101 protein-coding genes and 1 pseudogene (2 of these 102 running past the window's edge) are annotated in these 115,343 nt (G+C 73.3%); 32 read left to right on the top strand and 70 right to left on the bottom strand.

Annotation, left to right across the window (positions count from 1 at the left end; translation table 11 throughout):
* On the top strand, window positions 1-503 hold the 3' end of the coding sequence (locus DZA62_RS08250) for a ThuA domain-containing protein (RefSeq protein ID WP_116948388.1). The gene continues 4,021 nt to the left of window position 1, outside the view; 503 of the gene's 4,524 nt are visible here — the last part of the coding sequence; the start codon falls outside the window, past its left edge; its stop codon occupies window positions 501-503.
* 143 nt (window positions 504-646) lie between these two features.
* Here DZA62_RS08250 and DZA62_RS08245 read toward each other — a convergent pair whose 3' ends face one another.
* The 7 genes from DZA62_RS08245 to DZA62_RS08215 all read right to left on the bottom strand — a co-directional run bounded on the left by DZA62_RS08245 (window position 647) and on the right by DZA62_RS08215 (window position 9,650).
* On the bottom strand, window positions 647-1,090 hold the full coding sequence (locus tag DZA62_RS08245) for a VOC family protein (protein WP_157987546.1): 444 nt from the start codon (window positions 1,088-1,090) through the stop codon (window positions 647-649).
* Entirely contained in the window at window positions 1,083-2,576 is a 1,494-nt protein-coding gene (miaB, locus tag DZA62_RS08240; RefSeq protein WP_116948386.1) for a tRNA (N6-isopentenyl adenosine(37)-C2)-methylthiotransferase MiaB, read from the bottom strand. Before miaB ends, DZA62_RS08245 begins: the two co-directional genes overlap by 8 nt.
* A 70-nt stretch (window positions 2,577-2,646) precedes the next feature.
* Window positions 2,647-4,980 carry a M14 family metallopeptidase gene (locus tag DZA62_RS08235; protein ID WP_157987545.1) on the bottom strand — a complete coding sequence of 778 codons (2,334 nt, stop codon included), beginning with the start codon at window positions 4,978-4,980 and terminating at the stop codon, window positions 2,647-2,649.
* A gap of 72 nt (window positions 4,981-5,052) precedes the next feature.
* Window positions 5,053-5,991: a TAXI family TRAP transporter solute-binding subunit gene (locus tag DZA62_RS08230; RefSeq protein ID WP_116948384.1), complete on the bottom strand. Its 939-nt coding sequence runs from the start codon at window positions 5,989-5,991 to the stop codon at window positions 5,053-5,055.
* The gene (locus tag DZA62_RS08225) at window positions 5,988-7,367 is read right to left on the bottom strand and encodes an ATP-binding protein (protein WP_116948383.1); all 1,380 of its coding nucleotides are present in this window, start codon (window positions 7,365-7,367) and stop codon (window positions 5,988-5,990) included. Before DZA62_RS08225 ends, DZA62_RS08230 begins: the two co-directional genes overlap by 4 nt.
* A 5-nt stretch (window positions 7,368-7,372) precedes the next feature.
* Window positions 7,373-8,038, bottom strand: coding sequence for a response regulator transcription factor (locus DZA62_RS08220; protein WP_116948382.1), 666 nt, complete (start codon window positions 8,036-8,038; stop codon window positions 7,373-7,375).
* A gap of 139 nt (window positions 8,039-8,177) precedes the next feature.
* Complete coding sequence (locus DZA62_RS08215) at window positions 8,178-9,650, bottom strand: M14 family metallopeptidase (RefSeq protein WP_198663538.1); 1,473 nt, start codon at window positions 9,648-9,650, stop codon at window positions 8,178-8,180.
* 330 nt (window positions 9,651-9,980) lie between these two features.
* Here DZA62_RS08215 and DZA62_RS08210 point away from each other — a divergent pair, with 330 nt between their 5' ends.
* The 4 genes from DZA62_RS08210 (at window position 9,981) to DZA62_RS08195 (ending at window position 13,273) form a co-directional block, all read left to right on the top strand.
* Complete coding sequence (locus tag DZA62_RS08210; protein WP_116948380.1) at window positions 9,981-10,736, top strand: amino acid ABC transporter ATP-binding protein; 756 nt, start codon at window positions 9,981-9,983, stop codon at window positions 10,734-10,736.
* 29 nt (window positions 10,737-10,765) lie between these two features.
* Window positions 10,766-11,665 carry a glutamate ABC transporter substrate-binding protein gene (locus tag DZA62_RS08205; protein ID WP_116948379.1) on the top strand — a complete coding sequence of 300 codons (900 nt, stop codon included), beginning with the start codon at window positions 10,766-10,768 and terminating at the stop codon, window positions 11,663-11,665.
* Between the two features lie 82 nt (window positions 11,666-11,747).
* Window positions 11,748-12,398 (top strand): amino acid ABC transporter permease, encoded by a 651-nt coding sequence (locus DZA62_RS08200; RefSeq protein WP_116948378.1) that lies wholly within the window; start codon window positions 11,748-11,750, stop codon window positions 12,396-12,398.
* A complete protein-coding gene (locus DZA62_RS08195; protein WP_116948377.1) occupies window positions 12,395-13,273 on the top strand; it encodes an amino acid ABC transporter permease in 879 nt (292 codons plus the stop codon). The genes DZA62_RS08200 and DZA62_RS08195 overlap by 4 nt, the downstream gene beginning before the upstream one ends.
* Window positions 13,274-13,306: 33 nt before the next feature.
* On the opposite strand, the gene rny is transcribed toward DZA62_RS08195, so the two are convergent.
* The 9 genes from rny to DZA62_RS08150 all read right to left on the bottom strand — a co-directional run bounded on the left by rny (window position 13,307) and on the right by DZA62_RS08150 (window position 22,568).
* On the bottom strand, window positions 13,307-14,791 hold the full coding sequence (gene rny, locus DZA62_RS08190) for a ribonuclease Y (protein ID WP_408618440.1): 1,485 nt from the start codon (window positions 14,789-14,791) through the stop codon (window positions 13,307-13,309).
* Between the two features lie 830 nt (window positions 14,792-15,621).
* Window positions 15,622-16,698 carry a regulatory protein RecX gene (locus tag DZA62_RS36245; RefSeq protein WP_198663537.1) on the bottom strand — a complete coding sequence of 359 codons (1,077 nt, stop codon included), beginning with the start codon at window positions 16,696-16,698 and terminating at the stop codon, window positions 15,622-15,624.
* Window positions 16,699-16,708: 10 nt separating this feature from the next.
* The gene (gene recA, locus DZA62_RS08180) at window positions 16,709-17,746 is read right to left on the bottom strand and encodes a recombinase RecA (RefSeq protein WP_116948375.1); all 1,038 of its coding nucleotides are present in this window, start codon (window positions 17,744-17,746) and stop codon (window positions 16,709-16,711) included.
* Window positions 17,747-17,899: 153 nt separating this feature from the next.
* The gene (locus DZA62_RS08175; protein WP_116948374.1) at window positions 17,900-19,168 is read right to left on the bottom strand and encodes an MFS transporter; all 1,269 of its coding nucleotides are present in this window, start codon (window positions 19,166-19,168) and stop codon (window positions 17,900-17,902) included.
* Complete coding sequence (locus tag DZA62_RS08170) at window positions 19,165-19,974, bottom strand: ABC transporter permease (RefSeq protein ID WP_116948373.1); 810 nt, start codon at window positions 19,972-19,974, stop codon at window positions 19,165-19,167. The genes DZA62_RS08175 and DZA62_RS08170 overlap by 4 nt, the downstream gene beginning before the upstream one ends.
* Complete coding sequence (locus DZA62_RS08165; RefSeq protein ID WP_198663536.1) at window positions 19,971-20,765, bottom strand: ABC transporter permease; 795 nt, start codon at window positions 20,763-20,765, stop codon at window positions 19,971-19,973. The genes DZA62_RS08170 and DZA62_RS08165 overlap by 4 nt, the downstream gene beginning before the upstream one ends.
* Window positions 20,765-21,679, bottom strand: coding sequence for an ABC transporter ATP-binding protein (locus tag DZA62_RS08160; RefSeq protein ID WP_116948371.1), 915 nt, complete (start codon window positions 21,677-21,679; stop codon window positions 20,765-20,767). Before DZA62_RS08160 ends, DZA62_RS08165 begins: the two co-directional genes overlap by 1 nt.
* Window positions 21,680-21,769: 90 nt before the next feature.
* The gene (locus DZA62_RS08155) at window positions 21,770-22,363 is read right to left on the bottom strand and encodes a hypothetical protein (RefSeq protein ID WP_157987544.1); all 594 of its coding nucleotides are present in this window, start codon (window positions 22,361-22,363) and stop codon (window positions 21,770-21,772) included.
* Window positions 22,364-22,373: 10 nt separating this feature from the next.
* Complete coding sequence (locus DZA62_RS08150) at window positions 22,374-22,568, bottom strand: DUF3046 domain-containing protein (protein WP_116948369.1); 195 nt, start codon at window positions 22,566-22,568, stop codon at window positions 22,374-22,376.
* 65 nt (window positions 22,569-22,633) lie between these two features.
* On the opposite strand from DZA62_RS08150, the gene DZA62_RS08145 reads away from it, so the two are divergent.
* Together DZA62_RS08145 and DZA62_RS08140 are read left to right on the top strand one after the other, a co-directional pair.
* Window positions 22,634-27,250, top strand: coding sequence for an ATP-dependent helicase (locus DZA62_RS08145; RefSeq protein WP_116948368.1), 4,617 nt, complete (start codon window positions 22,634-22,636; stop codon window positions 27,248-27,250).
* 927 nt (window positions 27,251-28,177) lie between these two features.
* On the top strand, window positions 28,178-28,624 hold the full coding sequence (locus tag DZA62_RS08140; RefSeq protein WP_116948367.1) for a GNAT family N-acetyltransferase: 447 nt from the start codon (window positions 28,178-28,180) through the stop codon (window positions 28,622-28,624).
* Window positions 28,625-28,655: 31 nt separating this feature from the next.
* On the opposite strand, the gene DZA62_RS08135 is transcribed toward DZA62_RS08140, so the two are convergent.
* The 5 genes and pseudogenes from DZA62_RS08135 to rimO form a co-directional block, all read right to left on the bottom strand.
* Window positions 28,656-29,126, bottom strand: a complete 471-nt coding sequence (locus DZA62_RS08135) for a flavin reductase family protein (RefSeq protein WP_116948366.1) — start codon at window positions 29,124-29,126, stop codon at window positions 28,656-28,658.
* A 98-nt stretch (window positions 29,127-29,224) separates the two neighbouring features.
* Window positions 29,225-29,494, bottom strand: a pseudogene (locus tag DZA62_RS08130) (helix-turn-helix domain-containing protein); the annotation flags it as partial.
* Between the two features lie 171 nt (window positions 29,495-29,665).
* Window positions 29,666-30,157: a CinA family protein gene (locus DZA62_RS08125; protein ID WP_116948365.1), complete on the bottom strand. Its 492-nt coding sequence runs from the start codon at window positions 30,155-30,157 to the stop codon at window positions 29,666-29,668.
* Window positions 30,154-30,729 carry a CDP-diacylglycerol--glycerol-3-phosphate 3-phosphatidyltransferase gene (pgsA, locus tag DZA62_RS08120; protein WP_116948364.1) on the bottom strand — a complete coding sequence of 192 codons (576 nt, stop codon included), beginning with the start codon at window positions 30,727-30,729 and terminating at the stop codon, window positions 30,154-30,156. Before pgsA ends, DZA62_RS08125 begins: the two co-directional genes overlap by 4 nt.
* Before the next feature lie 9 nt (window positions 30,730-30,738).
* On the bottom strand, window positions 30,739-32,142 hold the full coding sequence (rimO, locus tag DZA62_RS08115; protein ID WP_116948363.1) for a 30S ribosomal protein S12 methylthiotransferase RimO: 1,404 nt from the start codon (window positions 32,140-32,142) through the stop codon (window positions 30,739-30,741).
* 47 nt (window positions 32,143-32,189) lie between these two features.
* Here rimO and DZA62_RS08110 point away from each other — a divergent pair, with 47 nt between their 5' ends.
* On the top strand, window positions 32,190-33,752 hold the full coding sequence (locus DZA62_RS08110) for a beta-N-acetylhexosaminidase (RefSeq protein ID WP_116948362.1): 1,563 nt from the start codon (window positions 32,190-32,192) through the stop codon (window positions 33,750-33,752).
* Here the strand turns inward: DZA62_RS08110 and DZA62_RS08105 are convergent.
* Entirely contained in the window at window positions 33,740-34,399 is a 660-nt protein-coding gene (locus DZA62_RS08105) for an alpha/beta hydrolase (RefSeq protein WP_116948361.1), read from the bottom strand. The genes DZA62_RS08110 and DZA62_RS08105 overlap by 13 nt on opposite strands.
* A complete protein-coding gene (locus tag DZA62_RS08100; RefSeq protein WP_116948360.1) occupies window positions 34,392-36,917 on the bottom strand; it encodes an FtsK/SpoIIIE family DNA translocase in 2,526 nt (841 codons plus the stop codon). Before DZA62_RS08100 ends, DZA62_RS08105 begins: the two co-directional genes overlap by 8 nt.
* A 76-nt stretch (window positions 36,918-36,993) precedes the next feature.
* Here DZA62_RS08100 and DZA62_RS08095 point away from each other — a divergent pair, with 76 nt between their 5' ends.
* Both DZA62_RS08095 and DZA62_RS08090 read left to right on the top strand, forming a co-directional pair.
* Window positions 36,994-38,067, top strand: coding sequence for a DUF917 domain-containing protein (locus DZA62_RS08095; RefSeq protein WP_116948359.1), 1,074 nt, complete (start codon window positions 36,994-36,996; stop codon window positions 38,065-38,067).
* On the top strand, window positions 38,064-39,620 hold the full coding sequence (locus DZA62_RS08090; RefSeq protein ID WP_116948358.1) for a hydantoinase/oxoprolinase N-terminal domain-containing protein: 1,557 nt from the start codon (window positions 38,064-38,066) through the stop codon (window positions 39,618-39,620). The genes DZA62_RS08095 and DZA62_RS08090 overlap by 4 nt, the downstream gene beginning before the upstream one ends.
* A 15-nt stretch (window positions 39,621-39,635) precedes the next feature.
* On the opposite strand, the gene DZA62_RS08085 is transcribed toward DZA62_RS08090, so the two are convergent.
* Window positions 39,636-41,237, bottom strand: a complete 1,602-nt coding sequence (locus DZA62_RS08085; protein ID WP_157987543.1) for a PucR family transcriptional regulator — start codon at window positions 41,235-41,237, stop codon at window positions 39,636-39,638.
* A gap of 288 nt (window positions 41,238-41,525) precedes the next feature.
* On the opposite strand from DZA62_RS08085, the gene DZA62_RS08080 reads away from it, so the two are divergent.
* Window positions 41,526-42,335 (top strand): TetR family transcriptional regulator C-terminal domain-containing protein, encoded by an 810-nt coding sequence (locus DZA62_RS08080; protein ID WP_116948356.1) that lies wholly within the window; start codon window positions 41,526-41,528, stop codon window positions 42,333-42,335.
* A gap of 45 nt (window positions 42,336-42,380) precedes the next feature.
* Here DZA62_RS08080 and DZA62_RS08075 read toward each other — a convergent pair whose 3' ends face one another.
* Window positions 42,381-44,792: an eCIS core domain-containing protein gene (locus DZA62_RS08075; protein WP_116948355.1), complete on the bottom strand. Its 2,412-nt coding sequence runs from the start codon at window positions 44,790-44,792 to the stop codon at window positions 42,381-42,383.
* A gap of 149 nt (window positions 44,793-44,941) precedes the next feature.
* Between DZA62_RS08075 and DZA62_RS37180 the strand changes: the two genes are divergently transcribed.
* The 5 genes from DZA62_RS37180 to DZA62_RS08050 all read left to right on the top strand — a co-directional run bounded on the left by DZA62_RS37180 (window position 44,942) and on the right by DZA62_RS08050 (window position 58,363).
* Entirely contained in the window at window positions 44,942-46,876 is a 1,935-nt protein-coding gene (locus tag DZA62_RS37180; protein WP_157987542.1) for an AAA family ATPase, read from the top strand.
* Window positions 46,877-46,982: 106 nt separating this feature from the next.
* Window positions 46,983-47,567, top strand: a complete 585-nt coding sequence (locus tag DZA62_RS08065; protein WP_116948353.1) for a DUF4255 domain-containing protein — start codon at window positions 46,983-46,985, stop codon at window positions 47,565-47,567.
* Complete coding sequence (locus DZA62_RS08060; protein WP_116948352.1) at window positions 47,564-49,822, top strand: carboxypeptidase regulatory-like domain-containing protein; 2,259 nt, start codon at window positions 47,564-47,566, stop codon at window positions 49,820-49,822. Before DZA62_RS08065 ends, DZA62_RS08060 begins: the two co-directional genes overlap by 4 nt.
* Window position 49,823: 1 nt before the next feature.
* A complete protein-coding gene (locus tag DZA62_RS08055) occupies window positions 49,824-52,403 on the top strand; it encodes a carboxypeptidase regulatory-like domain-containing protein (RefSeq protein ID WP_116948351.1) in 2,580 nt (859 codons plus the stop codon).
* Window positions 52,400-58,363, top strand: a complete 5,964-nt coding sequence (locus DZA62_RS08050) for a carboxypeptidase regulatory-like domain-containing protein (protein ID WP_116948350.1) — start codon at window positions 52,400-52,402, stop codon at window positions 58,361-58,363. Before DZA62_RS08055 ends, DZA62_RS08050 begins: the two co-directional genes overlap by 4 nt.
* A gap of 12 nt (window positions 58,364-58,375) precedes the next feature.
* Here the strand turns inward: DZA62_RS08050 and DZA62_RS08045 are convergent, their stop codons facing one another.
* The 20 genes from DZA62_RS08045 to DZA62_RS07955 all read right to left on the bottom strand — a co-directional run bounded on the left by DZA62_RS08045 (window position 58,376) and on the right by DZA62_RS07955 (window position 77,694).
* On the bottom strand, window positions 58,376-58,960 hold the full coding sequence (locus DZA62_RS08045; protein ID WP_116948349.1) for a hypothetical protein: 585 nt from the start codon (window positions 58,958-58,960) through the stop codon (window positions 58,376-58,378).
* Window positions 58,941-59,486 (bottom strand): phage tail protein, encoded by a 546-nt coding sequence (locus tag DZA62_RS08040; RefSeq protein ID WP_198663534.1) that lies wholly within the window; start codon window positions 59,484-59,486, stop codon window positions 58,941-58,943. The genes DZA62_RS08045 and DZA62_RS08040 overlap by 20 nt, the downstream gene beginning before the upstream one ends.
* On the bottom strand, window positions 59,483-61,408 hold the full coding sequence (locus tag DZA62_RS08035; RefSeq protein ID WP_116948348.1) for a putative baseplate assembly protein: 1,926 nt from the start codon (window positions 61,406-61,408) through the stop codon (window positions 59,483-59,485). Before DZA62_RS08035 ends, DZA62_RS08040 begins: the two co-directional genes overlap by 4 nt.
* 3 nt (window positions 61,409-61,411) lie before the next feature.
* Window positions 61,412-61,858 carry a GPW/gp25 family protein gene (locus tag DZA62_RS08030; protein ID WP_198663533.1) on the bottom strand — a complete coding sequence of 149 codons (447 nt, stop codon included), beginning with the start codon at window positions 61,856-61,858 and terminating at the stop codon, window positions 61,412-61,414.
* Entirely contained in the window at window positions 61,855-63,624 is a 1,770-nt protein-coding gene (locus DZA62_RS08025) for a phage baseplate assembly protein V (protein WP_116948347.1), read from the bottom strand. Before DZA62_RS08025 ends, DZA62_RS08030 begins: the two co-directional genes overlap by 4 nt.
* The gene (locus DZA62_RS08020) at window positions 63,621-64,274 is read right to left on the bottom strand and encodes a CIS tube protein (protein WP_116948346.1); all 654 of its coding nucleotides are present in this window, start codon (window positions 64,272-64,274) and stop codon (window positions 63,621-63,623) included. The genes DZA62_RS08025 and DZA62_RS08020 overlap by 4 nt, the downstream gene beginning before the upstream one ends.
* Window positions 64,274-64,942: a hypothetical protein gene (locus DZA62_RS35580; protein ID WP_157987541.1), complete on the bottom strand. Its 669-nt coding sequence runs from the start codon at window positions 64,940-64,942 to the stop codon at window positions 64,274-64,276. The genes DZA62_RS08020 and DZA62_RS35580 overlap by 1 nt, the downstream gene beginning before the upstream one ends.
* 2,375 nt (window positions 64,943-67,317) lie before the next feature.
* Window positions 67,318-67,803 (bottom strand): phage tail protein, encoded by a 486-nt coding sequence (locus DZA62_RS08010; protein ID WP_116948344.1) that lies wholly within the window; start codon window positions 67,801-67,803, stop codon window positions 67,318-67,320.
* Window positions 67,796-67,969: a DUF6760 family protein gene (locus DZA62_RS35575; protein ID WP_157740718.1), complete on the bottom strand. Its 174-nt coding sequence runs from the start codon at window positions 67,967-67,969 to the stop codon at window positions 67,796-67,798. Before DZA62_RS35575 ends, DZA62_RS08010 begins: the two co-directional genes overlap by 8 nt.
* 6 nt (window positions 67,970-67,975) lie before the next feature.
* Window positions 67,976-68,479, bottom strand: a complete 504-nt coding sequence (locus DZA62_RS08005) for a hypothetical protein (RefSeq protein WP_198663532.1) — start codon at window positions 68,477-68,479, stop codon at window positions 67,976-67,978.
* Window positions 68,476-68,955 carry a phage tail protein gene (locus DZA62_RS08000; RefSeq protein WP_116948343.1) on the bottom strand — a complete coding sequence of 160 codons (480 nt, stop codon included), beginning with the start codon at window positions 68,953-68,955 and terminating at the stop codon, window positions 68,476-68,478. Before DZA62_RS08000 ends, DZA62_RS08005 begins: the two co-directional genes overlap by 4 nt.
* 28 nt (window positions 68,956-68,983) lie before the next feature.
* On the bottom strand, window positions 68,984-70,555 hold the full coding sequence (locus DZA62_RS07995) for a phage tail sheath family protein (protein ID WP_116948342.1): 1,572 nt from the start codon (window positions 70,553-70,555) through the stop codon (window positions 68,984-68,986).
* A gap of 149 nt (window positions 70,556-70,704) precedes the next feature.
* Entirely contained in the window at window positions 70,705-71,091 is a 387-nt protein-coding gene (locus tag DZA62_RS07990) for a DUF4280 domain-containing protein (protein ID WP_116948341.1), read from the bottom strand.
* Window positions 71,092-71,114: 23 nt separating this feature from the next.
* Window positions 71,115-71,573 carry a septum formation family protein gene (locus DZA62_RS07985; protein WP_198663531.1) on the bottom strand — a complete coding sequence of 153 codons (459 nt, stop codon included), beginning with the start codon at window positions 71,571-71,573 and terminating at the stop codon, window positions 71,115-71,117.
* Window positions 71,574-71,823: 250 nt separating this feature from the next.
* The gene (locus tag DZA62_RS07980; protein ID WP_116948340.1) at window positions 71,824-73,512 is read right to left on the bottom strand and encodes a ribonuclease J; all 1,689 of its coding nucleotides are present in this window, start codon (window positions 73,510-73,512) and stop codon (window positions 71,824-71,826) included.
* Window positions 73,509-74,441, bottom strand: a complete 933-nt coding sequence (gene dapA, locus DZA62_RS07975; protein ID WP_116948339.1) for a 4-hydroxy-tetrahydrodipicolinate synthase — start codon at window positions 74,439-74,441, stop codon at window positions 73,509-73,511. Before dapA ends, DZA62_RS07980 begins: the two co-directional genes overlap by 4 nt.
* Before the next feature lie 42 nt (window positions 74,442-74,483).
* Window positions 74,484-75,602 carry a PrsW family intramembrane metalloprotease gene (locus DZA62_RS07970; RefSeq protein WP_198663530.1) on the bottom strand — a complete coding sequence of 373 codons (1,119 nt, stop codon included), beginning with the start codon at window positions 75,600-75,602 and terminating at the stop codon, window positions 74,484-74,486.
* Between the two features lie 8 nt (window positions 75,603-75,610).
* Window positions 75,611-76,249 (bottom strand): HAD-IA family hydrolase, encoded by a 639-nt coding sequence (locus tag DZA62_RS07965; protein ID WP_198663529.1) that lies wholly within the window; start codon window positions 76,247-76,249, stop codon window positions 75,611-75,613.
* A gap of 33 nt (window positions 76,250-76,282) precedes the next feature.
* Window positions 76,283-76,993, bottom strand: a complete 711-nt coding sequence (locus tag DZA62_RS07960) for an ABC transporter permease (RefSeq protein ID WP_116948336.1) — start codon at window positions 76,991-76,993, stop codon at window positions 76,283-76,285.
* Entirely contained in the window at window positions 76,990-77,694 is a 705-nt protein-coding gene (locus DZA62_RS07955) for an ABC transporter ATP-binding protein (RefSeq protein ID WP_116948335.1), read from the bottom strand. The genes DZA62_RS07960 and DZA62_RS07955 overlap by 4 nt, the downstream gene beginning before the upstream one ends.
* 99 nt (window positions 77,695-77,793) lie before the next feature.
* Here DZA62_RS07955 and DZA62_RS07950 point away from each other — a divergent pair, with 99 nt between their 5' ends.
* Both DZA62_RS07950 and DZA62_RS07945 read left to right on the top strand, forming a co-directional pair.
* The gene (locus DZA62_RS07950) at window positions 77,794-78,678 is read left to right on the top strand and encodes a sensor histidine kinase (RefSeq protein WP_116948334.1); all 885 of its coding nucleotides are present in this window, start codon (window positions 77,794-77,796) and stop codon (window positions 78,676-78,678) included.
* Window positions 78,675-79,343 (top strand): response regulator, encoded by a 669-nt coding sequence (locus DZA62_RS07945; RefSeq protein ID WP_116948333.1) that lies wholly within the window; start codon window positions 78,675-78,677, stop codon window positions 79,341-79,343. Before DZA62_RS07950 ends, DZA62_RS07945 begins: the two co-directional genes overlap by 4 nt.
* Here the strand turns inward: DZA62_RS07945 and paaE are convergent.
* The 6 genes from paaE to DZA62_RS07915 form a co-directional block, all read right to left on the bottom strand.
* The gene (paaE, locus tag DZA62_RS07940) at window positions 79,331-80,437 is read right to left on the bottom strand and encodes a 1,2-phenylacetyl-CoA epoxidase subunit PaaE (RefSeq protein ID WP_116948332.1); all 1,107 of its coding nucleotides are present in this window, start codon (window positions 80,435-80,437) and stop codon (window positions 79,331-79,333) included. The two genes, DZA62_RS07945 and paaE, sit on opposite strands and share 13 nt — an antisense overlap.
* Entirely contained in the window at window positions 80,434-80,910 is a 477-nt protein-coding gene (gene paaD, locus DZA62_RS07935) for a 1,2-phenylacetyl-CoA epoxidase subunit PaaD (protein ID WP_116948331.1), read from the bottom strand. Before paaD ends, paaE begins: the two co-directional genes overlap by 4 nt.
* Window positions 80,907-81,650: a 1,2-phenylacetyl-CoA epoxidase subunit PaaC gene (gene paaC, locus DZA62_RS07930; protein ID WP_116948330.1), complete on the bottom strand. Its 744-nt coding sequence runs from the start codon at window positions 81,648-81,650 to the stop codon at window positions 80,907-80,909. The genes paaD and paaC overlap by 4 nt, the downstream gene beginning before the upstream one ends.
* Window positions 81,647-81,934, bottom strand: a complete 288-nt coding sequence (gene paaB, locus DZA62_RS07925) for a 1,2-phenylacetyl-CoA epoxidase subunit PaaB (protein WP_116948329.1) — start codon at window positions 81,932-81,934, stop codon at window positions 81,647-81,649. Before paaB ends, paaC begins: the two co-directional genes overlap by 4 nt.
* Window positions 81,931-82,893 (bottom strand): 1,2-phenylacetyl-CoA epoxidase subunit PaaA, encoded by a 963-nt coding sequence (gene paaA / locus DZA62_RS07920; RefSeq protein WP_116948328.1) that lies wholly within the window; start codon window positions 82,891-82,893, stop codon window positions 81,931-81,933. Before paaA ends, paaB begins: the two co-directional genes overlap by 4 nt.
* A gap of 71 nt (window positions 82,894-82,964) precedes the next feature.
* Window positions 82,965-84,041: a hypothetical protein gene (locus DZA62_RS07915; protein ID WP_198663527.1), complete on the bottom strand. Its 1,077-nt coding sequence runs from the start codon at window positions 84,039-84,041 to the stop codon at window positions 82,965-82,967.
* Between the two features lie 138 nt (window positions 84,042-84,179).
* Here DZA62_RS07915 and DZA62_RS35570 point away from each other — a divergent pair, with 138 nt between their 5' ends.
* Genes DZA62_RS35570 through DZA62_RS07900 form a run of 4 tightly spaced genes read left to right on the top strand, consistent with a single transcriptional unit; the run spans window position 84,180 to window position 86,835 of the window.
* Window positions 84,180-84,431, top strand: a complete 252-nt coding sequence (locus tag DZA62_RS35570) for a hypothetical protein (protein ID WP_157987540.1) — start codon at window positions 84,180-84,182, stop codon at window positions 84,429-84,431.
* Window positions 84,428-85,612 carry a nitric oxide synthase oxygenase gene (locus DZA62_RS07910; RefSeq protein ID WP_198663526.1) on the top strand — a complete coding sequence of 395 codons (1,185 nt, stop codon included), beginning with the start codon at window positions 84,428-84,430 and terminating at the stop codon, window positions 85,610-85,612. Before DZA62_RS35570 ends, DZA62_RS07910 begins: the two co-directional genes overlap by 4 nt.
* Before the next feature lie 21 nt (window positions 85,613-85,633).
* On the top strand, window positions 85,634-86,203 hold the full coding sequence (locus DZA62_RS07905) for a GNAT family N-acetyltransferase (protein ID WP_116948327.1): 570 nt from the start codon (window positions 85,634-85,636) through the stop codon (window positions 86,201-86,203).
* Window positions 86,200-86,835 (top strand): DUF2461 domain-containing protein, encoded by a 636-nt coding sequence (locus DZA62_RS07900; protein WP_116948326.1) that lies wholly within the window; start codon window positions 86,200-86,202, stop codon window positions 86,833-86,835. The genes DZA62_RS07905 and DZA62_RS07900 overlap by 4 nt, the downstream gene beginning before the upstream one ends.
* Before the next feature lie 80 nt (window positions 86,836-86,915).
* On the opposite strand, the gene DZA62_RS07895 is transcribed toward DZA62_RS07900, so the two are convergent.
* Complete coding sequence (locus DZA62_RS07895) at window positions 86,916-87,503, bottom strand: ASCH domain-containing protein (RefSeq protein WP_198663525.1); 588 nt, start codon at window positions 87,501-87,503, stop codon at window positions 86,916-86,918.
* A gap of 75 nt (window positions 87,504-87,578) precedes the next feature.
* Between DZA62_RS07895 and DZA62_RS07890 the strand changes: the two genes are divergently transcribed.
* The 3 genes from DZA62_RS07890 to DZA62_RS07880 are packed head-to-tail and all read left to right on the top strand — an operon-like array spanning window position 87,579 to window position 88,920.
* The gene (locus tag DZA62_RS07890; RefSeq protein WP_116948324.1) at window positions 87,579-88,265 is read left to right on the top strand and encodes an AzlC family ABC transporter permease; all 687 of its coding nucleotides are present in this window, start codon (window positions 87,579-87,581) and stop codon (window positions 88,263-88,265) included.
* Window positions 88,262-88,573, top strand: coding sequence for an AzlD domain-containing protein (locus DZA62_RS07885; protein WP_116948323.1), 312 nt, complete (start codon window positions 88,262-88,264; stop codon window positions 88,571-88,573). The genes DZA62_RS07890 and DZA62_RS07885 overlap by 4 nt, the downstream gene beginning before the upstream one ends.
* Before the next feature lie 23 nt (window positions 88,574-88,596).
* Window positions 88,597-88,920, top strand: coding sequence for an NIPSNAP family protein (locus DZA62_RS07880; RefSeq protein WP_116948322.1), 324 nt, complete (start codon window positions 88,597-88,599; stop codon window positions 88,918-88,920).
* Window positions 88,921-89,507: 587 nt separating this feature from the next.
* Here the strand turns inward: DZA62_RS07880 and ggt are convergent.
* The 4 genes from ggt to DZA62_RS07860 form a co-directional block, all read right to left on the bottom strand.
* Window positions 89,508-91,361: a gamma-glutamyltransferase gene (gene ggt, locus DZA62_RS07875; protein ID WP_116948321.1), complete on the bottom strand. Its 1,854-nt coding sequence runs from the start codon at window positions 91,359-91,361 to the stop codon at window positions 89,508-89,510.
* 811 nt (window positions 91,362-92,172) lie between these two features.
* Window positions 92,173-92,619: a hypothetical protein gene (locus tag DZA62_RS07870; protein ID WP_232827304.1), complete on the bottom strand. Its 447-nt coding sequence runs from the start codon at window positions 92,617-92,619 to the stop codon at window positions 92,173-92,175.
* Window positions 92,616-93,356 carry a 4-hydroxy-tetrahydrodipicolinate reductase gene (gene dapB / locus DZA62_RS07865; RefSeq protein ID WP_116948320.1) on the bottom strand — a complete coding sequence of 247 codons (741 nt, stop codon included), beginning with the start codon at window positions 93,354-93,356 and terminating at the stop codon, window positions 92,616-92,618. The genes DZA62_RS07870 and dapB overlap by 4 nt, the downstream gene beginning before the upstream one ends.
* A gap of 64 nt (window positions 93,357-93,420) precedes the next feature.
* The gene (locus DZA62_RS07860) at window positions 93,421-94,587 is read right to left on the bottom strand and encodes a hypothetical protein (protein WP_116948319.1); all 1,167 of its coding nucleotides are present in this window, start codon (window positions 94,585-94,587) and stop codon (window positions 93,421-93,423) included.
* A gap of 683 nt (window positions 94,588-95,270) precedes the next feature.
* Here DZA62_RS07860 and DZA62_RS35565 point away from each other — a divergent pair.
* Window positions 95,271-95,942: a hypothetical protein gene (locus DZA62_RS35565; RefSeq protein ID WP_157987539.1), complete on the top strand. Its 672-nt coding sequence runs from the start codon at window positions 95,271-95,273 to the stop codon at window positions 95,940-95,942.
* A 594-nt stretch (window positions 95,943-96,536) separates the two neighbouring features.
* Here DZA62_RS35565 and DZA62_RS07850 read toward each other — a convergent pair.
* Window positions 96,537-98,063, bottom strand: a complete 1,527-nt coding sequence (locus tag DZA62_RS07850; protein ID WP_408618437.1) for an MFS transporter — start codon at window positions 98,061-98,063, stop codon at window positions 96,537-96,539.
* Window positions 98,064-98,146: 83 nt separating this feature from the next.
* Between DZA62_RS07850 and DZA62_RS07845 the strand changes: the two genes are divergently transcribed.
* The 4 genes from DZA62_RS07845 (at window position 98,147) to DZA62_RS07830 (ending at window position 101,929) form a co-directional block, all read left to right on the top strand.
* The gene (locus DZA62_RS07845; protein WP_116948317.1) at window positions 98,147-99,106 is read left to right on the top strand and encodes a GlxA family transcriptional regulator; all 960 of its coding nucleotides are present in this window, start codon (window positions 98,147-98,149) and stop codon (window positions 99,104-99,106) included.
* A 17-nt stretch (window positions 99,107-99,123) separates the two neighbouring features.
* Window positions 99,124-99,585, top strand: a complete 462-nt coding sequence (locus DZA62_RS07840) for a tRNA (cytidine(34)-2'-O)-methyltransferase (RefSeq protein WP_116948316.1) — start codon at window positions 99,124-99,126, stop codon at window positions 99,583-99,585.
* Between the two features lie 43 nt (window positions 99,586-99,628).
* A complete protein-coding gene (locus DZA62_RS07835) occupies window positions 99,629-101,113 on the top strand; it encodes a pyridoxal phosphate-dependent decarboxylase family protein (RefSeq protein ID WP_116948315.1) in 1,485 nt (494 codons plus the stop codon).
* 90 nt (window positions 101,114-101,203) lie between these two features.
* Window positions 101,204-101,929, top strand: coding sequence for a flavodoxin family protein (locus DZA62_RS07830; protein ID WP_116948314.1), 726 nt, complete (start codon window positions 101,204-101,206; stop codon window positions 101,927-101,929).
* Here DZA62_RS07830 and uppS read toward each other — a convergent pair.
* The 5 genes from uppS to DZA62_RS07805 all read right to left on the bottom strand — a co-directional run bounded on the left by uppS (window position 101,920) and on the right by DZA62_RS07805 (window position 108,054).
* The gene (uppS, locus tag DZA62_RS07825) at window positions 101,920-102,702 is read right to left on the bottom strand and encodes a polyprenyl diphosphate synthase (RefSeq protein ID WP_116948313.1); all 783 of its coding nucleotides are present in this window, start codon (window positions 102,700-102,702) and stop codon (window positions 101,920-101,922) included. The genes DZA62_RS07830 and uppS overlap by 10 nt on opposite strands.
* A 2-nt stretch (window positions 102,703-102,704) precedes the next feature.
* The gene (locus tag DZA62_RS07820) at window positions 102,705-104,024 is read right to left on the bottom strand and encodes a M16 family metallopeptidase (protein ID WP_232827303.1); all 1,320 of its coding nucleotides are present in this window, start codon (window positions 104,022-104,024) and stop codon (window positions 102,705-102,707) included.
* A gap of 7 nt (window positions 104,025-104,031) precedes the next feature.
* On the bottom strand, window positions 104,032-106,254 hold the full coding sequence (locus DZA62_RS07815) for a polyribonucleotide nucleotidyltransferase (protein WP_116948311.1): 2,223 nt from the start codon (window positions 106,252-106,254) through the stop codon (window positions 104,032-104,034).
* Window positions 106,255-106,480: 226 nt separating this feature from the next.
* Window positions 106,481-106,750 carry a 30S ribosomal protein S15 gene (gene rpsO, locus DZA62_RS07810; protein ID WP_116948310.1) on the bottom strand — a complete coding sequence of 90 codons (270 nt, stop codon included), beginning with the start codon at window positions 106,748-106,750 and terminating at the stop codon, window positions 106,481-106,483.
* Between the two features lie 176 nt (window positions 106,751-106,926).
* On the bottom strand, window positions 106,927-108,054 hold the full coding sequence (locus DZA62_RS07805) for a coiled-coil domain-containing protein (RefSeq protein ID WP_116948603.1): 1,128 nt from the start codon (window positions 108,052-108,054) through the stop codon (window positions 106,927-106,929).
* Window positions 108,055-108,282: 228 nt separating this feature from the next.
* On the opposite strand from DZA62_RS07805, the gene DZA62_RS37530 reads away from it, so the two are divergent.
* The gene (locus tag DZA62_RS37530; protein ID WP_198663522.1) at window positions 108,283-108,525 is read left to right on the top strand and encodes a lasso peptide biosynthesis B2 protein; all 243 of its coding nucleotides are present in this window, start codon (window positions 108,283-108,285) and stop codon (window positions 108,523-108,525) included.
* A 16-nt stretch (window positions 108,526-108,541) separates the two neighbouring features.
* Entirely contained in the window at window positions 108,542-109,096 is a 555-nt protein-coding gene (locus DZA62_RS07795) for a GNAT family N-acetyltransferase (protein ID WP_116948308.1), read from the top strand.
* 290 nt (window positions 109,097-109,386) lie between these two features.
* On the opposite strand, the gene DZA62_RS07785 is transcribed toward DZA62_RS07795, so the two are convergent.
* The 8 genes from DZA62_RS07785 to infB form a co-directional block, all read right to left on the bottom strand.
* Window positions 109,387-110,343 (bottom strand): bifunctional riboflavin kinase/FAD synthetase, encoded by a 957-nt coding sequence (locus tag DZA62_RS07785; RefSeq protein WP_116948306.1) that lies wholly within the window; start codon window positions 110,341-110,343, stop codon window positions 109,387-109,389.
* A gap of 38 nt (window positions 110,344-110,381) precedes the next feature.
* Window positions 110,382-111,917, bottom strand: a complete 1,536-nt coding sequence (locus DZA62_RS07780) for an MFS transporter (protein WP_116948305.1) — start codon at window positions 111,915-111,917, stop codon at window positions 110,382-110,384.
* Window positions 111,918-111,943: 26 nt separating this feature from the next.
* On the bottom strand, window positions 111,944-112,405 hold the full coding sequence (locus DZA62_RS07775) for a MarR family winged helix-turn-helix transcriptional regulator (RefSeq protein WP_157987538.1): 462 nt from the start codon (window positions 112,403-112,405) through the stop codon (window positions 111,944-111,946).
* A gap of 81 nt (window positions 112,406-112,486) precedes the next feature.
* On the bottom strand, window positions 112,487-112,930 hold the full coding sequence (locus DZA62_RS07770; RefSeq protein ID WP_116948303.1) for a MarR family winged helix-turn-helix transcriptional regulator: 444 nt from the start codon (window positions 112,928-112,930) through the stop codon (window positions 112,487-112,489).
* Window positions 112,927-113,829 (bottom strand): tRNA pseudouridine(55) synthase TruB, encoded by a 903-nt coding sequence (truB, locus tag DZA62_RS07765; protein ID WP_116948302.1) that lies wholly within the window; start codon window positions 113,827-113,829, stop codon window positions 112,927-112,929. Before truB ends, DZA62_RS07770 begins: the two co-directional genes overlap by 4 nt.
* Entirely contained in the window at window positions 113,792-114,301 is a 510-nt protein-coding gene (rbfA, locus tag DZA62_RS07760; protein ID WP_116948301.1) for a 30S ribosome-binding factor RbfA, read from the bottom strand. The genes truB and rbfA overlap by 38 nt, the downstream gene beginning before the upstream one ends.
* Before the next feature lie 2 nt (window positions 114,302-114,303).
* Window positions 114,304-114,603, bottom strand: a complete 300-nt coding sequence (locus tag DZA62_RS07755) for a DUF503 family protein (protein ID WP_116948300.1) — start codon at window positions 114,601-114,603, stop codon at window positions 114,304-114,306.
* A gap of 111 nt (window positions 114,604-114,714) precedes the next feature.
* A protein-coding gene (gene infB / locus DZA62_RS36755) for a translation initiation factor IF-2 (protein ID WP_116948299.1) crosses the window boundary here: on the bottom strand, window positions 114,715-115,343 show its final stretch. Its footprint extends 2,419 nt past the window's final position; 629 of the gene's 3,048 nt are visible here — the last part of the coding sequence; its start codon lies beyond the right edge, outside the window — the gene reads right to left on this strand; the stop codon is at window positions 114,715-114,717.

The following is a 115,343-nucleotide window of genomic DNA, read 5'->3' as shown; positions in this document are numbered from 1 at the left end:
CCGGGGCGCCTGCTGCCCGCACGTACGCCGTCCCGCACGGCGACGACCTCGTGCTGGCCCTGGACGGCGGCTCGGACACCAGCCCGGTGCTGGAGTCGTACGCCCGGCTCGCGCCGTCGCACGCGTGGAGCGCGGAGCGTGGGTACGGCTGGGTGACGGGCGCGCCGCTGCAGCGCGACCGCGGCCGCCCGGACGCGCTGCGGCGCGACTTCGTGCTGGACAACCGGGGTCCGGGCGTCCTGCGGGTGGCGCTGCCGCCAGGGCCGCACACGGTGTCGCTGCTGACCGGCGACCCGGACTTCTCGACCTCCGGGTTCGTCGTCGAGGCGGACGGGGCGGTGGTCGTGCCCGCGCGGGCGACGCTGCCGACCGGGTCGTACGCCTGGGAGCAGTTCACGCTCGACGGCGGCACGGAGGGCCGGACGGTGGACCTGCGGTTGTCGAGTCCGACCGGCAACTACTGGCGGATCCTCGCCCTGCTCGTCGACGACGGCGCGGCGTAGTCCAGAGCTCGGCCGGCGGCGGGACGATCCGCAGCGTCCCGTCGCCGGCCGGTTCGGCCTCATCCGCCCCGCCCCACGTTGATCTTGGAATTGTTCGGCCAATCCGGGCGAAATGTCCGATAGATGGCCGAAGAACTCCAAGATCAACGTGGGGTTGGGGTTGGGGGCGGGGGCGCGGGCGCGGACGGAGGCGCCACGCCGGTCACCTGGCCGGAGGCATCGGTGCGGTAGCGGCCGCGGGACAGGTCGATCAGCACCAGCGCGTTGCCGAACGGGTCCTCGACGACGGCGACCCGGCCCACCGGGACGTCGGCCGGCGGCGAGACCACCGTCCCGCCAGCGTCGACGACCTGTGCCAGGGCCGGTTCCACCGCGTCGACCAGCCACACCGGCCCGGGCGGCACGTCGGTTGCGAGCACCAGCTCGCTCTCGCCGCCGGGCAGCCGCAGCCCGGCCTGGCCGATCGCGTCGTGCCGCCAGAGCAGCTCGTGCCCCAGCTGGTCGCGGTAGAACGCCAGGCCGGCGTCGAGATCGGGCACCCGGACCACGACGGCGTCGACGGCGCGCAGGACCGAACCGTCAGGCATGCCCGCAGACCGGCGCGGCGTCGGCGATCGGCAGCGGGGCCGGCGCGCCCACCGTCGGCATACCCAGCAGCACCCCGGGCGCGGCCGCCACCGGCGCCGTCGTGGCCCGCTCATAGGCGTCGCCCGCGCGGGTGCGTCGCAGCTCGTACGTGGGACCGTCGGCCACCAGGTGGTGCGGCGCGGCGTAGCTGACCTGCACCGTCGCCATGTCACCCGGCCGCGGCGCAGCCGCACCGGACGGGACGGAGAAGTGCACCAGGCGGTTGTCGCGGGCCCGGCCGGACAGCCGGTGGGTGGCGCCGTCCTTGCGGCCCTCGCCCTCGGCGACCAGCACCTCGACTTCGCGGCCGACGAAGGCGCGGGACTCGGCCCAGGCCACCTCCTCGACCAGTGCGGCCAGCCGCTGGTAGCGCTCGCGCACGACCTCGGGCGGCACCTGGTCGTCCATGGTGGCGGCCGGGGTGCCGGGGCGCTTGGAGTACTGGAACGTGAACGCGGACGCGAACCGTGCCTCGCGGACCACGTGCAGCGTCTCCTCGAAGTCGGCGTCGGTCTCGCCCGGGAAACCGACGATGATGTCGGTGGTGATGGCGGCGTGCGGCATGGCGGCACGCACCTTATCGACGATGCCGAGGTAGCGCTCCTGCCGATACGAGCGGCGCATGGCCCGCAGCACGCTGTCGGAGCCGGACTGCAGCGGCATGTGCAGCTGCGGCATGACGGTGGGCGTGGACGCCATGGCCTCGATCACGTCGTCGGTGAAGTCGCGCGGATGCGGGCTGGTGAACCGGACCCGCTCCAGCCCGTCGACGGCGCCGACGGTGCGCAGCAGCTTGCCGAACGCGTACCGGTCGCCGAACTCGACCCCGTAGGCGTTGACGTTCTGGCCCAGCAGCGTGACCTCGATGACGCCTTCGGCGACCAGTGCCTGCACCTCGGCCAGGACGTCGCCCGGCCGGCGGTCGCGCTCGCGCCCGCGCAGCGCCGGCACGATGCAGAACGTGCAGGTGTTGTTGCAGCCGACGCTGATGGCGACCCAGGCGGCGTACGGGCTCTCGCGCCGCGACGGGAGGTCGGACGGGAACGTCTCGAGCGCCTCGACGATCTCGACCTGCGCCTCCTCCTCGACGCGCGCGCGGTCGAGGAGGGCCGGGAGGGAGCCGACGTTGTGAGTGCCGAACACGACGTCGACCCACGGCGCCCGGCGGGTGATCTCGGATCGGTCCTTCTGCGCCAGGCAGCCGCCGACGGCGATCTGCATGCCGTCGCGGCCGGCCTTCACCGACGCGAGGTGACCGAGGTTGCCGTACAGCTTGTTGTCGGCGTTCTCGCGGACCGCGCACGTGTTGAGCACGACGACGTCGGCCGTCGCCTCGTCACCGGCGCGGACATAGCCCGCGTCCTCCAGCAGCCCGGCCAGCCGCTCGGAGTCGTGGACGTTCATCTGGCACCCGTAGGTGCGAACCTCATACGTGCGCGCGTTCATGTCGCCACCAGGATAGTGGCTCGCCGGTCAGGGTTCGGGGGCCCCGGCGCCCCCGAACCCCGCTCGCTCCTTACCGCACGCGCACGGTGAAGCGTTTGGCGTTCTCCTGGTGGCCCTTCACATCGACGGAGATCCAGCGGAACGTCGTCGTGGCGGACACCTCGATCACCTCGCCGGGCTCGCGCATGGCGGCCGCCTCGTACACCGGCGACTCCGTGGTGGGCGTGCTGCCGTCGGTCGTGTAGTGGATCGACGCCGGCTCGCTCGGCTCGAACGTCACGTGCACCGTGCCGTCGGGCTGGCGCTCCTGCACCAGGCGGGTCGTCGCCGGCTGCCGGTCGGCGGCGTAGTCGGCGGCGATCTCGAACATCTCGATCACGCCACTGGCGTACTCCTGGTACTGCTGGTGGGCCTCGGGCCAGGCCGGCTGGAAGCCGCCGCCGGAGTCCCAGCCACCCGTCTCCGGGTTCCACTGCACGCCGCCGATCTCCCAGCCGAACGCGTAGATCCCGTAGTTGAAGTAGAGGTCCTCGCGGACGTTGCCGGCCGACGAGTACAGGACGTCGGACGAGCCGCCGACGTTGCCGGGCTGGACCACGGTGTCACGCAGGCCCTTGACGTTGGACAGGATCTCCTCCGCCATGTCCCAGTAGTACGTCTCGTCGCGCAGCGGCGGGCGCGGCGTCGTGACGCGGCCGTCCGCGATGTACGCGCCCGGCTGCCAGAACAGCTGGCCGCCGTAGCTGTGCACCGTCATGAAGAACTTCAGGTTGTCGAACGTGTCCGCCAGCCAGACGATGTTCCGCGTCTCCGGCTCCGACAGCTTGTCCGGGCCCATGTACGTGTCGCTGGTGCAGGAGAACGAGGCGCCGTCGTAGCCGTCGACCGCCGAGCCGACCCGGTAGTTGCGGTTGAGGTCGACGCCCCAGTTGCCGCGCGCGTTGGCGTCGGCCGACCCGGTCAGCGGGCAGTGGTTGGTCATGTTCCGGCGCTGGCCGGCCCGGTCGAAGAAGCTGTAGTGCGCGCCGTCGGGGTTGTTCGACGGGACGATGAGGATGTCGACGTTGCGCAGGATCCGCCGGGTCGTGGGGTCGTTGTCGCGGTTGGCCAGCAGCCGCTCGGCCGCCTCCAGCGCGACCAGCGGCGTCACCCATTCGCGGGCGTGGTCCTGGGCGATGATCAGCACGCCCGGCTTCGACCCGTCGCGGTGTTCGCCGATGCGCAGCGCCCGCAGCGGGAACGGCCCGCGCTCGACCGAGTTCGGCGCCGACAGGAAGTCGCTGAGCAGCGTCGGCGCGGCCGGGGCGACGACGCCCGCGCCGGCGTTGCCGCGGTACGTGTAGGCCCGGATCAGCGTGCCCGCCTCGGCGTTCAGCGCCGCGACCACCTGGGCGGCGGTGCTGGTCACGACGCCGGCGGCGTCCGTGGCGAGGTGGACGGTGACCGCGTCGCCGTCGACGGTGACGTCCAGCGCGCTGCTCGCGACGCCGGGGGCGGCCAGCTCGACGGAGATGTCGTTGCCGCCCTCGTGGCCCCAGGCCAGCGAGTCGACGGCGACCCGGTTGTCGTTGGCCGTGCCGAACACCGCCTGGGCGAGCCGCTGGTAACCGTTGGACTGGTTCGGCAGTTCGACGATCTCGGTGACGTCCGGGTGCTCGGCGTGCAGCTCGTCGAGGCGCTCGTAGATCTCGGTCGGGTTCATGTACCCGTCGATGAAGTCGTACTCGTAGCCGGGCCGGTCGACGTCGGCGTCGGCCTCGTGCAGCCAGTCGGTCACCGGCACCGTCGAGCTGCCGCCGAGCGAGCTGGTGACGGTGATCTCGTCCGGCCGCGGGCCGTCCGCCCTCGTCAGGACCCGGTGGTAGAGGTACTCGCCGGAGTCGATGTAGGCCGGCAGCTCCACCGAGCCGCCGTCCCAGCTCAGCGTCAGGGTGGCGCCGTCGAGCGCGTCGGACTTCGCCTCGACGGAGAGGAAGCCCTGGCCCTTGGTGGTGAACCAGTCGACCCGGCCGACGACGACGGCGTCCGTGTCGGCCGCCGTGGCCGCCCGGGGCGCCGGCGCCGGTGCCGCCGTCGTCACCGGGACCTCCGCCGCCACCGTCGCGCCGTACTCGTCCAGCCCGGCCAGCTGCTCGGCCGTGAGCAGGGCGTCGACGACGACGCCGTCGGGGACCCGCTCGTACTGGCCGGCGAAGTCGTACCCGGCGTCCTCCATCGCGTACAGGGCCTCGCTGCCCGGGACGTGGACCCGCACCACGCGCTCGTCCGGCAGCGGGAGTTCCTGCCGCACCGGCGCCGGGTCCGGCGACGGGTCGTTGGCCTGCGCGGACAGCCCGGCCGCGGCGAGACCGGCCGTCGCCGCCGCGACGATCACCACCCGCGCCGTTCGTCGTGTGAGACTCATGATCATGACCTCCTCGGGGAGATACCACGCAAGCAGCCCGGCCACCGCGGCCGGAAGCCACTTGAGCAGCTCTTAGGGTTTCCGTTCTCGGTAGTGCCGCAGTGCACCCGGATGCAGGTCGACCGGCCCGGTGTAGATCGCCCGGCGGCCGTTGAGCTGGGCGGCGGCCGCCACCTCGTCGGCGATCGCGGCCCGCCGGCCGAACAGCGTCGCGGTGACCTCCGCGATGAGGGCGTCGTCGGCCTCGGCACCGGTCACCAGGAAGTTGGGAACGGCCAGGGTGATGACCGGCTCGGTCATCCCATAGGAGCCGGCGGGCACGACAGCCTGACGGTAGACGCCGTCGTAGGCGCGGCTGAGGACGCCGACCTCGGGCGTGAGGTCCACCAGCCGGATCGGCACCGTCCGCGTCAGCTCGGCCACGCCCGGCGTCGGCAGCCCGCCGGACCAGAAGAACGCGTCGAGCGCGCCGTCGCGCAGCGCCGCGATCGACCCGTCGATGCCGAGCGGGTCGGCCACCAGCTCGCTCTCGTCGACGCCGGCCGCGGCCAGCAGCCGCCGCGCGATGACCTCGGTGCCGGAGCCGACGGCCCCCAGCGACACCCGCCGGCCGCGCAGGTCGGCCAGCTCGGTGACGTCGGAGCCGGCCGGCACCACCACGTGCACGAGGTCGTCGTAGAGCCGGGCCACGGCCCGGATCGGCAGCGCCGCCCGGAACGGCGCCCGGCCGGCGACGGCGTCCGCCGCGGCGTCGGCGGCGGTGAAGCCCAGCAACGCCTCACCGGTGGCCACCAGGCCGAGGTTCTCCACCGACCCCGCCGTCTCGACCACGCCGGCCTCGACGCCGAGCTGCCGCGCCAGCTCACCGGCCAGCCGGTCGCCGTAGGCGTAGTAGACGCCGGTGGTGCCGCCGCCGGCGACGACGACCGGCGCGGCACCGGGCTGCGCCCCGTCGAGGCAGCCGGTGGCCGCGACGACCACGGCGGCGAGGACGGCCAGCACCCGTCTCATGCGACCGGAGCCTCGATCGGGATCCACAGCGTCACCGCGAGGCCGCCGCCGTCGGCCGCCGCGACGTCGAGATGACCGCCGCAGGAGCCGAGGAACTCGGTCGCGATGGCCAGCCCCAGCCCGGCGCCGCGGGCGTTCTGGTGCTGCGGGCTGCGCCAGAACCGGTCGGTGACGTGGTCGATCTCCTCGGGCGCGAGCCCGGGCCCGTGGTCGCGGACCGTGATGCGGGCGCGGTCGCCGGCCGCCTCGACCCGCACATCGACGATGCTGCCGGCCGGGGCGAACTTGAGCGCGTTGTCGACGACGGCGTCCAGGGCACTCTCGACGACGATGTCGTCGACCTCGCACCACACCTCGCCGCGGGCGTCCAGGGCGACCGCGATGCCGGCCTCGCGGGCCACCGGCCGCCAGGCGTTCAGCCGGCCGCGCACCAGCGCGCCCAGCTCGGCCGGTGCGACGGCGTTCGGCACCCCCTGGTCGCGCGCGAGCATCAGCAGTGCGTCCAGGATCCGCGCCATCCGGCGGCCCTCCTCGCGGACGTGCTCGATCTCCGGCGTCGCGGTGTCGCCGAGCGACAGGTCCAGGGCCTCGACCCGCAGCAGCAGCGCGTTCAGCGGGTTGCGCAGCTCGTGCGAGGCGTTGGAGACGAACTCCTGCTGCTTGTAGATGAGCTGCTCGACCTTCTCCGACATGCCGTTGAACGCCGTCACGACGCGGCGCAGCTCCGGCGGGCCGGACGCGCCGGCGATGCGGGCCCCGACGTGGCCGTGCCAGATCTCCGTCATGGCGGCGTCGACCATGCGGACCGGCCGCAGCACCCAGTGCGCCAGTCGGCTGGCCAGCAGGACGCCGACGGCCAGGGCCGCGACCCCGCCGAGCAGCAGGACCGCCAGCTGCCGCCGGTGCTGCTCGGCCAGCTGCCGGCTGCTCGACGACGTGACGACGACGCCGAGCAGGTCGCCGCTGTCGAACACCGGCTCGGCCACCAGCAGCTCCCCCGCCGACCACGGCGACATCTCGTCCAGCGTGCTCTCGGAGCGGCCGGACAGAGCCGCGTCGACCGCCCGCTGCCGCGGTTGCTCGAGGTCGTCGATGCGCAGCCCGTTGGTCGCCCAGATGCCGCCGGAGTTGTCCAGCACGGCGGCCTGGATGCCGTAGACGTCGCGGTAGCGGTCCAGCTCGCGGTCGACCAGCTGCGGGTCGCCGGCCGCGAACGCCTGCCGGGCCGTCGCGACGAACAGGTTCGCGTCGGCCAGCCGGTCGAGGTACAGCTCCTGGTGACCGGCGTGCGAGAGGCTGCGGGCGTAGGCGACGCCGAGCACCACGAGCAGAGCGGTCAGCGGGATGGTGAGCACCGCGATCAGCCGGGCGCGCACCGGGCCTACCGCGAGGCCAGGCGGTAGCCGACGCCGCGGACCGTCTCGATGACGTCGTCGGGCCCGAGCTTGCGCCGGATCGAGGCGACGTGCACCTCCAGGCTGCGGCCGAGCCCGCGCCAGCTGGTCTGCCAGACCTCACGCAGGATGCGCTCACGGGGCAGCGCGACGCCGGGGTGCCGAGCCAGCAGCGCCACGACGTCGAACTCCTTCTTGGTCAGCGCGACCGGGTGCGACCCCGCCTCGACGCGCCGCGCGGCCAGGTCGATGACGACATCGCCGACCCGGACCAGCTCGCCGCCCGGGCCCACCCGGGGCCGGCCACGGCGCTCGACGGCGCTCATCCGCGCGATGAGCTCGCGCACGTCGTACGGCTTGACCAGGTAGTCGTCGGCGCCGACCTCCAGACCCGTGACCCGTGCGTGGACCTGCGAGCGCGCCGTCACCATGATGACCGGGACGTCGGAGACCCGGCGGATGCGCCGGCACAGCTCCAGCCCGTCCATGTCGGGCAGGCCCAGGTCGAGCAGCACCATGTCGGTGCCGCTGTCGACGGCGCGCAGCGCGGCCGCCGCGTCCTCGGCCCGCACCGTGTCGTACCCGTGCCGGGTGAGCACCGCGGCCAGCGCGCCCGCGACGTGATTGTCGTCCTCGACCAGCACCACGCGCATGGATTCACGCTCCGGGGATCGGGGTGATATGCGGCAAATAATGCCATATCACACGCCACCTGACAGTGGTCGTGACAGAGCTGGACGCCACCGAGCTGCGATCTCGGCGGCGTCCAGCGACTCGACGGGTGACTCCGGATCAATGACCGACGGCCGACCCTGCCGCCGCGCGGACGATCGCGCCGCCCTCGCGACCGGTCAGCACGCCGTCCGCGCGCAGCTCGTTCACCGCGGCGGTGACGTGCCGGACGAACGCGCCGTGCGACGCCCACTCCACGTCGTCCTGCACCCGGTTGTTGACGGTGCAGCCGTCGGCGAGCGTGGCGTTCGGGACACCGCTGTCGACGTCACCGACGACGACGGTGCCGCGCAGGTCCGGGTACTCCCGCCGCGCCTCGACGATCGGGTAGCGAGCGTCGGCGTCGAACAGCAGCGGGACGATCGGCCGGGCCTCCTGCGCCATCGGCACGAAACCGCGTCCGGAGGCGTAGGACTCGACCCGGAACAGGTCGCGGTGCAGCTCGGTCGCGGCCAGCTGGTCGTCGGTGAGGACGTACGCGCAGGCGGCCGGCGCCAGGATCTCGTCCGGGGCCGGCGGCCGGTTGTCCTGGCCGCCCCAGAAGACCGGCGCGCCCGATGCGCCCTTGACCAGCTCGTGGGCCCGGGCCGCCGCGATGGACTCCTGCACCCCGTCGCCGTTCTCGATGGCGAAGTCCAGCGTCGAGTAGAACCCGAGCTCCTGCATGCGGACCCGCTCCAGCGGCGGGTTGGCCGTGCTGCTCTCCGTCAGCAGGCCGACTCCGCCCCGCAGGCCGGCGACGTTGCGGAAGATCCGCTCGTCGCCCTCCGTGCTGGACGTGTACCAGTCGACCACGTAGTCCTCGTCCTCGAGCACGTCGCGCATGCTCTGCGCCAGCTCGCCGGAGAGCGCCCGCAGCGGGTCGTCGACGTTGAGGTTGCGCGGCCACAGCATGGCGAAGTCCAGCGTCCGCGAGCCCATCTCGTGCGCGTCCCACGAGATGGTGGGCCGCACATCGCGCAGGACACGGCCGATCGCCTGCGACTCCAGCTCCTCCAGGTAGTGATGGTCGCGGTTGACGTCGGTGCCGTTCGAGTTGCCGCGGGTGTTCGCCTCGCGTCCGTCCGGGTTCGCCGTCGGCACCACGAGCACCGTCGTCGTCCGCAGGAACTCCAGCAGCTCCGGGTCGTCGGTGAGCGCCAGGTCGCGGATCTCCTGCAGGCACATCTCCCGCGGCGCCGGCTCGTTGCCGTGCTGGCTGCATACGATGAACACCGTCTTGGTGCCGTCCAGCTCGTCGACCTCCGGTGGCGCCGGGTTGCCGATGCGGGCCAGGTGCAACGGCCGGCCCTGCAGCGTGCTGCCGAACTGCTCGATGTCGAGCCGGTCCGTCAGCGCGTCGAGCTGCTCCAGGTAGGCCTGCTCCTCGTCGAACGTCGTCCAGCTCTCGCCGCCCCGCAGCTCGAACCCGGTCCGCGGTGGCTCCTCGGCGGCCGTCGCCGTGGTCGCCGCGCTCGCCAGCAACGCCGTCGTCGTCGCCGCCGTCGCCAGACCGGTCAGGACCGCGCGCACGCGGTCACGTCTCGTCGTCATGGAAACCTCCTCGTTGGGGCGGACCTCGCAGCCCGGCCGCTCGTTGGCTCCTGACCCCCGCACTCGCATGCAAGCAGTGCCCGGACGCCCGGTGAACCCGTGTTGAGCAGGTGCTGAGGTTCCGGCGCCGCCCCGGCCCCTGCGTGACCGGGACGGCCGGGAAAGGTCACGCGACGAGTTCCCAGTTCGTTACCAAGAGGTGACCTCAACCGCAGCTCAAAGGGCATGACAGGCGGTCGTCTCCGCCATACGGTTGACGCTTGTCCCGGGAACGTCGTGAAGGTGGTGGTGTGAGTCCATGAGCCGGAACCGCAGCCTGGACGTCGCACGATGAGCGGCGAGCCGGCCGGCGGGCCGCTGGTCGAGCTGAGCGGCGTCAACAAGCACTTCGGCGCTCTGCACGTGCTCCGCGACATCGATCTGAGCGTCACCCGCGGCGAGGTGGTCGTCGTCATCGGCCCGTCCGGGTCGGGCAAGTCGACGCTCTGCCGGACCATCAACCGTCTGGAGACCATCGACTCCGGCACCATCACCGTCGACGGCCAGCCGCTGCCCGCCGAGGGCAAGGCGCTGGCCCGGCTGCGCGCCGACGTCGGCATGGTGTTCCAGGCGTTCAACCTGTTCGCGCACAAGACCGTGCTGCAGAACGTCACGCTCGGGCCGACGAAGGCCAAGGGCGTGAAGAGGTCCGAGGCGGAGAAGACGGCGATGGAGCTGCTCGACCGCGTCGGCGTCGCCGACCAGGCCGGCAAGCTGCCCGCCCAGTTGTCCGGCGGTCAGCAGCAGCGCGTCGCCATCGCCCGGGCGCTGGCCATGAAGCCCAAGGTCATGCTGTTCGACGAGCCCACCTCCGCGCTCGACCCGGAGATGATCAACGAGGTGCTCGACGTCATGACCACCCTCGCCCACGACGGCATGACGATGATCGTCGTCACGCACGAGATGGGCTTCGCGCGGCGGGCCGCCAACCGCGTCGTTTTCATGGACGCCGGCAGCATCGTCGAGGAGGCCACCCCGGAGGAGTTCTTCACGAACGCCCAGAGCGACCGGGCCCGCGACTTCCTCAGCAAGATCCTCACGCACTGAGACGCCGAAGCAACCAGAGGAGAAACTCCATGCGTACCACCCGACCCAGACTGCGCCGCTTCAGCGCACTGGCCGCGACGGCGCTGACCGCGTCGCTCGTGCTGGCCGCCTGTGGCGACGACGACGGCGGTGACGACAGCGGCAGCGGCGACGAGGCCACCGCCGAGGCCAGCGACTTCCCCGATGGCAGCACCATGGCCGAGCTCGCCGACGCCGGCGAGATCACCGTCGGCACCAAGTTCGACCAGCCGCTGTTCGGCCTGGTCGGCCCCGACGGCACGCCCGTCGGCTTCGACGTCGAGATCGCCAAGATCATCGCCACCGAGCTCGGCATCAGCGAAGACAACATCAACTGGGTCGAGACGGTCTCCGCCAACCGCGAGCCGTTCATCCAGGACGGCCAGGTCGACATCGTCGTGGCCACCTACACGATCAACGACGAGCGCAAGGAACTGGTCGACTTCGCCGGCCCGTACTTCATCGCCGGTCAGACGATCATGGTGCTCGAGGACAACAGCGACATCAACGGCCCCGACGACCTCGCCGGCCGCCGCGTCTGCTCCGTCGAGGGCTCGACGCCGGCCGAGAACATCCGCACCAACTACCCCGAGGCCGAGCTGTTCCCGACCGGCGCCTACTCCGACTGCCTGGAGCCGCTGCGCAACGGTCAGGTCGACGCCGTCACCACCGACAACGTCATCCTGTCGGGCTTCGTCGACCAGAACCCGGGCGAGTTCAAGCTCGTCGGCGACCCGTTCACCGAGGAGCCCTACGGCATCGGGCTCGAGCACGGCAACACCGAGTTCCGCAACTGGATCAACGACGTGCTCGAGGCCGCCTACGAGGACGGCCGCTGGGCCGAGGCGTGGGAGGCGACCGCGGGCGCGGTCCTCGACACGCCGGAGCCGCCGCAGGTCGACCGCTACTGACGGCCCGTATCGGATGGACCGCCGCCCACGACGGGCGGCGGTCCATCCGTTCTGAGTCCGACCGTCCGAGAAGGGCTGCCAGATGGACACCGTGATCGACGAGCTCCCGCTGTACTGGGAGGGGTTCACCACCACGCTCGCGCTCACCCTGCTGTCCGCCGTCATCGCGCTGGTGGTGGGGACGATCCTCGGTGCCTTCCGGGTGTCGCCGGTGCCGACGCTGCGCTGGTTCGGCACGGTGTACGTCGAGATCGTGCGGAACACCCCGCTGACGCTGGTCTTCATCTTCTTCGTGTTCGTGGCGCCGCAGCTGGGCTGGACGCCGTCGGACTTCTTCGCCCCCGCGGTGGTGGCGCTGTCGGTCTACACGGCGGCGTTCGTGTGCGAGGCGGTGCGGTCGGGCATCAACAGCGTCGGACTGGGCCAGGCCGAGGCGTCGCGCGCCATCGGGCTGACGTTCCCGCAGACGCTGCGGCTGGTGGTGCTGCCGCAGGCGTTCCGCACGGTGGTCCCGCCGCTGATCAACATCTTCATCGCATTGACGAAGAACAGCTCCGTCGCCGGCGGCTTCTTCGTCGCCGAGCTGTTCGGCGTCGCCCGGCAGCTCACCAATGCGCACCCGGCCGACATCATCCCCGTGCTGATCGGCATTGCGGCCTTCTACCTGATCATCACCATTCCGGCCGGAATCCTCGCCGGATACGTCGAGCGGAAGGTGGCGTTCGCCCGATGAGCTCCATCCTGTACGACGCCCCCGGCCCGCGCACCCGCCGCCGCACCATGGTGTGGTCGGTCGTCGGCGCCCTGTTCGTGCTCGGCCTGCTGTACCTCGCCTACCGGCAGCTCGACTCCCGCGGCCAGTGGGAACCGGAACGCTGGCAGATCTTCACCGAACCGCCGCTCGGCCAGAGCGCGAGCGACGTGTGGCGCTCGCTGCTGATCGACGGTCTGGGCGCGACGCTGCGGGCGGCGGGCATCGCCGCCGTCATCGCGCTGGCGCTGGGCGTGCTGCTCGCGGTGCTGCGGATGGCGGGGACGCGCTGGGTGCGCTGGCCCGTCACGACGGTCATCGAGTTCTTCCGCGGCCTGCCGGTCGTGCTGCTGATGTTCTTCGGCGTCATCGCGGTCGGCCTGCCGATCTTCTGGGGCGTCGTGTTCGGCCTGGTCATCTACAACAGCGCGATCTTCGCCGAGATCCTGCGGGCCGGCATCGTGTCGCTGCCGAAGGGCCAGTCCGAGGCCAGCTACGCGATCGGGCTGAGCCGGTGGCAGACGCTGTTCACCGTGCTGCTCCCCCAGGCCATTCGCCGCATGCTGCCGTCGCTGGTCAGCCAGCTGGTGGTGCTGCTCAAGGACACGTCGCTCGGGTTCATCATCGGCTACGCGGAGCTGCTACGGCGGCTGCAGCTGAACACGCAGTTCTTCGGCCAGCGCTACTGGTTCCAGTTCTTCGTCGTCGGCGCGGCCATCTACATCGCCGTCAACTTCACGCTCTCGCGGCTCGCGGTCTACCTGGAGCGGCGTGGCACGGCGAAGGCTGCCGGTGGCGTGGCCAAGGCCGACGACGCGGCCATCGGCGGCACGACCGCCACCGGCATCTCCGTCTGACGTCCGCAGTTCCCGGCCGGCCTCAGGCCTTCCTCAGCGGGCGAACTCGGTCGACCGGGACTCGCGGACGACGGTGATGCGGATCTGACCGGGGTAGGTCAGTTCCTCTTCCACCTGCTTGGCGATGTCGCGGGCCAGCACCTGCGCCTGGATGTCGTCGACGACGTCGGGCAGCACCATGACCCGCACCTCGCGGCCGGCCTGCATGGCGAAGACCTTCTCGACGCCGTCGTGGCTCATCGAGATCTCCTCCAGCCGCTCCAGCCGCTTGACGTACGCCTCCAGCGACTCGCGGCGGGCGCCCGGGCGGCCACCCGAGATGGCGTCGGCGGCCTGGGTGAGGACGGCCTCGACGGTGCGCAGCTCGACCTCGTTGTGGTGCGCCTCGATGGCGTGCACGACGTCGTCGTTCTCGCCGTAGCGGCGGGCGATCTCGGCGCCGATGAGCGCGTGGCTGCCGTCGACCTCGTGGGTGAGCGCCTTGCCGATGTCGTGCAGCAGCGCGCACCGCTTCGTCAGCTTGATGTCGAGGCCCAGCTCGCCGGCCATCATGCCGGCCAGGTGGGCGGACTCGATGAGGTGCTTGAGCACGTTCTGCCCGTACGACGTCCGGTACCGCAGCCGGCCCAGCAGCGAGACGAGGTCGGGGTGCATGTCGGTGACGCCGACCTCGACCAGCGCGTCCTCGCCGGCGCGCACGCACAGCGCCTCGACCTCGGCCTTGCTCTTCTCGTACTGCTCCTCGATGCGGTGCGGGTGGATGCGCCCGTCCAGCACCAGCTCCTCGAGCGTCAGCCTCGCCACCTCGCGGCGGACGGGGTCGAAGCAGGACAGCAGCACCGCCTCGGGTGTGTCGTCGATGATCAGGTTCACGCCGGTGACCTGCTCGAACGCACGGATGTTGCGGCCCTCGCGGCCGATGATGCGGCCCTTCATCTCGTCGCCGGGCAGGTGCAGCACCGACACGACGGACTCGGCCGTCTGCTCCGAGGCGAGCCGCTGGATGGCGAGCGTGATGATCTCGCGCGCGCGGGCCTGGCCGTTCTCGTTGGCTTCCTTCTCGATGTCGCGCACCCGCATGACGGCGGCGCGCTTGGCCTCGTCCTCGACGGCGGCGACGAGTTCGGCCTTGGCCTGCTCGGCGGTCAGCTGCGCGGTGCGTTCGAGGACGGCGCGGCGCTCGGCCTCCAGTGCGGTCAATTCCTCGGTGCGGCCGGCGATCTCGGTGGCCTGCGTCTCGACCTCGCGCAACCGCTCCTCCAGCGACTGGGTGTCGGCCGTGACGCGTTCCTCGCGTTCGACCAGCCGCTGCTCGCGGCGGTCGAGGTCGGCGCGCTGCTCTCGCAGGTCGGCGCCGGCCTGGTCGGCGCGCTCGCGGGCCTTCTCGGCCTCGGCGGTGGCGCGGGTCTTCAGCTCGGCGGCTTCGGTGGCGGCGGTCGCGCGCAGTTCCTCGACGTCGCGCCGGGCCTTCGCCCGGACGTCATCGGCCTCACTCTGGGCCGTCGACCGTAGCCGCATGGAATCGGCTTCGATCTGTGCGAACAGCTCAGCGGAGTTGGCGCGCGTGCCCTCGACGCCGCGGAGCCGACTGAACAAGGCGTAGAGCGCTACAGCCAGTAGCGCCACGACCACCAGTCCGACCAGCAGAATTGCCGTTCCGGTGTTCATCGACGGGCTCCCTCACATATGGCGATCTGCGCAGGCAGATCGGCTGCTGGCGGGAACCGCACCACGACCGCGCCCGCACCGCGGACGGCGCGAGCCTCTCGGACCACCGGCATGCCGCATCAACGCTGCGGCATGCACGCCTCGACCAGCCCTTTCGGCCTGCCCTGCGCCGGCCTCGACGGTGCTGTGGTGTCGAGCATTGCCATGTTCACTATGTCCGATCCGCGGTCGCGGAGTTGTTCTCCACCTTTGGAGTTGAGGTTACGTAAGGGTGTACACACGGTCAAGCAGCGCGAACGCGTGCCACGCCGCGTTTTGCGCCTGTGCGCTGCGACGATGCGAATCAGCCGTCGACGTCCGCCCGTTCGCCCCGCTTCGCGGCCGGCTCGGTCCTGGCCGTTGATCATGTGCGGTCGCGGCGTGTCAGCGACCGCGAGGGATCATGATCAACGGGCAGCTCCTCGGGCGACCAGATGATCACCGGCGTTCGCTGGTGTTCTGGCACCGGTGATCGCCGACGATCATGGGTCTCCGGGATCCCCCGTCATCGGCGGCTGGGTGATGTGGGGGGTCGTTCCGACGTTTGCCGCAAGCGGGGTCAGGCCGCAGGCGGCCGTCGCTCTGAGGGCCGAGCGGGGTCAGGTCGCATCACTCATCGTCACCCCGCAGGGCGGGCGGAGTCAGTCGGCGAGGAAGTCGTCGGGGAGGTCCATGCCGTCGACGCCGTCGGACTCGAGGGCTTCGCGGACGACCCGGAAGGCGAGGCCGGGCGGGTAGCCCTTGCGCGCGAGCAGTCCGGTGAGCCGGCGAGTGCGGGCGACCGGTTCGAGGCGCCGGGTGCTCGGCAGCCGCGCGGCGACGAGCGCCCTTGCGGTCGCCTCCTCCTGCTCGGGATCGACCGTCTCGACGGCATCGTCGGCGACGGCGGGCTCGACGCCGCGTTTGCGCAGCTCGTAGCCGAGCGCGCGGCGGGCCAGGCCTCGGCCAGCGTGCCGGGACTCGACCCACGCTCGCGCATAGGCCGCGTCGTCGACCAGGCCGACGTCGGTGAAGCGGTCCAGCACGCCGTCGCGGACCTCTTCGGGTACGCCCTTGCGCGCCATCGCGGCATCGAGCTGCGCTCGGGTCTGCGGCGCGGCCGACAGCCGGTTCAGCGCGACCGTCCGCGCCACCGACTCCGGATCGGCGTCAGGATCGAGCTCAGGCCCCGGCTCACCGCCGGAACCGCCGCGACCGCGACGGCCACGGGTGACGCCGGTGCCGGTGCCGGTCTCGCTCCGGCGCCCCCGCGGCCGGCGTCGCACGGGGCCGCCGTCGGATGCCGGCCCACCGAAGGGTTCCGGCCGGTCCTCGGCCACCTCGCCCTCAGCGTCGGCGGCTCGGACACCGCCGAGATCGGGTTCACGGCGGCCGGCCGCGGGTCGCCGGTGCACATCGCCGACGCCGGTGCTGACCCGATCTCGCGCGTCGTCAACGCCATCAGCGCCGGCGTCGATACCGGCGATGTCGGCATCAGTGAAGTCAGCACCGCTGTCGTCGCCGCCGCCACCCCGATGGGAGCCACGAGCGGTCGGGAGGCTACGTGCATCCGGCCGGTCCACGTCCGCCGGCCGGTCGACATCCGCTCTCCGGTCGACGTCCGGTTGCTGGCCGAGGCCGGCCAGGCGGTCGTCCGGGCCGGCCGAGCGGGCAGGGTCGTCCGCCCGCTCGGGGTCGTCCGGGCGGCCGCGCCGCGACCGCCCGGCGTTGCTGCTCACCACGGCTGGCTCAGAAGTCGACCGGAGCCTCTTCGACGGCGGCATCGATCTTCGGGCCGACGCCGAGCTTCTCCTTGATCTTCTTCTCGATCTCGTCGGCGAGGTCGGGGTTGTCCTTGAGGAAGTTGCGGGCGTTCTCCTTGCCCTGCCCCAGCTGGTCGCCCTCGTAGGTGTACCAAGCACCGGACTTGCGCACGATGCTCTGCTCGACGCCGAGGTCGATGAGGCCACCCTCGCGGCTGATGCCTTCGCCGTAGATGATGTCGAACTCGGCCTGCTTGAACGGCGGGGCCACCTTGTTCTTGACCACCTTGACGCGGGTGCGGTTGCCGACCGCGTCGGTGCCGTCCTTGAGCGTCTCGATGCGGCGGACATCGAGGCGGACGGAGGCGTAGAACTTCAGCGCCTTGCCGCCGGTGGTGGTCTCGGGCGAGCCGAAGAACACGCCGATCTTCTCGCGCAGCTGGTTGATGAAGATGGCGGTGGTCTTCGACTGGCTCAGCGCACCGGCGATCTTCCGCAGCGCCTGGCTCATCAGCCGGGCCTGCAGACCGACGTGGCTGTCGCCCATCTCGCCCTCGATCTCGGCCTTGGGCACCAGCGCCGCCACCGAGTCGACGACGATGATGTCGAGCGCGCCGGAGCGGATGAGGGTGTCGGCGATCTCGAGCGCCTGCTCACCGGTGTCGGGCTGGGAGACGAGCAGGGAGTCGGTGTCGACCCCCAGCGCCTTCGCGTAGTCGGGGTCGAGCGCGTGCTCGGCGTCGATGAAACCGGCGACGCCGCCGGCGCGCTGGGCGTTGGCCACCGCGTGCAGCGCGACGGTGGTCTTACCGGAGGACTCAGGGCCATAGATCTCGATCACCCGGCCGCGCGGCAGGCCGCCGATGCCGAGCGCGACGTCGAGAGAGATGGCTCCGGTGGGAATCACCTCGATGGGGACCCGGGCCTCCTCGCCCAGCCGCATCACCGAGCCCTTGCCGAACGAGCGCTCGATCTGCGCGAGCGCGGCTTCGAGCGCCTTATCGCGGTCCGCGGAAACAGCCATGGGCACCACCTGGGGTCGACGGGCCGGCGCACGGCCCTGCGTTTTCTTGGTCATCGCCGGAGACGTTACGCGGTGCCACCGACAAGATCGAGAACGAACTCCGAACCTGTGGACAACCGCGCCAACCGAGCTTCGGTGTGGACAGAAGAGACTCTATGCCGAACGGGTGTTCGAGAGCGAACGACACGCCGGAATCAGCATCGCGACGACCGGAGCCGCCAGCAGGACGGCAGCGGCGGCGTTCAGCACGCCGTACCCGAAGGATCCCACGACGACCCCGGCGAGCGCTCCCCCGCCGGCCGCGGCCAGTCCCATCAGCAGGTCCGACGAGCCCTGCACGGCAGGACGGTCGGCAGCGTCGACGGCGTCCGTCAGCAGTGTCGACCCGGCCACCATGCACGCCGACCAGCCCAGCCCGAGCAGGAACAGCCCGGCCGTCAGCCCCGGCGAGTGGCCCTCGTGCGCCGTGCCCGCCAGCGCGACCGAGGCCAGCAGCACGACCACCCCGCCCAGGATGACCGGGACCCGGCCGACGCGGTCGGCCAGCCAGCCCATGACCGGCGACAACGCGAACATGCCGGCCACGTGGACGCTGATGACGAAGCCGATGACGGAGATCGAGGCGCCGCCGTGCGTCATGTGCACCGGCGTCATGACCATGACGGTCACCATGACGGTGTGCCCGACGACGACGGAGACCAACCCGAGCACCGCCGGCGGGCTGGCCGAGATGGCCGTCCACCCGGCCCGCAGCACACCCCGCCGCCGCGCGGGCCGGTCACCGGACGCGCCCTGCCGCCGGGCCGTCAGCAACGGGTCGGGCCGCAGACCGCCCAGGATGACCAGCGCACCCAGCCCCAGCACCACGGCGCCGACGAGGAACGGCCCGGCCAGCGGTTCGATGCCCAGCGACGACGCGAGGTCGCCGGCGGGACCGGCGAGGTTCGGCCCGGCCACCGCGCCCACCGTCGTGGACCAGACGACGACGGAGAGCGCGCGGCCGCGACCGGCGGCCGGCGCGAGGTCGGTGGCGGCATAGCGGGCCTGCAGCCCGGCCGCCGTCCCACCGCCCAGCAGCGCCGTGCCCACCAGCAGCAGCGGGAACACCTGTAGCTGCGTCGCGACCAGCGCGATCAACGCGCCCACGGCACCGAGCGCGTACGTCACGCCGAGCCCGACGCGCCGGCCGTACGACATCGCCAGCGACGCGGCCGGCATCGCCAGCAGCGCCGCGCCGAGCACCTGTGCACTCTGCACCAGGCCGGACAGGTCGTCGCGGCCGAACACATCGGTGACGACGACGGCGCCGACGGCGATGGCCGCGGACACGCCGAGCCCACCCGTGACCTGACTGGCGACGAGCGTCCGCACGGTCTTCCGCTGGACCGCCTGGATGGCCCCGGCGCTTTGCGCCTCGCTCACCGCAGCAGCAGCCGTTCGATGCGCCGCGCCGCGAACAGCACGCCCACGAGACCCATGACCGCGAGATACGCCACGTGCGCCAGGATGCCCCACGCGACGTCACCGAGCATGAGGTCCCTGATCATCGCCACGCCGTGGTAGAGCGGCGTCGCCTGCACGATCCACCGGATCGACTCGTCGTACGTCGACAGCGGGTAGAACGTGGCCGAGAACAGGAACATCGGCAGCAGCGCCAGCTGGATGTAGTCGAAGTCCTGCCAGCTGCGCAGATAGGTGGTGACGGACATGCCGACGGCGGCGAACGCGAGCCCGATGAGGCTGGCCGCCGGCAGCGCCAGCAGCGCCCACCAGGAGTGCACGACGCCGGCGGCCGCGGCCACGATCAGGAACGTCGTGGAGTACAAGAGCCCGCGCAGCAGCGCCCAGCCGATCTCGCCGACGGCGACATCGCGCGGCCCGAGCGGCGTGGCCAGCACGGAGTCGTACAGCTTGGCGTACTTGAGCTTGAAGAACAGGTTGAACGTGGAGTCGAAGACGGCGCCGTTCATGGCGGCCGCCGCCATCATGGCCGGAGCGACGTAGGCGGCGTACTCGACCATGCGCCCGCCGCCGGTGTCGACGTCGCCGATGAGCGCGCCGAGCCCGACGCCGAGTGAGAACAGGTAGAAGATCGGCTCGAAGATGCCGCTGACCAGCGTGATCCAGCCGTGCCGGAAGGCGCGCGCATTGCGCTCGATCAGGGTGCGGGCCAGGCCGGCGCCGGCCGGAATGGGCAGCGCACGGGCGATCGCGTTGACGGCGCTCATGTGACCAGCCGCTTCCGGAAGCTCGCGAGCGCCAGCCACAGCCCGCCCACGACCCACAGCAGCAGGTAGGCGACGTGCCCGAGCGAGCCGGCCACCGTCGCCGTGCCCATGACCAGGCTGCGGCACAGCTCGACGCCGTGCCACAGCGGTGTCGCCATGGCGACCGCCTCGAGCCCCGCGGGCAGCTGCTCGACCGGGAAGAACGTGCCGGAGAACAGGAACATCGGCATGATGATGAACCGGAACAGCACATTGAAGCCGCTGTCGTTGTCCTGCCGGGCGGCGAACGCGAAGACCGGCGTGGTGAACGCCAGCCCGGTGAGGATGGCGGCGAACACCGCGCCGACGACCCACCAGGACGTGATGGCGCCCAGCGCGACGGCAACCAGGGCGAACGCGACGCTGGTGATGGCGATGCGCATGGCGACGAACGCGACGTGCCCGAGGACGAGGTCGGCGATGCCCAGCGGCGCGGCCAGCATGGCGTGGTACTGCCGCTGCCATTTCAGCGCACCCATGACCGGGAACGTCGACTCGCCGACGGCGGTCTGCATGGCCTGGGCGGCGAGGATGCCCGGCGCGATGAACTCGACGTAGCCGGGCGCGCCGAGCCCGCCGCCGTCGACCAGCGTGCCGAGCCCGAACCCCATGGCGAGCAGGAAGAACAGCGGGCCCAGGAAGCCGCTGATGATCGAGCCGCGCCAGACCCGCCGGTAGTTGGCCAGCCAGTACGCGAACGCGCGCCCGGCCATGCGCCCCTCGCGCGGCTGCGCAAGCGTCGTCGTCGCCATCAGTCGACCAGCGTCCGGCCGGTGAGGTGCAGGAACACGTCCTCGAGCGTGGAGCGGCGGGCCAGGACGGACAGCGGCTCGAGCCCGCGTGCCTGCACCGCGGCCGCGGTGGCGTCGCCGTCGTCGGTGTAGAGGAGCAGGCGGTCGGGCAGCACCTCGACGCGTTCGGCGAGGTCGGTGAGCTTGGTGGCGTACGGCGCGTGGTCGTCGGCGGCGAAGCGCAGTTCGAGCACCTCGCGAGTGGAGTGCAGCGCGATGAGCTCGCGCGGCGACCCCTCGGCGACGATGCGGCCGCCGTCCATGACGACCAGGCGGTCGCAGAGCTGCTCCGCCTCGTCCATGTAGTGGGTGGTGAGCACGAGCGTGACGCCGGAGCGTTTCAGCCGGAACAGCCGGTCCCACAGCACGTGCCGGGCCTGGGGGTCGAGCCCGGTGGTGGGCTCGTCGAGCAGCAGCAGCTCGGGGTCGTTGACCAGCGAGCGGGCGATGGTGAGCCGCCGCTTCATGCCGCCCGACAACGGTTCGACGACGCTGTTCGCGCGCTCGGTGAGCTGGGCGAACTCGAGCAGCTCGTCGGCCTTGGCGCGCACGTGCGCCCGCGACAGCCCGAAGTAGCGGCCGTACACGAGGATGTTCTCGCGCACCGTCAGCTCCTCGTCGAGCGTGTCGCGCTGCGGCACCACGCCCAGCCGCGCCCTGATGGCCGGCCCGTCCGTCGCGGGGTCGCGCCCGAGGATGCGCAGGCTGCCGTCGGTGGGCGGCGAGACGCAGCCGATCATGCGCATGGTCGACGACTTGCCGGCGCCGTTCGGCCCGAGGAAGCCGAACGCCTCACCCCGCCGCACCTCGACGTCGATGGCGTCGACCGCGGCGAACTCGCCGAACCGCTTCGTGAGCCGGTGGGCGCTGATCATGGGCTGGTCGCCGGCGTGATCCGTCACACATCCGGACGCTACCCCGCCGGTCCGACAGCGGGCATCCGAGTTTCGCCCGGATGCGCCCGCTCAGCCCGCCGTCTGGACCACGTCTCGGACGTAGAACAGGTACCAGAGCCGGACCGGCGTTCCCTCGCCCTCGCCGATGGCCATCCGGGGCATGATCGCGGTGGACACCTCACCGTTCGCGCCGTTGTAGTTCTTCTCGTGGCGTGTCACGTTGACGTCGGCGGTCTCGGCCCAGCGCGCGCTCTCAGCCCACCCGGCGACCCGCTCGGCATCGACGCCGAGGAGTTCTGCGTCCGCCACCATCCGGTCGGCGGCGGCCTGGCCGTCGGCCTCGGTCCAGAACAGGTTGACCTGGTCCACGTAGCCGTGCCGGGTGGTCACCGTCATCTGCTCGGTGCGCCCGGACCAGGTGCCGGTGGGGAGCTTGAGGCTCACGGTGGGGTCGTCGGGCACGTCGACGATCACCATCTGGTCCGCCGGGAGTCCCAGGGCTTCCGCCTCGAGCGGCCGGGTCAGGTCCCACTGGAGGGTGTTGCCGTCCCCGAAGAGCTGGGCGCCGCCGTCGTCGTCACCGCCGACGCGGATGGTGCAACCGGCCGTCACCGTCAGCGCGAGGATCGCGGCCGCCGAGAGGAACGCCCGCCGGGCCGGCATCGTCACGTCCTCAGCGCTCGCCGGGTGGCAGGCGCAGGGCGTCGGCGACGGCACGCCAGACCACCTTGGTGTCTTCGCCGGCCGCCAGCGCCTGGTGCACCGTCCGCCCGCCGAGGCCCTCGATGACGTAGTCGCGCGCCCACGAGTCGGCGTAGGTGGAGCCCAGTTGGTGCTCCATCCGCTCCCAGAAATCCGTCAACCGCACCCGGCCAGTATCCCTCACCGCGAACGGCGCCCGACCTTGTCGGTGGGGAGAGCGATGATGGGTGGATGGCAGACGTCCTCGAGCTGTTCGGCCCGGCCACGCGTGCGTGGTTCGCCGGGTCGTTCGCCGCGCCCACGGCGGCGCAGGAGGGCGCCTGGCGGTCGGTCGCGGCCGGCCACAACGCGCTGGTGGTGGCGCCGACGGGGTCGGGCAAGACGCTCGCCGCGTTCCTGTGGGCGCTCGACCGGCTGGCGTCCGAGCCCGAGCCGGACGATCCCACCCACCGCTGCCGCGTGCTCTACGTCTCGCCGCTGAAGGCGCTGACGGTCGACGTCGAGCGCAACCTGCGCTCGCCGCTGGCCGGCATCGGGCACGCCGCGGGCCGCCTGGGCCTCGCCGCGCCCGGCATCACCGTCGGCGTCCGCACCGGCGACACCCCGGCCGACGAGCGGCGCCGGTTCGCCAAACACCCGCCCGACATCCTCATCACCACACCCGAGTCGCTGTTCCTGCTGCTCACGTCGCAGGCGCGCGAGTCGCTGCGCTCCGTCGAGACCGTCATCGTCGATGAGGTGCACGCGGTCGCCGGCGGCAAGCGTGGCGCGCACCTGGCGTTGTCATTGGAACGGCTCGACACGCTGCTCGAACGGCCGGCGCAGCGTATCGGCCTGTCCGCCACGGTGCGCCCCATCGAGGAGGTGGCCCGGTTCCTCGGCGGCAGCCGCCCGGTCGAGGTGGTCGCGCCGCCCAGCGAGAAGCGGTGGGATCTCAAGGTCGTCGTGCCGGTGCCCGACCTCGACGAACTCGACGCGGTCGCGCCGCCGGTGCCGGCCCCGGTCGGGTTCGACGACGAAGGCGACGGCGGCAACGCGTCCATCTGGCCACACGTCGAGCAGCGGGTCGTCGACCTCGTCGAACAGCACGAGTCGACCATCGTGTTCGCCAACTCGCGGCGGCTGGCCGAGCGGCTGACGGCACGGCTGAACGAGATCGCGGCCGAGCGGGCCGACGGCCGTCCCCCCGACGACAAGCCGGCCACGAACCACCCGCCACCGGCGTCGCTGATGGCGCAGGCCGGGTCCAGTCACGGTGCCGCGGCCACCATCGCGCGCGCCCACCACGGCTCGGTCAGCAAAGAGCAGCGGGCGCTCATCGAGGACGACCTCAAGTCCGGCCGGCTGCCCGCCGTCGTCGCCACCAGCAGTCTCGAGCTGGGCATCGACATGGGCGCGGTCGATCTCGTCGTGCAGGTCGAGTCGCCGCCGTCGGTGGCCAGCGGGCTGCAGCGGGTCGGCCGGGCCGGTCACCAGGTCGGCGCGGTGTCCAGCGGCGTGCTGTTCCCGAAGTACCGCGGCGACCTCGTGCAGACCGCCGTCGTCGCCGAGCGCATGGTGTCCGGGCAGATCGAGCAGCTCACCGTCCCGCGCAACCCGCTCGACGTGCTCGCACAGCAGATCGTCGCCATGGTGGCCATGGACGACTGGCCGGTCGACGACCTCCTGTCGCTGGCTCGGCGGGCCCACCCGTTCGCCACGCTGCCGCAGTCGTCGTACGACGCCGTCCTCGACATGCTGGCCGGCCGTTACCCGTCCGACGAGTTCGCCGAGCTGCGGCCGCGGCTGGTCTGGGACCGCACCGCCGGGGTGCTCAAGGGCCGCCCGGGCGCCCAGCGGCTCGCCGTCACCAGCGGCGGCACCATCCCCGACCGCGGGCTGTTCGGCGTCTTCCTGGTCGGCTCCGACCCTCGGCGCGGCGGCGCGCGGGTCGGCGAGCTCGACGAGGAGATGGTGTACGAGTCACGGGTCGGCGACGTGTTCGCGCTCGGCGCCACCAGCTGGCGCATCGAAGACATCACGCACGACCGCGTCATGGTCTCCCCCGCGCCCGGGCATCCGGGCAAACTGCCGTTCTGGCACGGCGACACGCTGGGCCGTCCGGCCGAACTGGGCGCGGCCGTCGGCGGCTTCGTCCGCGAGATCAACCGGCTGGCCGAGCCGAAGGCGCGCGAGCGGGCGGCGAGCGCCGGGCTCGACGAGTGGGCCGTCGACAACCTGCTCGACTACGTCCGCGACCAGCGCGAAGCGACCGGTCACGTGCCCGACGACCGCACGCTGGTCGTCGAACGGTTCCGCGACGAGCTCGGCGACTGGCGGCTGGTGGTGCACTCCCCCTACGGCGCGCGGGTGCACGCGCCGTGGGCGCTGGCCATCGGCGCCCGGTTGCGCGAGCGCTACGGCGTCGACGTCCAGGCCGCGCATGCCGACGACGGCATCGTGCTGCGCATCCCCGACACCATGGACGGCATCGGGTTCGACGGTGTCGGCGACGACGGCGGGCTGTCCGGTGAGGCGCCCGACGCCCGGCTGGTGGTGCTCGACCCCGACGAGCTCGACGACATCGTCACCGGCGAGGTCGGCGGGTCGGCCCTGTTCGCGTCGCGGTTCCGCGAGTGCGCCGCGCGGGCGCTGCTGCTGCCGCGTCGCTCCCCCGACCGCCGGTCGCCGCTGTGGCAGCAGCGGCAGCGGTCGGCCCAGCTGCTGCAGGTGGCGTCGAAGTACGGATCGTTCCCCATGCTGCTCGAGACCATGCGCGAGTGCCTGCAGGATGTCTACGACCTCGACGGCCTGCGCGACCTCATGCGCCGCGTCGCCGGCCGGCAGGTCAAGGTGGTCGAGGTCGAGACGCCCACGCCGTCGCCGTTCGCCCGATCGCTGCTGTTCGGGTACGTCGCGGCGTTCATGTACGAGGGCGACTCCCCGCTGGCCGAGCGGCGGGCGCAGGCGCTGACGCTCGACTCCGCGCTGCTGGCCGAACTGCTCGGGCAGACCGAGCTGCGCGAACTGCTCGACCTCGAGGTCATCGAGCGCACCGAGGCCGAACTGCAGCGGCTGGTCCCCGAGCGCCGCGCGCAGAACGTCGAGGCCGTCGCCGACCTGCTCCGGTTGCTCGGCCCGCTGACGACGGACGAGGTGGCGGCGCGGTCCGCGGAGCCGGCCGACGCCCCGGCCCACCTCGACGAACTGGTGAGGCAGCGGCGGGTCATCGCGGTGCGCATCGCCGGTCAGGAGGTGTGGTCCGCCGTCGAGGATGCCGCCCGGTTGCGCGACGCGCTCGGCGTGGCGCTGCCCGGCGGGGTGCACGACGCGTTCACGGCGCCGGTGCCCGACCCACTCGGCGACATCGTGGCCCGGTACGCCCGCACGCACGGCCCGTTCCACGCGGCCGACCTCGCCACCCGGTTCGGTCTGGGCGTCGCGGTCGTGGTCCAGACGCTGCGGCGGCTCTCCGCCGAAGGGCGGGTCGTCGAGGGCGAGCTGCGGCCCGGCAGCACCGGCACCGAATGGTGCGACGCCGAGGTGCTGCGGCTGCTGCGCCGCCGGTCGCTGGCGGCGCTGCGCAAGGAGGCCGAGCCGGTCGACGCCGCGACGCTGGGCCGGTTCCTGCCGGCGTGGCAGTCGGTCGGCAGCTCGCTGCGCGGGGCCGACGGTGTGCTGCGGGTGGTCGAGCAGCTCGGCGGGGCGGCGGTGCCGGCCAGCGCGCTGGAGTCATTGGTGCTGCCGGCGCGGGTCGCGGCGTACTCGCCGGCCTGGCTCGACGAGCTGACCGCGGCCGGCGAGGTGGTGTGGTCCGGGCACGGGACGCTGCCCGGGTCCGACGGCTGGGTGTCGCTGCACCTGGCCGACACCGCACACCTGACCCTGCCCGACGTCGATCTCGGTGCGGCCGACGGTGAGCTGCACCAGGCCGTGCTCACGACACTGACCAGCGGCGGGGCGTATTTCTTCCGGCAGCTCAGCGACGCGGTGGCGGCTCACGTCGCGACGCCGCCCGAGGACGCGGCGCTCACGACGGCGCTGTGGGATCTCGTGTGGGCCGGGCTGGTCACCAACGACACGCTGGCGCCGTTGCGGTCGCTGCTGACCGGCCGGCCGGCGCACCGGAGCCGGCCGGCGCGGCCACGGTCGCGATACGCCCGCGGCCGTCCGGCGATGCCGTCGCGCACCGGTCCCCCAGCGGCGGCCGGTCGCTGGTCGTTGCTGCCCGACCGCGACACCGACACCACGCGCCGGGCGCACGCGGCGGCCGAGGCACTGCTCGACCGCCACGGCGTCGTGACCCGCGGTGCCGTGCAGGCCGAGCGGCTGCCCGGCGGGTTCGCGGCGGCCTATCGGGTGTTGTCCGCGTTCGAGGACACCGGCCGGGCCCGGCGCGGGTACTTCATCGCCGGCCTGGGCGCGGCGCAGTTCGGCACGCCGGGCGCGGTCGACCGGCTGCGCTCCTACTCGCAGCTCGACGAGTCGCGGCCGGCCAGCGCGCTGGTGCTGGCGGCGACCGATCCGGCCAACCCGTACGGCGCGGCGCTGCCCTGGCCCGAGCGGGGCGAGTCGGGCTCGGCCGGGCATCGGCCGGGCCGCAAGGCCGGCGCACTGGTCGTGCTGATCGACGGTGAGCTGTCGCTGTACGTCGAGCGAGGTGGCCGGACGCTGCTGTCCTGGACCGACGATCCCACCCGGCTGCGCTCCGCGGCCGACGCGCTGGCCCTGTCGGTGCGCGAGGGTGCGCTCGGCGCCCTCCGGGTCGAGCGCGCCGACGGTGCGCAGGTCACGACCACACCCCTCGGCGAGGCCCTCACCGCCGCCGGCTTCCATGTCACCCCGCGCGGCCTCCGGCTGCGCAACTGACGCACCGGCGCCGGCGCACACGGAGCCGTGGCCTCGGCATCGGCTCGCCGGCACAACGGGAACTGCCCCAGCCACCGCGACACCCGCTGCGCAACTGACGCATCGGCTCCGGCGCACACGGAGCCGTGGCCTCGGCATCGGCTCGCCGGCACAACGGGAACTGCCCCAGCCACCGCCACCGCGACACCGGCTGCGCCCTGAAACCGCCGGCAGCCCCGGCCCCGGCATCCGCCTCGGCATTGGCGTCGGCGTCGGTCGCGACGCACCGCACGGCCGTGCCGGTGCGCCCGACAACCTGCAGCGTGCTTGGGGACAACGATGATCATCAACGATCGCGCACCACACCAGGCGTTCTCCCGCTCTACCAGGCATGCATGCCTGGTAGAGCGGGAGAACGCCTCATAGCCCCGCCTCCCGGGTGCAGGGCTGATACGGACGCGGTCACCTTGGCTAGGCTCACCGCCCCGCAAACCCGTCCGAATCGGACAGTCGAGCGACTGTGGACCTTGCCAAGGGCATAGCCGGCCCTGCCAAGGCACGCCACGCCGGCACGGTGGCGACACCGGCGGGACAATCGGCGCGCCGGATGGCCGCAGGCAAGGGCACGAACGGCCGGTCCGCGGCAGCGACGGCGAAGACGCGCGCGGCCGACACCGACACCAACCCTGACCAGGGTGCCGACGCCACCGACACGCGCAGGGCCGACGCCACCCGACACGCACGGGGCCGACGCCACCCGACACGCACGGGGCCGACGCCACCCGACACGCGCAGGGCCGACGCCACCCGACACGCACGGGGCCGACGCCACCCGACACGCGCGGCGCCGAACCCGACACCAGGGCCGAGGTCGGCGCGATGACCAGCCCCACGCGACCGGCGCCCTGCCGCCGCAACCCGGGCGCTGCCGCTGAGTAGCCTGGGCGAATGATCCTCGCCACCCACGCCGGCTACGAGGTCGATGACGACCAGGAGCGGCTCGATCTGGACGTCGTCATCGGGTTCCTGCTGACGACGTACTGGAGCAAGCACCGGTCGCGCGACACCGTCGAGCGGGCCGTGCGCCGGTCGTTCGGGGTCGGGCTGTACGCACCCGACGGTGCGCAGGCGGGCTTCGCCCGGGTGGTCGGCGACGGGACGACGTTCGCGTGGCTGGCGGACGTGTTCGTGCTGCCCGAGCATCGGGGCAAGGGCCTGGCCAGAGTCCTGGTCAACGCCGTCCTGGAGCACCCGGAGCACGCCGCCGTCGAGCGGTGGATGCTCGCCACCCTCGACGCGCACGGGGTGTACGCACCGCTGGGCTTCGGGCCGATCGAGTCGCTCGACCGCTTCATGATCCGCTCCGGGCCGACGGCCACGCACCTGATCCGCTGAGCGGCGACGGCGACGGCAGCGGCGACGAGCCTCAACCGATGGCCGCGCCGGGCTCGTAGTAGCGCCGGTCGCCGTGAACGAGAGGGACGGCGCCGGCCGCGTCGCCCGCGACGGCGGTGACGCGGCCCAGCGCGATGGTGTGGTCGCCGGCGTCGACGAGGTCGAAGGGCACGCACTCGACGGCGGCGACGGCGCCGGTGAAGATCAGCTCACCCCGGGCCGCGCGCCGCGTCGGCCAGGGCGAGAAGTCGTCGCGGGCGCCGGGATGACGCTCGCGCGCGCCGTAGTGGGACAGCGCCAACTGGTCAGCGGCCAGAAATGACAGCGACCACCCGTCGGCAACGAACAGCGCGTCGTGGATGAAGCCGTCCTTCTTGACACACGCCAGCACCAGCGGCGGCTCCAACGACACCGACGACACGGCGGTCACAGTGAGGCCGCAGTCACGGCCGACCGGGTCGAGCACCGTGAGCAACGCCACACCGCCCGCCAAGCGGGCCATGGCGTCGCGGAACTCCGGCGCAGGCTTCGACCGCGGCAACGACTCCGGCAGCAGCGTCAGCCGACCTTGACGACATCGCGAGGCCGGGCGGACTCCCGGGGACGCAGCTCGGTGAGCGCACCCACCGCCGCCGCCTCGACGCGCATCATCTCGTCGCTGACCTCACGGAGCACCTCGGACATCGGCAGGTCCAGCGCCTCGCAGATGGCCGCGAGCAGCTCGGACGACGCCTCCTTGCGGCCGCGCTCGACCTCGGACAGGTACCCGAGACTCACGCGCGCCGCAGCCGAGATCTCGCGGAGAGTGCGGCCCTGCTCGATCCGGCGACGCCTCAAGACATCGCCGACGAGCCGTCTGATGAGAACCATCGGCTACCCCTCTCGCGATTCGTCTCGACTGTGCTTGAGTCCACCGTACCTTCTGTTTCGTACGTTTGCGTTTCCAGCCTCGCCGGGAAAGACGGGGTGCACAGAAGTATTCATCTCGCAGGTTGAAACGTCCCGGCACACCCGAGGATTCCCGGCCGCCGGAGCCGCGTCTCACACCTCGGACAGTACCCCGGACAGCAGCGTCAGGACGGCGTCGACGGTGGCCGCCCGCACGGCCTCGCGGCCGCCCGGCAACGCCGTTCCGCCCGTGAACGAACGCACGCTGAGGCCGCCCGCCGCCGTGGCCACCGCGACATGCACCGTGCCCGGCGGGTGGCCGTCCTGCGGGTCCGGCCCCGCCACGCCGGTGGTCGCCAGGCCGACGTCCGCCCCGAGCCGTATCCGGACCCCGGACGCCATGGCCTGCGCCGTCGACGCGGCCACCGGGCCGGACGCGGCCAGTACCGGCTCGGGCACTCCGGCCAGCAACGCCTTGAGCTCCGTCGCGTAGACGACGACGCCGCCGCGCACCACCGCGGACGAGCCGGGCACCGAGGTCAGGGCGGCGCAGACCAGCCCGCCGGTCAGCGACTCCGCCGCGGCGACCGTCAGCCCGCGCGCGATCAGCTGCCGCACCACGGACTCGGGCGACGGCGCGCTCACGGCGTCGCGCTGCGCCGCAGCCGGATGGCCGACAGCACGTAGTCGACGCCGGTGACGACGGTGACGATGACGGCGAGCGCCATGACCGACGCCTCGATCGGGTCGAACCAGCCGGGCATCGGCAGGATGTAGAGGCCGAGCGCCAGGGCCTGCAGGACGGTCTTCAGCTTGCCGCCACGGTTGGCCGCCATGACGCCGTAGCGGAGGACGGCGAACCGCAGCACCGTGATGCCCCACTCACGCACGAGGACGACGACCGTCACCCACCAGGGCAGCTCACCCAGCAGTGACAGCCCGACGAACGCCATGCCGGTGAGCGCCTTGTCGGCGATGGGGTCGGCGATCTTGCCGAAGTCGGTGACCAGGCCGCGCCGCCGGGCGAGGTCGCCGTCGAGGCGGTCGGTCATCATCGCGATGCCGAACGTGACGAACGCGGCGATGCGCGACGGGTCGTCGTCGCCGCCCTCTCGCAGCAGCAGCCAGCCGAACAGCGGAACCAGGACCACGCGGAGAACGGTGAGCCCGTTGGCGATGTTCCAGGGGCTCGGCGGGAGGGTCGACGGTTCGGCCACGGGGCAAGGCTAGGGCACGGCGAGGAGGTCGGCGCCGTCACTGCCGGTGACGGTCGCCGTGATGATGTCGCCGACGGCGGCGCGCACGCCGGACACCGTCGTGGTGCCGTCGACCTCGGGGCCCTGGTGCTCGGCGCGGCCCTCGACCACGCCGTCGGGACCCACCGACTCGACCAGGACCGACACCGTCTCGCCGACGCGGTCCTCGGCACGCTGGGCGACCAGTTCCTCGACGAGGTCGCCGACGCGCTCGACCCGCTCCGCGACCTCGTCGGAGTCGAGCTTGCCGTCGAACGACGCCGCCTCGGTGCCGTCCTCGTCGGAGTAGCCGAACACGCCGACGACGTCGAGGCGGGCCTGGGTGAGGAACGACTCGAGCTCGGCGACGTCGTCGTCGGTCTCGCCGGGGAAACCGACGATGACGTTGGACCGGATGCCGGCCGACGGGACCCGGTCGCGGACCGACTGGATCAACTCGAGGAACGACGACGTCCCGCCGAACCGCTTCATGCGGCGCAGCAGCGGCGTGCTGGCGTGCTGGAAGGACAGGTCGAAGTACGGGACGACGCCGGGCGTCGACAGCATGGCCTCGGTCAGCGTCGGGCGCATCTCGGCCGGCTGCAGGTACGAGACACGCACCCGCGAGATGCCCTCGACGGCGGCCAGCTCGGGCAGCAGCGTCTCGAGCAGCCGCAGGTCGCCGAGGTCCTTGCCGTAGGACGTCGAGTTCTCGCTGACGAGGAAGAGTTCACGGACGCCCTGCTCGGCCAGCCAGCGCGCGTCGGCCAGCACGTCGGACGGGCGGCGCGACAGGAACGAGCCGCGGAACATGGGGATGGCGCAGAACGTGCAGGCGCGGTCGCAGCCGCTGGCCAGCTTCAGCGGCGCCATGGGGCCGCCGTCGAGCCGCCGCCGCACCGATCGCGGCCCGGACGCGGGCGACATGCCGGCCGGGAGGTCGGGCGCCGCGTAGGCCGCGGCCTGGCGCTCGACCGGCGTGACGGGGAGCAGCTTGCGGCGGTCGCGGGGCACGTGCGACACGTGGGCGGAGCCGCCGAGGATGCCGCGCAACCGCTCGCCGATGGCGGCGTAGTCGTCGAAGCCCAGGACGGCGTCAGCCTCTGGAAGCTCGTCGGCGAGTCCGACTCCGTACCGCTCGGCCATGCAGCCGACCGCGACGACCGCCTTGGTGGCGCCGCCGGCCTTGAGGTCGGCGGCGGCCAGCAGCGAGTCGACGGAGTCTTTCTTGGCCTGTTCGACGAAGCCGCAGGTGTTGACCAGGACGGTCTCGGCGGCGCCGGGGTCGTCGACGAGCTCGAAGCCGTCGGCGTCGAGACGGCCGGCCAGCTCCTCGGAGTCGACCTCGTTGCGGCTGCAGCCGAGCGTGACGATCGCGACGGAATGTTTGCTCATGTCGCCCGTCACTCTACTCGTCGTGCGCGCCAGCTACGTTGTCCCGCATGCCCGCGCACATCCCGCTGCCTCTCGTCCACGAGCCGCGCCCCGGAACGTTCGCCGTCGGCGACGGCACCTCGATCGGCGCGGACGGCGACGCCCGCCGGGCCGCCTGGGTCCTGCACGACGTGCTCGCGGGGGCCGGGGTCCGCGCGCCGGTCGTCCCGGCCGCCGATCCGGCCGCGACGATCGTCCTGCGCGTGGCCGCGCCGGTGCGCGACAGCGCCGAGGGCTACCGGCTGACGGTGACGCCCGGGCGGGCGGTGCTCGAGGGCGGATCCGCCGAGGCGCTGGCGCGCGCCGTCCAGACGTTCCGCCAGCTGCTGCCACCGGCGGCGCTGCGCCGCGCGCCGGTCGGCGACGCGCCACCGGAGATCGGGTGCTGCGTCATCGAGGACGCGCCGCGGTTCGCCTGGCGCGGCGTGCACCTGGACGTCGCGCGGCGCTTCATGCCGGTCGCGTTCCTGCTGAGGTTCATCGACCTCGCGGCGCTGCACCGCCTCAACGTCGTGCACCTGCACCTCACCGACGACCAGGGCTGGCGGATCGAGATCCCGGCCCACCCCCGCCTCACCGACGTCGGCTCCTGGCGCACCGAGACCGTCGTCGGCCGGACCGGCACGTTCGACGGCACTCCGCACGGTGGCTTCTACACGCTCGACGACCTGCGCGAGATCGTCGCCTACGCGGCGCAGCGCTCCATCACCGTCGTCCCCGAGATCGACCTGCCCGGCCACGTGCAGTCCGTGCTGGCGGCGTACCCCGAGCTGGGCAACACCGGGCAGCCGGTCGAGGTCCGCCGCACGTGGGGCATCTCGACGAACGTGCTGGCGCCGACCGAGGAGGCGCTCGCCTTCGCCCGCGACGTCCTCGACACCGTGCTGGACGTGTTCCCCGGCCCGTGGGTGCACCTCGGCGGCGACGAGTGCCCGCGGACGGAGTGGCGCGAGAGCCCGGCGGCCGCCGCCCGCGCCGCCGAGCTGGGCCTGGCCTCCGTCGACGAGCTGCAGAGCTGGTTCCTGCGCCGGCTGCACGAGCACGTGACCGGGCGAGGCCGGCGGGTCGTCGGCTGGGACGAGGTCGCCGACGACGGCGGGATGCCGGCCGACACCGTCGTCATGGCCTGGCGCGGCAGCGAGCACGGCATCAAGGCGATGGCGGCCGGCCACGACGTCGTCATGAGCCCGGAGGACGTGACCTACTTCGACCACTACCAGGACGGCGGCGACGGCGAGCCGCTGGCCATCGGCGGCCTGACCACCGTCGAGGACGTGGCCGCGTGGGAACCGCCCAGCGGCGGCGGGCCGGGCCGGCTGCTCGGCGTCCAGGGTCAGCACTGGACCGAGTACCTGCCGACGCCCGCCGCCGTCGAGTACGTGGCGTTCCCGCGGCTCAGCGCGCTGGCCGAGGTCGCGTGGACGGCGCCCGAGCGCCGCGACGCCGCCGACCTACTGCGCCGGCTGCCGGCGCACCTGCGGCGCCTCGACGCGCTGGGCGTGAACTACCGGCCGCTGGACGGCCCGCGCCCCGCCCAGCGCGGCGGCACCGGACGCCGTCAGCGCGCTTGATCGGCCGGGTCCAACCCCGTCCGCGCCAGCACGAACCGGGTCACCTCGCGGTGCCAGACCGACGGGTGGCGCAGCAGCGCGTGCCCGTCGCCGCTCACCGGGACGTACCGGCAGGACGCCGCGACACCGTCCAGCGCGGCCGCCAGCGCCGCCGTCGCACGGGGGTCGGTCGTGGTGTCGGCGCTGCCGTGCATGAGCAGGACGTGCTTCCCGGCCAGCAGCTGCGGCGGCTCCGACGGAGTCAGCCACGGCGCCAGCGCGGCGACCGCGGCCACGCCGTCGCCGGCCGGTCGCTCCCCCGCCACGCGCACGGCGGCCCGGCCGCCCATCGAGTAGCCGACCAGCGCGACGGGCACCCGCGGATGCCGGGCCCGCACCGCCGCCACCGCCGCCCGGACGTCGGCCAGCGGCGACTCCTCGGCGCCGTTCCAGCCGCGGATCGCGTACCGCAGCCGCCACACCGTCAGCCCCAGCGGCCCGCCGGCCCGCCGCAGCGCCCACGCGAACGGCTGCAGCCGCAGCACCGACGGCTGCCGCGACCGCACCGGCTCGCGGCTCTCGGACCGGCCGCCGTGCAGCAACAGGACGGCCGCGCGGACATCGCCGCGCGGCCGATCCTCGGTCAGGACGTACTCGGGCTCAGCCACCGCGCAGGGTGTCCAGCACCTCGTCGAGGTCGTCGGGCTTGATCAGCACGTCCCGGGCCTTCGACCCCTCGGACGGGCCGACGATGCCGCGGCTCTCCATGAGGTCCATCAGCCGGCCCGCCTTGGCGAATCCGACCCGGAGCTTGCGCTGCAGCATCGACGTCGACCCGAACTGCGTGTTGACGACCAGCTCGGCGGCCTGGCAGAGCAGGTCGAGGTCGTCGCCGATGTCCTCGTCGACCTCGCGCCTCGACGACGCCGCAGCAGCGGTGACGTCCTCGCGGTAGTCGGGCTCCAGCTGCTCCTTGCAGTGCGCGACGACGGACGCGATCTCCGTCTCGGTGACCCAGGCGCCCTGGACGCGGATGGGCTTGCTCGCGCCCATCGGCAGGAACAGGCCGTCGCCCTGGCCGACCAGCTTCTCCGCGCCCGGCTGGTCGAGGATGACCCGCGAGTCGGCCAGCGACGACGTCGCGAACGCCAGCCGCGACGGCACGTTGGCCTTGATCAGGCCGGTGACGACGTCGACCGACGGCCGCTGCGTGGCCAGCACCAGGTGGATGCCGGCCGCCCGGGCCAGCTGGGTGATGCGGACGACGGAGTCCTCGACGTCGCGCGGGGCGATCATCATGAGGTCGGCCAGCTCGTCGACGATGACCAGCAGGTACGGGTACGGCGTCAGTACCCGCTCGCTGCCCTCGGGCGCCTTCACCTTGCCGGCGCGGACCGCCTTGTTGAAGTCGTCGACGTGCCGGAACCCGAAGTTGGCGAGGTCGTCGTAGCGCATGTCCATCTCGCGCACGACCCACTGCAGGGCCTCGGCCGCCTTCTTCGGGTTGGTGATGATCGGCGTGATGAGGTGCGGGATGCCCTCGTACGCGGACAACTCGACCCGCTTGGGGTCGACCATGATCATCCGCACCTCGTCGGGCGTCGACCGCATGAGCACCGACGAGATCATCGAGTTGATGAAGCTGGACTTTCCGGAACCGGTGGCGCCGGCGACCAGCAGGTGCGGCATCTTCGCCAGGTTCGTGACGACGAAGCCGCCCTCGACGTCCTTGCCCAGGCCGGCCACCATCGGGTGGTGGTCCTTGCGCGCCACCGGCGAGCGGAGCACGTCGCCGAGGCTGACGATCTCCTTGTCGGTGTTGGGGATCTCGATACCGATGGCCGACTTGCCCGGGATCGGCGACAGGATGCGGACATCGGCGGAGGCGACCGCGTAGGCGATGTTTTTCGACAGCGCCGTGACCCGCTCGACCTTGACCGCGGTGCCCAGCTCGACCTCATACCGGGTGACCGTCGGGCCGCGGGTGTAGCCGGTGACGACGGCGTCGATGTTGAACTGGTCGAAGACCCCCATGAGGGAGTCGACGACCTGGTCGGACGCGGCCGACTTGGCCTTGTGCGGGCTGCCCTGCCGGAGCAGGTCGCTGTTGGGCAGCGTGTAGGTGATGTCGCCGGACAGCGCGAGCTGCTCGACCCGCTGCGGAATGGGCGTGTGCGGCGGCGGCTCGGCCGGGCCGTCGTTGACCTTCTTCTTCTTGCGCAGTTCGCGGGCGACCACGGCCGGCTCGGTCGGGGTCTCGTCGTCGCCGTCGACGCTGCCGAGCTCGGCGGTGTCGGCGTCGTCGGTCTCGGCGGGCTGCTCGCGCCGCTTGCGCTTCGGCTTCTCGCGCAGCACCGGCGAGTCGTAGGGCTCGTCGTCGGTGGGCGCGAGGCGGCCGCGGGCGTCGGCGTCGCCCTCGGCGACCGGACGGCGAAAGCCCAGCCAGCCGCCGACGACCAGCGCGCCGGCGCGCAGCTGCGCGGTGACCTCGTACAGCGGGATGCCGGTGATGACCAGCACGCCGAACAGCGTCAGCAGGCCCAGCAGCGGACCGGCCACGTACACCGTCAGCAGGTCGGCGAGGATGGTCGAGGAGACGTACCCGATGGCGCCGCCGGCCCGCTCCATGGCGACCTGCCCGTCGACCGGGCGCGGCATGCCGCCGGCGACGTGCGCGAGGCCGAGCGTGCCGAGGGCGAGGCACACCCAGCCGATGACCTGGCGGCCGCCGGGACCGTTGCGGTCCGGATGGCGCAGCGTGCGCCACGCCGCCATGGCCAGCAGCACCGGAGCGACGTAGGCGCCGGTGCCGATGGCGCCGGCGATGCCCTGGTAGACGGCCTCGTAGACCCGGCCGTCGAGCGTCCACCACACCGACGCGGCGACGATGAACGCCGTGCCGATGAGGAACAGCCCCACGCCGTCGCGGCGCTGGTCGGCCTCGAGACTGGTGGCGGTGCGCCCGATGCTGCGCGTCACGCCGCCGACCAGGTGGGCGATGCCCATCCAGATGCCGACGAACATCCGGCCGATGCCGCCGAAGAACTGCGCGGCGAGACTCGGCTCCGGAGGTGGCGGCGGCGGGGGTGGCTCAGGGGCGCGACGCTTCCGGCCGCGAGCCGGGGTACGCCGCTTCGGGGTACCCGACGAGCTTCGCGACCGAGCCGTGGCTGTTCGGGTCGCCATGGAGATCACATTACATCCGACACACTCGTATCTTTAGTCCCACAGGCACCGGCGCGTCGGTGGAACGGAGCGGCTCGTGCAACAGGTGGACAGTGCTGACGTCGACGATCTGGCGCTCGGCGCGGCCGTTCTCGGGTGCGGCGGGGGCGGCGACGCCCACCTGGCCAAGCTCATGCTCCACCGGGCCATCGACCTGCACGGACCGGTGCCCGTGGTGCAGGCGGGCGACGTGCCGGCCGACGGCCTGGTGCTGCCGGTCGCGGTGGCCGGCGCGCCCGCCGTCCTGGCGGAGCAGTTCCCCGGCGAGGGCGACGCCCGGCGCGCACTCGAGGCGATGCAGCGGTACGCCGGACGCCGGGGCGTGGCCGTCCTGCCGCTCGGGATCGGCGGCATCAGGACCCTGTTCCCGCTGGTCGCGGCCGCGGAGGTCGGCCTGCCGTGCATCGACGCCGACGGCATGCGACGGCCGTTCCCCCGGCTCGAGACCACCCTGTTCACCCTCGCCGGCATCGACGTCTCCCCGGTCTGCGTGGTCGGCGCGCTGGGCAACACCCTGGTCATCGACGCCACCGACAACCACACCGGTGAGCGGCTGACCAGGGCCGCCGTCGCCGAGCTGGGCATGGTCGCCACCGTCGCCGCCTACCCCATGAACGGTGAGCAGTGCCGTGCGCACGCGGCCCTGGGGTCGCTGAGCCGCTGCCGCGAGGTCGGCCGCCTGCTGCGCGCCATCCACTCGGGCACCCCGGGCGCCCACGCCGCCTTCCTCGCCTCCACGGGAGCGCAGGTCGTGTTCAGCGGCACGGTGACGGACGTGCTGCGCCGCACCTCCCGGGGATCGACCCGCGGCACCGCGACGCTGGAGCACCTGGCCGAGCCGGACCGGCTGCTCCGGGTGGACTTCCAGAACGAGAACCTGGTGGTCACCGAGGCCGGCCGGGCCGTCGCGACCGTCCCCGACGCCATCACGCTGCTCGACGTCGACACCGGCTGGCCGGTGACCACCGACAGCGTGACGTACGGCCAGCGGGTCGAGGTGCTGGTCGTGCCGGCGCACGAGCGCTGGCGCGAGCCCGACGGGCTCGCGCTGGGCGGGCCGCGCGCGTTCGGTTACGACCTCGACTACGTGGACAGGGGGCTGCCGGTGTGAGAACGCTGCGCGTGGGCGTCGACGTCGGCGGCACCAACACCGACGCCGCCGCCGTCGACCGCGACGGCACCGTCGTCGCCAGGCACAAGGCCACCACCAGCGGCGACCTCATGGTCGGGATCCGGCAGGCACTGGCCGCGGTCCTGGCCGATGTCGACCGGCAGGCCGTGACCAGGCTGGTCCTGGGGACGACGCAGGCGGTGAACGCGATCGTCGAGCGGCGCATGCTGGCACGGGTCGGGGTGCTGCGCATCGGAGCGCCGGCGACGTCGCTCGTGCCTCCGTTCACGGGCTGGCCGGGCGACCTGGTCGAGCAGGCCGGCGGGCCGGTCGCCATGGTCCGCGGCGGGCACGACCACGAGGGCAAGGAGCTCGCGCCACTCGACGAGGACGCCGTGGCCGCCTTCGCGGCGGCCTGCGCGCACCGGGCCGACGCGGTGGCCGTCGCGGCCACCGGCTCCGTCGTCAACGCCGACCACGAACAGCGGGCCGCCGACATGCTGGACCGGCTGCTGCCGTCGTGCACTGTCACGCCGGCGCACCGCGTGGGCGGTCCGGGCCTGATCGAACGGGAGAACGCCGCGATCCTGAACGGCGCGCTGACCGGCGTCATCGCGAGGCTGGTGCGTGCGCTCGGCGCCGCGCTGCGCGAGCTGGGCCTGGATTGCGCCACGTACCTGACGGAGAACGACGGCACGCTGCTCACCGCCGACCGCGCCGCCCGGTATCCGGTGCGCACCATCGCCTCCGGCCCGACGAACTCCATGCGGGGCGCCCACCACCTGAGCGGCCTGGACGACGCCGTGGTCGTCGACGTCGGTGGCAGTTCCACGGATGTCGGCGTGCTGAGCGGCGGGTTCCCGCGGGTGTCGACGATGCCGACGGAGATCGGCGGCGTGCGCACCAACTATCTGCTGCCCGACCTCATCTCCAGCGCGCTCGGCGGCGGCAGCGTGGTCCGGCCCGCGCCGGACGGCGGCTACGCCGTCGGCCCGCAGAGCGTCGGCGCGGCCATCAGCACCGACGCGCTGATCTTCGGCGGCGCCGTCCTGACCCTCAGCGACGTGTCGGTGGTGGCCGGGCGGACGGCGTTCGGGACGGTCCCGGCGTCGCAGCTGCCGGTCGACGGGCCGACCGCGGCGGCCGTCGTCGCCTCCGTCGACCGCCGCCTGGCCGAGCTGACCGATCGGATCCGCGCCTCCGCGGGGACTCTGCCGCTGGTGGCCGTCGGCGGTGCCGCGCACCTGGTGCCGGACGAGCTGCCTGGCATCCGGGCGGTGGTCCGGCCCGCCGACGGCGCCGTGGCGAACGCCGTGGGCGCGGCCGTCGCCGAGGCCTCCGGGACCGCCCACCGCGTGTACCGGTTCGATCTCACCAGCCGCCGGGCCTGCCTCGACGAGGCCCGGCAGTTGGCGCACGAGGCCGCCGTCCGGGCCGGGGCCGCACCGGACCGGGTGCGCATCACCCGCATCTTCGAGGTGCCACTGGCCCACCTGCCCGGCGACTCCGCGCGGGTGGTGGTGACGGCGGCCGGTCCGCTCGCGGAGCCCTGATCGGGTCCGGGCGGATCACGCCTCCTCGTCGGCGACGGCGCGAGCGGCCAGGTGCGCGACCAGCCGGTCGTTGGGCCGCGAGAGGTCCAGCGGCAGGAGCCCGCGGATCCGCTCGAGTCGCTGCAGGACGGTGTTGCGGTGCACGTTGAGCACGTTGGCGGTGGCGGTGGCCGACGACTCGTGGTCGAGATAGATCATCAGCGTGCGCACGAGGTCGCCGCCCGGATCCACCTCGCGCAAGGGCGCCAGCAGCGACGACGTGGCACGCAGCAGCGGCTCCGAGCGCTGCCAGCCCGACAGCAGGCGCTCGACGCTCATCGAGCCGAAGGTCTCGACCGCACCCGACCCGCCGCGGGCCCGCGCCAGCAGGCTGGCCTGGCGGGCCTCGTGCAGTGACGCGCCGATGCCCTCGGCGCCCTCATGGCCCGAGCCCAGCCCTCCGGCGACCAGCACGCCGGGGTGGTCGTCGCGGAAGGTGCGCAGCGCGTGGCCGAGCCGCCGGGCCAGCCGGTCGACCTCCTCGGGCTCCGGCTCGCTCTGGTGGGTCCGCCAGGCGGCCCAGCCGCCCGGGCGCTGGATGAGATCGTGCGGCAGATCGTTGTCGCGCAGCACCCGTTCCAGCCCCGCGATGAGCGACGTCGGCCGCACGCCCGGCCCGACGGCCTGGTCGATGTTGAGGTGGATCCCGACGTGCCAGCCGCTGAGCCGCCAGCCCAGCGCGGTCGCCCGCTCGGACGTGCCCGGCGCGATGTCGTCGGCGTACTCGACGACGTCGGCGAGGACCACCGCGCGGTACCGGGCGTCGCGCTCGCCGTCCAGCGAGGTCGTGGCGATCCAGGCGGTGTACGCCCAGGAGCCCAGCGCGAGCACGCGGCCGACGGACTCGACCATGCCGCGCCCGGCCAGCGGCAGCCGCGCCACCAGCCACAGGTTGGCCGGCAGGCCGTCGGCGACCGTGGCGGGATGGCAGATGAGCGTGTGGCCCTCGCCGAACAGCATCACCGGCGCGGCCGGCCCGCCGCCGGGCAGCCGCTTCACCAGTTCGGCCCGGGAGCCGGGGTCGACGGTGCCGGGATCGCCGGCCACCGTCGCGCCACGGCCGTCGATCATGGCCGCCGGCAGTCCGGCCGCGGCCTGGACCGCGGCGAGCAGTCCGTCGGCGCTGTCGGGTACCCGACGCAGCCGGGTCAGCATGGTGTCGACCATGCGCAGCCCGGCCAACTGCGGCCCGCGCAGGTGCCGGTCGATCGCGGCCGCGGCGGCCTGTGCGTCGAGCCTGTCGACCAGGACCAGCGGCATGCCGAACCGGTCGGCCAACCGGCTCGTGACCTCGGGGAGCGCGTTGGTGGTGCGCTCGGCGACCAGCCCCGCGAGCCCGCGTCGATGCGCCACCCGGAGCGCGACGTCGGCGGACACCTCCTCGACCGCCAGGCGCTCGCGCGGGAACAGCGGCAGGCAGCCGGCGGGCAGTTCGTCGAGCTGCCGCGGCGACGTTCCGACCACCGCCGACGTGACCTCGTGAGCCAGCCCGCGGTGTCCGGCCACGACGTCGTGCTCGCCGAGGAGGCCGAGCGCGAGCAATTCCGCCAGCATGACGGCGGATTCTGAGCGTGGCATGTCATCCAGTATGTCGTGGGGGCCGACGCACCGAATGCGGTGCCCGGTTTCCGCAGGCAGCGGGCCGAATCCACACTCCCGCGAAAACCATTAATCCGGACAATCAACCGCAATTCTCCGGAAGTCGGCGACTGGTCGCCTTTCCCCCGCACACTCACCTTTCGGCCGATAGGGCGGAATACACAGAGCGCTCACTCATGACCGTGCACTCCGCCCATGGCGAAGTTGATCTAGCGATCCCACCATCGTCAGCGGGGGGCGTCCGGCACTCGAGGGTGGGAGAGCACGATGTCCGAGACCAGGGTGGGGTCCGTCCTGAGCCACTTGCGAAGGCCGCACACGCAGGCCGACGATCCCGACACGCACGCGCTGCTCGATCTGGGCGTCGGCCTGATGCTGGAACCGCAGACGGAGGTGACGACGGACCTCACTCAGCGGGTGCCCCAGCTGCGCTGGCCGACCCGCGAGGAACTGGTGCGCGCCTACAACCACCGCACCGGGCTGCGCCGGAGCAAGGCCATCGTCGAGGACCGGTGGGTCCGCATGGCCGACTTCCACCGCGACCTCGTCGCCTGGGTGGTGCAGCGGGTCGAGTCCTCGACCACCCAGGCCCAGATGGACCACGTCGCGGAGGCTCGCGGTGGAATGCCGGTGAGCACGCCGGAGGCGTACCGCATCGCCGCGGCCGCGGTGCACCGGATGCTGGGCGAGGAGGCGTTCCCCCTGTGGGCGATGTTCACCTCGCTGGCGGCGACGGATCCGGCGCTGAACGCGATGATGCGCCAGGCCCGCTCCGACGACCACGAACGATGGGCGAAGCTGGCCGACGACCATTACGCCGCGGCCGGCCGGGAGCCACTGCCCGGTATCGACTCCGGCGACATCGCCGAGGCGGTGAACGCGATGTCCTACGGCCTCGCGCTGCGCTACCTCACCGACCCCGACGCCTTCGGCAACGACCCGTTGCGCGCCGGGACGCTGTTCGCCCAGGCCAGTCTCGCGCTGATCGACTCGTTGCTGACCCCGCCGACGCCGGCCGACGCCGTGCCGACCATGGGCCAGGCGGTGCTGAGCATGCCGCTGGCGGCGGCCGGCTGAGCCCGGGCCGGACGGTGGCCGGGTCGTCGCGCGGCCCGGCCACCGTCAGCGCTCGGCGAAGCCCTTCGTCCAGTCGCCCTTGCCGCTCTCCCACTTCAGCCCGAACAGCCGCTGGGAACGCTCGACGTTCGCGCTGACATAGCCGAGGTCGGTGGCGGCGCCGGAGTTGAACATGCGCACGTCCATGCCGACGGTCCACTTCGGGTCGCCGGCCGCGCTGAGCGCGAGGTTGCCGGACAGCTCGAGCCGCAGGCCGACGCTGGTGGCGATGGTCGCCCCGGTCTCGGCGACGGTGCCGGCCAGGCCGGCGAACCCGGCCTCCGCCGGCGGCGGCAGGTCGGCGGCGCCGGTGGCGAAGCTCGCGAGGTTGCCGACCGAGCCGCCCTTCTGAGCGGCCGTGCGCTTCGCCTCGCCGGCGAGCTTCACGCTGGACGCGCGGAACAGCCGGGTGAGCTCCGCGGCGCCCTTGACCGCGCTCTGGGCCGCGCCGCCGAGCGGCAGCTTCGCACTGACCTTGCCGGTGAGGCCGATGTCCTCGATGAGCCAGTTCACCGAGCCGTCCTTCTTCCGGTTCTCCTTACGCAGGCCCTGCTCGCGGAGGGTCACGGTGCCGATGAGATCGCCGGAGAACACCGGGCCCGCGACCACCTTCTCCGACAACGTGAGCGTGAAGGTCTTGCGCGACAGGTGCTTCTCGGCGCCGCGATCGGCCAACGCGGCGATTTTGCGCGTGAACAGGCCGTCGGAGCGGACGTTCCGGGCGCCGGCGCCGCCCTTCTTGCGGTTGTCGATGGACGTGCGGTCGTACCGCTCGCCGGCGATCACCTTCGCGGTCGCCGTGACGGCCAGCAGGTCCTCGTTGCCGACCTTGGCCGAGGCCTCGCCGAACGAGCCGATCTCGACGTAGTTGGCGGCGTCGTCGCCGGGGGTGGTGCTCCCCCACATCGTCTTCTCGACCCCGCGCGACCACTGGTCGGCCTTGATGCGGTGGAACCGTGTGGTGCCGCCGCCCCACATGAGCGTGGTGATCTCCTCGGGCAGGTTGCTCTCGCGCAGCTGCCGGTAGAGCAGGTACGACAGCAGCGTCATGGCATGCGCGGCGGTCTTGCCCGACGACTTCACATAGCCGCCGAACAGCGCCTTCACCTGGCCCATCGGGATGCCGACCGCGATCTGCGGCGCGACCTCCAGCTGCACCGAGACCGCGCCGCCGTCGCTGCGCAGGGTCACGAACCGGAGGATGCCGCCGATCATCACCGGGGTGTCGGGAATCGGGACGAGGAAGCCGACGTCGAAGGTGGCGCCGTCGCCTGCGTGCGGCAGGAGCAGGTCGAGCGGCGCCGCCAGGCCGGTCAGGATCGAGTCGAGGTCGCCGGTGTAGTGCTTCTGCAGCTTCGCCCGGGCGTCGGGATCGCCGGTGAAGTCGCGCTGGGTCACCGCCGCGGCGTCGCCGCCCTGGCCCTTGCGGCCCTCGAGCGCGGCCTTCTCGACGTTCAGGTCGCGCAGAAAGTCGGTCATACCGGCCATCCGGCGCCGACGGGTGGGGTCGTCGACGAGGTCGGCGCCGTTGCCCGCGGTGGTCTCGTCGGTGAGCCGGTGGTTCTGCACCCAGAGGCTCGCGGCCTCGTTCATGCGGGCGATGAGGTCCAGCGCCTCGTCGATGCGGTCCGCCGGGACGGCACCCGTACGGCCGCGCAGCGTCGACCTTCGCTTCTTCGTGCTGAGCCCGGCGAGGTCGTTCTCCGGGACGCACAGCGCGCTGTACTCCACGAGCAGCTTCTTGATCGCCTTCTGTGCGGTACTCGCACGGGTGAGCGGCCCTTCGCTGGTCCACTCGTCGAACTGCGCGGCGGTGACGAACCTCCGTACGGCGGCGGCGCCGGCCGGTCCGTCGGCGAGGTGGCGGCGGACGGCGACGCCGGCGAGGGCGGCGTCGGCCATCCGGTCGGCCTCGCGCTCCGCGGGGTCGTCGGCCCGCCCGACGGTGAGCGCGCCGCCCGTGCCCGCCGGGGCCTGCAGCGTGTGCGCGAGCTCGTGGGCGAGCAGCCGCCGCCCCGCGTCGGTGGCGGGTGCGTAGGCGCCGCGGCCGAAGTAGATGTCCGACCCGACGGTGAAGGCCGTGGCCTGCAACGAGGCGGCCAGACCGGCCGCCTCGGCGTCGGTGTGCACCCGCACGCCGCTCAGGTCGGCGCCGAACGCCGCGCCCATGGAGCCGGCCACGCCGTCGGGCAGCGGGCGTCCGGCCGGGCGGCGGCGCAGCCGCGCGGCCACGTCCGGGGCGACGAGGCTGCCGCCGAGCGGGTCCGCGTGGCCGGCGGGCGCGCGACGAGCGGTGTCGTGGGCCCGTCCGGGCGCGGGCTCGAGCAATCCCCAGGCCGCGAGCGACGCGTCCTCGCCGGGTCCGGGGCGGTCGGTGCGGGCCGCCGGCTTCACGGCCCGGTCACGGTGCACGGACATGCTCTCCCCTGTCGTCGGCCGGCTGCGTCCAGCCAAGCAGCGCGTCGCCGCGGGCGGGCCGGACGCGGCACAAGCACGTGTGCATGAATCGCGCCGGCCGGGCGCCGCCGGCCTCCCGCGGGCGGGCCGGACGGGCCTAGCATCCGGCCATGGCACCGAGCCTGGGTCGACTGGTGGACGCGGTCGCTGACGTGGTGAAGCAGCGCGAGCTGCCCGGCGACGCGGCCGGCCCGCGGCTGGCCGCCGCGGTCGACGCACTGCGCCGCGACCACGCGGGCGAGTCGGCCGAGGGCGACGACCTGCTCGCGAGCACGGCCGCCGTGTTCGGCCTGGACCCGCTCGAGACCGACCTGCTGCTGACCGCGTTCGCCGCCGAGGCGGATCCCTCGTTCGCGACGGTGTTCGCGCTGCTCGGCGGTGAGGCGACGCAGGGACGCCCGACGGCCGCCCTGGCGCTGCACCTGTGCGGGGTGCCGGCGCTGTCGGCGGCCGGCCGGGCCAGGCTGTCGTCGTCGGGCCGGCTGGTCCGGCACGGCCTGGCCGGTCTCACCGGCGACGGCCCGGCGCTGACCCGGTGCCTGCGCATCGCCGACCGCGTGGTCGCCCACCTGGTCGGTGACGACCTGCCCGAGCCCCAGCTGCAGCGGCTCGTGCTGCACGCCGAGCCGCTCGCGGCCGAGCACGGCGCCGAGCTGGCCGAGGCCATCCGGTCCGGGGTCCGGCTCTGCTGGCTGCACGGGCCGCCGGGCTCCCCCGGCGCCGAGACCGCGGCCGCGGCGTTCGCCCGCCTCGGCGTCGACTGGCTGGTCGCCGACCTCAGCCGGCGCCCGGCCGGCTGCGACCTGCCGGGCCTGCTGACCGAGCTGACCCGCGAGGCGGCGCTGCAGACCGCCGGCCTGGTGCTGGCCGGCGCCGACGACCTGGCCGGCGACGAGCACAGGTGGCTGTTCGACCGGCTGCTCGAGGCGGCCGTGCCGGTGGTGGCGGTCGGGCAGCGCGCCTGGGACCCGCGGGCCACCCGCCGGCTCCCGTACATCGCGGCGGTGCCACCGCTGCCGGTCGCCTCGCGGGCCCAGCTGTGGGCCCGCGAGCTCGGCGACGAGGCCGGTGGCGACGCGGTGATCGCCGCCGGTGCGCGGCTCGGGCCCGGCCAGATCGCCGTCGCCGCCGAGCACACCCGCATGCTCGCCGCCGTCCGCGGCGGCGGCGCCGACGCCGCGCTGGTCCGCGAGTCGGTCCGGCGGCTCAGCGGCGGCGGACCCGTCCACCGGCACGCCGGGCCCACGGCGCCGGTGGCGACCTCGTTCGAGGACATCGTGCTGCCGCCCGACGCCCGGGCGGAGCTGACCCGGCTGGTCCAGTGGGCCCGGCACCGCGGCGACGTGCTCGCGCAGGGCGCCGTGCAGGGCAAGGGCGGCAAAGGCACCGGCATCGCCGCCATGTTCAGCGGCGGTCCCGGCACCGGCAAGACGCTGGCCGCGCACGTCGTCGCCGATGCGCTGGGTCTCGACCTCTACCAGGTGGATCTCGCGGGACTCGTGGACAAGTACGTCGGCGAGACGGAGAAGAACCTGGAGCGGGTGTTCCACGAGGCCGAGACGCACGACGTCGTGCTGTTCTTCGACGAGGCCGACGCGATCTTCGGCAGCCGTTCGGCCGTGCAGGACTCGCGCGACCGCTACGCGAACCTCGAGGTGTCCTACCTGCTGCAGCGGATGGAGCGGTTCGACGGCATCACGGTCCTGGCGACGAACCTGCGCGGCAACCTGGACGCGGCGTTCTCCCGGCGGCTGCACTTCGTCATCCACTTCCCGGACCCGGACCCGGCCACCCGCGAGCGCCTCTGGGCGCACCACGTCCGCCAGCTCGCCGGCACGGACCCGGCCGATCCCCCGGACCTCGCTTCCCTGGCCGCGGCGGCGGAGCTGAGCGGCGCGGACATCCGCAACATCGTCCTCGCCGCCGCCTACGACGCCGCCGTCGCCGGCGCGGCCGTCGGCATGGGCCTGCTGGTGGCGGCGACCGCCCGCGAGTACCGCAAGCTGGGCCGCCGGTTGCCGGCCGGCTGGCCGCCGGCGGGCTGAGCGCCGGCCGCGTTCATGCCGACTCGCAGGTTCGCCGGGCCTGCCGCGAGCGCCCGGCGCCGGATTGGATGAGAGCCGCGGTCGCGGAGGCGAGGTGGGCGGAGCGATGCAGATTCCGGCGGTGGACGAGGGCCTGGAGCGGCTCCTGCGCGCCACCCTCCCGTTGCCCCCCGACATCGGGGACGTCTCCTTCGAACGGCCGTCGGGCACCTGGTCGGCTCAGCTGAGCCGGGTGGTCGTCAACCTGTTCCTCTACGCCGTCAGCCGCAGCACGCTGCCCCCGGTGGGCGGCGGCAGCCGGCTCGGCCCGGACGGCCGCCGGGAGGTGCGCGACGACGCTCCGCTGGTCGACCTGCACTACCTGGTCAGCGCCTGGGCGGCCACGGTGCCGGAGGAGCACCGGCTGCTCGGCGATGTGCTCGGACTCGCGCTGAGCCACCAGGCCGTACCGCCCGAGCACCTGGCGGCGCCACTGGCGGCGGGCGTCCGGCTGAGCCTGGGCAAGGACGACACCCACCGCACCCGGGAACTCTGGAGCTCGCTGGGCGGCCCGCACAAGGCCTCGTTCACGCTGATCGCGACCGTGGCCGCCGACCTTCCCGACTGGCGGCCGGCCGCTCCGCCCGTGCAGCGGGTCGAGGGCCGCACCCGCGCGGTGTCGGCGGTCACCGAGACCGGGCGGCGCGGGTGAGCCGCGTCGGCACCGGCCCGCGGGTCACGGCCAGCGCCGCACGACTCGACGTCGAGCCCGGAGGCAGCGCCGAGCTGCTGCTCACGGTCACCAACACCGCCGACGTCATCGACGGGTTCACCGTGCGCGCCCTGGGGCTGCCGCCCGGCGCCGTGACGGCGCGGCCGCCGCTGCTGTCCCTCTTCCCCGACGCCGAGGGCACCATCGCCGTCACCGTCACGGTGCCGCCCACCCATCCGGCCGGGCGGCATCCGGTCGTCGTCGCGCTGGACTCACAGCACGCGGGACCCGCCGCCGAGACCGTCGACCTCGACCTCGCCGTGCCGCGACGCCCGGCCGTCGCGCTGGCGGCCCGGCCGAGTGTGGTGCGCAGCCGTGGGCGCGCCGAGTTCGCCGTCGAGGTGGCCAACCTCGGCAACACCACGCTGGACCTCACCTGCACGGCCGCCGACGCCGGCCGGGCCACCAGCCTCCGGTTCACCCCGGCGACGCTGCGGCTGGGGCCCGGTGCCGTCGCCACGACGCTGGTCACGGCCCGAGCGCCGCGGCGCTGGCTGGGCGGCGACCTCGATCGCATCCTCACCGCGCAGGTCAGCGGCCCCGACGCCGAGGCGAGCCTGCCGCTCACGCTGCGGCAGCGACCGGTCGTCGGGCGTGGGTTGCTCACCGTCCTGGTGCTCGCCTCGATCGTCGCCCTGTGGGCGGCGGCGTTCCTGCTCGGCATCACCCAGGTGCTGGGCGCGGAGCCGGCGGTCAGGACGGCGCCGGCCTCGTTCTTCGCGGCGACGCAGCCGGCGGCGCAGAACACGGCGGACGGCACGGCCGGAGGCACGGCGGCGCCGGCCGCCGAGGCGCCCGCCGGGGCGCTGCCCAAGAACGGCCTGCTGCCGCCCGGCGTCGGAGGCACCATCACCGGCACCGTCACCGGCGCGGCCAGCGGTGAGCCGGTCGGCCAGATCACCGTCGAGGCGCTGCGCCGCACGCCCGGCGGGCTGGTCGTGGTCAGTTCGGCGGCGAGCCAGGCCGACGGCGGGTACACGCTGGCCGGGCTGTTCCCGGGCGACTACCTGGTGCGCTTCGGAGCCGACGGCTACCCGCCGGTCTGGTACCCGGCCGCTCCCGACGACGCGGGTGCCGAGCCGGTCGCCGCGACCGCCCAGCGCACCACTTCCGGCACGGACGTCGTCGTCACCGGCGAGCCGGCGTCGCTGCGTGGCGCCGTCGACCCGGGCGACGCCGTCGAGCCCGTCCCGGCGACGGTGACCGCCCGGCCCGCGTGGACCGGCGACGACGGCGCCTCGCCCGCGGAGTACACCGCGACCACCGCGGCCGACGGCTCCTACACGCTGGCGGGGCTGCCGGCACCGGGCAGCTACGAGCTGACCTTCGAGGCCGACGGGTACCGCCCCGCCACCGTCGTCGAGCACGTCACCGGCGGGCAGCAGCGGTTCGTCTCCGAGGTGCGGCTGGCCACCGGCGACGGCCGGATCGCCGGTGTCGTCACCGACGGGGACCGGGCACTGGGCGGGGTCACCGTCAGCACCACCGTCGGCGACGAGGCGATCAGCGCCGGCACGCCCACCGTCGGCGAGGTCGGCCGGTTCGTGCTGCCCGGCCTGCCGACGCCGGGCACCTACGTCCTGACGTTCGTGCTCGACGGCTACGCGGCGCAGACCGCGGTGGTGGAACTGGCCGCCGGACAGGCCGTCACCGACCTCGCGGTGTCGCTGACGGGCGGCGCCGGCACCGTCAGCGGCACCCTGCTGACGCCCGGCGGTGCGGGCCTGGGCGGCGCGACGGTGACGGTCGGCGGGCTGGCCGAGCCGGTGACCACGACGACGCTGACCGACGGGGCCGTCGGCGGCTTCACCGTCGGCGGGCTGCCGCCGGGCGCGTACACGCTCACGTTCGAACACGACGGCTATCAGCCGCAGACGGTCCCCGTGACGGTGTCCGGGTCGGCCGCGACGCCGCCGCTCACCGTGACGATGCTGGACGGACTGGGCCGGGTCACCGGCCGGGTGACCGACGCCGAGGACGGTGCGGCGGCCGGGCTGACGGTCGAGCTCACCGACGGCGCGACGGTGTGGAGCACGACGTCGACCGGTGGCGGCCGGTACGTGCTGGCCGCGGTGCCGGCCGGCGTCTACACGGTGTCGGTCCGGGTCGACGGCCGGGTGCTGGCGAGCGCGGTCGCCGAGGTCGAGCCGGCCGCCGACACCGTCGCGCACCTGCGGCTCGAGGCGGTGCGCTGACGTGCGCGTGACCGCGGCGCCGCAGGTGCTGGAGGCCACCGGCGGGCCCGCGACGGTACGGGTCGAGATCACCAACACCGGCGAGATCATCAGCGGTTATCAGGTGCGGGTGCTCGGCGCCGACCCGGCCTGGGTCACGGTCGACGACGCGACGCCGACGCTGTTCCCCGGGAGCAGCGTCGTCGTCACCGTCACGCTGACGCCGCCGCCCGACCTGCCCGCCGGCGAGCGCCGGCTGGCCGTCCAGGTGCGCGAGACCACGCCGCCCCACCACGCCACGGTCGCCGAGCTGGAGTTGCGGGTCGCCGCGGCGCCGGGCACCACCGTCACGCTCGACCCGGCCGCCGTCACGGCCGGGCGGCGGGCCTCGTTCGGTGTCACGGTGCGCAACACCGGCAACACCACGGTCGAGGGTGCGTTCGCCGGCACCGACCCCGAGGACCGCATCGGCTTCCGGTTCGTGCCCGCGTCGGTGCGGCTGGCGCCCGGGGAGAGCCTGTCCGCCCGGGTCGAGGCGCGCGCTCGCCGCCCGCTGCTCGGCTCGCCCGCGGTGCGGGCGCTGGCCGTGCGGCTGGAGCCGGACGTCGACGCCGCGGCCGCGGCGGGCGCGCAGCCGCTGGGCGAGGCGCCCGGCAGCATGGTGCAGCGCCCGGTGCTGGGTCGCGGCACGATCGCCCTGGCCGGTCTGCTCGCCGCCGTGACGGTGTTCGCCGTCGTCATCACCGCCGCGCTGGCAGGCGTGGTGAACCGCTCGGCCGCCGATCGCGACCTCGCCATCGAGGTGGCCCAGTCGCGCGACGACGCCGCCGGCGCCGGCCGAGCGACGCTGACCGGGACCGTCCGCCTCATCACCACCGGTGCGCCGCTGCCCGGCGTCGCCGTCGAGGCGTACGCCGTGGACGACCCCACCGCGCCGGTGGCCACCACCGCGACCGAGGACGACGGCACGTACGTGGTCGACGGACTGTCCGACGGCGGCTACCTGCTGCGCTTCCGCGGCGCCGGCTATTCCGACCTCTGGTACCCGGCGGCGATGGACAGCGCGGCGGCGGCACCGGTCGAGGTCACGGGCGGCCAGAGCCCCGACGCGGCCGACGTGGCACTCGGCGGACTTCCGGCGGTGCTGGCCGGCACCGTCGAGGGCGCCGACGTCTCTGGGGCGACGGTGAGCCTGCGGATCCCGCTGGAGCAGCTCGGCGGCCAGGCCGAGACGGGCGTGGCCGACGGCGCCGTGGCCGACCCGCAGGGCGGCGCGGCCGGCGCCGTCCTGCGTGAGGTGCCGGTCGGCTCCGACGGCTCGTTCGAGATCGACGGCGTGCCCTCGCCAGGGGTGTACGACGTCGTCGTCGGCAAGCCCGGCTACGCCACCGAGGTCCAGCGCGTGGACCTCACCGGCGGTGAGGAACGCACCGGCATCACGATCCGGCTGCGCGAGGGCGACGGCATCATCGCCGGCGAGGTGCGGGGCGCCGCCGGGCCGATCGGCGGCGCGTCCGTGGTGGCGACGGCCGGCGACTCCACCGCGCGGACGGTGTCGCTGACCGAGGGCGACGTCGGCGCGTTCACGCTGCGGAACCTGCCGACGCCGGGCACGTTCACCGTCGTGGTCGCGGCACCCGGGCACGCCGCGCAGACGCTCACGCTCGACCTGTCCGCCGGGCAGCAGCTGACCGGGGTGTCCGTGACGCTGGGCACCGACGCCGGCGAACTGTTCGGCCGGGTGACGGAGCTGCCCGGCGGCGGACCGGCGACGGGCGTCGAGGTCACCGTCAGCGACGGCACGACGTCGCTGAGCACCGTCACGCAGAGCACCGGCGAGGCGGGCTCGTGGCGCCTGGGCGGGCTGCCCGTCCCGGCCACCTACACCGTGACGTTCGCCGGCCCCGGCCTCGCCGCGCAGACCGTGCAGGTGATGCTGGACGCGTTCGGCGCCATCACCGCCGGAGGGTCGCCGGCCGACGGCGTCACCGTCGCGTTGCACCCGGCGGGCGCCGACCTCACCGGCAGTGTGAGCCTGCGCAACGCCGTCGACGGCAGTGTGGGCCCGGCCGGCAACGTCACCGTCACCGCGGTGTCCGGATCGCGCACCTACGCCGTGACGTCGTCGTCGCAGCCGGCCGGCGACGTGGGCCGCTACGTGCTCCCGCAGCTGCCGCCCGGCACGTACACCGTCACGGCGTCGCGGCCGGGCTCCACGCCGGCCGCCACCACCGTCACCCTCGAGGCCGGCGGGAACCGCGACCTCGACCTCCAACTGGCCGCGCCCGCCTCGGTCACGGCGACCGTCGTCGCCGACGACGGCCCGGTGGCCGGCGCCGTCGTCGACCTCTACCGGGCCACCGAGTACGGCACCGCCGCGGCACCGGTCGCCTCCGTCCGCACCGGCAGCGACGGTCAGGCCTTCTTCGCCGAGCTGGATGCCCCGGAGCACTACGTCGTCGACGTGCGCCTGCAGGCCGGCGCGGCGCCCGCCGCCGCCTCGCCGCCGTTCACCGTCGCGGCCAGCGAGGCGGCCGCCGTGACGCTGAACGTCGCGGCCGCCGCCTCGACCGGGACCACTCCGAACGGAGACTGGGAATGATCGAGGCCGGGCCGGTCGTCGAGGTCACCCGCGAGCCGCAGGGCGCCGCAGGGCAGCCCGCCGCACTGACGGTGCGGGTGCACCACGGCGCCGATGGCCCGCGCGACGTCACACTCACCGTCCTCGGGCTCGACGGCGGGTGGGCACCGGTCCCGGCGCGCGTGGTCGGGCTGCCGCCGCGAACCGTCGCGACGGTCGAGCTGGAGCTCCTGCCGCCGCCGGGGACGGTCGCCGCCGCCTACCCGTTCGTCGTGGCGGCGCAGAGCGGCGACCCGGCGACCGGCGCCGTCACCAGCCGGGCCACGGTCGCCGAGTCCGTGCTCACCGTCGACCGGCCGCCTTCGGTCACGGTGTCCGCGGAACCCGGCGAGGTGCGCACCGCCTGGCGCCGCGGCATCCGCCTCGTCCTGACCAACGCCGCGCCCGAACCGGCGACGGTCGACCTCGAGCTGCACGCGCCGGACGGTCTGCGAGCCACCCCCCGGCGGCGCACGGTCGAGGTGCCGGGCCGGGCGGCGCTGGCGGTGGGTGGGCGGGTCGGCCCGCGCCGGCTCCGGTTCACGGGCGACACGACACGGTTCGGCTACTCGGCGGTCGCGCGCGGGCCACACGCCCCGGCGACGGCGCACGGTGTGGTCGTGGCCAGGCCGCTGATCGGGTCGGTGGCGAAGCGCGCGGTCGCCTTGGCGGCGGTGCTCGCGGTCTGGGTCGCGGCGGCTGTCGTCGGGCTCCCCCGGTTGGTCGACCGGCTCGAGGAACGGCAGGCCGAGGCCGGTACGGCCGCGGACGACGGCGGGCGCCCGGGCGCCGGCACCGGCTCCGGCTCCGGCGAGGGCGGGGGCGAGGGCGAGGGCGACGCCGGCGGTGGCGGCACCGGCGAGGACCACGGCGCCGCCACGGAGGAGCTGCGGCTCAGCGGCCTGGTGCAGGCCGATCAGCCCGGCGGCGTCACCGTCTCCGTCGCGCCCACGTCGGCGTTCGGCGAGTCCGGCGACGACGCGAAGGTCCCGCCGCCCGCCGCGGCCCCCGGAAGGGCCGGCGGCGCCGCCGTCGACCAGACCCGCAGCACCGTCACCAACGAGGACGGCGCCTGGGCGTTCGCGGGTCTCGGCACCGGCGGCCACTACCTGGTCACGGTCTCGAAAGCCGGCTTCCAGACCGAACGCCGCGTGGTCGACGCCACGGCGGCCGCCGAGCCGATCGAGGTGGAGCTGCGGCCGGGCGACGGCCGGTTGTCCGGCACGGTGACCGGACCGGACGGCCCGGTGGGCGGGGCGGAACTGACCCTCACCGACGGCACCGTCACCGTCACCACCAGCACGAGCACCACCGGTGACGTCGGCAGCTGGGCGGTCGACGGACTGTCGGCGCCGTCGACGTACCTCGTCACCGCCACCGCCGGTGGCCTCGGTGCGAGCGCGGCCCTGGTCGAGTTGGACGCGGGCGGCGAGGAGGCGCGGGACCTCGCGCTGCGCCGCGGCGTCACCACGCTGACCGGCCAGGTCACGGGGCGCGACGCCACCGGTGCCACCCGCGGGCTCGGCGGCGTCACCGTCACGGCCGACGACGGCCGGACCGTCCGCACCGCCACCACGGCGACCACCGGCGGCGAGGCCGGCGGCCCCGGTCTGTTCACGCTGCCGGACCTCCCGCTGCCCGGCCGCTACACGGTCACCGTCGCCGGCGACGGCTACCAGACGCAGACCCGCGAGGTCACGCTCACCGACCCCGGCCGGCCCGTGCGCCGGTTGGACACCCGGCTGGTCCCGGCAGGTGGCGAGGTGGCCGGCGTGGTCACCGACGACGCCGGCCGGCCGCTGGCCGGCGGGCTCACGCTCTCCGGCGACGAGGGCGCGGCGTACAAGGTGATGAGCGCGGCCGGCACCGGCGGCTACCGCGTCTCCGGCGTCGCGCCCGGTTCCTACGTGCTGTCCGCGGAGGTGTTCGGGCACGTCACGGCGTATGCGCGGGTCGAGGTGACGGCGGGGTCCGTGGCGACGGCGGACCTGGCGCTCACACCGATCCCCGGCAACGGGCTGACCGACACGTCGGTCATCGTCGGGCGGGCCGTCGACGCGAGCACCGGCGGCGGGCCGGTCAGCTGTCCGGCGCTGCTTCCCGACGAGCCGTGCCTGGTGACGGTGGCCACCACCGCCACCGGCCTGGACGGCGCGCCGCGCGAGCTGACCACCACGTTCGCCCCGGACGCGAGCTACACGCTGCCCGGGCCGGACGAACCGGGCCTGCTGCCGGGCCTGTACGAGCTGACGGTCACCGCGCCCGGCTACGAGCCGGAGCGGATCCGCGTCGAGGTCCCCATGGACGCGACGGTGAACGCACCGGTCGCGGCGCTGCTGCCGGCGCCGTCCGTCGTCGGCACGATCACCGCCCGCGTGGGCGCCGTCCCCGACGGCACCTGCGTCGTCGCCGCACCGGCCGGCGCCGATCCCGAGAGCCTGGGCGACTGCGTCCCCGTCACCCCCGACCCGGACGCGCCGCGGTGCCGGATCGAGGGCGGCGCGCACTGCGCGTTCACCGGCGTCAACGGCGGCTACGAGCTGACCGGCCTGCCGTCGGGCGGCTACGACGTGTCCGTGCGGCCCGGCGACCCGGAGTACCGTCCCGTCGACCCCGTCACCATCACGCTGTTCCCCGGCGACGTCCGCCGCTACGACGCCGCGCTGGACCGGCTCGGCCGGCTGCGCGTCACGGTGCAGGCCAACGACGGCGAGAGCGCATCGCAACCGGCCGCCGGCGCCACCGTCCGCGTGTTCGCGGGCGACGACGACGTCACCGAGCAGGTCCGCGTCGACCGCACCGACGAGGCGAGCGGCGTGTACGCCGTCGCCCACCTGCGGCCGGGGGTGCAGTACCGGGTGCTGTTCGGCTGGCCGGTCCCCGGGTCCGACCCGCCGCGGGTGCTCACCGGCGAGGTGCTCTCGACGGCCGGCCTCAACAACGAGATCCCGCTGGCCCTCACCCTGACCGGCGCCTCGCGCAGCTTCACCGGCCAGGTGGCGCACGAGCTCGACGACACCGGCCCGGTCGGGGTCGGCGGCGTGCAGGTGCAGGTCACCGGCATCGTCGGCTACGACGGCCTGCTGCCGGTCCACCAGAGCGCCACCGTCCTCACCGACGCCGACGGCCTGTTCGCGGTCGTGCCCGAACCCGGCCGGAGCCCGCTCCCGGAGGCCGTGCTGCCGATCGTCGACTCACGGGTCGACCTCACCGCCACGAAGGACGGCTACGAGCGGTCCCGGCTCATCGGCGTCGCCGTCTCCGAAGGGCAGCAGCTGCGGCTCACCCTGACCCCCACCGGACGGCCGGTGCAGGGCCGGGTCCAGCTGGTCCCGGAGGCCGCCGCCGACCTGTCGCAGGCCGAGCTGACGGTGACGGCTGCCCCGCCGGGCGCGGAGGCGACCCGGATCACCGTCACCCCCGGCGGATGCCTGATCTGGTCCGACCCCGCCCAGCGGGTGGACACCGGCTACACGAACGAGTGCGGCGAGGGTCCCGGCGACACCCGCGCGACGCTGGCACGTCCGGGCCGGTACGTCGTCGAGGCACGGCTACCGGGTTACGCCGAGGTCAGCGTCCAGGTGGACGTCGCCCTGGTCACGACCGGCGGCCGCCAGCAGCTCGACGGGTTCGTGCTGTCGCGGCACGGCGCCCTCGAGCTCGCCACCGTCGATGCCGCGGGCGAACCCGTCTACGGCGCCCGGCTGGTGCTCAGCGCGCCCGGCGTGCCGGAACAGACCCGGGCCGCCGAGCCGGGCACCAACCGCACCGTCTTCACCGAACTGCCCAGCCTGCTGCCACCGGGCGGCCGCTACACCGTGCGGGTCGAGGCGGCCGGCTACCGGTTCGACAGCTTCACCGCCGGGCGGCCCGTCACCGGCGGCGTGCCGGAGCCGGACCCGGCCCCGTTCCAGGTGCCACCCGACGGCGTCGGCTCCTACCAGCTCGCGCTCGTGAAGCTGGGCGAGATCAGCGGCGTGCTCCGGTCGCACACCGTCGTCGACGGCGAGGTCGTGGCGGCACCGCTCGTGGGCGGCACCGTCGTCGCACGGCACGCGTCCGGACTGGAGTTCTCCGCGGTGTCGGGGCCGGGCGGCCGGTTCACCGTCACCGGCAGCCGCGACGTCGCCGGGCTGCTGCCGGGCACGTGGGAGGTGCGGGCCGACCCGCCCGACGGGTACGCCTTCGACGCGACGCCGCTGCCGGTCCAGATCACCGCGGACCACCAGGCCGTCTACCCCGACGGCAACGCCGACCCGTTCGTCGTCGCGGTCACCGCCGAACCCGTCGACGTGTTCGTCAACGTCTACGTGCCCGGAACCGGCGGCGAGCCGCCGCAGCCGCTGCCGGGCATGACCGTCGAACTGCTGCGCGGCGGCGTCGTCCAGACGGCGGCCCCCTGCGACGGGGGCACCGGCTGCTACCGGTTCACCGGCGTGCCGCCCGTCCCGCAGACGCTGCGGGTCAGCGGCGAGAACTACGCGCCGCTGACCCTCACCGTCCGGCCCGAGCCCGGCGCCGCCAGCACCTTCAACGTGCCGGTGACGCAGCTGACGAACACGGTTCAGGGCACGGTCAGCGGGCAGTCCGGCACCAACCCGGCCGAGCCGCTCGACGAGGTCGACACCTGGCTGTGCCGGGTCGAGGACGTGGTCGACGACCGCTGCCCGGCGGCCGGGGACGACCCGGTCCAGGCGGGGCCGGTGTTCGAGTTCGCCGCGCTGGCCGACGGCACCTACCTGGTCGACGTCCGTCCGCGGGCCGGGCAGCCGTACACGCCCACGACCCGGACGGTGACGGTGGCGGCCGGGCAGATCGTCGCCTTCGACATCGTCCTCTATGCCGAGGCGCAGCCGGTCACCGTGACCGCCGAGGCGGTCAACGGCTGGGATCTCACCGGGGCCATGGTGACGCTGACCAGCGCCGGCGGCGACCCGGCGCCGGCGCCACAGCCGGTGGTCCGCTCCGGCGGCTCCACCTACGCGACCACGTTCGCCCAGGTGCCGCCCGGTGACTGGTCCGCGACCCTGACCGGTCCGGCCGGGCACGTCGGTGTGCACCGCAGCGACCCGCCCGAGGACGGCAGCCGTGATCTCACCATCGAGGTGACCGAGGTGCGGGTGCGCATGGATGCCCGGTCCGCCGGCCAGGACGCGCCCGGGTCGGTGGACGTCGTGATCACCGGCGCCGACGACGCGACGGTGTTCGCCGACGACCTGCTGGTCGACGCCGGCACGGTCACCGCGTACCTGCCCGCCGGCGCGTACACCGTCGCCGCCGAGGTGCCCGGCGGGTTCGCCGGCTGGACCGTCACGCCGGCCACCGTGGACGTGCCCCTCGGCGCGGCCGACGTGCCGGCCCGGTTCACGCTGACCGGCCCGCCCGCGACGACGCTGGAGCTGGCGGTCACCCCCGAGCAACCGGTCGCCGGCGCGGCGGCGACGCTGGGCGCGACGGTGACGTCCGCCGGCGCCGCGGCCGGCGGCGGCAGCGTCACGTTCGTGGTCGACGGCGACGAGATCGGCTCCGTGCCGGTCGACGACGGGACCGCCGAGCTGGAGCACGTGTTCGACGACCCCGGCGGCCACACGGTCGAGGCCGTCTTCGAGTCCGCCGATCACGGCGGCTCCCAGGACCTGCTCACCGTGACCGTCGTCGAGCCGCTGGTCACGCTGACCGGGCCCGCGGGAGCGGTCGGCGCCGGCGACCTGGTCGAGCTGCTCGCGGTCGTCGACCCCGTGGTCAGCGGGCGCACGCTGCGGCTGCACGACGCCGACGGGCCGGTGGGCGCCGCGGTGTCGCCCGGCGCCGGCGGCGAGGGCGAGTTCGCCGTCGAGGAGCTCGCGGCCGGCGAGCACACGTTCATCGTCCGCTACGGCACGGGCCCGCACGCCGTCGACTCCGCACCGGTCGTCGTCACGGTGCTCGCCGACGAGGGGTGACGACGTCGCCGGTCAGCCGAGCAGCGCGACCAGGCCGAGACCGGTGAGGACGATCAGGCCGACGACGAACAGCACGAGCCAGAGCGGCGGATACCAGGGAGCCGGCGGCGGCGCCGGAGCGGGCGGCGGCGGCACGACGACGGCCACCGGGACCGGCGCGGGCACGACCACCATCGGCCGGCCGCAGCGCAGGCACACCTCGGCCCGCGGCGGGTTCGGCTCGGCGCAGTGCGGGCAGGGCAGCGACGCGATGGTCTGCGCGCCGACGGTGCCGGGCAGCCGGCGGCGGGCGTCGTCGCCGGCGTCGGCCGCACCGGCCGCGGACTGGCGGACCACCCAGAACAGCGGATAGTCGCACCGGGCGCAGAAGCCGGCGGCGTCGCGCCGGGCCAGGTCGACCAGGCCGGGCGTGCCGCAGCGCGGGCACACGACGGGCTCGGCCGCGCCCACGGCCGGTGTGGGGCCGACGGCCGTGGCGGCGACCGGTCCGGCCGGTACCGCCGCCGGCGGCGGGTCCAGCGGCTCCAGCGCGACCGGGGTGACGTCGACGCGGGCCGGCGCGACGCGCGGTTCGGGATCAGTGCGATCCAGGGCCATGGCCGCCTCCGTCCGACGTCCAGATCATCCGGTCGCCCACCCACAACTGCGCCCGTACGTGCGCGGGGACCTCGTCGGCGACGACCGCGGCGAAGTCCGGCTCGGACAGCCAGCCCGTCGCGGACACCGTCATCCGCACCCAGGCCGGGTCGGGCGGCGCCTCCCCCTCCAGCCAGACGCCGCCGCCGTCGACCACCTCGGCCGGCCCGCCGCTGAGGACCTCCAGCGTGCGGGTCAGGCCGTGCCGGGTGCCGCGCCAGGCCAGCGTCTGCGCCGAGGCCCGGACGACGGTGCGTGCGGCGCGGCCGGGCAGCGACGGATCCAGGCCGTCGAGCCCGATCCAGCCTGCCAGCCAGCGCACCATCGCGTCCGGGGCGACGGTGACGTCGCCCAGGTGCTCGAGGTTGTCCGCGCCTTCGGCCAGCGAGTCGGCGCCGTGCTGGAAGATCGAGAGGAACCGGACGAAGAAGTCGTCGTCCAGCATGCCGGTCGGCATCTGGGTGACCAGCCACTGCGGCGGCCTCACCGGACCACCACCTGGTGGGCGGCGGACAGGAACAACGAGTCCGGCGACAGCCGGATGATGTCACGTCCGCTGCCCAGCCGGCGGCCGGTGCGCAGGTCGTACTCGAACAGCAGCACCTCGTCCACGCGGTCCACGCCGTCGACCGCCTCGATCAGCTGCGAGACGGCGGCGAAACTGAGGTCGGCGTCGAACGGCCAGCCGGCGCCGTCGGCCCCGCCGGTCAGCGGGTTCACGTACCGGGTGAGCTCCTCGACGATGCGGCCGCTGACCAGCTCGGCGGGCCGTCCAGGCGCCGCACGGACCATGGCCACCACGCTGACGCCCTGGTAGTACGGCGTGGCCAGTTCGACGCCGGTGCCGACGAGCCGGTGCCGGTCCAGGTGCGTGCCGACGGTGTCGAGGAGGTGCGGCGTGAGCGCGAAGTCGTCCAGCCGGTGGTCGCGCGGATGGCTGCGCACGTGCGGGACGAGCATGACGCGCGCGGTGCCGTCGCCGGGCAGACACCGTGCCCGCGCCACCTGCGCCGACGCCTCACGGGCCAGCCGTTCGAAGTCGCCTGCGGTCACCGCCCTGCGCCCCGTGCGCAGCGTCAGCGGGCCACGCACCTTCGCCTCGGCGACGGTCTCGGCGTCGACGCCGCCCGCCGCCGGTGCCAGATTCGTCACCGACGCGACGTAAGGGACGGTCGTCAGCAGCTCGGTGAGGGTGTGCGTGCCGACGTTGCCGGACCGGCCGCCGCCGGTGCGGTAGCCGCTGACGGCGATCTCGGCGCCGTCGGCAGGAACGGCACCGTGCTGGCGGCTGCTGCCGTCGGGATAGCGCACCCGTGGCCCGAACCGCACCTCGCCCGTCGCCGCGTCCCACACGACGTGCCGATCGTCCGGGCCGCTGTCGGCGAAGTCGGGCACCTCGGTCCAGGTCCGCGCCCCGTCACGGTCGACGACCCGCACCACCTCGTCGCCGCGCCTGGGCAGGACGGGAGCCGCCGAGACGGCGAACACCTGGCCCGGTGCGCCGACGGAGCGGCCCAGCGACTCGGCCGGGACGGCGCTGGCGTGCTCGGCCGCCGTCGTGCCGCCGATGGTCGCCACCTCGAGCGACCGGATCCGCGGCGGCCGACGGTAGGTCGGCTGACCGGGGTCGGGCTCACGCAGCCGCCCGCGCACCCAGTACGCCGTCCGGTCGCCCAGGCGCAACGACCGGTGCTCGCGCGGGATGAGCAGCACGATCTCGCCGTCGCGGTTCAGCCCGCCGGTGGTGTCGCGGTGCACGGCCGCGGCCACCCAGGCCTCCCCCGTCCACGCCTCCCACACCAGCGGCGGGCGACGCGGATCGACCCCGATGCCCTCGGCCTCGGCGGCGATGGTGAACCGGACGGCGGCGCCGGCGAGGCTCTCCGCGAACCCGAGGACGACCGCGTCCCCCGGGGTCAGCCGCGGCGAGAAGCACTCGACCGGCAGACCGAGGACGGTGAAGTCGCTCCAGCGGTCGCTGATCCGCTCGGCCGCGTCCGAGGTGATCAGCCCGGTCAGCCGCGGCGGACGGATCGCGAGCTCGTCAACGGTGGCGAACACCACCCGGTCCGGCGCGCCCGCCGTCGCCACCGGGGTGCCGGCCGGCACGACCACCGTCCGGTCCAGCGCCGCGGACAGCCAGAACGTGAGGTCGGCCCGCGCCACCGACGGCGGGAACGGCTCGATGCCGACGAGGTTGAGGAAGTGCACGTAGAGCTTCTCCGGCACCTGGTTGAGCCGGAAGATCACGCTCTCGCTCATCCACGCGAACAGCTCGATCAGCGCGACGCCGGGGTCGGCGACGTTGTGGTTGGTCCACTCGGGGCAGTACCGCGGGATCAGCCGCTTCGCCTCGTCGACGATGTCCTGGAACCGCCGGTCGTCCAGGTTCGGTGCGGGCAACGGCATGGCTCACTCCTCACGCGGGATGACGTAGAACGGGTAGACCAGGTTGCGGCGGTCGTTCGTCGTCCGGACCCGGTAGACGATGCCGATGCGCACCAGGCCGGACTCCTCGTCGTCCTGGACCGGTGTCACCTCCTCGACCTCGACCCGCGGCTCCCAGCGGGCGATCGCCTCGCGGACGGCCTCGGCGATCAGCCCGATGAGGTTCGGTGTAATCGGCTCGAACATGAGCTCCCAGATGCGGCAGCCGAACTGCGGGCGCATGACCCGCTCGCCGGGCGCGGTCAGCAGGATCACCCGCATCGAACGGTCCAGCTCCTCCGGCCCTGTCGTCAGCCGGATCGAGCCGGTGTGGTCGACCTGCAGCGGCCAGAAGAACCCGCGGCCGACGACGTCGGCGTCGAGGCGGTCCGGCGGCAGCGGCGCGCGGACCGGGCCGTCGTCGTCGCTCAATTGATCGCCACCGCCTTTCCCTTGACGGTGGCGACGCCGTCGCTCTCGAGGCTCGCCGCCCCGGTGCCCTTCGCCGTCAGGGTGCTCGCGCTGAGCCCGAGCGTGGCGGTCGCCTTGATGTCGACGCTGTTGCCCGAGAGCGTGAGCTTGTCCTCCGCCTTGACCGAGATCTCCGCCGCCTCGACGGCGATCCGGTTCTGCCCGTCGACGGTGATCGTGGCCCGGCCCACCTTGATCGACATCGGCACGTTCGCCGGCAGCTCGACGTCCATGCGGTCCTTGCCCAGCCGGATCCGGTGCTTCCCGCCGGCCAGCGCGATCAGGACGTGCTCGTTCTTCTCCCCGGTGCCGTCGGCCAGCTCGATCACGTGACCCAGCCGGGAGGTGAAACGCCGGTGCTGCACGCCGGTGCCCGCCGTGATCTCGTGCTGCGGAATCTTGTCCTTGCTGTTGTGCAGGCCGGCGAGGATCACCGGGTGACGCAGGTCGCCGCCCTCGAACGCGACCAGAACCTCGTCGTCCACCTCCGGGAGCACCGTCAGACCGCGGCCGGGGCCGGCGCCGACGGTGGCGACCCGCGCCCAGTCGCTGTTGTCCAGGGGTGTGAACGCGGGGAAGCGCACCTTCGCCCGGCCGCGCTTCTCCGGATCCCGCACGTCCGTGACGATGCCGCTCATCAGGCCGTAGAACCGGCCGCCGGCGTCGGCGCGGCCGCGCCCGACGTCCTCGCGGCCGCCCAGCAGGTCCACCAGCGAGGCGGGCGCCCGGTCGCCGGCCACGAACCGGGTGTGAAAGCCCGTGCGCCGGTACACGTGCTCGATGCGGCTGACGTGGTAGGTGCCGGACACCGGACCCGCGTTCGTCACCGTCAGCGCGGTGCCCGGCGTCATCGCCGGGTCCACCAGGCCACGGCCCCGTGCGGTGACCGCGGCCCGCGCGATCGAGTCGCGCAGCGACCCGGCGACCTCGTCGGCCTCGTTCTTGTTCGCGACCGTCCGCACGACGTCGACCCGACGCTTCCTCTCCTTGGTGTTCCCGATCGCGCCGCTGAACACGTCCAGCAGCGGTGCCTTGGACATCACTGTGGTGGCATCGACGAGCGCGGGATCGGACGCCACGGCCTCCTTCTTCCAGGGGTTCCAGCCGCGCACCTGGACCTCGGTGGGCACGTCGACCGCGCTCGCCGAGAATTCCTGGAGGTCCTTGCCGAGGGCTCGGGTCAGCTTCGGGCCGGTGCCGGGCAGCGTCGCGACGACGGTGCCGTCGTCCACCCACCAGTCCCAGCTGAGCCGGTCGGCCACCTCGTCGAGGAACTCGAGGTCGGTGCCCACCTGCAGGACGTGGGTCTGTATCCCGGTCTCCGAGCCGGGCAGCCGCACACCGAGCCCGACGGCGCCCGCCACCTTCCCCACCACGTCGTGAAAGGACTGCTCGGTGAAGGTCCGCACGACCGGGCTCCCGGCCAGCTTGCGGGCGCCGTCGTGAGCCGTGACGACGAGCTCCGGCGGGAGCCCGTCGCGCTGCTCGACGGCGATGCCGGTGACGGCGCCCTCGGCGAGCTGCCCCTTGCCCATGACGCCGACCTCGATGGTCGTCCCCACGCCGAAGGCCGACGACGAGGCCAGGGCGTAGCCGGGGTCGGTGAAGCGCAGGACGATGGAGCCGACGGTGCGCAGCCCGCGGTCGGCCCGCAGCTCGACCAGCGCCTCGAGCCACTTGCCGGTCAGCAGCGATCCGCCGACCCGGACCTCCGGCGCCGTGGTCACGATTCCAGCCTCGGGATCGAGAGCAGGCGGCCGGGCCGCAGGTCGAGCGGGTCGGCGATGGCGTTCGCCCCGGCCAGCACCCGCCAGCGAGTGGCGTCGCCGTAGTAGGCGGCCGAGATCCGGTCCAGCGTCTCGCCTGGCCGGACCCGGTGCACCCGGTGCGGACGCGGTGTCCCCGACGTCGGGTTCTGCGGCCCGAACGCGTTCGACGGCTCGTACTGGCGCAGCGTCAGCCAGAGCCGGGCCCGCAGCGGCACCCCGGCGGACGAGAAGTAGGTGAACGCCAGCTCCAGGTCACTGACGACGGCCTTGAACGAGTGCAGGTCGCCCCAGTGGAACGTCACGTACGGCGGGCGCGCGTTGTTCGTGGTCTCGTCCGTCCCGGGGAGATTCAGGTCGACCTCCATCAGGCCGACGATCTTCCCCGTGTACTTCGTCACCGGGCTGCCGTCGTGGGTGGTGTCGAAGAACAGCTCCAGACGCAGCCAACCGGATCGGGCGCCCGCGTAGCGCAGCGTCGGCACACCCTTGCCCGGCAGCCGGTCGGCCGCCCACTCGTTCGTCCTGCCCACGGTGAGCTGGGCCGGGTTGAACAGGCACGGCAGCCGTTCACCGCCCTCGATCTCCAGGAACGCCTTCTCCGTCGCCACTAGAACACCCCCGGTACTCCGCGGCGCCCGCGCCGCTCCAACTCACCGCGGACGCGTCCTTCGATCCGCTCCAGCACCAGGTCCGCCAGCTCGGCCAGGTCGGCGGGATCCAGGTCGGTGAGACGCCACCGGGCCGGCGGTTCCGGTCCGCCGGGCGGCTCGGACGGTCCGGCCGGCTGACCGGACGGTCCGGCCGTGCCGGCCGGGTGGGCAGCGCCGGTCGGACCGGCGGCAGGCGGCGCCGCCCAGCCGGGTGCGGCCGTGCCGGCGACCGTTCCGGCGGCCGGGACGTCGGGTCTCGTCGGCAGCGGTCCGGAGCCGGACGGACGAGTCGCGGCACGCACGATCCCGGTCGCCGTCTCGCCCGGCCGGACCCCCGGCGCTCCGACGACGGCCACCGGCGGCGCGATCGACATCCGCGGCGGCGCCACCCGGTCCGTCCGCACGCCCATGGATGTCCCCGTCAGCGCCGCCTCGTCATGGGCTCGCAGGACGGTCGGCGCCGGCCCCGGCAGTCGCGTCAGCCCACCCGCCAGCACCCGGCCGAGGACCGCGGGGGCGATCTCGTGCACCCCCGCGGTCCCGGCCGCGGCCCACGGCCCGGGCCCCGCCGCCGCGGTGCCCGGCACGATCGAACCCCCCACGACCGTGCCGGGCGGCACTCGCACGGGCTGTCCTCCGGTCGTCCTCGCGCGACTCGTCCTCCCGCGGGCGAACTCCGCTCCGTCGTCGCGCGCTCGGCGCCTGACCGGCACGGTGCTGCGCGACGGCGCGCCCCACACCGCCGGTGCCACCGACCGGCCACCGCGCGCGCCACGCCCACGCGCGCCGAGGTGCAGCGCCGGCACGCCCCCCACCACCCATCCGGCGGACCGATCGCCCGCCACGCCGCGCCCGGCCGCCCCCGCCACGCCAGGCCCAGCCGTCCCCGCGGCACCGGACCCCGGTCGCCGCTCGGCCGAGCGTGTCGTCGCAGGCAGGTTGGTCGTCGCCGGGCTGGTCGTCGCCGGGCTGGTCGTCGCCACGGCTGGGCCGCGCATCGCCACGGACCGGCCGCGCATTGCCGCCGGGGTTCTTCCCAGGCCGGCGCCGGCCGCCTCCGGTTCGCCCGGATGCGCACGGCCGGCGTCCGGCCGTGCGCTCGCGCCCACCGCGCGGGACAACCGCCCGGCCGGCGTCCACCGGACTGCCGAAGCCGTCGCGCCGACCGGCGACCGCGCGTCGCCGATGGCGCCACGCGAGAACGCCGTTCCGAGCCCGCCGGGTGGTGTGGTGGCGTACCCGGCCTCCGGCGGGCGGGCTGCGGGGGCGAGTCCTCGCGCCGCGCCGGTCACGCTGCGCCTCACCGTTCGGCCCACTCCCTCGGCACCGAGCCGGGCCTGCGCGGGTCGAGCCTCCTCGCTCCCATCCGCAAGGCCCGCGACCACACTGCGCGATCCGCCGCCCGCTGTCGCGGCCGAGTCCTCGCCGCCCGTGCCCGCACGACCTCCACCAGGCCGCATCGCGGGGTCTGCCACGTCCGGCCACGCCGCACCACCGGCGTCGGTCGAGCTCGGACGGCCGCCAGCACGACGAACCGCCGCCACCCGCGACGCGAGCCCCCATGCCGGCCGCTCCAGTGCACGACGGCCGACACTCCCGCCCACACCGGGCCGGGTGTGCGAGCCGCTCTCCGCCACAGTGTCCACACGACGCCCGGCGGCCGCGACCAGGGCCGCCACACGGCCGAATGCCCGCCGGCCCGCCGCACCGCCCGCCGCCTCCGCCGCGCCGGTCACCGCCGCGCCGGTCACCGCCGCGCCGGTCACCGCCTCGGGCCGGGCTGGTCGCCCAGCTTCCACGCGGGCCGCTGCGGCCGCGGGCGCGGTGCTGGGCCGGAGGCTCGAGCGCGAATCGCCGGTCACGACCGTCGCTCGCCGCGCCACGGGGCCGACCCCGGCGCCCACGTCGGCCACCCCAGGGACGGCTCCCGCGCCGGCTCCCGGGACGGCTCCCGCGTCGGCACGCCCAGGGGTCCCAGCACCGCCACCACCGGAGCGGCCGCCGGACGCCACCGCCGGACCGGGACTCGGAGCGGGGACCAGCCCGTGAAGCCCGTGCGGCCCGGCGCCCCGGGTCGATCCCGCGGCGGCACTGCGCGCGACCGGCACCGCGACCGTCGTCCTGGCCATCGACCGGCGAACCCGCGCTTGCCGGGCCGGCGCTCCGCCCGCCGCGGCCGTGGCCGCCCGGCGCAGAGCCTGCACCGCGCCCCTCGCGACCGCGCCGCTCACAACCCCGCCGCCCACGACTGCGCCGCTCCCGACCGCCGCCGGCGCCACGGGTGAGCCCTCGTCTGCCGCGGCTACGCCCCGCGAGTCGCCCTCGGCGGCCGCCGGCACCACGGCCGAGGCCCTCGATCCGGCGCGGGGTGCCGACCGGCGGCGCGAGTCCTGCGGCGCGAGCATGGGACCGGCCGCCGCGACCTCGACCGGCAACCGCATCGGCACGGCTCTGGGGGCGAGCCGCCCGGAGAACCCGCCGGGAGCGTACGTCGACTCCCTCGGCACCCGTCGCACGACCCGGGCCAGCCCAGGCGCCACAGCTGCGTGCGCGCCCGCGACGCCGACCACGGTGCCGGCCGCGACGCCGGCCACAGTGTCGGCCGAGGCGCCGGCCACAGTGTCGGCCGTCGACGGCCACCACCAGCGCGGCGGACGCACGGGACCGTCCACGACCTCGGCGTCAGCGACGCCCGCCGGCCGCACCCCACGTCCCGTCACCGAGGTCAGCGCCCGCCGCACGACACGGGACCGGCCGACGGTGACCGCGAAGGCGTTCAGGCCGCACGCGAGGTCGCCGAGGCCGGAGCGGTCCGACGCACCACGGGCACGCCGGGCCGGCCGGTGTCGCATCGCGGCCGCTCGCCCCAGCGCGGACCGGTCCGCCTCGTCCGAACCGGCCGCCTCATCCCGAACGACCGCACCCGCCGCACCCGCCGACCCGGCAGCATCCGCCGTGCCGGCGGAACTCGCCGTGCTCGCCCAGCCCCCGACGCCCCCGCTCACGTGGCACCCGATCCGCTCGAGGTCCGCGACCGGAAACCGTTGTGCGCCACCTCGAGCTCCTCCTCCAAGGAGTGCGCGCTCTCGACGTCGAAATTCGGCCCGGTCCAGCGGACCGCGAAGACACCGTCGAACTCCCAGGCGCGCAACCGTTCGCCGCGCTCGCCGAGGACCGTCACGGCACCTGTGCTGCGGACCAGCGAGTCGCCGGCCGCGGCGAAGCCCTGGCCCGCGGTCTTGTTCACCCACGCGAACAGCGCGTCGCCCTGGGTGAGGCCGCGCCGGAAGACCAGATTGGGCCAGCTCAACCGGCCGGGGAGACGATGGACGTAGCCGTTCTCACCGCCCTCGGCGTACTCCTCCAGCACGGCCGTCACCTCCAGGCCACGCACCTCGCGGAAGGTCCCGATCTCGACACCGTCGACCTCGAAGAGGAACCGGTTCGAGCTGGTCGGCTCGCCGCCCAGGTAGTCCGCCTCAGGCATGCTCGCGCACCGCCTCCCATGCGCGGTCGTTCAAGGATCCGACGGCCCGGATCATCCGGACCCGGTCGAGATGCTCCAGGTCGAGCAACGTGTCCAGCGGCCAGTGCAGGTGGTAGGCGAGGTACGCGATCTCCTGCCAGAGCGCGTCGGCCGGGTAGCGCAGCACCTCGGCTCACCTGCCGACGCCCGGGAGCTCCTCGATCGCCGACCGTCCGGGACGCGGTGCCCGCACCGCCGGCTCCGGCGCGCCGACGGTGACCGGCTCATTCGGGGCCGCCGCCTCCGCCGCCGGCGCGGTCGTGCGTGCCCCCGTGCCATCGGCGCCCCGCACCGGCCCGAGCAGCTCCTGCTGGCCCTGCAGCAACGCCTCGTAGTCGTCCTGGCTACCGAAGTTGATGACGCCGTAGAAGTCCTGCAGGAACGCAAGGTCGACGGCGAACAGGTTCTCGATCTCGTGCGGCGTCACCAGTTCCAGCGAGCCGAGGGTCTCGACGACGCGGGCCAGCACGAGGATCGTGAGCCGCGGGTCGTCCGGACCGTCGACCATGGGGTCGCGCAGCGGTTCGAGCTCGTCGCGCGCCGTCGCCAGCCGCATGGTCCCGCCCCGGTGCAGGGTGCCGTCGCGGTCGACGTACCCGCGCGGCAGGACGAACTCGTACCGGGTCTGCAGGCTCACTTGACCCGCTCGAGACGCTCGACGACCAGGGTGATGGTCTCCTTGATCGCCTCGCCGCCGTCGACGGACAGCTGGTCGGTGCCGATCTTGCTGGGCCAGCCGTTGAAGAAGTTGAACCGCGAGACCTCCGTGTAGGCGGAGTCGTAGATGACGACGGAGCCGTTCTTGCGCTTGGCGGCACGATCGGAGCCGAGACCGGCGGTGCGGATGTCGTTGAACCACTGCCACAGCGGGTCCTGCGCCATGTCGCTGCTCGCCACCCGGGTGAGCTGGATGTCCGGTGTCTCGACCACCTGGCCGATCGACTTGACCTGTTGCTTCTTCCCGTCGGGCCCCGTCTGGGTCACCTTCATGACACCGAGTTCGATGTCCAGCCCACCCACCGACATGAGCGCGCTCACCACTTCCCCGTCGATCTCGAGGAAGAAGTTCATGGCGATCATCGGGTCGTTGCGGAACAGTCCTGCCTGAGGCATGTCGGTCTCCTTCGGTGGTGGTCGCCGGTCAGGCGGCGCTCTGCTTGGTCTGGCTGATCCGGAACACCACGAACTCCGCCGGCTTGACCGGCGCGAGACCCACCTCGACCACGAGTTTGCCCTGGTCGATGGAGTCCGGCGGGTTGGTCTCGGCGTCGCACTTGACGTAGAAGGCCTGGGCCGCGGACTGCCCGAACAGCGCGCCGGCCTGCCAGAGCCCGTGCAGGAAACCGGTGAGCGTCCGCGAGACGCCTTCCCAGAGCTTGGTGTCGTTGGGCTCGAACACCGCCCACTGGGTGCCGTCCATGATGGTCGCCTCCACCATGTTGAACAGCCGGCGCACGTTCAGGTAGGTCCAGTCGGTGTCCGACGACAGCGTGCGGGCGCCCCAGATGCGGATGCCTCGGGTGCCGAAGGGGCGGATGCAGTTGACGCCGACGGGGTTGAGGACGGACTGCTCGTTCTGGGTGATGGGCCGCTCGATGTCGAGGACGCCGCGGATGGTGTCGTTGGCCGGGGCCTTCCACACACCGCGGGCCTGGTCGGTGCGCGCCCACACGCCGGCGACGTGGCCGGACGGCGGGATGAGGACCGTGGCGTCGCCGTTGGTGGCGCCGGGGTTCTCGACCGTGATCCACGGGTAGTAGAGCGCGGCGAACGGCGAGTCGTACTGCGCCTGGTCCGAGCGCCACTCCTTGATCTGCTGCGGCGTCATGCCTGGCGGGGCGTCGAGGACGGCCATCCGGTTGGAGTACTGCTCGCAGTGCGCGATGAGCGCAGTCTGCACGGCCTTCCAGAGGCTGAGGTCGACGCTGCCGTCATCCGTGGTGGCCGCCGTGATGAGGTCGGGAACCACGATCATGGTGACGTCCTCGGCGATGGCGAGGCCGTTGATGCCGGTGCGTGCGGACTCGGAGCCGGCGAAGCGGCGGCCCGTCACCGGCACCGGCCGGGGCGTGGCCGGCTGCAGCGGGTACTGACCGGGCCGCATGAGGTCGAGCTGGCCGGTGAGGTCGGTGTCCTCGGCCAGCGCGACCTTCACGGTGACCCGCGTGGAGGCGGCGTTGACGACGGTGGCGGCGTCGCGTGGCCCACCGAGGGTGAGGCCGGGGTAGGACTCGACGACGTCGTCGCCGTCGAGGATGTCGATGGTGAACGGCGCCGGCGCGGTGTCGTCGACGTCGTCCGGCTCCTGGGCCGTGACCGCGACCGTCAGCGCCGCGTCGGGTTCCACGCTCTCGATGACCAGTGGGCTGCCGAGGCTGCGGTCGGCGGCCGGCAGGGCCACCGCCGACGGCTCCCCCGCGGGCTCGCTGTTGGGCACCCGGACGATGTAGGCGAGCGCGCCGCCGTTCTGGAAGTACCCATAGACCGAGAGCGGCAGCATGGCGCCCTTGGCGAAGCCGCCGTAGAGCTGCTCGTACTGAGACCAGCTGGTCACCAGACGGGGTGCGAGGCCCTGCGGGTCGGCGGGGTCGTCGGCCGGGGCGCGTTCGGTGAATCCGACGAAAGCGGCGATCGCCGTGGGGACCGCGGTGAGGACCTTCTGCGACGAGGGAACCTCTTCGACGTACACGCCTGGCGCTGTGTAAGTGGGCACGACGACCTCTTTCTCGAGCGTGGAATCCGCACCGGTTCGACCACGTCCCCGCCGGTCCCGGAATCGTTCGAGGCACCATTCTTGGGCACCACGTCGGCGCTTCGGAATTGCTTCGGCTCATGCACGCGCGCATGGACGCGCGAATGGCGTCAGGACGTGGTGCGGACGCTGCCCGGCTGTGCGACCACGATGACCCCGCCCCACTGGCAGCGGCAGGTCGACCCGAGCGTCAGCGCCTGTCGCCCGCCGACGGTCGTCAGCGGCGAGCCGGGCAGCCACGTCGATGTCGCCGGTAGGCACGGCTGCGGTGTCAGGACGCCCATCGCGGCGCTCGTCGCGGCCGCGACCATGGGGTTCGCCAGGCTGACGCAGGTGTTGAACGGCCGGATGTTGACCAGCGGGACGGCGTCGTCGACGGTGGCGGCCGGACGGCCCTCGACCGTCACCCGCGCCAGTGGCAGCACGCCCAGCGACGAGGGGGCGGTGCCGAACGAGCAGATCGTCTGCGCGGAGTCGACCACCTGCGGAGCACCCATGTCGTTTCTCCCTCGAATTGCGCCTACATTCCGGAGTCGCGCACGGACGCGTCGAGTTTCGCGCCCGTTGTGGTCACGAAACACACGACATCGGAGTCGCCGTCCTCCCAGCCGCGTACGGACGGGAGCAGATAGGTGAAGAAGAGCGAAGAATCCAGATAGCTCGTGCCGACGTATTCACCGAATTCCTGCGCGCAGGCGCCGTCGGCGAACCTGGTGAGCGCGTCGGCTCCCGGGAACGCGCCTGCCTCCTCGCCGTCGGGACCGGTGTAGGCGACGACGGCGTACGCCTCCTGGTCGTGCCCGCTGTCGCACGGCACGCTGGTCAGCTCGGTGAGCTCGGCCTGCACCTCGGCGGGTGCGGTGAAGCACTGGCCGACCTCGATGTCCAGCACGCCCACCGCGTCGCTGTCGCCGTCGTCGCCGAGCAGCCCGCAGCTCGCCATGACCAGCGCGAGCACCGCGACACCGGCAGATCGCACCGCACACCTCCTCCGCCCGTCACGAGGCTAGGGCGGCGGCGTCCGGCAGCACAGGTCTCCGGCCCATGCACGGCGGCATGAACGCGATGGTTGAGGTTTCAATGCCGCACTGGACGACGCGGGGCGGGGAGTCCTCCGTCGAGGTGTAGACGCACACGCCAGCTGTTGGCGTCAGCGTCTACACCTCGGCACCGAACCCTGCTGCCCAGCCGCGACACCCCGAGTCGGCCGGCTGCGCCGGCGGGCTCGGCTACGACTCCACGACCACCGGAATGATCATCGGGCGGCGCCGCAGCCGGCCGCCGACCCAGCGGCCGATGGTGCGGCGCACCGTCTGCTGCAGCTGGTAGGTGTCGGCGTTGCCGCCCTCGGCGGCCTTCTCCAGCGCGCTGATCAGCTCGGGCCGGATGTCGTCGAAGACGCTGTCGTCCTCGGCGAACCCGCGGGCGTGGATCTCGGGACCGCCGGTGACCTTCCCGGTGACGGAGTCGACGACCACGACGACGGAGATGAAGCCCTCTTCGCCGAGGATCCGGCGGTCCTTCAGCGACGCCTCGGCCACGCCGCCGACGTTGGAGCCGTCGACGTAGACGTAGCCGCACGGCACGGCGCCCACCACGCGTGCGACGCCGTCGACGAGGTCGACGACGACGCCGTCCTCGGCCAGCGCCACCCGCTCGCGCGGCACCCCCGCCGCGACGGCGATGTCGGCGTTGGCGAACAGGTGCCGGGTCTCGCCGTGGATCGGCATGACGTTGCGCGGCTTGACCAGGTTGTACGCGAACAGCAGCTCGCCGGCGGAGGCGTGCCCGGACGTGTGCACCTTGGCGTTGCCCTTGTGCACGACGGTGGCGCCCTCGCGGGTGAGGCCGTTGATGACGCGGGAGACGGCGTTCTCGTTGCCCGGGATCAGCGACGACGCCAGCACGACGACGTCGCCGGGCTCGATGTGGATGGCCGGGTGGTCGCGGTTGGCGATGCGCGAGAGCGCCGCCATCGGCTCGCCCTGGGAGCCGGTGGACATGAGCACGACCTTGTCGGGCGGGAGGTTGTCGATGCTCTTGAGGTCGACCAGCGTGCCGCCGGGGACGGTGAGGTAGCCGAGGTCGCGGGCGATGCCCATGTTGCGCACCATCGACCGGCCGACGAACGCGACCTTGCGGCCGTGGGCGACGGCGACGTCGAGCACCTGCTGCACGCGGTGCACGTGGCTGGCGAACGACGCGACGACGACGCGTCGCGGCGCGCGGGCGAAGACGCCGTCGAGGACGTCGGCGATGTCGCGCTCGTGCGGCGTGAACCCCGGCACCTCGGCGTTGGTGGAGTCGACCATGAACAGGTCGACGCCGGCGTCGCCGAGCCGGGCGAAGCCGTTGAGGTCGGTGAGCCGGCCGTCGAGCGGCAGCTGGTCCATCTTGAAGTCGCCGGTGTGCAGCACGACCCCGGAGGGGGTGCGGATGGCCAGCGCCAGCGCGTCCGGGATGGAGTGGTTGACCGCGAGGAACTCGACCTCGAACGGGCCGAACCGCTCCGTCTGACCTTCGCGGACCTGCAGCTGGTAGGCGTCGATGCGGTGCTCCTTGAGCTTCGCCTCGACCAGGGCGAGGGTCAGCCGGGAGCCGACGACCGGGATGTCCTGCTTCTCGCGGAGCAGGAACGGCACGGCGCCGATGTGGTCCTCGTGCCCGTGCGTGAGCAGGATCGCCTCGACGTCGTCCAGGCGGTCCCTGATGTACTCGAAGTCGGGCAGGATGAGGTCGACGCCGGGCTGGTTGTCCTCGGGGAACAGCACGCCGCAGTCGACGACGAGCAGCCGGCCGCCGTGCTCGAACACGGTCATGTTGCGGCCGACCTCGCCCAGTCCGCCGAGCGGGACGACGCGCAGCGCGGCCGGGTCGAGCGGTGGTGGCGAGGGAAGTTCCGGGTGCGGATGGCTCATGCGAGCCCCGCCTCGGCGAGGTCGGCGCGCAGCAGCGCGACCTGCTCGTCGGTGGCGGGGATGAGGGGCGAGCGGACCGTGCGGTTCCGGATGACGCCGCGAAGCTCGACGGCGGCCTTGGCCATGATGGCTCCTTGGGTTCGGGTCATGATGCCGCGGACGGCCGGGATGAGCCGCCGGTGCAGCTCCAGGGCCCGCGGCAGGTCGCCGGAGTCGATGGCGCGCACCATCTGCGCGTACTCACCGGCCGCGACGTGCCCGACCACGCTGACGACGCCCACGGCGCCGTGCGCGAGCAGGGCGAGGTTGAGGGCGTCGTCGCCGCTGTAGTAGGCCAGCCCGGTGCGGGCCATGACCTCCGACGAGGCGAACACGTCGCCCTTGGCGTCCTTGACCGCGACGATGCGGTCGTGCTCGGCCAGCCGGACCAGCGTCTCGGTCTTGATGGGCACGCCGGAGCGGACCGGGATGTCGTAGAGCATGACCGGCAGGTCGGTGGCCGACGCGATGGCGGTGAAGTGCTGGTACAGCGCCTCCTGCGGGGGGCGGCTGTAGTAGGGCGTGACGACCAGCAGGCCGTGGGCCCCGGCCTTCTGCGCGGCCTGCGCCAGCTCGCTGGTGTGGCGGGTGTCGTAGGTGCCGACGCCGGCGACGACGCGGGCGCGCGAGCCGACGGCCTCGACCACGGCCCGCAGGACGAGGTCCTTCTCGGCGTCGGACGTGGTGGGGCTCTCGCCGGTGGTACCGGAGACGACGATGCCGTCGGCGCCGTCGTCGACGAGCTTCTCCGCCAGGGCGGCGGTCCCTTCGAGGTCGAGCCCGCCGTCGTCGAGGAACGGCGTGACCATGGCGACCGACACGCGGCCGAAGGGTGCGGCCCCAGGCGCGCCGGACGTGGCGGCGGCGAGGGTGAAGAGCTCGTCAGGCATGGATGAAGGCTACCGTGATCCGGGCTCGCGAGCCGACTCGCCTCACCGTCCGGCGCTGGTCAGGGCGACGGCCCGGGCGCGGGTCTGGTTCACGAAGCCGAGCAGTTCGGCCAGCCGGGGGTCGGTGCGCTCGTCCACGCGGCCGCGTCGCAGCCGGGTGACGAGGAACGCCAGTTCGGTGACGGCCCCCTGGTAGGCACGCACGGCGCCAGCGGCCTCGCGTCCATACTGCGCCTTCATGGCCGCGGTCCAGCGGCGCCGGCTGCGCATCGTCGACAGCAGGTCGACCTCGTACCACGGGATCCACCCGGCCTGCACGAACTCGCCCAGGCGCGACGCGACGACGCGCTGCTCGCGGCGGCGCTGCCAGAGCGCGATGCTGAGCATGCCGGCGAACAGCGGCACCATGACGACGACGTAGACGGCGACGAAGCCCTGGCCGTCGTCCCACAGCGCCGACGCGTTCCACAGCGCGTGCAGCCCGGCCGCCAGCAGATACCCGACGAACGGCAGCACGACCCGCGCCGCCACCGACCGCCGCTGGGCCGCGATGCCGACGGCGATGCCGATGAACACGGTGAACAGCGGGTGCGCGAACGGCGAGAAGATGCCGCGCACGACGAACACGCTGTAGCCGTCGATCGACGCGGTGTCGAAGGCCCGGCCCAGGTAGAGGATGTTCTCGACGAACGCGAACCCGGCCGCCACCAGCCCCGCGTAGACGATGCCGTCGACCAGTCCGTCCAGTTCGTCGCGCTGCCGCCAGAGCAGGCCGACGAGGAACGCGCCCTTCAGCGCCTCCTCGGCGAACGGCGCCGACACCACCGACGACGTGTACTCGCCGTACGTCACCGCGACCACGGAGTTCACCAGCAGCGCGCCGAGCGTCGCGACGCCGCCGCCCCACAGGAAGGCTGCCAGCATCGTTCGCCCGGGCTCGGGCTCCCACCGGTCCAGCCACAGGAACGCGCTGACGACCACGACGACCGGGAGCAGCGCGAACAGGGTGGCGGTGGCGACGGTCGACGCCGGGAGGTCGCCGACCGCGAGCCCGACCACGACGACGGCGCAGACCGCCGCCGCGACCAGCCCGAGGACCGGCCAGAAGACGCGCCGGCGCTGCTGCCGGCTCCACGGCTGGTGCGGCGCGAGCGCGCTCACGGGCCCGGTCATGGGGTTGTGACGTCGACGAGCAGCGGGCCGGTTCCGTCGATCCGGACGTGGGCGGGACTGGCGGCGACGAGGTCGGCCTCCAGCTGCCGCGCCTCGTGGGTCGAGACGATCCCGACGACGGCCATGCCGGCCGCCCGGGCCGCGGTGATGCCGCTGGGCGCGTCCTCGATGACCACGCACCGGGTGGGCTCGACGCCGAGCCGTTGCGCGCCGAGCAGGTACGGCTCCGGGTGCGGCTTGCCGCGCAGGACGTCGTCGGCGGTGACGACGACGTCCGGCGGCTCCAGCCCGGCGGCACGCATGCGGGCGGTGGCGATGACGGTGCTGCCGGACGTGACGACGGCGCGGCGGCCGGCCGGGATGGACGCCAGCAGCTCGGCCGCGCCCGGCATCGGCCGCACCGCGCCGGCGTCCTCGATCTCGAACTCGTCGATGCGCGCCAACGCGGCGCTGACCAGCGGCCCCGGCAGGAGGTCGGCGACGATGTCGGCGGTGGTGCGCCCGTGTGCGTCGGCCAGCCGTGCGGGGTCGACGTCGTACTGACGGCACCAGCGCAGCCAGGAGCGCGCGATGGAGTCGGTCGAGTCGACCAGCGTCCCGTCGAGGTCGAGCAGGATCGCATCGGCTTTCAGCACCACGGCATGGGAGCCTAGCGGGCGCCGCCCGGCTCAGACGTCGCGTCGGTGCAGGACGACTCCGGCGACGGCGAGCAGCGCCGCCGTCCAGGCGGCCATGACCAGCCCGCCGGGCACCGGCGCCAGCGCGTCGTCGATCGCCAGCTGGTCGTCGCCGGCGAGCAGCCGCATGCCGGCGAGGTCGGGCAGGTAACGCGCCAGCGGCGTCACCCCGTGCAGCAGGAACGACACCGACACGACGGTCCCGTTCGCCACCAGCACGATCAGCGGGACGACGATGCTGCGGGTCAGCGTCGTGATGCCGAGCGCGATCAGCGCCGTCAGCACCGCGTAGACGGTGACGCCGAGCCACTGGCCCGGCTCGAGATCGCCCGGGGCGCCGCCGGCTACCCCCAGCGCCACGGGCATCGCGACGGCGGACGCCGCGACGACCAGCCCGGACACGACGGCCGCCTTCGCCGCCAGCACCATCGCGCGGCGCGGCATCGCGGCGAACGTGGCGGCGACCGGGCGGCCGCCGGAGTACTCGCTCCCCATGGTCACGGCGCCGATGACGATCGCGCCGACGGTGAGCAGCGGCGACGCGGCGAACGCGGCCTCGGCGGCGGAGCCGGTGTCGCCCTGGCTCGCGTTGAGGCCGGCCAGTGCGACCGGCCCGATGACGGCGACCGCGAGCGCCACGACCGTCGCCGGCAAGGTGAGTGCCTTGCGCCACTCGGCCGCGACGGCGTCGGGCCGGCTCATCGCGAGCCCCCTGCGGTCAGTGCGAAGAACGCCTCCTCCAGCGACGGATACCCGGCGGTGACGGCGCCCAGCGGCCCGGCCGCCACGATCCGTCCACCGGCGATCACCACGAGGTCGTCGGCCAGCGCGGCGACCTCCCCCATCAGGTGGCTGGACAGCAGCACCGTCCCGCCGTCGTCGGCGTAGGAGCGCAGCAGCCCGCGGATCCACCGGATCCCCTCCGGGTCCAGCCCGTTCACCGGCTCGTCCAGCACCAGCGCCGCCGGCTCGCCGAGCAGCGCGGCGGCCAGCCCGAGCCGCTGCCCCATCCCCAGCGACAGCCGACCGGCCCGCACCCGCGCCGCGTCCGCCAGCCCGACCTGCTCCAGCACCTCGCCGACCCGCCGCCGCGCGATGCCGTTGCTGCGCGCCACCCATGCGAGGTGCTGCCGCGCCGGACGCGACCGGTGTGCGCCGGACCCGTCCAGTACCGATCCGACCACCCGCAGCGGCCGCCGCAGGTCCCGGTACGGCCGCCCGCCGACCAGCGCGCGGCCTGACGTCGGGCGATCCAGCCCGAGCAGGATCCGCAGGGTCGAGGACTTGCCGGCGCCGTTCGGACCGAGGAAGGCGGTGACGCGGCCCGGCTCGGCGCGGAAGGTCACACCGGCGAGGACGTCGCGCGAGCCGCGGCGCTTCACCAGATCGTCGAAGGTCAGCATGCGCCCATGTCAGCCCAGCGCGGACGCGTTGTCATCGGGCCACGGTCGCTCGGACCCTGGTCCGATGCCCAGGCGCCGTGGCGTCCCTAGACTCGGCGCATGGAGACCGGCCGCCCGACCTGGCGCTCCCGGGCCTGGCCGGCGGCGTGGGTGGCGCTCTTCCTGCTGGTCGCCGTGCTGATGGTGGTGGGGACCACGGGACCGGCGGCACGGGTGCTGCCGCTGACCGTCGTCGCGCTGGCGGTGCTGGTCTCGGTCTGGGCGGTCTGGCGCACCCGCCGCGAGCGCCGTGCCCACGAGGACCGGCTGGCGGTGTGGGCCGGCGAACGGGCCGCGCAGGCGGAGCGGCTGCGAATCGCCGGCGACCTGCACGACCTCGTCTCGCACGGGCTCGGCCTGATCACCGTCCGCGCCGCCGTGGCCACGCGGTTGACCGGCCCGGACGGCTCGGCCGAGCAGGCGTCCGCGCTGTCCGACATCGAGACGGTCAGCCGCGAGACCACCACCGAACTGCGCCGCATGCTCACCGTCCTGCGCACCCCGGACGCCGCGCCGGCGCTGCGGCCGGCCGAGTCGCTGGCCGACCTCCCCGGCATCGTCGCGGCGGCTCGCGGCGCCGGTCTCGAGGCGTCCCTCGAGGCGTCCCTCGAGGCGTCCCTCGACCCTCTCGGGCCGGCCGGCGTCTCGCCGGGCACACAGCTCACCGGGTGCGCCGTCGTCCGCGAGGCGCTGAGCAACGCCGCCCGGCACGCCGGCCCCACCCGGGTGCGGGTCGGCGTGCGCCGCGACGGCGCGACGCTCGTCGTGACGGTCGGCGACGACGGCCCGGCCGCCGGCTGGGAGCCCCGGCCCGGAGCCGGGCACGGTCTGGCCGGCCTGCGGGAGCGGGTGACGGCGCTCGGCGGGACGCTCACGGCGGGCGCCGACGGCGCCGGCTTCACCGTCACCGCCGCGCTGCCGGACGACGCCCGAGCCGCCACGTGACCGCGCCCGTCCGCGTCCTGATCGCCGACGACCAGCCGCTGCTGCGGCACAGCCTGGCGCTGCTGCTCGACGCCACGCCGGACCTCGCCGTCGCCGGGACGGCCGCGACCGGCGGCGAGGCGGCCGGGCTCGCCGCCGAGCTGCGGCCGGACGTCGTCCTCATGGACATCCGCATGCCCGGCGGCGACGGCATCGAGGCCACCCGGCGCATCTCCGCCGACCCCGCGCTCGCCGCCGTCCGCGTCCTGGTACTGAGCATGTTCGAGCTGGACGAGTACGTGTACGCCGCGCTCCGGGCCGGCGCCAGCGGCTTCCTGCTCAAGGACGCCCGGCCGGAGCAGCTGCTCGACGCGGTGCGGCGCACCCACGACGGCGAGTCGCTGTTCGCGCCGAGCATCCTGACCCGGCTGGTCGAGCACTACCTCGGCCGGCCCGCCGCGGGTCCGGCCGGCGCCCGGCTGGACGTGCTGACCGAGCGCGAGACCGAGGTGCTGGCACTGGTCGCCGCCGGGCTGTCGAACGACGAGATCGCGGCGGCGCTGACCATCTCGATCAAGACGGTGAAGACGCACATCGGCCACCTGCTGGCCAAGCTGGCCGCCCGCGACCGCGCCCAGCTGGTCATCGCCGCCTACGAGAACGGCCTCGTGGGTCAGGCGTCGTAGTCGACCTCGAGGGTGGGCGTCGTGGGGTGCGACTGGCAGGTCAGCACGTAGCCCGCCTCGATCTCGTCGTCCTCGAGGGCGTAGCGGCGCTCCATCGTGACGGCGCCGTCGAGCACCTTCGCCCGGCAGGTGCCGCAGACGCCGCCCTTGCAGGCGAACGGGGCGTCGTTGCGGACGCGGAGGACGGCCTCGAGCACGGTCTCGTCCGGGTCGTCGACGGTCACCTCGGTGCGACGCCCGTCGAGCGAGGCGGAGACGGCACAGGTCACAGCGGCGGAACGGGCCGCTGTGACCTCGGAGCGGATCGCCGGCGGCGGGTCGCCGACGTGGTACAGCTCGGCGTGGACGTGGGCACGGTCGACGCCGCGGCCGGCCAGCACGGCCCGGGCGGTCGTGATCAGGTCGTACGGGCCGCACAGGTACCAGTCGTCGACGGTGTCCGGCGGCAGCAGGGTGTCGAGCACCCGGCCGAGGCGTTCGCCGTCGAGCCGCCCCGACAGCAGCTCCGTCGACCCGGGCTCGCGCGACAGCACGTGCACCAGCTGCAGGCGGTCGGGGTGCCGGTCCTTCAGATCGGCCAGCTCGTCCAGGAACATCACCGACGACGACGTCCGGTTGCCGTAGAGCAGCGTGACCCGGCTGCCCGGTTCGGTCTCCAGCGCCGTCGAGACGATCGACAGCACCGGCGTGATGCCGCTGCCGGCCGCGACCAGCGCGTAGTGCCGGGCCTGCTCCGGCCGGAACGACGGCGTGAACCGCCCGGCCGGCGTCATGACGTCGACCTCGTCGCCGGCCGCGAGGGTCTGCAGCGCGTGCGACGAGAAGACGCCGCCGGGGATCCGCTTCACCGCGATGCGCAGCACTCCGGACCCGGCCGGCGAGCAGATCGAGTAGCTGCGCCGCGTGCCGTCGCCGCCGGGCAGGGCGACGTTGACGTGCTGGCCGGCGGCGAAGTCGTAGTCGGCAGCCAGCTCGGCCGGCACGGCGAACGTGACCGCGACGGCGTCGTCGGTCAGCCGCTCGACGCCGGCGACGCGCAGCCGGTGGGTGACGGAGTGCCGTCTGGCTCGCGGGGCCGAGGTGGTCGTCGTCATAGCGCCTTCACGTGGTCGAACGGCTCCTGGCAGGCCCGGCAGACCCAGAGCGCCTTGCACGCCGTCGAGCCGAACCGGGACAGCTCGCGGGTGTCCGGCGAGCCGCAGTGCGGGCAGCGCACGGTGAGGGTGAGGGCGGTGACGGCGCCGCCGGCCGGCGCGGGCCCGGGCGGGGCGATGCCGTGCTCCTCCAGGGCCGTGCGTCCGTCGGGGGTGATCCAGTCGGTCGTCCACGCCGGCGCGAGCACGGTACGGACGTCGACCGTGTCGATCCCCTGCCCGGCCAGCGCGGCGACGATGTCGGCGCGGATGGCGTCCATCGCCGGGCAGCCGGAGTACGTCGGCGTGATGTCGACGGTGACCTGCCCGCCGTCGCCGACCCGGACGTCGCGCAGGATGCCGAGCTGCTCGATCGTCACCACCGGCAGCTCCGGGTCCGGGACCGCCGCGACGATCTCGCGCACGCCGCTCACCACGTCACCCCAGGATGCGACCGGTGCAGGTGCTGCATCTCAGCGAGCAGGTAGCCGAGCTGCTCGGTGTGCAGGCCGCGGCGGCCGCCTCGGCGGGGCGTCGCGTCCGCGGGCGGCTCGAGGCCGGCTTCGGCCAGCACGCCGCCGACGTAGGCGGTCCACGGCTCGCGCAGCGTCGCGGGGTCGACGGCGACGCCCTCGGCGCTCAGCGCGGCGGTGACGTCGTCGCCGTCGAAGAGCTCGTCGGCGTACGGCCAGACGGCCCGCAGGCCCTCGGCCATGCGGCGGTGGCTCTCGTCCGTCCCGTCGCCGAGGCGCAGCACCCACTGGGTGGCGTGGTCGCGGTGATAGTGGACCTCCTTGACCGCCTTCCCGGCGACGGCGGCCAGCGTGTCGTCGGTGCTGGCGCGCAGGCGGTCGTACAGCTCGTACTGGTAGGCGGCGAACAGCAGCTGGCGGGCCATCGTCACCGCGAAGTCGCCGTTCGGCAGCTCGACCAGCAGGACGTTGCGGAAGTCGCGGTCGTCGCGCCAGTACGCGAGGACGTCCTCGTCGCGGCCGGCGCCCTCCAGCTCGCCGGCGTACGTGAGCAGCGTGCGGGCCTGGCCGAGCAGGTCCAGCGCGATGTTCGCCAGCGCGACGTCCTCCTCCAGCTCGGGCGCCCGGGCCACCCACTCCCCCAGCCGCTGCGCCAGGACCAGGGCGTCGTCGCCGAGCGCCAGTGCGTAGCGGTCCCTCACAGGTGCTTCGCCTCCGCCGGCACCTCGTAGAAGGTCGGGTGACGGTAGACCTTGTCGGCGGCGGGGTCGAAGAACGCGTCCTTCTCGTCCGGGCTGCTGGCGGTGATCTGGTCGGACGGCACGACCCAGATCGAGACGCCCTCGCCGCGGCGGGTGTAGACGTCGCGGGCGTTGCGGACCGCCATGGCGGCGTCGGGCGCGTGCAGGCTGCCGACGTGGATGTGCGACAGGCCGCGCCTGGCGCGGACGAAGACCTCCCAGAGCGGCCATTCGGTGCTGGTCATGCCGCCTGCTCCCTCTTCTTGCTCGCGTACGCCGCCGCGGCCTCGCGCACCCAGGCGCCGTCGGCGTGCGCGGTGACGCGGTGCTCGAGCCGCTGTGCGTTGCAGGGACCGTCGCCCTTGATGACGCGGAACAGCTCGTCGTAGTCGGGCGCGGTGAAGTCGTAGTGGCCGCGCTCCTCGTTCCAGCGCAGATCGGGATCGGGGATGCTCAGCCCGAGCACCTCCGACTGCGGCACCGTCATGTCGACGAAGCGCTGCCGCAGCTCGTCGTTGCTGAAGCGCTTGATGCCCCAGCGCATCGACTGCTCGGTGTGGCCGCCGGAGACCTGCTCGCCGCTGTCGGGCGGGCCGAACATGGCCAGGCTCGGGTACCACCAGCGGTCCAGCGCGTCCTGGGCCATCGCCTTCTGCGCGGGAGTGCCGCGGGTGAGCGTCAGCAGCGCTTCGAAGCCCTGCCGCTGGTGGAAGGACTCCTCCTTGCAGATGCGGACCATCGCGCGGGCGTACGGACCGTACGAGCAGCGGGTCAGCGGCACCTGGTTCGTGATGGCCGCGCCGTCGACGAGCCAGCCGATCGCGCCGACGTCGGCCCACGTCAGCGTCGGGTAGTTGAAGATCGACGAGTACTTCTGCTTCCGGGTGTGCAGCAGGTCCAGCAGCTGGTCGCGGCTCACGCCGAGCGTTTCGGCCGCCGCGTACAGGTAGAGCCCGTGGCCGGCCTCGTCCTGCACCTTGGCCAGCAGGATCGCCTTGCGGCGCAGGCTCGGCGCCCGGCTGATCCAGTTGCCCTCCGGCTGCATGCCGATGATCTCGGAGTGGGCGTGTTGCGCGATCTGGCGCACCAGCGTCCTGCGGTACGCCTCGGGCATGTCGTCGCGCGGCTCGATGCGCCCGTCGGAGTCGACGATCGCGTAGAACGCCGCCTCTCGCTCGTCGGCTCGCTGGTCGGTTGGCGCCATGGCTCCAGGCTAGGCCCGGATGTGACACCTGTCCAGCATTCCTGCTGCTTCGGTGTAACAACATTGACGCGTCACGAGCGGGTGGCGACCAGCCGGTCGATGCCGAGGCCGCTGATCAGCAGCCGCTCCTTCCGGTTGCTGAGCAGCTCACGGGTCCAGCCGGCGAACCCGCCGTCGCCGACCTCGACCAGCTCGCCGCCGAGCCGGGCCAGCACCTTGAAGCACAGGCCCTCGTAATAGCCACGCCCGGACGCACGGCCCGGATCGAGGACGCCAGTGACGGGAACGACGCCGGGGCCGGCGCCCGGGCCGGCATCGGGGGCGGCGGCGTCGGAGGGGGCGGCGTCGGGGCCGAGGGCGCCGAGAGTCGCGTCGGCGACCTGTTCGAGCCGTGGATCGAGGACCGTCAGCCGCACCTCCACCGCCTCGGCGCCGAGCAGCGGCAACGCGCGCGTGATGACCGCCAGCTGCTCCGCCAGCGCGGCTCGCTCGAACTCGCGCCCGCCGAGGTCGCGGCCGGCCGTCACCTGCGCGAACAGGGAGAAGTGGGCGAACATCGCCGGCCCGTCGACGAGTTGGGCGCGCACGACCCGCTGAACGGCCGCCAGCCGCACCACCCCGGCCGACCCACTCGGCCGCCCGGCGGTCGCCTGCCCGGCGGACGCCTGCCCGGCGGTCGTCCGGTCGGCAGCCGCACCCGCGGCCGCGCGCTGGAGATCCTGGCGCCGGACGGCCGCCTCGAGCGCCAGCCCGTTGGTCGGGTCGGCGGCGACGTCGGTGCCGCGGACCGTCGAGACCACCTTGTTCTGGTCGACCGTCGCGAGCACCGAGTGCGCCCCGAGCGGCGCCAGCGGAGCCAGCGTCACCACCTCGACCGGCGACGGCTGCGCCGCCAGCGCGTCGAGCAGTACGTCCTCGACCCGCCGCAACGCCTCGAACGGCACCGCGGCCGGCGCGGTGAACCGGTCGCGCCGGTACCGCTCGAGCACCGCAGCCGGCGACAGCGCACCCGCGCGGCGGCGCATCAACTCGAGCTGCAGCGTGGTCAGCTCCGATCCCGGCAGCCCGGCCAGCACTTCGAGCACGTCGCCGCCGCCGACCCGTCGCACGACCCGGCCCAGCGCGGCTCGCGACCCGTTCTCCGTCATCCCCCATGACTAGCCGCGGGCGAGGGCGACGGTCCAGCGGTTTTCTCCGGCTTCGTCACGCAGCGTGACGGCCGTCACGCTCGGTACCGGAGTGACCCGTGGGACTCTTCTCACCACATCACTCCTGGTCACGGCCTGATGATCATCGATGTCGACGCCATGACCTGCACCGATTCGATCTTCACGACCAGCGCCCGGTTCGGGTTGACTTCATCCGATCCGGACGGATTCCGTGGATCACCAGACGCCGCCGTCCGCCTTCTGAGATTATTCGTGACGGTGCGTCATTTTCACGGCACGATGATCATGTTCGGGGCGATTTGCCGGAAATGTCCGCATCTGGAATCCGGTAACCCGCCACCTGCGACAGCGGAGGAGCTGACCCTGTGACGACCGATGGGACGCACCACCATCCGGGCCTTCCAGACGTTCCGATCCACTCCGTCGATCTCAGCGAAGCCGAAGCGTTCTTCCGGCAGCACGCGGCTGAGAACCTCCACGCTCCCGACCCCGAGGAGCGGTTCAGCGAGGCGCTGGTCGAGTTCGGCCGGCGCGGCATGTTCAGCCACACCACCGAGGAACTGGAGTTCGGTGCGCGGCTGGCCTGGCGCAACGCCAACCGCTGCATCGGCCGGCTCTACTGGCGCAGCCTGATCGTCCGCGACCGCCGGTCCGTCCGCACGGCCGAGGGGGTCGCCGCCGAGTGCGTCGAACACCTGCGCGTCGCCACGAACGACGGACGCCTCCGGCCGGTTCTCACGCTGTTCGCGCCCGACCAGCCCGGCCGGCCCGCGCCGCGGCTGCACAACAGCCAGCTGATCCGGTACGCCGGCTATCAGGGCATGGACTCCGTCATCGGCGATCCCGCCCAGGCGGAGTTCACCCGCTGGGTCGAGGGCCTGGGCTGGTCCGGCAAGGGCACCGACTTCGACGTGCTGCCGCTGGCCGTCGAGACCCCCGAGGACGGCGTCCGACTGTTCGACATCCCCGGCGACGCCGTCCTCGAGGTACCTCTCTCGCACCCCGAGTTCCCCTGGTTCGCCGAACTGGACCTCAAGTGGCACGCGGTGCCCGCGATCTCGTCGATGCCGCTGCGCATCGGCGGCATCACCTACCCCACGGCGCCGTTCAACGGCTGGTACATGGGGACGGAGATCGGCTCGCGCAACCTCGTCGACGCCGACCGGTACGACCGCATGACGCAGGTGGGCCGGCTGCTCGGCCTCGACGTCGACGACAACCGGTCGCTGTGGAAGGACCGCGTCCTCGTCGAGATCAACCGCGCGGTGCTGCACTCATTCGACGCCATGGGCGTGAAGATCGCCGACCACCACCACGAGTCGGAGATGTTCATGCGGTTCGTCGAGAAGGAGGAGCGGGCCGGACGCACCGCGCACGCCGAGTGGTCGTGGGTCGTCCCGCCGCTGTCCAGCACCACGTCACCGGCCTACCACCGCTACTACGACGACTCCACGGTGCTGCCCGGTTTCCTGCCCAGTCCCGGCTGGACCCCGCCGCAGGGCGACGACGTTCCCGCCGAGTGCCCCTACCACGCGCGGACCGGTGCCTAGCCGCGTCGTATCGTAGGGCGGGTGTCCGAGCAGCCCGTCGCCGATCGTTCCGTCCGCCTCGCCTGGGCCGCCGACACCGACGCCATCGGTGCCGTGCAGGCCCGGGCGTGGACGGCGTCCTACGCCTCCCTGTTGCCGCCGGCGTTGCTCGCCGACGTCGACGCCACGTCGTTCGCGGCCGCCTGGCGCGAGGCCGTCACCCGTCCGCCGTCGGCCCGGCACCGGGTGCTGGTCGCGCTCGACGCCGGCCGGGTGGTCGGGTTCGCCGCCACCGCTCCGTCCGAGGACCCCGACACCCAGCCCGGCGACGGCGAGGTGGTCGCGTTCCACGTCGACCCCGCCGAGCTCCGCGAGGGGCACGGCTCCCGGCTGCTGGCCGCCGTCGCCGACACCCTGCGCGCCGACGGCTTCACCCGTGCCCGCATGTGGCTTGTCGTCGGCGACGACGTCATGCGCGGGTTCCTCGAACCGGCCGGCTGGGCGCCTGACACCGCGCACCGCACGCTCGACCTGACCGGCGACGGCTCGGCCACGCTGCGGCAGGTGCGGCTGCACACCTCTCTCGTTCCGGAGACGGAGACGGGGTCGTGACGTTCGCCGGCATCCCGGTCGAGGCCCTGGATTTCTACGAGGACCTCGAGAACGACAACAGCAAGTCGTTCTGGACCGCGCACAAGCAGGTCTACGAGAACTCCGTCCGCGACCCGATGCGCGCGCTCGCCGAGGAGCTCTCCCCCGAGTTCGGCCCGATCCGGTTCTTCCGGCCGTACCGCGACGTCCGGTTCGCCGCCGACAAGAGCCCGTACAAAACCCACCAGGGCGTGGTCGTCGGCGGCCACTACGTGCACGTCGGCGCGCCCGGCCTGTTCGTCGCCGTCGGCTACTACCAGATGGCGCCGGACCAGATCGCCCGCTACCGCGTCGCCGTCGACGACTCCCGGCGCGGCGAGCCGCTGGCCGAGATCGTCGAGGCGGTGCGCGACGCCGGGTACGTGGTCGGCGGCGACGCGTTGAAGACGCGACCTCGCGGCTACGACGCCGACCACCCCCGCATCGAGCTGCTGCGGCAGAAGGCGCTGGTCGGCTGGATCGACGTCGGCGCGCCCGACTGGCTGCACACCCCGGCGGCGGCGACGCACATCGCGACGGCGTGGCGAGAGCTGGCGCCGTTGAAGCGGTGGCTCGACGACCACGTCGGGCCGTCGGACCAGCCGCGCCGCTGACGCCGGTCGTCGGGGTCCGCTCGCCGGCGCGGACCGCTCGCGGGCGCGCGCCGCTTGCGGGCCCGCGGCCGCGTCGCGCGTCAGCCGCCGGTCGTGGCGTCGAGGAACGCCCGGCCGCGGGGCGAGATGCGGTAGCCGATCGGGAAGCTCTGCGTCAGCCCGAGGTTCTTCAGCTTGCGCACGTCGAGCTTGAACGGCGCCCGCTCGCGGCCGACCATGTCGGCGAGGTCGCCGGCCCGGCGCTCGGGGTGCTGCTCGATCAACCGGAGCGTCTCGCGGGTCCACGCCCCGTAGGACGAAGCGCGGTCGAGGCGGTCGAGCCGCTTGGTGATCTCCGCGATCTCGGCCGGCTCCAGGTCGCCGCCCGCGGCCAGTTCGGCACGCGGGTCGGGGTCGGCCGCAGGGCGGAACTCGATGCGGTACGTCGGGTTCGCCGGGTCGCCGGGGAGGTCGGCCAGCAGGCTGGCGGCGTCCGGATGACCCGCGGCGCGCGCATCGTCGTCGCTGATGGCGGCGGGGTCGACGACGTCGACCGCGGTGACCTCGATGCGGCCCGCCGGGGTACGGTACGGGCGGCCGGGCAGCACCTGTTGACGGGCCCAGCGCCGGAACGCCAGCGTCACCGTGCCGTCGGCGATGCCCGCCCAGAAGCGCTTCTGGAACAGCACGCGCATCAGCGTAGCGGTATCGCGATGCGGAATCGGGCTCATCACTGTCTGCGCCGTTCAGTACTGTCTGGCCGCATGAGTGACGATTCGCGGCCGGCGATCCGGCGCGACGCCGCCGGCATCGCCGCGTACGCCGCCGCGTTCGGTGCGTCCTTCGGCGCCGTGTCCGTCGCGTCCGGCCTCAGCGTGTGGCAGACCATGGTGCTGAGCCTGGTGATGTTCAGCGGCGCGTCGCAGTTCGCGCTGGTCGGCGTCATCGGCAGCGGCGGCGCCGGGCTGGCGGCCGTCCCGACGGCGCTGCTGCTGGGCGTCCGCAACGCGTTCTACGGAGTGCCACTGACCCGCATCCTCGGCCGGCGCTCGCTGGCCGGGCCGCGCCGGCTGGTGACCGCCCAGCTGGTCATCGACGAGACGACGGCCATGGCGGTCGGGCACGACGAGCGGCCCGCGCAGCGGTACGCCTTCTGGGTCACCGGTGTGCTGCTGTTCCTGCTGTGGAACGCGGGGACGCTGGCCGGGGCGGTGGGCGGGTCGGCGATCGGCGACCCGGCGACGCTCGGGCTCGACGCGATGATCCCGGCGGCGTTCCTGGCGCTGCTGTGGCCGCGGCTGCGGACGGCGGAGGGCCGCTGGGTGGCGGCCGGTGGCGCTCTGGTGGCGACGGTGCTGATCCCGCTGGTGCCGGCCGGGGTGCCCGTGCTGGCGACGGCTCCCATCGCCGTCGTCGCCGGTCTGCTGCCGCGGCGGGAGGCGACGCGATGACGGACATCTGGGTCGCTGTCGTCGTCGCCTCCGTCGGCTGCTACCTGCTCAAGCTCGCCGGCGTCTCGTTGCCGCCGTCGGTCCTCGAGCGCGACGACGTCCAGCGGGTGGCGGCGATGCTGCCGGTCGCGATGCTGGCCGGCCTCGTCGCCGTCGAGCTGTTCGACGACGCCGGTGCGCTCGGCCTCGACCTGCGCCTGCTCGCCGGCGTCGCCGCCGGGGTCGTCGCCCTGCTGCTGCGGCAGTCGTTCCTCGTGGTGATCATCGTCGCCGCCGCAACGACGGCGCTCCTGCGCGCGCTCACCTGACCACCGCCCGCTAGTGTCGGCGCGTGATCACGTGCGTCGTCACCTACACCGTCGACCCGCGCAAGATCGCCGACTTCGAGCGGTTCGCGCGCCGTTGGATGGAGCTGGTGAACGAGCACGGCGGGACCCACCACGGCTACTTCCTGCCCGGTGAGGGCGCCAGCGACCAGGCTCTCGCGCTGTTCAGCTTTCCGAGCCTGGCCGCCTACGAGGCGTATCGGACGCTCTTCGGCGTGCACCCGGACTTCGTCGCGGCCGATGCCATCCGCGACGAGACCGGGTGCGTCGTCCGGTACGAGCGGACGTTCATGCGCCCGCTGCTCCCCGGGGCGAGTGAGTCCGCATGAGGTTCTCCGCTCCGGTCCGCCGGTAGGTCGTCGGGCCCGGGTTCACCGTTCGAGGCCGCGCCCGAGGGCGGACCGGCCGCGCAGGTCGAGCCGGCGGTCACCACCGGCCGCACGTCGGCGGTCCTCCGCTCGCCCGTTCTCTTGAGCAGTCGTCGCGGACACGGGCCATCATCAGGCGTTCTGGCGCATCACGTGGCATGCCTGCCTGGTGGAGCGGGAGAACGCCTGGTGTGGTCCGCGATCCCCGGGCACACCGCAGCCCCACCACCGACGATCGGGCGCACTCGTCCAGTGGGTGTCCCACGGATCCTCGGCGGCGCGGACCCGGACCAAAGTCCAGACGTCGAGCGGATGCGCGCAGCCGACCGCATGATCTGACGCCGTCGGCGAGACCAGCGTTGTCATCGAGGTCGCTCGATGGCACCGCGTCGACTCCTCGTCCGCCTTGCCGCACCGCACCACGACCCCGCCCTCGCGCCGCACGGTACCGCCCGCGACGCACAACCACACGACTCGCGCCTCGCAGCCTCACCGCGCCGCCCGCGTTCACCACCCACGGGGAACTACAGCTCGCCGTCGGACACCCGCTACGGCCGGGGAAGAACCACTCCCGCGCTGCCGCCGCCGCGGCGGACCGGTTCCGCGACCGCCTGCAGCCGATGCCGTCCCAGGAACTCGATGCCGGTGGCCGCGCCGATCTCCGCCGTCGTCGCGAGCGAGTGTCCGTACTCGTCACGTAGGAGGGCACCGAGCGGCCCGGAGGCGATCGCGCCCTCCGTCGACGTGTTGACCCCGTTCGGCTGGAACAGTCGCGGCGCGGCGACCGCCTCGGGCAGGTCCATGCCGAGGTCGATGCGGTTGACCAGGGTCTGCAGCACCGTGCCGATGATGGTCGCGCCACCGGGGCTGCCGACCGCCAGCAGCGGGTCGCCGTCCTCGTCGAGCACGATGGTCGGCGCCATCGAGGAGCGCGGCCGCTTGTCCGGGCCGGGCAGGTTCGGGTCGGGCGCGCTGCCCTGGGTGGGGGTGAAGTTGAAGTCGGTGAGCTCGTTGTTGAGCAGGAAACCGCGGCCGGGAACGGTGATGCCGCTGCCGCCGGTCTGCTCGATCGTCAGCGTGTACGCGACGACGTTGCCCCAGCGGTCGGCCGTGGTCAGGTGCGTGGTGGACCCCTCGTCGGGGACGGCGGCAGGGTCGGGCGCGGTGGTGCAGCCGTCGCCGTAGTCGCCGTCCGGCACGCCCGGCGCGACCGGCTTCGGCGCGGCGGCGCCGGGGTCGAGCAGGCAGGTGCGCTCGTCGGCGAACTCCTGCGACAGCAACTCGTCCAGCGGCACGTCGATGACGTCGGGGTCGCCGACGTAGCGGTTGCGGTCGGCGAACGCGAGCGCCGTCGCCTCGAGGTAGTGGTGCAGCGCCTGCGCCTCGTCCATGGCGCCGAGGTCGTAGTTCTCGAGGATGTTCAGCGCCTCGCCGACGGTCGAGCCGCCCGACGACGGCGGCGGCATGCCGTACACCTGCCGGCCTCGGTACTCGACCAGGGTGGGGTCGCGCTCGATGACCTCGTAGCGGGCCAGGTCGTCGGTCGTGAGGTCTCCGGGCCGGACGTTGCGCGTGGCGCCGTCGCGGACCGGCGGGTCCTGCACCGTGGCGGCGATGTCGTCGGCGATCGGCCCTTCGTAGAACACGTCGATGCCGTGGCGGGCGATCTGCCGGTAGGTGTCGGCGAGATCATGGTTCGGCAGGACGGTGCCGACAGCGGGTGGCACGCCGCCGGGGAGGTAGAGCTCGGCCGTCGCCGGGAAGTCGGCGAAGATCGCGGCGTTGGCCTCGACCTGCGACCGGAACGTCTCGTCGACCACGAAGCCGTCCTCGGCCAGGTCGATGGCGGGGCGCAGGTTGCGGGCGAGGCCGAACCGGCCCCAGCGCTCCAGCGCCTCGGCCCACGTGGCGAGTGTGCCCGGCGTCCCGACCGACAGCCCGCTCACGCGGGCGTCGGCGAAGGCGAGCGGCGTTCCCGTGGCGGGGTCGACGAACCGCTGCTCCGTCGCCGTCGCCGGTGCGCTCTCGCGCCCGTCGAGTGTGCTGACCTCGCCGGACCTGGCGTCGTAGTAGACGAAGAACCCTCCGCCGCCGATGCCCGCGGAGAACGGCTCGCTGACACCCAGCGCCGCTGCCGCCGCCACCGCCGCGTCGACCGCCGTCCCGCCCCGGCGCAGCACCGCCAGTCCCGCCGCCGTCGCGTCGGCGTCGACGGTCGCGACCGCACCGCCATAACCCGTCGCGGTGGGCTGCTTGGGTGGCGGTGAGGCGTGCCGTCGCTCGGCCGGCCCGGTCCGATCGGACTCGGCCGCCTGTGCCGGCGCCAGTAACCCGGCTCCTGCCACGGCGATCGCCCCGGCCGCGACCACGGCTGCTGTCCGCCTACTCCGCTGCACACCCATCACCCAGCTCTCTCGGCTCTCACCCCCGTGCGGCACTACCTTGCCGGGTTTCGATCACCGTGAGAAGGGGTTCGTCACCAACGGTCGCTCCGCCGGTCACATCGCTCCGGACCACCGAGGTCACTACCCGGCGCGCGGACGTCCCGCGACGCGCGACCGTACTGCGCACCGACCCCGCCCCTCGGCGCCGTGAACCGCCCCCGCCGCATGCACGGCACCCCGCCCGCGCTTGGACCCCGCGCACCCGCCCGCGTCCCTTCAACGCCGCGTACCGGCCCTCAACGCACGCATGGCGCCCTCACACGTGCCCTCGACGCCCTGTACCGGCCCGCGCCGCACGCACGGCGCCCTCACACGTGCCCTCGACGCCGCCGCGTACCTGCCCGGCCCTGCTCGCACACACGCCGCGGACCCGGTGACCCCCGAAACCGTCCCACCCGCCCGCTCGCTCAGCCGACGCAGCACGGCGACGCGCACACGGTCCGCGCAGCGCCCCCGGTCCCGCGAACCTGCCCGAGCGATGCCCGTGACGCCAGGGCCCACGCTCGGACGAGGACGCCCCGCACCCTGACAACGCCGACCCCGCACCCGCACAACGCCGACGCCCCGAACCCGAACTCGCACGCGCACCCGCACCCGCACCCGGACAACGCCGACGCCCCGTGCCTGCGCCGTCAGCGATACCAGCACGAACAGCCGAGCCACGGACCAGCACGATGCAAGCACCCGGAATCGTGCCGATCACGTCACCCGTCGAGCGCGGCCGTCGACGCGGCCGTGCCGAGTCGGTGAACGGGACTCGCAGCCGTGGTCAGCCGTGCAGAGCGACCGCACGCCGGGCGGCCTCGCGAGCGCGCGACCGGTCGCCGGCGTCGTCGTAGGCGAGCGCCAGCCGGAACCAGACGCGCCAGTCCTCCGGGTCCGCCTCGGCCTCGGTGCGCCGCCGCTCGAACAGCTCGTCCGCCGCTGCTCGGTCGGCTCGCCCGCTCGGCCGGCGCGGGAGGTCGTCGACCGGCAGGCCGCCCTCGCTCTCGAGCTCGCGTGCCAGCGTCTGCATGCGTAGCCCGAACCGCACCGACCGCCACAACACCCACGCGCCGACCACCGCGATCACCACGACCGCCAGTCCGATGCCCACACCCGCCGCCGTCCCGGACCCGAGCAGCAGCACTCCGCGCCACACCACCAGCACAAGAAGTGCGCCGACGAGGACCGCCATGCCCGCGGCCCAGATGCGGTCGCGCCGTTCGCCTCTCACAGGTCGAGGATCTCCTCGAGCCCGACCGTCAGCCCGGGCCGGTCGACCACGCCGCGCACGCCGGCGAGCACGCCCGGCATGAACGACGCGCGGTCGAAGGAGTCGTGCCGGATGGTCAGCGTCTCGCCGGGCGATCCGAACAGGACCTCCTCGTGCGCCACGAGACCACGCAGCCGGACCGCATGCACCGGCACGCCGTCGACCTGAGCACCACGAGCACCGTCGAGCGCGCTGGCCGTGGCATCCGGCGCCGGCGGGACGTCCGCGGCGCGGCGAGCCTCGGCGATCAACTCGGCGGTCCGGACCGCCGTCCCACTGGGCGCGTCGACCTTGTCCGGGTGATGCAGCTCGATCACCTCGACCGATTCGTAGAACCGGGCCGCCTGTGCGGCGAACCGCATCGTCAGGACTGCGCCGATGGCGAAGTTCGGCGCGATGAGCACACCGACCTTCGGTTGGACGGCCAGCGCCGCACGGACCTGGCTCAGCGACTCGTCGGTCCAGCCGGTGGTGCCGACGACGACATGCACACCCTGATCGACGCAATGCAGCACGTTGGCGAGCGTGGCGCCCGGAACGGTGAACTCCACCGCGACGTCGGCGCCGCCGAGGTCGCCCAGGTCGTCGCCCGCATCGAACCGCCCGGCCAGCACGAGGCCGTCGGCGCGTTCGACCGCCTCGACCACCTGCTGACCCATCCGACCGGCCGCACCGATCACCGCCACCCGTAACGTCATGGGCACAGTCTCTCGTACTCCAGTGATCGTCTCCCGCCCTGGTCGGCTGTCATCGTCGTGCCCGTCACCGCGCTGGTTGCGGATTCGCCGGTTCAGCGGCGGCGAGCGACAGGAAGCGCTCGCGGTCGAGCCCGTTGCTGGCCCCCGCCAGCGCCCGCCACAACGCCGCATACGACGGGCCGACGAGGCGACGTCGGACCTCGGCTTCGACCGGTGGATCGGCAAGGGCGTCGGCAGCGTGGAAGGCGTAGACCGGCGTCGACCCGGGATCGACCGCGTACATCGCCACGAGCGACTGCACCATGGCGAACCGTTCGGCCGCTACCCGGTCGAGGCCCTGCTCCATCAGCAGCCGCACACCCGCGGCCGGCTCTTCCTCATAGTCCGGTGGCGCCTGCAGGTACGTGAAACCGGACCGCGCCGCCGCGCCGAGCATGGCGCACCGCTCGACCAAGTGGTGTGGCTCCGCGTCGGGCAACCCGGCCAGCTGCTCTGCCGCGGCCTGGTCGACAACGACGGGCGGTCCGGCGAAGACTCCCCCGGGTGTGCCGGGCACCTGAAGGATGCGCCCCAGGAGCAGGGCGTCGGACGGAAGCCCCACGGCCTCGCCCAGGTGCCGGACCACGTGCCACTCCCCTGTGCCGCGATCCCTGAGGCGGAGTTGGATGCCGTCGATGTCGCCCAGCTCATACACCCGCGCAGAGGTGCTCGCCCACTGCCGGCCACCCCCGCCTCGCGAGTCGAGGGCGGGCGCGATGCGGACGAGGAACAGCTCGAGCATGAGCTCGTCGAACAGGAGCACGTCGGCGGCCATGCGGGCGATGGCGACGTGTTCGGCCACCATCTGCCAGGGATGCTCGCCGGGTTCCGCCACCAGCGTGACTCCAGCTCCGGCGCAGATCTCGCGTTCGATCTTGGCAGCGAGCGGACTCGGGATGACGCCGACCCACCGCTGCCCGGCGGCGACGGCGAACCTGGCCCACTGCCAGGGTTCGGCGCGGTCGCCCAGCGTCACCAGCTCGGCCACCTGTTTCGCCCAGGGACTGCCGAACCGATGAGGTGTTCTTCGCAGGCAGCCGAGGGCGCGCTCGAGGTCACCGTCCTGTTCGGCGGTCATGGCCTCGAGGACGAACTCGCGGTCGCGGGTGGAGAAGCGGATCTGGCCGCTGTCGTCGCTGCGGCGGGTGACTCGCCGCTTGGCGCGGCGCTTGTGTGCGCGTGTCTTCGTCATGGCTCGACCCTCCTCCGACCGCTCAACTGGATCAACGGCGATCCGCCGGAATGTGGACAACTCCGCAGACCAGTTGAGCCTGTGGAGAACCGCGCCCGAACGTGGCCGGGCAAGTGGCCCGGGCCAGTCGGGCAACCGCTCTGATCTGCGTACACGGCGCTCGGGCAAGTCTCCGGGCAAGAGCGGTTCGCGAGCGTGGAGGCGTTCCACCCCCGGAGGGAGCCACCGTGTCCGCAGCCACCACCGCCCCTGTGCCCGCAGGCGTTCGTCGCGGCCAAGCCAGTGCCGTTCCCCGCGACGTGCCGGCCGACCCCGACCATCCCCGCCGCCGGGCTGCTCGCGTCCCGGACGACCCGCCGGCGAACATCGAGCACCCCCGCCGCCGGTCATCGCGCCTCCCCGGCGAGCGGCCAGTCGACGCCGAGCACCCTCGCCGCGACGCCGCCGACACCGACGACCCCAGGTCCGCCGTGGCGTCGGCAGCGGTTCGTCTCCGGGGAGCGGAAGGCGCCATCGCCGAGACCGGCCGAGCCGGATCGACCGATGCCGCCACGGCTCGCCCGTCGGCCGGCTCGAAGGATCGTTCCCGCGCCAGCCGGCCCACCAGCCCGGGCCGTCCGACGGGTCCGGCGCGGCGCTGCGACGACAGCCTCGTCGGGCAGCTGAACGCCGAATGGCTCCGCTTGAGCGCCGACCCGGCGACGGCGGCGGCCGTTGCCGGCTGGCGGCTCGCTGACGTGTGGTCGCTGGCCGACCTCGAGCCCGCCGTCCGGCGTGATGCCGACGGTGTGTTGCTGGCCTTGCTGCGGCTGGGCCGGGCGGGCGATGGGCTGGCACTGCGATCGGCGTTCCAGCTCATGCTCGGCAAGGCGGTCCGCATCGCCGCCACCCACTCTGGACGTGACTCGCGGGCCAACCTCGAGCAGGCTGCCGTGACGGCGCTGTGGACGGTCGTCGCGGGCTATCCGATCGAGCGGCGGCCGGTGAAGGTGGCGGCGAACATCGCCATGGACACACTCCGGCTGACCGTGACCGAGCTTGCCCACCAGCGGCACGAGACTCCGTCCAGCCCCGAGTACCTGCACCCGGCCATCGCCGACGAACCGGCCGGCCGAGCCGGCGTGTCGGAGCCGGCGGACCTGGAGGTGTTCGAATTGCTCGCCTGGGCAGTCGGCAATGGCACGGTCAGCCGGGAGGACGCGACCCTGCTGGTCGACATCTACGCGCCGGCGCCCGGCTGCGCGGGCGGTAGTGCGGCGGCGGCTCGGCACGGCATCAGCTGGGCGGCCGCACGCCAGCGAGCCAGCCGAGCGACGCGGCGCATCGCCGAGGCCGTTCGCGCGGACGACATCTAGGAGGGTCTGCACGTCGACGCCGGGGCACGGGGGACTCAGCGACATCCGGGCGACGCGCCGCGTCGACGACGACGGCGGGCGGTCGGACGGTGCCGGCGATGGACGCGGCGGTCATGCGAGCCCCAGCAGGGTCCATGCCTCGGTTCGTGTCGGAGCCGGCGAGCACGACGGAAACGAGCCGAGGCCAACCCCGACGAGCACGACGGAGGCGGGTGGCGTTTCTGTTCGGTGGCGGCGTGTCCGTGGCCGCCTCAGGGTCGCTGGGCACAAGAGAGCGGCTCGGCCGCCGACGGCGCTCGTCGAGAGCCAGGGACGCGGACCCGACGCCGACCCCGGGCCGAGAAGGCGATTCCGGCAATCGAGGTCGACGCCGGAGCGAGCAGCGCCCGTGCCGTGGGCTGGTGTCAGGCGCCATCGCAGGAACCCACGCGCGCACCGTCAACGACACCGCGAGCGAGGCCCCCGCACCGACGAGAACCATGATCATGGCGCTGCTGGTGTCGTCGGGGCAGCACCAATAGCGCCATGAGCATGGCCGGGCGAGGACGTGCTCGCCCGGCGCACCCGCTCACCGGGCTGCCGGCATCGGCCGAATTACAGCTGGTCGGCGGCGGTGAGCCCCCGTGGGATGCGGCGACGGATGGCGAGGGCCATCGCGGCGGCCATGGCGCAGAGGGCGCCGGCGCTGATCCAGGCCAGGTCGTAGCTGCCGTAGGCGTCCCGCGTCAGCCCCGCGCCGAACGCGACCAGAGCGGCCCCGATCTGATGCGACGCCAGGACCCAGCCGAAGACGATCGGGCCGGAGGAGCCGAAATGCTCGCGGCACAGTGCGATCGTCGGCGGGACGGTGGCGACCCAGTCGAGCCCGTAGAAGACGATGAAGAACAGCATCGGCGGATGCACCTCGCCGGCCAGCAACAGCGGCAGCACCATCAGCGACACCCCACGCAGCGCGTAGTAGACGCCGAGGAGCAGGCGCGGATCGAACCGGTCGGTGAGCCAGCCGGAGGCGACGGTGCCGATCAGGTCGAAGATGCCGATGACCGCCAGCAGACCGGCAGCCGTCGTGACGGGCATGCCGTGGTCGTGGGCGGCGGGCACGAAGTGGGTGCCCACGAGGCCGTTGGTCGACGCGCCGCAGATGGCGAAGGTGCCGGCGAGCAGCCAGAACGCCTTCGTCCGGGCGGCCGTGGTCAGGGCGGTGATCGCGCGCGTGGCCGCACCCGTCCCGCGCTGCGAGGGCTCGACGGCTGACGGGGCGAGAGGCGCAGACGCGGCCTGATCAGAGGGGCCGAGGGCAGCGGCGGGCGACTCGGACGGAACGTTGGGGGAACCCGGCGCCCCGGCCTGGACGGTCGTGGAGCCACGAGTCCCAGGCGGAAGAGTCACGGAGTCGAGAGGCCCGGACGGAGGCGTCCCGGTGCCGAGTGACTCAGCCGGAGCAGCCGCACCATCCGGAGCAGCCGCGCCATAGGGAAGCAGACCGACGTCCTCGGGGCGGTCGCGGAGCAGGAACCACACCAGCGGCACCGCCGCCAACGCGACCCCGGTGACGATGAGCGACGCCGGCCGCCAGCCGTGGTCTTCGATGAGCAGGGCGAGGAGCGGCAGGAAGACCAGCTGACCGGTCGCCGTCCCGGCGGTGAGGATCCCGGACACCAGCCCCCGCCGCGCGGCGAACCAGCGGTCGGTGACGGTGGCGACGAACGCCAGCGCCATCGACCCCGTCCCCAGGCCCACCAGCAGGCCCCAGCACAGCACCAGCTGCCAACTCGCCGTCATGAAGACGGTCAGCCCGCTCCCGACGGCGACCAGCGACAACGCGAAGGAGACCACCCGCCGCATGCCGAACCGCTCCATCAGCGCGGCCGCGAACGGCGACGTCAGCCCGTACAGCATGATGTTGACGGAGATCGCGAACGAGATGGTGCCGTGCGACCAGCCGAACTCGTCGCGGAACGGCTCGATCATGACGCTGGGCGTGGCCCGGAACGCCGCCGCACCCACCAGGGCGACGAACGCGACGAGCGCGACCCACCAGGCCCGGTGAATCCGGGCGGGGCGACGCGGCGCGGACGGCGAACCAGAAGACGGCGAACCAGAGGACGGGTGGGCCGGCACGGTCTGCGTCACCCGACGATGGTGCGGCACCGGCAGGCAGCTCCACCAGTGGCCGGACAGCCACTATGTGAAAGAATCCGGCCATGGCCCATCGCGTGGTCGTGCTCGCCCGGCACGGCGTCATCCCGTTCGAGCTGTCGATCCCGGCGCGCATCTTCGGCAGCGCCCGGACCGCGGACGGCCGGCCGCTGTACGACGTGCGCACCTGCGGCCTCGAGCAGGGAACCGTCCGCACCGACGCCGACTTCGACGTCGTCGTCCCGCACGGCCCGGAAGCGCTGACGACGGCCGACACCGTGGTCGTCCCGGCGTCGTACGAGACGACCAGCATCTCGCGCGACGGCACGCTTCCCGACGACCTCGCGGCGGCCTTCGACCGCATCGGCAGGACGACGAGGCTCGTCTCGATCTGCACCGGCGCGTTCGCGCTGGCTGCCGCGGGCCTGCTCGACGGGCGGCCGGCGACGACGCACTGGCGCAGTTCCGACCGCTTCGCGCAGCTGTTCCCGCAGGTCAAGCTCGACCCCGACGTGCTGTTCGTCGACGACGGCGACATCCTGACCTCCGCGGGGGTCGCGGCCGGCATCGACCTCTGCCTGCACATCGTCCGCCGCGACTTCGGCACCGCCGTCGCCACCCGGGCCGCCCGCCGCTGCCTCGTCCCGCCGTGGCGCGACGGCGGCCAGGCCCAGTACGTCGACCAGCCGGTGCCCGAGCCGGCGGCCGTCACCACCGCGGACGCGCGCCGCTGGGCCCTCGAACACCTCGACCAGCCGCTCACCCTCCAGGAGCTCGCCACCCGCCAGGCGATGAGCGTGCGCACGTTCACCCGCCGGTTCCGCCAGGAGGCCGGCGTCAGCCCCGGCCAGTGGCTCATCCAGCAGCGCGTCGACCGCGCCCGCCACCTGCTCGAGGACAGCGACCTCACCGTCGACGAGGTCGCCCGCCGCTGCGGCTTCGGCACACCGGCCTCGATGCGCCAGCACCTGCGCGCCAGCCTCGGCGTGTCGCCGTCCGGCTACCGGCGCACCTTCCGCAGCTGACGCCGTACCCTCGCAGGGTGTTCCACGTCGTCTTCTACGAGCCGCGCATCCCGCCGAACACCGGCAACGCCATCCGCATGGTCGCTGCGACCGGCGCCCACCTGCACCTGATCCGCCCGCTCGGCTTCGACCTCGACGACGCCAAGCTGCGCCGTGCCGGCCTCGACTACCACGACCTCGCCAGCGTGACGGTGCACGACGATCTCGCCACGGCCTGGGCCACGCTGACGCCGGCCAACGTCTACGCGTTCGCCACCGCAGGCACCACGCGGCACAGCGACATCCGTTACCAGCCCGGCGACGTGCTGCTGTTCGGCCCGGAGCCGACCGGCCTGCCGGCCGAGGTGCTCGAGGACCGGCACGTCACCGACCGCGTCCGCATCCCGATGCTGGCCGGACGGCGCTCGCTGAACCTGTCGAACTCGGCCGCCGTCGCCGTCTACGAGGCCTGGCGCCAGCACGACTACACCGGCGTCTGACGTCACTCGGCCCGTCACACGCGCACGGGCGTACCGTCGGGCCATGCAGCGACCCGAACCCCTCCCCGACCTCGACTGGACGCCGGACCGCGCCGCCGAATTCGGCCGGACCACGCTGGAGCTGTGGACGGAGTACCTGCGGCGGCTGCCCGGCCTCCCGGTCACGCACCCGCACACCCCGGCGCAGACCCGGGCCGCCGTCCTCGACGGCCGCGACGTGCCCGACAAGCCACTCGGCGACGACGAACTGCTCGCGCATCTGCGCACCGTCGTGTTCGAGCACGGCGCGCAGACCGGCCACGGCGGCTTCATGGCGTTCATCACCGGGGCCGGCACCGTCCCCGGAGCGCCCGCCGCGCTGCTGGCCGCGGGCATCAACCAGAACCTGGGCGGCTGGCCGCTCGGCCCGGCCGCGACGGAGATCGAGAACCACGTGCTGGCCTGGTTCGCCGCGCGGCTCGGGCTGCCGCCGGAGACGTCCGGTGCGTTCGTCACCGGCGGCGCCACCGCGAACCTCATGGCGCTGGCCGTCGCCCGCGACGCGCTGGCCGGGTGGGACGTCAGGCGTGACGGCGTCGCCGCCGGGCCGCCGCTGGCGATCTACGCCTCCGACGACGTGCACGAGACCGTCGACCGGGCTGCCGACCTGCTCGGACTCGGCACCGCGGCGGTCCGCCGCATCGCGACGGACGATCGGTTCCGGCTCCGCCCGGACGCCGTCGAGGCGGCCGTCCTGCGTGACGTCGCCGACGGCGTCCGGCCGCTCGCCGTGGTCGGGACGGCCGGGACGACCGAGCTGGGCGCCATCGACCCGCTGGCCGAGCTGGCCGACGTCGCCGCGCGGCACGGCTGCTGGTTCCACGTCGACGCCGCGTACGGCGGACCTGCCGCGATGGTCGACGAGCTGCGGCCCGCGTTCGCCGGCATCGAGCGGGCCGACTCGATCACCTGCGACCCGCACAAGTGGCTGAACATGCCGATCTCGGCCAGCCTCGTGCTGTTCCGCGACCCGTCCCGGCACGTCGCCGCGTTCACGCTGCAGCCCGACTACGCCAAGTTGGACGCCGTGGCGCAGAGCGACATGATGCTGCGCTACCAGTGGACGCCGCAGTTCACGCGGCCGTTCGACGCGCTGCCGGTGTGGGTGTCGCTGCTCGCGCAGGGCTGGGACGCCAGCGCGCGGCGCATCCGGCACGACGTCGAGCTGGCCGGATGGCTGCACCACCTGGTCGGCGAGCACGACGAACTGGAGGCCCTGGCCGACCCGGAGCTCTCGATCGTCTGCTTCCGCTACGTCCCGCCAGGGACGCACGACGACGACTACCTCGACGAGCTCAACGAGCGCATCCTGTATGCCGTGCAGCGAGCCGGCCGGGTCTACCCGTCGAACGCCGTGGTCGCGGGACGCTACGCGATCCGCGCCTGTCTGATCAGCTACCGCACCGAGGCGGAGCACGTCGAGACCCTGGCCGACGAGGTGGTCGAGCACGGCCGGCGGTTGCACGCGCAGCGTCGGCCACCGACCTGACAGTGCGGCAGCCCCGCCCCATCACGCCGCACCGAAAGGGGTCCGGGAGTCGGTAGCGTGCTGTTGTCGGCACGAGGACAGGGGGATCCGATGACAGCCGTCGATGGCACAGCGCCGGACTTCAGCGCCCTGCGCGCGATGTTCATCAATTGCACGCTCAAGCGATCGCCGCAGATCAGCAACACCCAGGGACTGATCGACCTCAGCACGCGGATCATGCGACAGGCCGGGGTCACCGTCGACGAGGTGCGGGCGATCGACCACGACATCGCCACCGGTGTCTGGCCCGACATGACCGAGCACGGCTGGGCCGTCGACGCCTGGCCGGAGCTGTACGAGCGCGTGCTGGCCGCCGACATCCTGGTGCTGGCCGGGCCGATCTGGCTCGGTGACAACTCGTCGGTGATGAAGCGGGTGATCGAGCGACTGTACGGATGCTCGCACCTGCTCAACGATGCCGGGCAGTACGTGTACTACGGCCGCGTCGCCGGCTGTCTCATCACCGGCAACGAGGACGGTGTGAAGCACTGCGCGATGAACGTGCTCTACAGCCTGCAGCACCTCGGGTACGTCATCCCGCCGCAGGCCGACGCCGGTTGGATCGGGGAAGCCGGTCCGGGGCCGTCGTACCTCGACGCGGAGTCCGGCGGGCCGCAGAACGACTTCACCAACCGCAACACCACGTTCATGACCTTCAACCTGATGCACCTGGCCGCGATGCTCGCGCGCGCCGGCGGGGTGCCGGCCTACGGCAATCGCCGTTCGGAGTGGGAGGCCGGCTGCCGGGTCGGCTTCGAGAACCCCGACTACCGCTGAGCCAGGGACTTCCGCCGCGCATAGGTGCGCAGCGCGCGGAGGAAGTCGACCTCGCGGAAGCCGGGCCAGTAGGCGTCGCAGAAGTAGAGCTCGGCCTGCGTGGACTGCCAGAGCAGGAACCCGGACAGCCGCTGCTCGCCGCTGGTGCGGATGACGAGGTCGGGCTCCGGCCGGCCGTGCGTGTAGAGGTGCCGGGCGATGTCGTCGGATGTGAGGCGGTCGGCGAGGTCGGCGACGGAGACGGGCGTGCCGGCCAGCTCGGCGTCGTCGACATGGGCGCGGACGGCGTCGACGATCTCCTGGCGGCCGTCGTAGCCGATCGCCACCGTCAGCGCCGGCCCGGACCGCCCGGCGGTCGCCTCGACGGCCAGCTTCAGCGCGTCGCGGGTGCTGTCGGGCAGCAGGTCGAGGCGGCCCGCGACGTGCAGGCGCCAGGTGTGCGCCGGGTCGGCCAGTCGTTCGGCGACGACCTCCTCGACCATGCGCATGAGGTGGTCGACCTCGCCGGAGTCGCGCTTGCGCAGATTGTCGGCCGAGGCGACGTAGACCGTGACGTGCCCGATGCCGATCGCCGAGCACCAGCCGAGCAGGTCGTCGACGTGCTCGGCGCCGAACCGGTGCCCGATCGACGGGTCGGCATAGCCGGCCTGCCGGGCCCAGCGGCGGTTGCCGTCCATGACGACGGCGACGTGCCGCGGCAGCCGGCCGGCCGGCAGAGCAGCCGACAGCCGCCGCACGTACCACCGATAGAGCAGCCCGCGCGGCGACGGCATCGTCAACCCAGCACTGCCTCGAACCGGCCGGCCGACTCGAACGGCCCCACGACCGCGAGCGTCGGCGAGGCCGGCAGCAGCGTCCGGGCGAGCTCGCTGACCTGGTCGACGGTGACGGCGTCGACCCGGGCGATGAGCTCGTCGACGCTGGGCAGCTCGTCGTAGACCAGTTCGGCCTTGGCCAGCCGGCTCATCCGAGCGCTGGTGTCCTCGAGGCCGAGCACCAGCCCGCCGCGGGCCTGGCCCTTGCCGCGGGAGAGCTCCTCGGCCGTGATGCCGCCGCTGACGACGTCGGCCAGCACCGTGCGGCACAGCTCCAGCACCTGGTCGATCTTCTTCGGCTGGCAGCCGACGTAGACGCCGAGCAGCCCGGCCGCCGCGTGCTGTGCCGCGTACGAGTAGACGGAGTACGCCAGGCCGCGCCGCTCGCGGACCTCCTGGAAGAGCCGCGACGACATGCCTCCGCCGAGTGCGGCGTTCAGCACGCCGAGCGCGAACCGGCGCTCGTCGTTGCGGGCCAGCCCGGGAACGGCCAGCACGACGTTGGCCTGCTCGGTGGGCCGGTGCAGCAGTGTGACGCCCTGACCGGACGACGGCGCGACCCCGCCGGTACGCGGCGCCGCGGGCTCGTCGTCGCCGTCGAGGAATCCGGCCGTGCCGAACGCCTTCTCGACCAGCGCGACGACGTCGTCGTGGCGGACGTTGCCGGCCACCGCGACGACCATGTTCCGGGCCAGGTAGTGCCGCCGGTAGTAGTCGTTGACGGTGTCGCGCGCCATGCCGGTGATGCTGTCGACCGTGCCGAGGATCGACCGGCCCAGCGGGCTGTCGCCCCACATGTGCCCGGCCAGCAGGTCGTGCACGGCGTCGGACGGGTCGTCGTCGCGCATGGCGATCTCTTCGAGGACGACCTCACGCTCGCTCTCGACATCGGCCGGCGTGATCAGCGACGACGTGACCATGTCGGCCACGACGTCGACCGCCAGCGGCAGGTCGGTGTCGAGGACCCGCGCGTAGTAGCAGGTGAACTCTTTGGCGGTGAACGCGTTGATCTCACCGCCGACGGACTCGATGGCCGCGGAGATGTCCAGAGCCGTGCGCTTCGGCGTCCCCTTGAACAGCAGGTGTTCGAGGTAGTGCGTGGCGCCGGCCTCGGTCGGCTGCTCGTCGACCGAGCCGACGCCCACCCAGATGCCGAAGGCGACCGACCGGACCGTCGGCACGGCCTCGGTGACGATGCGCAGCCCACCGGGGAGGACGGTGCGGCGGACCAGTCCGCCCTCGTCCTCCCCCAGCAGTGTCCGCGTCGACGGGGTTGTCACGCGACCGTCAGGACTCGTCCGCCTCGCCGGCGGCGGCAGCAGGCGTCTCCTCGTCGACGATCGGCGTCAGGGCGAGCTTGCCGCGGTCGTCGATCTCGGTGATCTCGACCTGGATCTTCTGCCCGACCGAGACGACGTCGTCGACGTTCTCGACCCGCTTGCCGCCCGCGAGGGACCGCAGCTTGGAGATGTGCACCAGGCCGTCCTTGCCCGGCAGCAGCGAGACGAACGCGCCGAAGCTCGTCGTCTTGACGACGGTGCCGAGGTAGCGCTCGCCGACCTCGGGCATCGTCGGGTTGGCGATGGCGTTGATCGCGTTGCGCGCGGCGTCGGCGGACGGGCCGTCGACCGCACCGATGAAGATGGTGCCGTCGTCCTCGATGGCGATCTCGGCGCCGGTGTCGTCCTGGATCTGGTTGATCACCTTGCCCTTGGGGCCGATGACCGCGCCGATCTGGTCGACCGGGATCTTGATGGAGATGATCCGCGGCGCGTAAGGGCTCATCTCGTCCGGCTCGGAGATCGCCTCGGCCATGACGTCGAGGATCGTGAGCCGGGCGTCGCGGGCCTGCTGCAGCGCGGCCGCCAGGACCGACGCCGGAATGCCGTCGAGCTTGGTGTCCAGCTGCAGCGCCGTGACGAACTCGCGCGTGCCGGCGACCTTGAAGTCCATGTCGCCGTAGGCGTCCTCGGCACCGAGGATGTCGGTGAGCGTGACGTAGCGCTGCTCGCCGTCGACCTCACCGGAGATGAGGCCCATGGCGATGCCGGCGACCGGGGCGCGCAGCGGCACACCCGCGTTCAGCAGCGACATCGTCGACGCGCAGACCGAGCCCATGGACGTCGAGCCGTTGGAGCTGAGCGCCTCGGAGACCTGCCGGATGGCGTACGGGAACTCCTCGCGCGCCGGCAGCACCGGCAGCAGCGCCCGCTCGGCGAGCGCGCCGTGGCCGATCTCGCGCCGCTTGGGCGAGCCAACCCGGCCGGTCTCACCGGTCGAGTAGGGCGGGAAGTTGTAGTTGTGCATGTAGCGCTTGGACTTCTCGGGCGAGAGGGTGTCGAGCTTCTGCTCCATGCTGAGCATGTTCAGCGTGCTGACGCCGAGGATCTGCGTCTCGCCGCGCTCGAACAGCGCCGAGCCGTGCGCCCGCGGAATGGGGCCGACCTCGGCGGACAGCGTCCGGATGTCGGTGAGGCCGCGGCCGTCGATGCGGACCTGCTCGCGCAGCACCCGCTCGCGGACGACCGACTTGGTCAGCGAGCGGAACGCGGCGCTGATGTCCTTCTCGGCGCCCTCGAACTGCTCGGCCAGCCGCTCCTTGACTTCGCCCTTGAGCTCGTCGAGACGCTGCTCACGCTCCTGCTTGGCGCCGATGGTCAGCGCCTTGGCCAACTCGTCGCGGGCGGCGCCCTCGACGGCGGCGTAGATTTCGTCGGTGTAGTCGAGGAAGACGGGGAACTCAGCCGTCTCCTTCGCCGCGGCGTCGGCCAGCTGCTTCTGCGCGTTGGCCAGCGCGGTGATGAACGGCTTCGAGGCCTCGAGGCCGGCGGCCACGACCTCCTCCGTCGGCGCGGTGCGGCCGGCCTGGACCAGGCCCCACGTCTCGGCGGTCGACTCGGCCTCGACCATCATGATGGCGACGTCGCCGTCGGGCAGCACCCGGCCGGCCACGACCATGTCGAAGACGGCCTCGGTCAGCTGCGAGTGGTTCGGGAAGCCGACCCACTGGTCCTCGATCAGCGCGACCCGGACGGCTCCGACGGGGCCGGAGAACGGCAGACCGGCGAGCTGGGTGGACGCGGACGCGGCGTTGATGGCGACGACGTCGTACAGGTGGTCGGGGTGCAGCGACATGACCGTCATGACGACCTGGACCTCGTTGCGCAGGCCCTTGGCGAACGACGGGCGCAGCGGCCGGTCGGTGAGCCGGCAGGTGAGGATGGCCTCCTCGCTGGGCCGGCCCTCGCGGCGGAAGAACGAGCCGGGGATGCGGCCCGCGGCATACATGCGCTCCTCGACGTCGACCGTCAGCGGGAAGAAGTCGAGGTGTTCCTTCGGGTTCTTCGACACCGTGGTGGCCGAGAGCAGCATGGTCTCGTCGTCGAGGTAGACGACGGCGGAGCCGGCCGCCTGCTGGGCGAGCTGACCGGTCTCGAAGCGAATGGTGTGGGTGCCGAATTTGCCGTTGTCGATGACGGCTTCGGCGCTGTGGATCTGGGGACCCGTCATGGGTCGTCCTCCTGGAACGTGGCGGGAGGCCGCTCGAATGAGATCTCGTACGCGCCGGTCTTCGATGGAAGCCCGCGGGTCAGTCGTTCCCGAGGGCCACAACCGAGGACCGGCCTGCCGCGTTCAAGACGGCCGCCCTGATCGGTTGGGCGTTTGTTCAATTGTGCGGCTGAAATGCCGAGGGAGCGGATCCCTGTCTCGGGAGTCCGCTCCCCTCGGCGTCAGCTCATCGGCGCAGGCCGAGCTTCTCGATCAGCGCACGGTAGCGCTCGATGTCGACCCGCTGCAGGTACTTGAGCAGCCGGCGGCGCTGGCCGACCAGCAACAGCAGCCCGCGGCGGCTGTGGTGGTCGTGCTTGTGCACCTTCAGGTGCTCGGTGAGGTGGTTGATGCGGTGCGTGAGCAGCGCAACCTGAACCTCGGGCGAGCCCGTGTCGCCTTCGCCGCGAGCGTGCTCGGCGATGATGGTCTCTTTGGTCTTCGTGTCGGTCGGCACGGGACTCCTTGTCGTGTTGTTGCGCGGCGCATCCGGGCATGTCCACCGGGGCACTCTCGAACCGCGGCCGTTCTAACGGCGGCGCCAAGGATACCAGCGCAGCCCAGCCCGTACCCAATCGGGCCTCCTTCGCCGGCACAGCGGCGAGCACAGTCCGGCCAAGGTGTTTCGTACGGTCAACCCGGCTCCGTCCTGAGCTCCTGGACTCGATCGAGGTACTCACGCGAAGAGCGCTCCTCCGGATACCGAGCACGCAGCTCTGCCGCCAGTTCGTCGGCAGCCAGGTGGAGCGACGGGATCGACCGGCGAGCGCCGTCGCCGATCGCCCGCTGTCCGTGCTCGACCGCTGCCTCCAACTCACCAGTGCGAGCGGCGACAACCCCGAGGGTGATCTTTGCCTCAGCAACTCGCATCGGCGCTCGCTCGGCGAACCCCGAGTGCAGAATCTCCTGCGCCAAGCTCTCGGCCACCGAGTCCACCCCGATGATCCTGTAGACGTCCATGGCGTAGAAGTCGAACTTGGCCGGATCGACGACGAAGTGATGGGCGACGTTGTCCGGGTAGGGCAACGCGTCGCGGATCTCGCGTCCGCGGTCCAGCGCCAGCTCGACCTGGCGCCTGTCTCCCATGCGCGCCCAAGCCTTCGCCTCCTGAGCAGCAAGCTGCGCCGTCACACTGGTGGTGCCCGCGACGACGCGGCCGGCCCGCGCCGCCTCGATCACGCCGCGGAAGTCACCAGAGGTCAGCGCGAACCACGCCCGCATCTCATGCGCCCAGCCTTGGATCTCGCCATGACCAGCCTCCACGCCCAAGCTGAGCGCCGCCCGCCGGGTGGATTCTGCAGCGTGGGACCGGCCCAGATCGTGCTCGACGCAGCCGACCAGGAGCGCGAGCCAGCCTGCCATGACCAGGATTTCCTGGTGCTGAGCCAGGGTGAGCCGGCGCTGCTGCAACTCGGCGACGCGACCAAGCCACTCGCGCCCCTCGATGAGCAACTGCTCTGCCGGCCGGTAGGAATACTCGGCACAGAGCCGGTCGACCGTGATGCGCAGTGCATCCAGCGTTGCCACGTCGACATCAGAGCGTTGCAGGCGAGTGAGAATCTCCAGTGTTTCCATGCCACCGTCAGCCGTCTCGTCCGGCCGATGCGGGGCCGGGAAGATCGCGTATCGCGTCGTGCCGAAGGTCTTCGCGATCAGCGCCTGATAGCGGCCGCCCGGTGTCGACTCGCCCGACTCCCACGCCTTCCATCGGCGCAAAACGTGCTCGCGGTCGGGCAGCGTGCCGTCGCCGTGTGCCAGCAGCGCGCGCACGGCGTCGGCCTGCGACCAACCCCGGAGCGCACGCTCACGGCGAATGCGCCGCGACCACGCGGGAGCGGAAGCACCTGCCATGCGATCCAGTCTCACACGTCCGCAGGTGACGAACCCACGTCACCAACATGACACCTTCTCGTCCGCCTTGCGATCGGTCATCGTTGAGGTCAAGCGTCGCGACCGGCCAGAACGCGATGTCTACGTATCTCTCGGGAGGTGAACAGAGGTGCTCGAACGACAGCAACCAGCGCTCGACGCGCGCACGGCGTTCCCGCCCGGGTTGCGTGTCTGGAGGAGTCCGTCGCGGCAAATCTGCTCTTGGCTGCTGCTGGTCGTCGCGGCTGCTGGACCCATGGAGCGGCCACGGATCCACTGCGGTTTCACGCTTGGCTCGCCGACGGCGAAGGGCGCCCGGTGGAGGAACCGCCAGACACCGAGCTCTACACCCCGATCAACTGACAGTTCGGAGACCGCTGTGAGTGACCCGCACCTGCTGCTCCGTGGCGAGCGGCTGGCGCTCGCACTGACGACGGCCGAGCACCTGGCCGAGTACCACCGCTGGGAGACCGACCCCGCGACGATGCTCGGGTACGGCACCCAGGTGCCGGTCAGCTGGGAGACGCGGGCGGCGGGATACGAGGCACAGGCCCGCAACGACCAGCGCACGGCGTTCGAGGTGGTGCGGCTGGACGACGGCGCGCCGGTGGGCACGACGGTGCTGCGGGTCGACCCGGCGGTGCGGACGGCGGAGTTCTTCATGATCCTGGCGCCCGAGGCGCGCGGGCACGGCTTCGCCGCCGAAGCCGCCGTGCTGACGCTCGACTGGGGCTTGCACCTGGCGGCGCTGCGGATGGTCTGGCTCAAAGTGCTGGAGCCGAATGCCCGCGCGATCCGCGCCTACGAACGGGCCGGATTCCGTCCGGCCGGACGGCTGCGGCAGGCCGGCTGGTGGCGCGGCGAGTCCTGCGACGAGTTGCTGATGGACGTCGTGCGCGCCGACTTCCCGGGCCCGAGCAGGATTCCGGCGTAGGCGAGCTTCCCCAGGGGTGCCGTGCGCGGACGGCCGCACCCAGGTGACACGGCCGGACCCTGCCGGGCACCATCCCGACCTGTTGACGTGACGACAACAGTTGGCGCTCAGGTCAACACCCCGGCGACGACCACCCGCCTGCGCGTGGGCATGGAGGCGAACCGCCCGGGCCCGGCGCAAGTCGCCCCGAGCTCGGGCGAACACTCCGAGGGGCATTCGGCGGCGTGGTCGGCGCTGACGGTGGGGGCCACGCCCTGCGCGCCGGCGACCAGACGCTGGAACGACACGCCCTAGACCCCCAGGACGACGCGGGCCTTGGCGACGTCGTCGGTCATGGTGGCGACGAGGTCGTCGATGGAGTCGAACTTGACGGTGGGGCGCAGGCGCTCGACGAACTCGAGCAGGATCTCGTCGCCGTAGAGGTCGAGGTCGGTGCGGCCGATGACGTAGGCCTCCACCCGCCGAGACACGCCCGAGAACGTCGGATTGGTACCGATCGAGATCGCGGCCGGCAGCCGCTCCGGCTCGCCCGCCACGACGGACAGCCAGCCCGCGTACACGCCGTCGGCCGGGACCAGGCCGTCGGCGTCCGACGAGAGGTTGGCGGTCGGGAAGCCGAGCTCTCGGCCCCGTTTGTCGCCCTCGACGACGACGCCGCGCATGCGGTGCGGCCGGCCGAGGATCTCCCCCGCACCGGCGACGTCACCGAGCAGCAGCAGCTCGCGCGCCCACGTCGACGACCAGCGGCGGCCGCCCTCGGGGGTGCTGACGTCGTCGATCACCTCGACGCTGAAGCCGTAGCGCTCGCCCAGCGCGAGCATCGTCGACAGGTCGCCCGCGTTCTGCCAGCCGAACCGGACGTCGCGGCCGACGACGACGGTGACGGCGTGCAGGCCGTCGACCAGGAAGCGGCGGACGAACTCCTCCGGCGACTGACGGGCGAACTCCCAGGTGTACGGCTGGACGAGCACCGCGTCGAGCCCCGTCGACGCGAGCAGTTCGAGCTTGTCGCGCACGCCGGTGATCAGCGGCGGAGCCTCGTCGGGCCGGTGCAGCTGGAGCGGGTGGGGGGCGAACGTGACGGCGACGGCCTGGGTGCCGGGGGCGCGACCGGCGGCACGGGCGTCGGCCACCATGCGGGTGAGGACCTGCCGGTGGCCGAGGTGGACGCCGTCGAAGTTGCCGATGGTGACGACCGACGGGCCGAACCCGGGAGGGACCTGGTCGAGATCGGTCCAGCGGTGCACGCGAGTTCTCCCGGGTTCGATGTCGTCTGACTACGACATTATGCCCGCGCGGCGACCTCCTCCAGCTCGACCGCCTCGGCGTCGCCCACCGTCGTGCGCAGCGAGGTCTCCCGCATGAACAGGACGGCGACGAACGCCAGCAGCGCGATCGCCCCGGAGATGAGGAACACCAGCGCCGTCGCGTCGCCGTAGGCGTGCTCGACGATGACCCGCACCGGCCCGGGCAGCCCGCTGAGGTCCAGTGACGTCGAGCCGCCGTCCTGCGTGGCGCTGCCGGCGCCCGGGACGGAGGCCAGCCCCTCGGTGATGAGGTCGGTGACGTGCGTGGCCAGGATCGCGCCGAGGACGGAGACTCCGGCCGCGCCGCCGAGCGAGCGGAAGAACGTCACCGTCGACGTCCCGGCGCCGAGGTCGCGGTAGTCGAGGCCGTTCTGCGCGGCCAGCACCAGGTTCTGCATGCTCGACCCGACGCCGACGCCCAGGATGGCCATGTAGACGCCGATCAGCACCAGCGACGTCGAGTGGTCGATCGTGCCCAGCAGCCCGAGTCCGACGACGATCAGCCCGGTGCCCGCGACGAGGAATCTCTTCCACCGCCCGAACCGGGTGACCAGCTGGCCGGTGATGGTCGACGCGAGGAGCAGGCCGACGATCATCGGCAGCGTGAGCAGGCCGGCCGCCGTCGGCGAGTAGCCGCGCGCGATCTGGAAGTACTGGCCGAAGAAGACCGAGGAGCCGAACATCGCGATGCCGATGGCGACGCTGGCGATGATCGCCAGCACCATGGTCCGCTGCCGCAGCAGCCGCGGCGGCACCACGGGGTCCTCCACCCGCCGCTCGACGATGACGGCCAGCGCGATCAGCAGGACGCCACCGACGACGAACGCCGCGCTCTGCCACGAGGCCCAGGCGAAGTTCGACCCGGCCAGCGTGACCCAGATCAGCAGCACACTGATGCCACCGGGGATGAGCAGCGCGCCCAGCCAGTCGATCTTGGTGTTCGACGTCAGCACCGGCAGCTTCAGCGTCCGCTGCAGCAGCACCAGCGCGGCGATCCCGAACGGGACGCCGACCCAGAAGCACCAGCGCCAGCCGAGGCTGGAGTCGACGAGGAAGCCGCCCAGCAGCGGGCCGCCGACCGTCGCCACCGCCATGACGGCACCGAAGTACCCCATGTACCGGCCGCGCTCACGCGGGCTGACGATGGAGGCCATGACGATCTGCACGAGCGCCTGCAGGCCGCCCAGCCCCAGGCCCTGCAGGACGCGGAAACCGATCAGGCCCTCGGTGCTCTGGGAGAACCCGGCCAGGACGGAGCCGATCACGAAGACGGTGATCGACAGCTGCACGAGCAGCTTCTTGTTCATGCGGTCGGACAGCTTGCCCCAGATCGGGGTGGTGGCCGTGGCCGCGAGCAGGGTCGCCGTCACGACCCACGTGTACTGGTCCTGGTTGCCGCCGAGGTCGCCGATGATCCGCGGCAGCGCGTTGGCGACGATGGTCCCGGACAGCATCGCCACGAACATGGCGAGCAGCAGCCCGGACATCGCCTCCAGCACCTGTCGATGGGACATCGTCGAAGGCGCAGCAGCCTCTGTCGTCATCGGACGCGTTCCTTTCCCCCGCAGAGCTCCTCGCGGAGATCGCCGTTGAGCTTGGTGAGCAGATCAACCAGCTGCCGGGCCTCGGCTTCGCTCCAGTGCTCGAGCGCGGCGGCGACGATCTCGCCGCTGCGCTCGCGGGCGCGTTGCAGGACGGCGTGGCCGTCGCCGGTGAGGTCGAGGATGCCGGCGCGGGCGTCGTCCGGGTCCGGACGACGCTCCACCAGCCCTCGCTCCACCAGCTCGGCCGCCTGCCGGCTGGCGACGGACGTGTCCACCTGCAGCTGGTCGGCCAAAGCCGTCAGCCGCATGGGGCCGCCCTTGCTCAGCGCGGCGAGCATGCCGCCCAGCGTCGGACCCACGCCCTCGTAGATCTCGACGTGGCGGTGGGTGAGCAGCTTGCCCAGCCGTACCAGGAGACGTCCCTGGTCGACGAGCTCACTCCAGACATCGCTGCGCATGGCGCGCGTCACCGCCTCAGTGGTTGGTCAGTGCAACTATAGGAGTTAATGGTTGCAGCAACCAACTTTATTCCCCTGAGGCTACTCCTGCGCCAGAGACTGGTTCAGCCGTTTGAGCAGAACGGCGAGGATGTCGACGTCGGCGTCGGGCCAGTCCTCCAGCGCCTCGCCGAACCAGCGGCCGCGAGCGCGGCGCAGCTGCTGAACGCGGGCACGGCCGGCATCGGTGATGTGCAGCAGCCGGGCCCGGCCGTCCTGCGGGTCGGGCACCCGCTGGATCAGCCCCAGCGACTCCATCTGGGTGACCTGGCGGCTGACGGTGGACTTGTCCAGCCCCAGGCGCTCCGCGAGGTCGGCGGCGCGCACGTCGCCGCCGTCGGCGAGCAGTCCGAGCAGGCCGTACGCGGCCGCTTCGAGGCCCTCGTCGACCTGCCGGGCGAGGTCGATGGAGAGCCGGCGCACGCGACGCCACAGGAAGGCGAGCTCGGCCTCGAGCTGCTCGTGGACCTGCTGCCGATCGCTCATACGAACACCGCCAGGTGCTTCGCCCGGGAACCCCGATCCTCGACCAGGGAGAGCAGCGTACCGTCCGGGCCGAACACCGCGACCGGCCCGCCCCCGAGACCGGTGGCGGGCAGCGGCATGCCGTGCGCGACCTTGCCGGCAGTGACGGCGTCGACGTCCAGCCGCGGGAACGCCGCGGCAGCGGCCTCGGCCAGGGGCATCAGGGCGAATTCGGCGTCGAGCTGGTCCAGCGTGCGGGCGACGTCGAGCCGGTACGGGCCGACAGCGGTCCGGCGCAGCGCGGTCAGGTGGCCGCCGGCGCCCAGCGACCCGCCGAGGTCGCGGGCCAGTGCCCGGATGTAGGTGCCCGACGAGCAGGCGACCGACACGTCGAGGTCGACGTACGGCCCGTCGCGGCGGGTGGCCAGCACGTCGAACCGGCTGACGACGACGTCGCGCGGTGGCAGCTCGACGTTCTCGCCGGACCGGACCCGGTGGTACGAGCGCACGCCGTCGATCTTCACCGCCGACACGGCGCTCGGCACCTGCTGGATCGGCCCGGTCAGCGCGGCGACGCCGGCCGCGATGGCGGCGTCGGTGACCGCCGAGGCGTCGGCGGTCGCGGTGACCTCGCCCTCGGCGTCGTCGGTGACGGTGGCCGCGCCGAGCCGGATGGTGGCGTCGTACTCCTTCGCCGTCAGCGCCAGGTGGCCGAGCAGTTTGGTGGCCTTGCCGACGCCGACGACCAGCACGCCGGTGGCCATCGGGTCGAGCGTGCCCGCGTGGCCGACGCGACGGGTGCCGGCCAGGCGCCGGATGCGGGCGACGACGTCGTGCGACGTCCAGCCGCCGGGCTTGTCGACGACGACGAGGCCGTCGGGGTCAGCCACGGTGGTCGTCGTCCCCGTCCCCGGGCTCATCGGTGCCGTCGTCGTCCGAGCCGTCCACCTCGTCGGCGTCGTCCTCGTCCTCGTCGGCCGGCTTGCGGTACGGGTCCGGGTCGCCGGCGTACTCGGCCTCGGCGGCGACCTGGGCGACCCGCTCGTCGGACTCGCGCGCCGTCCGCAGCAGGTCGTCGATGTTCGCGGCGTTCTCCGGGATGGCGTCGGCCACGAACTCCAGCGTCGGGGTGAACCGGACGCCGGTGCGCCGGCCCACCTCGGAGCGGACCAGGCCCTTGACGCTCTCGAGCGCGGCGGCCGTGGCCGTGCGCTCCTCCTCGTCGCCGTAGACGGTGTAGAAGACGGTGGCGTCGCGGAGGTCACCGGTGATGCGTGCGTCGGTGACCGTGACGAACCCCAGCCGGGGGTCCTTGACCCGGCGCTCCAGCGTCTCGGCCGCGATCTCGCGGATGCGGTCGGCCAGCTTGCGTGCGCGCGCTGGATCGGCCATGACTACTCCTCGTCTTCGTCGTTGTGGATCCGTCGCCGGGTGGAGAGCAGCTCGATCTCCGGCCGGTACGCGACGTGCTGCTCGACGGCGTCGAGCACGTCGATGCACTGCCGGGAGTCGCCGGCGACGACGGCGACTCCGACTTCGGCGCGGCGGTGCAGGTCCTGGTGACCCACCTCGGCCACGGCGACGTCGAAGCGGCGCCGCAGCTCGGCCACGATGGGCCGGACGACGGCGCGCTTCTGCTTCAACGACCGCACGTCGCCGAGGAGCAGGTCGAACGTGATCGTTCCCACGAACACCGGTTCTCCAAGGAGGCCATCACCAGGCGTTCTCCCGCTTCACCAGGCACGCATGCCTGGTGAAGCGGGAGCAGCCCAACTGCACGTGATCATTTCGGGCTGGGGCGGAGATCAGCCGCGCGGCTTCTCCTTCATCTCGTAGGTCTCGATGCGGTCGCCGACCTTGATGTCGTTGAAGGAGCCGAGGCTGATACCGCACTCGAACCCGTCGCGGACCTCGGTGACGTCGTCCTTCTCGCGCCGCAGCGACACGACCGTGAGGCTCTCGCCGACCACCACGCCGTCGCGGATCAACCGCGCCGACGCGTTGCGCCGCATGATGCCGTTGGTGACCATGCAGCCGGCGATGTTGCCGATCTTGGACGACCGGAACACCTCGCGGATCTCGGCGGTGCCGAGCTGGACCTCCTCGAACTCCGGCTTGAGCATGCCCTTGAGGGCCGCCTCGATCTCCTCGATGGCCGAGTAGATGACCGAGTAGTACCGGATCTCCACACCCTCGCGGTCGGCCAGGTCCTCGACCGTCCGGCTCTGCGGCCGGACGTTGAAGCCGATGATGATGCCCTGGTCGATGGAGGCGAGGTTGACGTCGTTGGCCGTGATGGCACCGACGCCGCGGTGGATGATGTTGAGGTTGACCTCGTCGCCCACGTCGATCTTGAGCAGCGCGTCCTCGAGCGCCTCGACCGAGCCGGACACGTCGCCCTTGAGGATCAGGTTCAGCGTCTCGACCTTGCTCT

It is taken from the genome of Jiangella endophytica, assembly GCF_003427025.1.
Lineage (GTDB): Bacteria > Actinomycetota > Actinomycetes > Jiangellales > Jiangellaceae > Jiangella > Jiangella endophytica.
The sequence above is the reverse complement of the archived record's forward strand: the minus strand, read 5'-3'. Positions and strand labels throughout refer to the sequence as shown.

What these genes read in the sequence shown, in the direction of transcription:
- DZA62_RS08245 (WP_157987546.1), bottom strand. Translation starts at nt 1,090, where the DNA reads ATGCCTGACGGTTCGGTCCTGCGCGCCGTCGACGCCGTCGTGGTCCGG.
- miaB (WP_116948386.1), bottom strand. Translation starts at nt 2,576, where the DNA reads ATGAACGCGCGCACGTATGAGGTTCGCACCTACGGGTGCCAGATGAAC.
- DZA62_RS08235 (WP_157987545.1), bottom strand. Translation starts at nt 4,980, where the DNA reads ATGAGTCTCACACGACGAACGGCGCGGGTGGTGATCGTCGCGGCGGCG.
- DZA62_RS08230 (WP_116948384.1), bottom strand. Translation starts at nt 5,991, where the DNA reads ATGAGACGGGTGCTGGCCGTCCTCGCCGCCGTGGTCGTCGCGGCCACC.
- DZA62_RS08220 (WP_116948382.1), bottom strand. Translation starts at nt 8,038, where the DNA reads ATGCGCGTGGTGCTGGTCGAGGACGACAATCACGTCGCGGGCGCGCTG.
- DZA62_RS08215 (WP_198663538.1), bottom strand. Translation starts at nt 9,650, where the DNA reads ATGACGACGAGACGTGACCGCGTGCGCGCGGTCCTGACCGGTCTGGCG.
- DZA62_RS08210 (WP_116948380.1), top strand. Translation starts at nt 9,981, where the DNA reads ATGAGCGGCGAGCCGGCCGGCGGGCCGCTGGTCGAGCTGAGCGGCGTC.
- DZA62_RS08205 (WP_116948379.1), top strand. Translation starts at nt 10,766, where the DNA reads ATGCGTACCACCCGACCCAGACTGCGCCGCTTCAGCGCACTGGCCGCG.
- DZA62_RS08200 (WP_116948378.1), top strand. Translation starts at nt 11,748, where the DNA reads ATGGACACCGTGATCGACGAGCTCCCGCTGTACTGGGAGGGGTTCACC.
- DZA62_RS08195 (WP_116948377.1), top strand. Translation starts at nt 12,395, where the DNA reads ATGAGCTCCATCCTGTACGACGCCCCCGGCCCGCGCACCCGCCGCCGC.
- rny (WP_408618440.1), bottom strand. Translation starts at nt 14,791, where the DNA reads ATGCGGCTACGGTCGACGGCCCAGAGTGAGGCCGATGACGTCCGGGCG.
- recA (WP_116948375.1), bottom strand. Translation starts at nt 17,746, where the DNA reads ATGGCTGTTTCCGCGGACCGCGATAAGGCGCTCGAAGCCGCGCTCGCG.
- DZA62_RS08170 (WP_116948373.1), bottom strand. Translation starts at nt 19,974, where the DNA reads ATGAGCGCCGTCAACGCGATCGCCCGTGCGCTGCCCATTCCGGCCGGC.
- DZA62_RS08165 (WP_198663536.1), bottom strand. Translation starts at nt 20,765, where the DNA reads ATGGCGACGACGACGCTTGCGCAGCCGCGCGAGGGGCGCATGGCCGGG.
- DZA62_RS08160 (WP_116948371.1), bottom strand. Translation starts at nt 21,679, where the DNA reads ATGATCAGCGCCCACCGGCTCACGAAGCGGTTCGGCGAGTTCGCCGCG.
- DZA62_RS08155 (WP_157987544.1), bottom strand. Translation starts at nt 22,363, where the DNA reads ATGCCGGCCCGGCGGGCGTTCCTCTCGGCGGCCGCGATCCTCGCGCTG.
- DZA62_RS08145 (WP_116948368.1), top strand. Translation starts at nt 22,634, where the DNA reads ATGGCAGACGTCCTCGAGCTGTTCGGCCCGGCCACGCGTGCGTGGTTC.
- DZA62_RS08140 (WP_116948367.1), top strand. Translation starts at nt 28,178, where the DNA reads ATGATCCTCGCCACCCACGCCGGCTACGAGGTCGATGACGACCAGGAG.
- DZA62_RS08135 (WP_116948366.1), bottom strand. Translation starts at nt 29,126, where the DNA reads ATGGCCCGCTTGGCGGGCGGTGTGGCGTTGCTCACGGTGCTCGACCCG.
- rimO (WP_116948363.1), bottom strand. Translation starts at nt 32,142, where the DNA reads ATGAGCAAACATTCCGTCGCGATCGTCACGCTCGGCTGCAGCCGCAAC.
- DZA62_RS08110 (WP_116948362.1), top strand. Translation starts at nt 32,190, where the DNA reads ATGCCCGCGCACATCCCGCTGCCTCTCGTCCACGAGCCGCGCCCCGGA.
- DZA62_RS08100 (WP_116948360.1), bottom strand. Translation starts at nt 36,917, where the DNA reads ATGGCGACCCGAACAGCCACGGCTCGGTCGCGAAGCTCGTCGGGTACC.
- DZA62_RS08085 (WP_157987543.1), bottom strand. Translation starts at nt 41,237, where the DNA reads ATGCCACGCTCAGAATCCGCCGTCATGCTGGCGGAATTGCTCGCGCTC.
- DZA62_RS08080 (WP_116948356.1), top strand. Translation starts at nt 41,526, where the DNA reads ATGTCCGAGACCAGGGTGGGGTCCGTCCTGAGCCACTTGCGAAGGCCG.
- DZA62_RS08075 (WP_116948355.1), bottom strand. Translation starts at nt 44,792, where the DNA reads ATGTCCGTGCACCGTGACCGGGCCGTGAAGCCGGCGGCCCGCACCGAC.
- DZA62_RS37180 (WP_157987542.1), top strand. Translation starts at nt 44,942, where the DNA reads ATGGCACCGAGCCTGGGTCGACTGGTGGACGCGGTCGCTGACGTGGTG.
- DZA62_RS08065 (WP_116948353.1), top strand. Translation starts at nt 46,983, where the DNA reads ATGCAGATTCCGGCGGTGGACGAGGGCCTGGAGCGGCTCCTGCGCGCC.
- DZA62_RS08050 (WP_116948350.1), top strand. Translation starts at nt 52,400, where the DNA reads ATGATCGAGGCCGGGCCGGTCGTCGAGGTCACCCGCGAGCCGCAGGGC.
- DZA62_RS08045 (WP_116948349.1), bottom strand. Translation starts at nt 58,960, where the DNA reads ATGGCCCTGGATCGCACTGATCCCGAACCGCGCGTCGCGCCGGCCCGC.
- DZA62_RS08035 (WP_116948348.1), bottom strand. Translation starts at nt 61,408, where the DNA reads ATGCCGTTGCCCGCACCGAACCTGGACGACCGGCGGTTCCAGGACATC.
- DZA62_RS08010 (WP_116948344.1), bottom strand. Translation starts at nt 67,803, where the DNA reads ATGCCTGAGGCGGACTACCTGGGCGGCGAGCCGACCAGCTCGAACCGG.
- DZA62_RS08000 (WP_116948343.1), bottom strand. Translation starts at nt 68,955, where the DNA reads ATGCCTCAGGCAGGACTGTTCCGCAACGACCCGATGATCGCCATGAAC.
- DZA62_RS07990 (WP_116948341.1), bottom strand. Translation starts at nt 71,091, where the DNA reads ATGGGTGCTCCGCAGGTGGTCGACTCCGCGCAGACGATCTGCTCGTTC.
- DZA62_RS07980 (WP_116948340.1), bottom strand. Translation starts at nt 73,512, where the DNA reads ATGAGCCATCCGCACCCGGAACTTCCCTCGCCACCACCGCTCGACCCG.
- dapA (WP_116948339.1), bottom strand. Translation starts at nt 74,441, where the DNA reads ATGCCTGACGAGCTCTTCACCCTCGCCGCCGCCACGTCCGGCGCGCCT.
- DZA62_RS07960 (WP_116948336.1), bottom strand. Translation starts at nt 76,993, where the DNA reads ATGAGCCGGCCCGACGCCGTCGCGGCCGAGTGGCGCAAGGCACTCACC.
- DZA62_RS07955 (WP_116948335.1), bottom strand. Translation starts at nt 77,694, where the DNA reads ATGCTGACCTTCGACGATCTGGTGAAGCGCCGCGGCTCGCGCGACGTC.
- DZA62_RS07950 (WP_116948334.1), top strand. Translation starts at nt 77,794, where the DNA reads ATGGAGACCGGCCGCCCGACCTGGCGCTCCCGGGCCTGGCCGGCGGCG.
- paaE (WP_116948332.1), bottom strand. Translation starts at nt 80,437, where the DNA reads ATGACGACGACCACCTCGGCCCCGCGAGCCAGACGGCACTCCGTCACC.
- paaB (WP_116948329.1), bottom strand. Translation starts at nt 81,934, where the DNA reads ATGACCAGCACCGAATGGCCGCTCTGGGAGGTCTTCGTCCGCGCCAGG.
- paaA (WP_116948328.1), bottom strand. Translation starts at nt 82,893, where the DNA reads ATGGCGCCAACCGACCAGCGAGCCGACGAGCGAGAGGCGGCGTTCTAC.
- DZA62_RS07915 (WP_198663527.1), bottom strand. Translation starts at nt 84,041, where the DNA reads ATGACGGAGAACGGGTCGCGAGCCGCGCTGGGCCGGGTCGTGCGACGG.
- DZA62_RS35570 (WP_157987540.1), top strand. Translation starts at nt 84,180, where the DNA reads ATGATCATCGATGTCGACGCCATGACCTGCACCGATTCGATCTTCACG.
- DZA62_RS07890 (WP_116948324.1), top strand. Translation starts at nt 87,579, where the DNA reads ATGAGTGACGATTCGCGGCCGGCGATCCGGCGCGACGCCGCCGGCATC.
- DZA62_RS07885 (WP_116948323.1), top strand. Translation starts at nt 88,262, where the DNA reads ATGACGGACATCTGGGTCGCTGTCGTCGTCGCCTCCGTCGGCTGCTAC.
- ggt (WP_116948321.1), bottom strand. Translation starts at nt 91,361, where the DNA reads ATGGGTGTGCAGCGGAGTAGGCGGACAGCAGCCGTGGTCGCGGCCGGG.
- dapB (WP_116948320.1), bottom strand. Translation starts at nt 93,356, where the DNA reads ATGACGTTACGGGTGGCGGTGATCGGTGCGGCCGGTCGGATGGGTCAG.
- DZA62_RS07860 (WP_116948319.1), bottom strand. Translation starts at nt 94,587, where the DNA reads ATGACGAAGACACGCGCACACAAGCGCCGCGCCAAGCGGCGAGTCACC.
- DZA62_RS07845 (WP_116948317.1), top strand. Translation starts at nt 98,147, where the DNA reads ATGGCCCATCGCGTGGTCGTGCTCGCCCGGCACGGCGTCATCCCGTTC.
- DZA62_RS07835 (WP_116948315.1), top strand. Translation starts at nt 99,629, where the DNA reads ATGCAGCGACCCGAACCCCTCCCCGACCTCGACTGGACGCCGGACCGC.
- DZA62_RS07830 (WP_116948314.1), top strand. Translation starts at nt 101,204, where the DNA reads ATGACAGCCGTCGATGGCACAGCGCCGGACTTCAGCGCCCTGCGCGCG.
- uppS (WP_116948313.1), bottom strand. Translation starts at nt 102,702, where the DNA reads ATGCCGTCGCCGCGCGGGCTGCTCTATCGGTGGTACGTGCGGCGGCTG.
- DZA62_RS07815 (WP_116948311.1), bottom strand. Translation starts at nt 106,254, where the DNA reads ATGACGGGTCCCCAGATCCACAGCGCCGAAGCCGTCATCGACAACGGC.
- DZA62_RS07780 (WP_116948305.1), bottom strand. Translation starts at nt 111,917, where the DNA reads ATGTCCCATCGACAGGTGCTGGAGGCGATGTCCGGGCTGCTGCTCGCC.
- DZA62_RS07775 (WP_157987538.1), bottom strand. Translation starts at nt 112,405, where the DNA reads ATGCGCAGCGATGTCTGGAGTGAGCTCGTCGACCAGGGACGTCTCCTG.
- DZA62_RS07770 (WP_116948303.1), bottom strand. Translation starts at nt 112,930, where the DNA reads ATGAGCGATCGGCAGCAGGTCCACGAGCAGCTCGAGGCCGAGCTCGCC.
- truB (WP_116948302.1), bottom strand. Translation starts at nt 113,829, where the DNA reads ATGAGCCCGGGGACGGGGACGACGACCACCGTGGCTGACCCCGACGGC.
- rbfA (WP_116948301.1), bottom strand. Translation starts at nt 114,301, where the DNA reads ATGGCCGATCCAGCGCGCGCACGCAAGCTGGCCGACCGCATCCGCGAG.